The sequence below is a fragment of the Actinomadura sp. J1-007 genome (genome assembly GCF_009793335.1).
Lineage (GTDB): Bacteria > Actinomycetota > Actinomycetes > Streptosporangiales > Streptosporangiaceae > Spirillospora > Spirillospora yumaensis.
In genome coordinates this window covers 3471615-3586957 of sequence record NZ_WING01000001.1, presented here as the reverse complement: position 1 = coordinate 3586957, position 115343 = coordinate 3471615, and the positions used below count along the sequence as shown (strand labels likewise).

The window sequence follows — 115343 nt, the reverse complement described above, 5'->3', positions numbered from 1 at the left end:
GAGCCCCACGCGCACGACGAGCACGGGCAGCAGGTGCTCGGGATGCTGACTCTGTCGGCTTCACTCGCCGCCGCCGTGAACCACAAGGCGCAACGGGCAAGGGACTGGATCGGCGAGGCCGCCGACCTCGCCCGGCGAATGCCGGACACCCTCGATGAGACCTGGATGTCCTTCTCATCCACGAACGTCGGCGTCTGGGACGTCGCCGTGAACGTGGAGTGCGGACGGACCGGGATCGCGGTCCTCGACCTCGCGCGGAACGTGGACGAGACCAAGCTCGCTGACAAGCAGGGGCGGCACGCGGCGTTCCTCGCCGATGTCGGTCGCGGGTTGGCCCGGGACACCAAGACCAAGGACGAGGCCGTGCGGTGGCTGCACCGGGCGGAGCGCGCCGCGCCGCAGTGGATCCGCAACAGCAGCCCGGTGCGCGAGGCGGTCGGCGTTCTCCTGGAGCAGGCGCGGACCACATCGCAGGGACGCGAACTGCGGGGCATGGCATCAAGAATGGGCGTTCCGCACTGAGAAAACACAGGTCACAGCATCATTCACGCCTGTGAACGCCCTCGGTCGGCACATGGTTACGTTCTGTGGTCATGGACGGTGCGCGACACCTGGGGAACCTCCGCTCCGAGCTGATCAGCAGGGGGTGGAGAGCCGAGTTACGCGCGCGTCCGAACGGTGACGTCCTGCACGCCCAGAACCCGGCCGCCGCTGGAACGGGCGGCGAGGTCACCTGGGAACGCGAACGTAGAGGCGGACGCGAGGCCGGTGCTTGAGGCCCGCGGGGCCGGGACGGGCCGTCAACCGTCCCAGCGGGTGCCGGTGAGGCGTTCGTAGACCTCGACGTAGCGGGCTCGGGTGGCCTCGACGATCTCGTTCGGGATCTCGGGGCCGGGCGGGGTGCGGTCCCAGTCGAGGGTGCTGGACCAGTCGCGGACGAACTGCTTGTCGAGGGAATGCTGCGGGCGGCCGGGCTCCCATTCGTCGGCCGGCCAGAAGCGCGACGAGTCGGGGGTGAGGACCTCGTCGCCCAGCACCAGCGTGCCGTCCGGCGCGCGGCCGAACTCCAGCTTGGTGTCGGCGATGACGATCCCGCGCTCGGCCGCGAGCGCCGCGCCGCGCCGGTAGACCTCCAGCGTGACGTCCTTGAGCTCGGCCGCGGTCTCGGCGCCGATCTCGTCCACCACGTCGTCGTAGGTGATGAACTCGTCGTGCCCTTCGGTCGCCTTCGTCGTCGGCGTGAAGATCGGCTCGGGCAGCCTGGACGCCTCCACGAGCCCGTCCGGCAGCGCCACCCCGGAGACGGCGCCCGACTTCTCGTACTCCTTGAGGCCGAGGCCCGCCAGGTAGCCCCGCGCGATCCACTCGACCGGGAGCATGGTCAGGCGGCGGCACCGGATGGCGCGCCCGGCCCACTCGTCCGGGACCCGCGTCCCGGAGATGACGTGGTTGGGCGTGACGTCGGCGAGCTGCTCGAACCACCACAGCGACAGCTGCGTGAGGATCTTCCCCTTGTCGGGGATCAGCGTCGGCAGGACGACGTCGTAGACGCTCACCCGGTCGGACGCGACCAGGACCAGGTCGTCCCCGTCCGCGTAGACGTCCCGGACCTTGCCCGAGTGCACCAGCTCCATACCGTTCCCCATCTCCTGCCGGGCGGCCCTCCGCGCCGGGTCGCGTGCGCCGGCCCGCAGCGGCCGACCTGGACGATAATGTCAGCGCCCCCCGCACGCCCCTTCACCCGCCCGGCCGCCGGGGCGTTGACATCCGCGCAAGGGCCTTGAAGCATCATGTGCCATGGCCCATGCGGACTCGCTCGAGGCTTATCGCGCGCTGCTCCGAAGAGACCCTGGCCTGGGCGGCGCCCTGTGCGTCACGTGGTGCCAGGGGGCTCCAGAGGTCGTCGCGGAACGGTTCGGCGCGGACCTGTCCACGGCGGTGCCGTCCACCCTGGACGCGGCGCGCGCGGCCGAGCCGGAGTACCAGGTGCCCCTTCCCACAGTGCTGCTGGTGGGCGACCTGGGTGAGGGCTGGTCCTTGGCAGTGGAGATCAACGGGTTCCAGGGGACCCGGCCGGAGGTGCTGCGCGCTCTGACCGCGGGCGGCGAGACGGCGTACGCGGCGTACTGGAACATCAACCTGGACAGCCGGGTGGTGCTCGCCGAGAGCGGCCGGGTCGTCGGAGCGATCGAGCCGTTCGACGGCGATGACATGTGGGGCGCGGCTCCGGAACGACTCAGCCGGCATTTCGAAGGACTACCTCTCGGTCGGCCCTCCGACGACCTGCTCCAGGTCCCTGACACCGATATCAAGGCGGCGGCCCTGCTGGCCGGGGAACGAGCGACCGGCCGCGGCGTCGACGCCGGCTGGCTGGACCGGCGCCACGTCCGCTACCTGATCACCGACGGCCTCGCACCGGACGGCCCCGCCCTGAACGAACTCGCGGACCACCCGCTGGTCCGGGCCGACCCCCGGTTGGGCGAGATCGTCGCCGACCCGGTCCCCGCTCGCCTGCCGACGCTGCTGGACATCTACGTCACCACGATCCTCGACTACTGCGAGCTGGATGACCCGGACGTGGCCCGGGCTCGGGCGCTGGTCGCCGACCGTCCCGCCGGCCACGAGGCGGACCAGGCCGTCCAGCGGCTCGAAGCGGTGTACGACCGTCTCAAGAGAAGCGGGATCGCCGCACGTGCGCGCGGAGGCGGCGACGAAGGACCCGGCTCGGAGGCCCAACACCGGTTTCAGGGATGTGACGCGGTGCGAGCGCTGATCTCGGCACTCGATCCCGACCCGACGCATGCCATGGAGGAAACGATCTGGGCGGCACGCAATCGCGGCTGGCCCGGTATCGAGGAACGTCTGGCACTGCTTTCCGACATCTTCGAGCTGATCAGAGAAGGGACGCCTTGACGCGTCCACGGTGAACTCGCGGCACCGTCCAAGCAGATGTGCCGGCGACGAGCTCGGGCGGCGGCAGTACCGCGGTCCGTGGTGCTGCCGCCGCCCGGGCATGGTGTCTCAGCGGGAGTCATCCGCCATTGCAGATCGTGTCGAAGTAGTCCGCGCGGTTGTCCTGGCCCTCACCGACGAACGACGACTCGCTGCGGGCCAGTTCGCGCCACAGCAGCCGGATCGGGTCGGTGTCCTGTTCGTAGGTGATGACCAGGTGGCCGGTGGTGTTGCGCCAGGACGTCGTCTTGCCCTTGAAACCGTAGTCGGTGAAGTACTGGGTGCCTCCGCAGTCGCGGAACTGGAGCATGCGGCCGCCGAAGTTCTTGTACTGGTAGAAGCAGTACCAGCCGGTCGGGCAGGGCGTGGCGGCGCGGGTGGCGGCGGGGAAGGTCATCACCACCGATCCGCCCTTGTACGCGACCCGGTGAGCGTCGAGTTGGCGGCCGCCCGGGTGGTCGCGGAGCTGGGTGTTGATCTGGGCCTGAACGTCGCTGCCGGAGGGCTCCGCGGTGAGCGTACCGACGGCATGGGCCGGCGGGATGGTGAGGCCGAAGGCCGTCGCGGCCGCCGCGGCGCCGAGGCCGAGTTGGACGATCTTCATGTGGGCTCCTTGGCTCATTCGCTGTTGCAGTCCAGCGGGTCGGGGTCGTCGGCGGCCTTGTCGGCCAGGTGCAGCCGGTCGATCAGCCGTCCGAGCGAGGCGGCGGTGTTGGGGTCGTTCTCGATGCGGACGTAGAACGGGTCCTGGATCTGCTTGGTCTTGCCGTCGGTGGGGTCGGTCCAGGACGCCGCGCTGCGGAAGTCCAGGATCCGGTCGCTGGCGTACCAGGCGCCGAGCATGCTGCCGGACGTGCTGTTGTCCACGGCGGTGATGGCGCGGGCGGAGAACATGCCGTACTTGACGAGCCTGTCGTATTTCGGCTGGGCCGCTCCCTCGTAAGTGCAGGAGAAGGGGTACTCGTCGCAGCTGAGTCCCTTCGAGGGGTAGTTGGGGTCCTTGGCCCGGCAGACCGCGACGGCGTCGGCGCGGTTGGCCCTGCGCCGCGTCATGTCGTGCTTGAGCCGGTGGATGATGTTGGTGCGACTGCACCCGGCTATGACCTTGGGGTAACTCACCTTGGGGTCGGTGGTGTCCGGGCGCTTGCACGCGTTGGAGATGTGCTTGACCGATTCCCTGATCCGCGGTTCCTTGCCGTCCAGCGGCCAGGAGGGGACGACCGCGTTGAAGATGGCGCCCTTCTGGCTGCCCTTCCTCATGTACTGGGCGGAATCGAAGCGGGCGTAATTGGCGTAGGAGTGCGGGGTGGGTGCTCCCGGCCAGGAAAGGGTGAAGGTGAACCGGCCGAGGACGACCTTCTCCACGGCTTCACCGGCGTTGTCCGAGGAGAGGGTGAACGTCGCCTCCGGCTGGATCTTCCACTGCGCGACCGGGCGTAGGACGGTGCCGGAAGGCTTGCAGTTCCCGCCCGTGTTCACCGTCGAGCAAGCCAGCTGGACCGAGAGAGGGACCTCGGCCCACTCGGGTCCGCTTCCCGGCGGGTGCACCCAGTCCGAGAGCCGGACCGTGAACGTGGCCTGGCGGCTGTTCTTGCTGCCGACGCCCAGAATGGTGAGGGTGAAGTAGGCGATGTCCAGGGGTTTGTCGCTGTACTTCAAGGTCATTTGCTGTCGTGTGCACCATGCGTAGTGGTCGCGCACCCAGCCATCCTGAACGGAGTGGTCCGAAGTCCCGGGAATGGGGAATTCCTTCTTGCAGTCGGTCTCCAGGTCGCCCGCCTTGGACACGCGGGCGGTCCCATCCGCCCCGATCATGTCGGGATCGGCGGTGTAGGTGTTGGCCTGCTGCATCTCGCCGAGCCGCTGGGCCATCTCCTGCCTGGTCCGGGGCTCGGGCCGAGGCGTTCGGCCGTCGGCGCCGTACAGCCCGGGTACGGAGGGAGGGCCGGGTGGCGGCTCGGCTCCGGCGGGTGTCGGCGCGAGCGGTGAGGCGGCCAGCAGCAGCCCGCCGACTGCGGCCGACACACGACGAGAATAAGTCCGTACGGTCCGCATGTTCCTCCTGTTCACGAAGCTCGTCTTCACTCTGCGACAACTGACGTTCGAACAGAGTTACGAACATATGTTCGCGGCCCAGAAGGTAGGCGGGTCGGAATTTCGACACAAGGGGGGCGGCAGGCAAAGGATTATTTATCACCGCTCCACCTGCGGTGGCGGAATCAGGCCAAGCCCGCCAGTGAACGCGACGGCCTCCTCACGCGTCGCCCCCCTTCACTGCCTTTTCGGTTAATACACAAGGGGTGTCGTGCTTCAGCTTTCCGGCAGACGCGGGAGATCGGTTGTGCGCCGCGGGTCGTGCCGGGCCCTGACCACTCATCTCCGTTCTCCGCGCCACCTGGACGAGGCCGTCCTCCCGGTCGGTCTGATTTAGGGACGGGTGGTGGCGACGGAGGCTTTGAGGTCGGCCCAGAATTCGGGGCGGACGGTGATGCGGTAGCCGAGGCGGTAGACGATCGTCTTGACCGGGCCGCGGACGTGCAGGTGGACCTCGGTCGGGCCGGGGTGCGACCGGAGGATCTCCTTCAGCCGCCGGACGGCGTCCGGGGTGACCTGCGACTCCCGCAGGTCGAGGCGGACGGGCTCGCCGTCGGGGGTCAGGTCGGGGACGGCGAGGTCGGTCGCGACCAGGCGCGGGACGTCCTCGCGCCGGTCGAGGCGGCCGGTGACCAGGACGATCGCGTCCTCGGCGAGCCGGTCCGAGACGAGCCGGTACGACGCGGGGAAGAACAGGCAGTCGATCGTCCCGGCGAGGTCCTCGACGGTGGCGATGGCCCAGGCGTCGCCCCGCTTGGTCATCTTGCGCTGGAGTCCGGAGACGATCCCGCCGATCGTGACGACCGCGCCGTCCGGGTGCTCGCCGCCGGTGAGCTGCGGGACGGTCGCGTCGCAGCGGCGCGCGAGGACGTGCTCGACGCCGAGGAGCGGGTGGTCGGAGACGTAGAGGCCGAGCATGTCGCGCTCCTGCGCGAGCAGGTACGGCTTCGGCCATTCGTCGTCGGGGAAGTCGTGGTCGAGGCCGGGCGCCGGTCCGTTCTCCGGGGCCGTTCCGAACAGGTCGAACTGCCCTTCGGCCTGCCTGCGCTTGACCTGGACGGCGCTGTCGACCATCGGCTCGAAACGGGCGGTGAGGCCCTTGCGAGTATGGCCGAGTCCGTCGAACGCGCCGGCCTTGATGAGCGATTCGACGGCACGTTTGTTGCAGACGGTCGTCTCGACCTTGTCGAGGAAATCGGGGAACGACGTGTAGCGGCCTTTGGAACGGGTGCCGATGATGGAGTCCACCACGTTCTGCCCGACGTTGCGTACGGCGGTGAGGCCGAAAAGGATGACGTCCTCGCCCTGTGCTGAGAAGTCGGCGGACGACTCGTTGACGTCGGGCGGCAGGACCTTGATGCCCATCCGGCGGCATTCGTTGAGGTAGACCGCGGATTTGTCCTTGTCGTCGCGTACGGAGGTCAGCACCGCCGCCATGTACTCGGCCGGGTGGTTGGCCTTGAGGTACGCCGTCCAGTACGAGACCAGAGCGTACGCGGCGGCGTGGGCCTTGTTGAACGCGTATCCGGCGAACGGCACCAGCACGTCCCACACGGCCTGGATCGCCTCGTCGCTGTAGCCGCGTTCACGGCAGCCGTCGCGGAACGGAACGAACTCCTTGTCGAGCACTTCTTTCTTCTTCTTGCCCATCGCGCGGCGGAGAAGGTCGGCCTGCCCGAGCGAATACCCGGCGAGGACCTGTGCGGCCTTCTGCACCTGCTCCTGGTAGACGACCAGGCCGTACGTGAGGCCGAGCACTTCTTTCAACGGCTCGTCCAGTTCGGGATGGATCGGCGTGATCTCCTGCTGGCCGTTCTTGCGGAGCGCGTAGTTGGTGTGGGTGTTCATGCCCATCGGGCCCGGCCGGTACAGCGCCGTCACGGCGGTGATGTCCTCGAATCCGTCCGGTTTCATCAGCCGCATCAGCGAACGCATCGCGTTGCCGTCGAACTGGAATACCCCGAGCGTGTCGCCCCGCCCGAAAAGCTCGTACGTTTTCGCGTCGTCGAGCGGGATGGACAGCAGGTCGAGGTCGATCCCTTTCCCGGCCCTGACCATTGTCACCGCGTCGTCCATGATGGTGAGGTTGCGCAGGCCGAGGAAGTCCATCTTGAGCAGGCCGAGCGCCTCGCAGCTCGGATAGTCCCACTGCGTGATCGTGACGCCGTCGGCGTGCCGCACCCACACCGGCACGTGGTCGGTGATCGGCTCGCTCGACATGATCACGCCGGCCGCGTGCACGCCCATCTGCCGGACGAGCCCCTCCACGCCCCGCGCGGTGTCGATCACCTTGCGGACGTCCGGCTCGTTCTCGTACATCGCCCTGACCTCGCCCGCCTCGCCGTGGCGCGGGTGTTCGGGGTCGGTGATGCCGGCCAGCTCGATGCCCTTGCCCCGGCGTCGGCGGGCATCGCCTTGGTGATCCGGTCGCCGGTCGCGTACGGCAGGCCGAGCACGCGGGCCGAGTCCTTGATCGCGTTCTTGGCCTTGATGGTGCCGTACGTGCCGATCATCGCGACCCGGTCGGCGCCGTACTTCTCGGTCACGTACCGGATGACCTCGCCGCGGCGGCGCTCGTCGAAGTCGATGTCCACGTCCGGCATCGACACCCGCTCGGGGTTGAGGAACCGCTCGAAGATCAGCCCGTGCTCGATCGGGTCGAGGTCGGTGATCCCCAGCGCGTACGACACGAGCGACCCGGCCGCCGAGCCGCGCCCCGGGCCGACCGCGATCCCGTTGTCCTTGGCCCACATGATGAAGTCGGCGACCACGAGGAAGTAGCCGGGGAAGCCCATCTGGACGACGATGTCCATCTCGTAGTCGGCCTGCCGCCGGTACTCGTCGCCGAGCCCGTCGGGGAAGCGCCGCCGCAGCCCCCGTTCGACCTCCTCCCGGAACCAGGTGACCTCGGTGTAGCCGTCCGGCACCTCGAACCTCGGCATCAGGTCCCGCTTCTCGAACCACCCGGCCGTGTCGACCTGCTCGGCGACGAGCAGCGTGTTGCGACACCCCTCCTGCCAGGCGTCGGACGCGTCGATCGCGTACATCTCCTCCGGCGGCTTCAGGTGGTAGCCCGACCCGTCGAAGCGGAACCGGTCGGGGTCGGTCAGGTTCTTGCCGGTCTGGATGCACAGCAGCGCGTCGTGCGCCGCCGCCTCCTCGGCGTAGGTGTAGTGCGAGTCGTTCGTGACGAGCGGCGGGATGCCGAGCCGGCGGCCGATGTCGAGGAGCCCGTCGCGGACGCGGCGCTCGATCTCGATGCCGTGGTCCATCAGCTCCAGGAAGTAGCGGCCCTCGCCGAAGATGTCCCGGTAGTCGGCCGCCGCGCGCAGCGCCTCGTCCGGCTGCCCGAGCCGCAGCCGCGTCTGCACCTCGCCGGACGGGCAGCCGGTCGAGGCGATCAGCCCGTCCGACCATTGCGAGAGCGTCTCGCGGTCCATCCGCGGCCACTTCTGGAGCCAGCCCTCGGCGTACGCGTCCGACGACAGCCGGAACAGGTTGTGCAGCCCCGTCCGGTCGGCCGCCCAGATCGTCTTGTGCGTGTACCCGCCCGACCCGGACACATCGTCCCGCTTCTGGTGCGGGCGGCCCCACTGGATCTTCCGCTTGGTCCGGCGCGACTCCGGCGCGACGTACGCCTCGATCCCGATGACCGGCGTGATCCCCGCGGCCCGCGCCTGGTGGAAGAAGTCGTACGCCCCGTGCAGGTTGCCGTGGTCGGTCATCGCCAGATGCGTCATGCCCATCGCGGCGCACGCCTCGAACAGGTCCTTGAGCCGCGCGGCCCCGTCCAGCAGCGAGTACTGCGTGTGCACGTGAAGGTGGGTGAAAGGCCGGGCCACTCTCCCGCTCCCCTGTTCGTTCTCGGTCAGCCGGTCGCTTCGGCCTGGTCGGTCGCGTCGGCTTCGAGGTCGCGGGCGATGGCGCGGAGCCCGGCGGCGACCTCGCGGGCGGACGGCGCGCGCTCCGGATCGACCAGCCACTGGAGGCCGAGCCCGGCGACCAGGGCCATGTGCACGGAGCCGACGGCCCGCGCCGTCTCGGGGTCCTCGGCCGCGTCGAGGCCGTGCAGGTCGGCGGCCATCCGGGGCCGCCCGTCCTCGTACGCGTCCGCGATCCGCCCGCGGACGTCGGCCGAGTGCTCCACCTGGGCCAGCGCCTCGATCGTCCCGAGGAGCATCGGCCGGTCCGTCACCCCCGCCTGCGCGACGCGGTCCCACATCCGCACCAGCCGCTCCCCGACCCCGCCCGCGTCCTCCCCGCGGGCGACGGCGTCGTGCACCGTGCGGTCGCCCCACTCGCCCACCATCTCCATGAGCGCCGCGTTCATCAGGGCGTCCTTGGAGCCGTAGTGGTAGTTGATCGTCCCGACCGGGGCGTTCGCGGCGGCGGCGATGTCGCGCGAGGTCGTCCGCGCGTACCCGCGCTCCTCCAGGCAGCGCTTGGCGGCGGCCATGAGCTCCTCCCGATGTCCCATGCGCCCCACCGTACCGCAGCCTTGAACGCCCGTTCAGAACGTTCGTTCAAATCGGGTTCGGCGGCCCCGTCCGCACACCTGCCGTCACTCGGCTTCCCGCAGCGCGCCGGCGGCACAGCGCAAGGCAACGAGAACCGACCCTGGGCCCGCGGAGCCGTGCCCGGAACCCGCCATGAGGCATAGCCGCAAAATCACTTCCGCTCGGACATCGATGTACGCCTTTACATTTGTTTATAACCTCGGCGCGTATTGTCCAACGTTGCTTGTTGGATGGGCCACTTGAACTTGTCGAATCTCGTTGTTCGGCAGACATGACGCTCCACACGGCCTGCCCGTTCACCCCTGGGCGACTATCGTCCAAGACCGGCCCCGAAGGTTGATCAAGGCCGGGGCGGGCCGTCTTCTGGTTGAGGCAGACTCGCCGCAGCAAGGAGGCCGCCCGTGGGCACACCACCAGCCGCGAAGCCCGTACAAGGATTGAGGAGGAACCCTCGTTCTCCAAGATTGAGAAGCGCATCAAAGGCAGGTGCGGTCCTTTCGGGAATTGCACTTGGAGTATCGACCCAAGTGGTCACTCCGGCCGCACACGCAGACAACTGGGGATCTACGGCCTGCGGAGGTGAGCCGCGCAACTGCGTCAGCCTCGCGAACAACAACGAACACTCTGTCTTTCTCGATGGGAGTTTCGGCGACGATGTCGCATCCGACGTCCCCGGTCTCGACGACGCCGTCAGGTGGTCTCTGGCGAACGTCTACACCCCAACGGACATGAACGCCTACGTCGACCAAGCGGACCCTTATCCCGACGTGAGGATGGCCGATTTCGACTGGGGCGTGAGGAACGGGGTCGTCGGCTGGGCGCAGTGTCCGGACACCAATACCGGGACCGGGGGCGACCGTGCCGCGGGCACGGGGTGGTGCCGGGGCCAGCATCTGCGCTTCAACGCCTACTACTACTGGCACTACTCCGGTGTGTTCGACACCGCGACTCAACGTCGGCAGATCGCCTGCCACGAAACAGGCCACACGGTGGGACTCCGGCACAGAAACACTCTGGACTCATGCATGTACACCAATGCGGGGGAAGGCGCCGCAGCCACGCTGGACGCCCATGACCGAGGCCACATCAACGGCCACTACTGAGCGGATGGGGATATGAAGAAGATGCCTTCGCACAGAGCCATGCCGGTGACCCTGCTGCTCGCGGCCGCATCCGTCGCCACAGGCTGCGGCGGCGATCAGGTGACCGCCACACCGCACCGGACCGCCATGGCGCGCGGCGCCGCGGTCGCCGACGCGGAACTCGACGCCTACCGCTCCGAGAACGTGAGATTCTTCAACCGGTTCCGGATGCCGGGCGCACTGCTGGTCAAGCCTCCTCGCGACCTGGCGGCCGGCGCGAGGAAGGCCACCGCGGTGATCGTCGCGGAGGTCGCCGACGTACGCCGGACCCGCGTCGTCGGCCCGTCCGAGGCCAGAGTACCGATGACCGGTGTCGTTCTCCGGCCGGTCGAGACCCTGCACGGCAGGCTCCGGCCAGAGCTCAACGAGGTGGTGGTGGAGTTCCTCGGAGAGGCGACCGTGGATTCCCCCAACCCCGTCGCGGCGCTGCGCGCCTCCCTGCCGCGAGGAAAGTCGGTGTGGTTCCTGCGCTGGCAGGGCACACCGCCGAACGTCTCCAAGCCCGGCGCTCGGCCGATCCCCGCCGAGTCCAAGGCGTTCTACGACGTCATCTCCCTGGAAGGCGGGATGTTCACCCAAGGAGCCAGGACGGTGGTCAGCCCGATCGCCGCCGAGAGCGGCGATCCAGCCGGGCCGCCCACCATGCGCAAGGACGGCGAGCGGCTCAGGAAGCTCAGCGAGCTGGCCAAGAAGGTCCGTGCGCTGGACTGAACGCCTCGGGCCACCAACCGCCGGGGCAGCCGGGGGCCTGGCGACGAGAGCGGACCCGTGCCGTTCATCTCGGCCGGCCCGATCGACCGCCTACCGGACGAGCGCCCCGAATCCGCCGCCGCGGCACCGTGATGAGCGCCGCCGCGGCGGCGGCTTCGATCTACCACCGCACTGCGCGTCCGTTAGCGACGCCCATTCACGGGCGCGCTCAGTCTCCGATCTCTGCCAGGCCGTCCTTGATGACGACGTCGCCGGAGCTGGACGTCGATTCGAAGGCCACCGAGCCGTCGCCCTTGTCCCAGATGCGGGTGGTGACGTCCTGGCCGGGCAGCACGGGCTTGGAGAAGCGCACCGCGAGCCGCTTCAGCCGCGCCGGGTCGCCGCCCGCCGCCGACTCGACCACCGCCCGCGAGGTGAACGCCATCGTGCACAGGCCGTGCGCGATGATCCCGGGCAGCCCGGCCGACTTCGCGAACTCCTCGTCCAGGTGGATCGGCATCGGGTCGCCGGACGCCTTGGAGTAGCGGAACGTCTGGTCCTCGTCCACGTGCTGGACGACCTCCGCGAGCAGCGCGCCGGCCCGCAGCTCCTCGGGGAACGTGTGCGCGGGCGCCAGCTCGCCGAGCGTCTCGCCCGCCTGGTAGCCGCGGAAGAACGACACCATCCACTGCTCGTTCACGAGGTCCCCGCCGTCCGTGCGGGTCTCCAGCTTCACCGACACCGTCGTCCCCGACGACTTGGACGCGAACCCGGTGACCTTGGCCCGCGACACCAGGCTCATGCCCGGCACGATCGGCCGGTGGAAGACCATGTCCTGCTCGCCGTGCACCACGAACGGGATCAGGCTGTCCGGAACGACCTTGAACAGCGGCGGGATCATCCCCTCGAACACCGGGACGATCGCGAACACCGGCGGCGCCAGCTCGCCGGACACATGCCGCGGGTTGTCGTCGTTGGTCGCCTTCGCGTACGCGATCGCGCGCTCGCGCTCGACCTCGAACCCGAACGGGTCGCTCCACACCCCGAGGCTCTCGGTGTTCATCTGCGGCTGGTCGCTCATGCTCGTTCCTCCGGCGGACGGTTCGGCAGATACATACAGCCCTGACTGTATTTACTTCTCCCGCCCACCGCGACCCCCGCAGCTCCGGATCAGCGAACGAGCCCGGAACGCGACGACCCCGGCGGCAACATGCGGCCGTTCCTGTGTGCTCGCGGGGTCAATGCGCGGTTCAACGAGGAGATCACCGCCGTTCGCCGGGACGGCGCGGTCCGCGCGATGTGGGCGTGGGACGAGGAGCTGCCGCACGACCCGCGCGAGGCCGCCGCAGCCGTCCGCCGCGTGATCAACCCGGTGGCGTGAGATGTCGGGACGGCACGCGGTCTCCTCCAAGGGACCGCGCACGCCGCCGCCCGTCCCGGACGTCGAGCGGACCGGCGTGCGGCTCGCGGTGCCGAACCGGGAGCGCATGACCTACCTGACGCGCCTGGCCGAGCGGTTCACGACCGTGCCGGGGTTCTGCGCGGGCTTCGGGTACCGGGCGCACGAGGTCGTGCTGTACGTGATCGCCACGAGCGCCGGCCCGGCCCGGAACCGGCCGTCCCCGATCGGAGGCGTGACCGTGCGGTGCGTCTACGAGGACGGGCAGTGGTGGTTCGCGCGCGGCGGCGACGGCAGCCGCTTCGCCGCCGCGAACGACTTGAGCACGGCGGAGACCATCGTCCGACGCGCCATCGAGAACCCGGCGGTCCCGGCGTGACCCCGGCGAACGGCGCGCGGCCGGCCTTGGGCGGGTCAGGTGTGGAGGGAGCGGGCCCAGCGGTAGTCGGCTTTTCCGGCGGGGGAGCGCTTCACCTCGTCCACGATGCGGATGTCGCGCGGGACCTTGTAGCCGGCCATCGCGGTGCGGCAGTGCGTGATCAGCTCGTCCGGCGTGACGGGGGCGGCGCCGGCCGCCAGGGAGACGGCGGCGGCGACGCGGGAGCCGAGGCGGTCGTCGGGGACGCCGACCACGAGCGCGTCGTAGACGGCCGGGTGCGTCTTCAGCGCGGCCTCGACCTCCTCCACGAAGACCTTCTCGCCGCCGGTGTTGATCACCAGCGAGCCGCGGCCGAGCAGGATGATCGAGCCGTCCGCGTCCACCCGGGCCATGTCGCCCTGGAGCGCCCAGCGCTCGCCGTCGGCGCCGGTCACGAACGTCTTCGCGGTCTTGGCCTCGTCCTTCCAGTAGCCGAGCGGGATGCGGCCGGTGCGGGCGAGCTGGCCGATGGCGTCGGAGCCGGGCGGGACGCGCCGCAGCGACTCGTCCAGCACGGCGACGTCCGCCGAACGGGGCATGAAGCGCGGCGAGCCGTCGGCGGCGGGCTCGACGGCCTGGCCGGACGCGCCGGTCTCCGAGCCGCCGAACGCGTCCAGGACGACCAGCAGGGACGGGATCAGCTCGTGCAGCCGCGCCTTGACGTCGGGGGACGTCGCGGCGCCGCCGGTGCCGATCGCGATGACGTTCGACAGGTCGTGCGCGCCGGGCGCGGCGGCGAGCCGGTCGGCGATCGGGCGGGCCATCACGTCGCCGACGAGCAGCAGGACCTGCGCGCTCTCGCGTTCGGCGACCTCCAGGACGGCGGCGGTGTCGAACCTGCGGCCCGTCCACAGGACGAGGGTGGAGCCGGAGGTCAGCGCGATCCACGCGACCCACATCCCGGCGCCGTGCATCATCGGCGCGCACACCATGGTCGTGACGCCGCCGTCCAGGGCCTTGGTCCCCAGCTCCTCGGGCTTGGAGACGGGGTCGCCGAGGAGGTTGCCGCCGAACATGGCCGACATGAAGATGTCCTCGCAGCGCCACATGACGCCCTTCGGCATCCCGGTCGTCCCGCCGGTGTAGAGCAGGTAGAGGTCGTCGCTGGAGCGTTCGGCGAAGTCGCGGTCCGGGGACGCGGCGGCGAGCGCCTCCTCGTAGCGGGCGCCGTCCACCTCGTCGTCCGAGCCGTCCTCGATGACCAGGACGTGCCGCAGGCGGCCCAACTCGCCGCGCGCCGCGCCGAGCCGCGCGATCAGCGACCGCTCGCCGACGAGCGCGGCCGACTCCGAGTCGCCGATCACGTACGCCAGCTCGTCGGCGGTGTACCGGTAGTTGACGTTGACGGGCACCGCGCGCAGCTTCCAGGCGGCGATCTGCGTCTCGATCCACTCGGCGCGGTTGTAGGCGAGGATCGAGACGTGGTCGCCCGGCCCGATCCCCGCGGCGGCGAGGTGGTGCGCGGCGCGGTTCGCGCGTTCGTCCAGCTCGCGGTAGGTGAGCCGGGCGTCGCCCGCGACGAGCGCGAGCTTGTCCGGCACCGCGTCCGCCACGATCTCGAACAGGTCGGCCAGGTTGAAGCTGCGAGTCATCCGTCCTCCGGGGGTGGGCCTGCGCGTCGTCCGACCCTAGAAACATACAAGCTTGACTGTTTCTTAGACAGGGCCTAGCGTCGCGCCTGGACGGGACCGCGCGCGCACAGGCCGCGCGTACGGCAAGGGCCCGCTCAAGGCGTGGAGGAACGAACGTGAGCAACAGGACCTTCGTGGTCGGCGTCGGCATGACCAAGTTCGAGAAGCCCGGCAGCCGCGAGTGGGACTACCCGGACATGGCGCGGGAGTCGGGCACCAAGGCCCTCCAGGACGCGGGCATCGGCTACGACAAGATCGAGCAGGCGTACGTCGGGTACGTCTACGGCGAGTCCACCTCCGGGCAGCGCGCCGTGTACGAGCTCGGCGTCACCGGCATCCCGGTCGTCAACGTCAACAACAACTGCTCCACCGGCTCGACCGCGCTGTACCTCGCGCGGCAGGCCGTCAAGGCCGGCGTCGTGGACTGCGCGCTCGCGCTCGGCTTCGAGAAGATGCAGAAGGGCTCGCTCGGCTCCACCTACGAGGACCGCGAGCAGCCGATGCTGAACCACCTCAAGGAGCTGTTCCCGCTGTACGAGTGGGGCGGCGAGCCGATCGCGCCGTACATGTTCGGCGCGGCGGGACGCGAGCACATGAAGCGGTACGGCACGACCGCCGACCAGTTCGCGCGGATCGGCTGGAAGAACCACAAGCACTCGGTCAACAACCCGTACGCCCAGTTCCAGGACGAGTACAGCCTGGACGACATCAAGGCGGCCCGCACCGTCTACGAGCCGCTGACCAAGCTCCAGTGCTCGCCCACCTCGGACGGGTCCGGCGCCGCGATCATCGCCAGCGAGCGGTTCGTGGACGGCAACGGCCTGTGGGACCGCGCGGTCGAGATCGCGGGCCAGTCGATGGTGACCGACCTGTCGTCCACGTTCGACAGCAAGAGCGCCATCACGATCGTCGGCGCGGAGATGTCGGCGCTCGCCGCCCGCAAGGCGTACGACGAGGCGGGCATGGGCGCGGACGACGTGCAGGTCGTCGAGCTGCACGACTGCTTCTCCACCAACGAGCTGCTCACCTACGAGGCGCTCGGGCTCGCCGCCGAGGGCGAGGGCGGCAAGCTGGTCGACAGCGGCGACAACACCTACGGGGGCCGCTGGGTCGTCAACCCGTCCGGCGGGCTGATCTCCAAGGGCCACCCGCTCGGCGCGACCGGCCTCGCGCAGTGCTCGGAGCTGACCTGGCAGATCCGCGGCACGGCCGACCGGCGCCAGGTCGAGGGCGCCACCGGCGCCCTCCAGCACAACATCGGCCTCGGCGGCGCCGCCGTCGTCACCGTCTACAAGCCCGCCCGCTGACCGCGCGCCCCTGACCGCGGGGTCAGGGGACCGGCTGGTCGCCGAGCATCGTGCGGAGCCGGGCCTTCGAGCGCGTCCAGCGCTCCTGGGCCCGCTCCTCCGAGGCCGGATGGACGAACTGGAGCATCCGCAGGCCGCGGATCGCCTCCAGCACCAGGTACAGGTCGCCGCGGAACTCCGGGTCGTCCACCCGGTCGCCGACGAGCGCCGCGCTCACGTCGATGATGCTCGCGGTGACCATGCGCTCGAACGACGCGACGTGCTCGCGCAGCTCGGGATCGGTGCGCGAGGCCACCCACAGCTCCATGGACGCCTCGAACAGCGGGCCCTGGTGGATCTCCCACACCAGGTCGAGGGTGTCGCCGACCCAGTCCCGCGAGCGGCGCAGCCGGCCGATCCCGCCGCGGTCGACGAACTCGGCGGCCCGCCGCGTCGCCAGGTGCTGGACGGCCGCGACGACCAGGTCGTTCTTGGTGGGAAAGTGGTGCACCTGCGCGCCGCGCGACACCCCCGCCCGCTCCACCACCCGGGTCGTGGTCGTGCCGTGGTAGCCGTACTCGACCAGGCAGTCGATGGTGGCGTCGAGCAGCGCGCGCCGGGTCGCGGCGGTGCGCTCCTCCTGGGTGCGCCGGGGCGTGGCCATGCCCGAATCGTAGCCAAGAAACAAACAGTACGCGCTGTATGTGGCATCCGGGCCGGGGAGCGTTACCGTACCGGCACCGGAGGATCTCGCGGCCGGGGCCGCGTCCCGGGAATGCGCGGGGTTTGACACGTGCTTGAACCCTCAACTAATGTCCCTCAGGTCGTTGAAACTTCAAGTACTTCTGGAGAGCCCCGTGAGCATCGCCACCTCCGCCCCCGGCCTGACCGCCGGCACCTGGAACATCGACCCGAGCCACTCCGAGGTCACCTTCGCCATCCGGCACCTGATGACCAAGGTCCGGGGCAGTTTCACCGAGTTCTCCGGCGCCGTGGTGGTCGCGGACGACCTCGCCGACTCGACCGCGACGGCCGAGATCCAGATGGCGTCCATCGACACCCGCAACAGCGACCGCGACGCCCACGTGCGCTCCGCCGACGTCCTCGACATCGAGAACCACCCGACGATGACGTTCGCCACCAAGGGCGTCCGCGCCGAGGGCGGCTCGCACTACGTCGACGGCGACCTCACGGTCCGCGGCATCACCCGCCCGGTCACCCTGGAGGTCGAGTTCCACGGCGTCGCCGACGACCCGTGGGGCGGCGTCCGCGCCGGCTTCTCCGCCACCACCACGATCAACCGCAAGGACTGGGGCGTGGAGTTCAACGTCCCGCTCAAGGGCGACCGGGCCATGCTCGGCGACAAGGTCGAGATCCAGCTCGAGGTGCAGGCCGTCCGCGCCTGACCGCGCCGCGCCGCCGCCGCGCCCAGGAACGTTCCACCCGAATGGGGCCTTCCGGACGGGCCGTCCGTCGCGAACGGACGGCCCGTTCCGGCGTTCCCGGTGTACGGAGCCGGGCCCGGGCCACGGGTCCGGGCGGACGGTCACATGCCGGAGGAGCCGCCCGAGTCGGAGCCGATGTCGCCGCTCTGGCCCAGGTGGCCGTCGCCGGTGTAGCGACCGAGGCCCGGCGTGTCCCGTCCGCCGAGCCCGCCGAAGCGCCGCTTGTCGCGCACCTTCACGGGTTCCGGGTCGGGCGTGGTGAAGACGCGGCGCAGCCGCCCGTCGGCGATGGCCTCCGCGCCGCCCGCCGCCACCGCGCGCAGGCCCTTCGCGGGCGCGTCCGCCACCAGGCGGTCGCGTTCCCTCCGCCCCTCGCCGGTACGGCCCGGCGCGCCCGGCCACCGGAGGCGGGACAGCAGGCCCCGTTCGATGAGCGCCTCCCGGACGTCCGCGACGGCGTCCGACCTCTCGACCTCCCGCAGCACCTTCCCGAGCAGCTTCCCCGCGTCCGGAACGGCGTCCAGCACGGCCCGTTCCATGTCGTCGGCGGGCTCGCGGACCAGGGCGTCCACCCGGTGCCGCGCCGCCGACACCTTGACGCGCCGCTCCTCGCAGAGCGCCACCAGGGCGACGAGCGCCACCCGCGGCGGTCCGGCGACCAGGTACGCGGTCTCGTAGAGGTCCAGTTCGTCGCCCGCCGTCATCGCCGCCGCCTTCCGGGGCCGGGGCCCGCGTCGTCCCGGGCCGGATCCGCGCCGTCCGCACGGCCGGCCGTGCGGTCAAGCGTGGCCCGTCCGTACGGCGCGCGCAGGGTCACCAGACCCACGTGGATCATCGCTGGTCGTGCTGGAGGGGCAGGCGCAGGACGAAGCGGGCGCCCTTCGGGGCGTCCTCGATGCGCAGCGTCCCGCCGTGGGCGTGGGCGATCTCGCGGGCGATGGCGAGCCCGAGGCCCGTGCCTCCGGCGCCGCGGCTGCGGGCGCTGTCGAGGCGGGTGAAGCGCTCGAAGACGCGTTCGCGGTCCTCCTCGGCGATCCCCCCGCCGTCGTCGCTGACGGTCAGCAGCGCGTCGTGCCCGTCCCGCGCGACCTCCACCGCGGCGACGCCGCCGGCGTAGCGGTCGGCGTTGTCGAGCAGGTTGCCGAGCAGCCGGACGAGCTGCATCCGGACGCCGCGCACGGTGACGTCGCGGGCCAGCTCGACGCGGGGCCCGGCGCCGTACGCGCGGCGGTCGATCTCGGCGGCGGTCAGCTCGGCGAGGTCGATCGGCTCCTGGGCGGCCATGCCGCCGGTGCCGATCCGGGCGAGCAGCAGCAGGTCGGTGACGATCGACTCCAGCCGGTCGGTGTCGCGGAGCGCGGACCGCACGACGTCGTGCAGGTCGGTGTCGTCCGGGTGCATGGCCGCGTCCTCGAGGTTCGTGCGCAGCCCGGCGATCGGCGTGCGCAGCTCGTGCGAGGCGTCCGACGCGAACTGCCGCTGCCGCGCGACGGCCCGCTCCAGCCGGTCGAGGGTCTCGTTGGCGGTACGGGCGAGCTGCGCGATCTCGTCCTCGCCGGGGGTCTCGGGGACGCGGCGGCTGAGGTCGCTGGCGCTGATCTCGGCGAGCTGGGCGCGGATCGCCTCCACGGGCCCGAGGGTGCGGCCGACGACCCGCCAGGTCACCCACGCGACGAGCGCGGTCAAGACGAGCACGGCCGCGCCGAGCAGCACCTCCAGCAACCCGGTGACCAGGTACGACGGCATCGGCTTGGAGGCGTACACCACGACCGAGTCGGGCGCGGTGGTCACCCGGATCACCTCGACGAGGTCACAGGAGCCGCCGGGGCCCTTGCCCTCGCACTCGATGACGTCGCGGACGCGCACGTTCGCGGACGGCCACAGGCGGCTGAGCGGCGGCCGTCCCGCGGCGGCGGGCGTCGAGTCGAGCACGTGGCCGCCGGCGCCGACGACCTGCACGAGGACGCGCCCGCCGGTGTCGTCCGGGATGGGCGTGGCGAGGGTGCCGTCGCGCACGCCGCCGCTCGCGCGCCGGGCGGCGAGCTGCGTCTGCTGGAGCAGGTCGCCCTTGACCGTGTTGCGCATGGACAGGTCGACGGCGGTCGCGATCGCGCCGAGGACGAGCGCGGCGAGCACGGCGGCGACGAGCGTGTCCCTGGCCCGGATCGACCTGGGTCGCATCCGCATCCGCCCTCCCACCGTTCGGTCCAGCTCACAGGATGGCGCAAACCACCAGCACAACGACATCCCCCGGCGTGCCGGACGTACCACATCGTCGCCGGACGGGCGGGACCGTGGCGGAGCCGTCGCCGGACGGGCGAGGGCATGCGCCGGACGGGCGCCGGGGCGGCGGGCGGGACGGACGCGGGAGGCCGGGGGAGGCGTCTCGGGCCATCACAGACTGTCACGGGACGCAGGCCGGCCGCGCGGTGGATTCCATACGCTACCGACCGGTCACATATCGGAACGCCCGATACACCGCCCGGGGTTTCCAGCGACAACTCCCTGGACATCCCGTTTTGTGACGGTTCCCCCGACCACAGGGACGGACACATGGGCAGGGACGTGGCCGCCGTGACGATCAGCGGCGAGGACCGGCGCCGCTATCGCGACAAGGTGCGGCGGTGCTTGGACGTGCTCGCTCGGATGCTGGGCGAGTCGCAGTTCGACTTCGACCGGCCGCACATCGGGCTGGAGATCGAGCTGAACCTGATCGACGAGCTGGGCGATCCGCTGATGCGCAACGCCGACGTGCTGAAGGCGATCGCCGACCCGGCCTGGGCCACCGAGCTCGGCCAGTTCAACCTGGAGATCAACATCCCGCCGCGGGAGCTGGGCGGCGAGGGCACCGGCGAGCTGGAGACCGAGGTGTCCGGCCACCTCGACCACGCCGACGCCCGCAGCCGCGAGCTCGGCGGCCGGCTCGTCATGATCGGGATCCTGCCGACGCTGCGGCGGGCCGACATCGGCGAGGAGACGCTCTCGACCAACGGCCGCTACAAGATGCTGAACGACCAGATCTTCGCGGCGCGCGGCGAGGAGTTCCGGATCGCGGTGGACGGCGAGGAGCCGCTGCGGATGCACACCGACTGCATCACGCCGGAGGCCGCGTGCACGAGCGTCCAGTTCCACCTCCAGGTGAGCCCCGAGCAGTTCGGCGCGTACTGGAACGCGGCACAGGCGATCGCGGGCGCGCAGGTGGCGATGGGCGCCAACTCCCCGTACCTGTTCGGCCACCGGCTCTGGCAGGAGACCCGGATCACGCTGTTCGAGCAGGCCACCGACACGCGGCCCGAGGAGCTGAAGGCGCAGGGCGTCCGGCCGAGGGTGTGGTTCGGGGAGCGCTGGATCACCTCGGTGTTCGACCTGTTCGAGGAGAACACCCGCTACTTCCCGTCCCTGCTCCCCCTCTGCGACGACGAGGAGCCCGAGGACGTCCTCGACGCGGGCGGGATCCCCGAGCTGCCCGAGCTGTCCCTGCACAACGGCACGATCTACCGCTGGAACCGTCCCATCTACGCGGTCGTGGACGGCCGCCCCCACCTGCGCGTCGAGAACCGCACGCTGCCCGCCGGGCCCACCGCCGCCGACATCGTCGCGAACGGCGCGTTCTACTACGGCGTGGTCCGGATGCTCGCCGAGGAGGAGCGGCCCGTCTGGACGCGGATGTCGTTCCCCACCGCCGAGGAGAACCTGCACAGCGCGGCGCGGCGGGGACTGGACGCCACGCTCTACTGGCCGGGCATGGGCGACGTCCCGGCCGCCGAGCTGGTGCTGCGCAGGCTGCTGCCGATGGCGTACGAGGGGCTGGACCGGTGGGGCGTCGACCCCGCCCGCCGCGACCGGCTGCTCGGCATCATCGAGCGCCGCTGCGTGACCGGGCGGACGGGCTCGGCCTGGCAGGTCGGCACCGTCGAGGCGATCGAGGAGTCGTTCGGCACACCGCGCCACGAGGCGCTCCGCATGATGACCCGCGCGTACGTCGAGCTGATGCACACCAACGAGCCCGTCCACACCTGGCCCCTCGGCCCCTGACCCCCGCGCTCCGCGCCGCCGCCACCGCCGCCCCGAGACCCGCCGCCCACCCCGATCCGCTCCCCCTCTCCCCCGCCGCCCGCTCCGTCTCCCGCGTCACCGCGCCGCCGCCACCGCCGCCGGCGGACCGCCCGCAACGGGCTGATCTTCACACAACCCGCACACATCGCCCTCGGAGCATCCGCAGGGCGCTCCTAGAGTCGGGCCCGTGACAGGGAACGAGCAGCGCATCCTGGTCGTCGAGGACGAGCCGACCATCGCGCGGGCGGTGGCGGACCGGCTGGCCGCGGAGGGCTTCGCGGTGGACCTCGCCGGCGACGGCCCCGCGGCGGTCGAGCGCGCCCGCGACGGCGAGCCCGACCTCATCGTGCTCGACGTGATGCTGCCCGGGTTCGACGGCCTGGAGGTCTGCCGCCGCGTCCAGGCCGAACGGCCCGTGCCGGTCCTGATGCTGACGGCCCGCGACGACGAGACCGACCTGCTCGTCGGGCTCGGGGTCGGCGCGGACGACTACGTGACCAAGCCGTTCAGCATGCGGGAGCTGGTGGCCCGGATCCGCGCCGTGCTGCGCCGCGTGGACCGCCCGGCCGCGTCGGCCGCGGCGGGCGGGGCGCCCGGCACGGTGCGCAGCGGACCGCTGGAGATCGACGAGAGGGCGCGGCGGGTCCGCCGCGACGGGCGCGAGGTGCACCTGACGCCGACGGAGTTCGACCTGCTCGGGTGCCTGGTCCGCAACGAGGGGACGGTGCTGACGCGCGCCGTCCTGCTCGAACAGGTCTGGGACTGGGCCGACGCGTCCGGCACCCGCGTGGTCGACAGCCACGTCAAGGCGCTGCGCCGCAAGCTCGGCCCGGGACTGATCCGGACCGTGCACGGCGTCGGCTACTGCCTGGACGCCGCGCCGTGACCGCGGACCGCCCGCCGCAGGCGGCCCGGACCCGGCGGATCGCCCGGCGGATCGTCCGGCGGCTGTGGACGCGGCTGCCCCGGCCGCTCGACCCGCTGCGCTCGATCAAGGTCAAGTTCGGGGTCGTGGCGGTCGTCACCGCGTGCGTGGCGACGCTGATCGTGCTGTGGGGGTACGCGCTCGGCTTCCGGGCGCGGCAGACGCTGCCCGTCGGCCTGCTGATCTCCCTCGGGGTCACCCAGCTCATCGCGCACGGCATGACCGCGCCGCTGCGCGAGATGACCTCGGCGGCGCGGGCGATGGCGCGCGGCGACTACAGCCGCCGCGTGCGCGCGACGTCCCGCGACGAGGTCGGCGAGCTGGCCCACGCGTTCAACCGGATGGCGGCCGACCTCGCGCAGGTGGACCGGCAGCGGCGCGAGTTCGTCGCGAACGTCTCGCACGAGCTGCGCACCCCGATCAGCGCGCTCCAGGCCGTCCTGGAGAACGTCGCGGACGGCGTGACCCCGGCGACCCCCGAGGTGCTGGAGTCGGCCGTCGAGCAGACCGAGCGGCTCGGCCGGCTGGTCGCCCAGCTCCTGGACCTGTCGCGGGTGGACGCGGGCGCGGTGCCGCTCGCGCTGTCGCGCGTGGACGTCGCCTCGTTCGTCGCGGACGTCGCCGCCGAGTCCGCGGCCGGGCACCCGGACGTCCGGTTCGAGGTGGACGTGCCGCGCGGCCTGCACGCGGTCGCCGACCGGGACCGGATGCACCAGGTCCTCGGCAACCTGCTCGACAACGCCGCCCGGCACGGCCCGCCGGGCCGGCCGGTGGCGGTGCGGGCCCGGCCCGCCTCCGACGGCGGCGGGCTCGTGCTGGAGGTCGCCGACGAGGGCCCCGGCATCCCGCCGAGCGAGCGGGCCCGCGTCTTCGAGCGCTTCTCGCGCGGCGCCGCCGGCCACGCCACCCCGGACGGCGGGACCGGCCTCGGCCTCGCGATCGCCCGCTGGGCCATCGACCTGCACGGCGGCGACATCCACGTCGTCGACACGGCGCGGGGCTGCCGCATCCGGGTCACCCTCCCCCCGACCCTCGGAGAACCGTCATGACCACCGAACTCCCCCGTCTCGCCATGCCCCGCCCGGCGCCGCGCCGTCCGACCGCCGTCGAACGGGTCTTCGCCGCCTGGAAGGAGCCGCCGCTCCCCCTCTCCCCCAGCCTGCTGGGCCGCGTGCTCGGCGCGGGGGTCCTCGGGGCGGTCGCCCTCGGGGACTTCTTCGAGAACGGCTCCTTCGGCGTCAACGTCCCGATCGCCGCCCTCGCCGTCGCCGCCGTCGCGTTCTCCACCGCCTGGACGGCCGGACGCGTCGCCGCGCGCGGCCGGATCGACCGTACGGGGATCGCGTTCTGCCTGCTGGCGCTGGTCCTGGCCGGGACGGCGGCCGTACGGGACGCGCCGTGGATCGTGGGGCTCGCGCTGCTGCTCGCCGTTCCCCTCGGGTCGTACGGGGCGGTCGGCGGGCGGACGTGGACGTCCGTGCTGGGCGGCGGGGCCCTGGCCCTGCCGATGGCGGCGGCGCGGATGCTGCCGTGGGCCGTGCGCGGCGTGCGGCGGCTCTCCGCGGAACGGCGCGCGAGCACGTGGCCCGCCGTCCGCACCGGGCTGCTCGTCGCGGCGCTGCTGGCGGTGTTCGGCGGGCTGTTCGCCGGGGCGGACGCCGCGTTCGGCGATCTCGCGGGCAGCCTCGTCCCGGAGGTGTCGGCCGGGCCCGTCGTGCCGCGGGCGGTCGCCGGGGCGCTGACGGCCGTGCTCGCGCTCGCCCTCGCGTTCCTCACGCTGGCCCCGCCGCCGCTGCGGATCCTGGAGCGCGCGCGGCCGGACGCCGCCGGGCGGTGGGCGTGGGCGGTGCCGATCGCGGCGCTCGACCTGCTGTTCGTCGCGTTCTGCGCCGTGCAGGCGAGCGTGCTGCTGGCCGCGGACAAGGACCGGCTGCTGCGCTCGACCGGCCTCACCTACGCCGAGTACGCGCGGCGCGGGTTCTTCCAGCTCGTGGTCGTGACCGTGCTGGTGCTCGCCGTCGTCGCGTTCGCCGTGCGGCACGCCCCGACCGGGACCCGCCGCGACCGGGTCCTCGTGCGGGCGCTGCTCGGGCTGCTGTGCGCGCTGACCCTGGTCGTCGTCGCGGTCGCGCTGCGCCGCCTGTACCTGTACGAGGAGGCGTCCGGCTGGACCCGGCTGCGGCTCTGGGTGCACGCGTTCGAGCTGTGGCTCGGCCTGGTGGTCGTGCTCGTCGCGGCGGCGGGCGTACGGCTCAGGGCGCGGTGGCTGCCGCGCGCGGTCGCGGCGAGCGGCGCGGCCGGCCTGATCGCGCTGGCGGCGCTGAACCCCGACGCGTTCATCGCCGAACGCAACGTGAGCCGCTTCGAGCACACGGGCAGGCTCGACGTCCAGTACCTGCGCGGGCTGTCGGCGGACGCCGTGCCCGCCCTCGACCGCCTCCCCGAGCCGCAGCGGTCGTGCGCGCTGCGGGCCGTCGCGCGGCGGCTCGGCGGCGACGAGACGCGGCTGTCGGCCAACCTCGCCCGGCACGAGGCGAGGGCGCTCCTCGACCGCCGGCCCGTCCGGGACGGCACGGACTGCTGAGGCCGCGCGCCGTTCCGCCCGACCGCACGCCCGGCGAAGGGCGGGCGGAACGGCGCGCGGGTCAGGTCGTGCGGCGGAAGGTGACGATCTCGGCCGAGTCGCCCACGGCCTCGGGGGCCGGGGGATGATGTGCTCGCCCGGGTTGTCGGCGAGCAGGGCGCGGGCGCGCAGGACGATCTCCAGGTCGAAGCGCAGGTCGGGGTCCAGGAGCTGGTCGCCGAAGAGCTCTTCGAGCTGGCGGAGCCGGTAGCGGACGGTCTGCGGGTGGACGTGCAGCCGCATCGCGACCTCGTTGGCGTTGCGGCCCGACTGGAGCCAGGCCAGGAGCGTCTCGGCGAGCCGGTCCTGCTGGCTGGCGCGCAGGTGGGCGAGCGGCGCCAGGCGGAGGGCGGCGAGCGAGGTGATCAGCTCCTCGTCCTGGAACAGGATCAGCGTGGACATGTGCTCGACGCTGCGGATCACGCCCGCGCCGTCCTCGATCACCCCGCGCTGGACGAGGCCGAGGGTCTTGCGGGCCCACTGGATCGAGCGCGCCGCCTCGGCGACCGGGACGGTCGGGCCGACGACGGCGAGCACGCCGCTGAGCGCGCGGTCGACGAGCTTGGCGCGGCCGGGGCCGTCCGGGTCGGGCACGATCAGGCTCGGGGTGCGGCGGGTGAGGTCGGCGAGGATGTCGGGCGGGAACGCGGACTGCCGGGCGTCCTGGTGGCCGAGCGCGACGGCCGCGACGGTGCGGGGCACCGGCCAGTGCGCGGCGGCGGCGAGGTCGGCGATGGCCTCGGGCGCCGCGGGCGGGTCGGCGAGCAGCAGGTCGAGCAGCCGCTTGCGGCGGCGCTGCATCTCGCCCGCGACCGCGGCCTTGGCCTGGGCGAACCCCTCCGCCGCGGCGGCGGCCAGCTCGTCCTGGAACATCAGCAGCGCCTCGCCGACCGCGCCGAGCACGCGCGGCGAGACGTCCTGGTGGGCGGCCCCCTCGGAGATCCGCCGCCACGCGATCATGCCGCCGACCCGCATCGCGGTCTGCATGGCGTCGAGGCTGCGGCCCTCCCCGGCCTCGCCCCGGCCGATCGCGCGGAAGAAGTCGTTCACCGAGGTCAGCTCGTGGCCGGGGTCGGCGACCCGGTCGACGAAGTAGTGCAGGACGCGCTCGACCGCGAGGCGGAGCGTGCCCGAGTAGGAGCCGTCGCCGGGCCGGTCGTACTCGCGCACCCGGGACTGGATCTCCTGGATCATGTCGTCGGCGACCTCGTCGAGATGCGGCCGCATGTGATCGGCGAGTTCCCGGGGCAGTTCGGCCCAGGGGCGCCCGTGCGCGGTGGACGGTTCGTCCACGTGTCCCTCCCCTCCCCCTGCGTTGCGCGCCGGACACAAGGGGTAATTACTTACTTATGTGTTCCCTGTGGGAAAAATCATGACCCCCTGATACGCCCGGGCGCAAAGTCTAGGTCGAAACACGACCAGATTCGGACGCCGTCCATGACGAGATGCCACAGCCCGGACCGTCCGTGACCGATCGGTCACCTGTGCGGGCGCCCGCGCCCGCCGAGATGTCACAACCCCGGGCCCTGGCCCGTCTGGATGTCGGATGCGACATTGAATGGACGAGCGACCGATGCGCGAGGTGGTCACGTGGCCCCGAACCCCGGCAAGCAGCCGCCCCCGGCCCTCGGGGCCGCGGGCAGGGCGATCGACGAACGCTTCGGCGGCACCGCGTTCCTGCGCAAGGCGATGCGCAAGGCGTTCCCCGACCACTGGAGCTTCCTGCTCGGCGAGATCGCCATGTACTCGTTCGCGATCATCCTGCTGACCGGCGTGTTCCTGACGCTGTTCTTCAAGCCGAGCATGACCGAGGTCGTCTACGACGGCTCGTACGTCCCGCTGCGCGGCGTCCGGATGAGCGAGGCGTACGCCTCCACGCTGCACATCAGCTTCGACGTGCGCGGCGGGCTGCTGCTGCGGCAGATCCACCACTGGTCCACGATCGTCTTCATGGCGGCGATCGTCGTCCACCTGCTGCGCAACTTCTTCACCGGCGCGTTCCGCAAGCCGCGCGAGCTCAACTGGCTGATCGGGATCGTGCTGTTCATGCTGGTCATGGTGAACGGGCTGTTCGGCTACTCGCTGCCCGACGACCTGCTGTCGGGCACCGGGCTGCGGATCCTGGAGGGCGTGGTCGCCTCGCTGCCGGTGGTGGGCAGCTACGTGCTGATGTTCCTGTTCGGCGGCGAGTTCCCGGGCGACCTGATCATCCCGCGGCTGTACGTGATCCACATCCTGCTGATCCCGGGCATCCTGCTCGCGCTGATCCCGCTGCACGCCGTCGTGCTGACCTGGCGGCAGACGCACACGCAGTTCCCCGGCAAGGGCAGCGGCAACCGGACGGTGCGCGGCTACCCGTTCTTCCCCGTGTTCATCGCCAAGACCACCGCGTTCTTCCTGTGGGTCTTCGGCGTGACCGCGCTGCTCGCGACGTTCTTCCAGATCAACCCGATCTGGCTGTTCGGGCCGTACGACCCGGGCGCGATCAGCTCCGGGTCGCAGCCCGACTGGTACATGGGCTGGCTGGAGGGCGCGCTGCGGATGATGCCCGCCTGGGAGATCACCGCGTTCGGGCACACCGTCGCGCTGAGCGTGCTCGTGCCCGCGCTGGTCGTGCCGGGCGTGCTGTTCACCGGGCTCGCCGCCTACCCGTTCCTGGAGCGGTGGGTCACCGGCGACCGCGAGACCCACAACCTGCTCGACCGGCCGCGCGACGTGCCCGCCCGGACGGGCATCGGCGCGGGCGGCGTCGTGTTCTACGGGGTGCTGTGGCTGGCGGGCGGCAACGACGTCATCGCGCACACGTTCCAGATCCCGCTGTTCTGGACGACGTGGTTCTTCCGGTGCTCGATCATCCTCGGGCCCGTCCTGGCGTACGTCGTCGCGTACCGGATCTGCGTCGGCCTCCAGCGCCGCGACCTCGCGCTCGTCGAGCACGGCCTGGAGACCGGCGTGATCCGGCGGCTGCCGAGCGGCGCGTACGTCGAGGTCGAGCGGCCTCTGGACGGCGAGCGGCTCGCGCCGATCACCGACCCGCGGCCCGCGCCCGCCGTCTCCCTCGCCCGTCCCGAACGGCGGGGGTCGAGGCCCCGCAGACGCGCGGCCGCCTCGGCAAGGTCCGCGTGGCCCTCAACCGCCGGTTCGCCGCCGACCTGGCCCGTCCGCCCGAACGCACCGGGAACGGCGACGGCGCCGGGCACCGCGAGTCGATCGAACCCTGACCCGGGCCGTAGGGCCGCGGACGGGTGTCCGCGGCCCTGCGGCGCGCGTCGTGCGGGGGCGGCGAAGGGTCAGCGGCGGTAGAGGTTGAGCTTGTCCTCGCCGACGCGCTCGCGGAGGGCGGGGTCGTCGACGCCCTGGCCCTCGGCGGTGGCGCCGCAGAGGACGGCGACCTTGCCGATGTGCTGGTTGGTCTGGACGGCGCGGGTCGCCTCGCCCGCCTCGTCCAGGGAGAACGACTTCGACAGGGTCGGGTGGATCATGCCGAGGCCGATCAGCCGGTTGATCTGGACGGCCTCGTGGTAGTTGAAGCCGTGCGAGCCGATGATGCTCTTCAGCCGCATCCACAGGAACCGGTTGTCGTACTCGTGCTTGTAGCCGGTGGACGACCCGCAGGTGACGATCTTGCCGCCGCGCTTGGCGACGTACACCGAGGCGCCGAACGTCTCGCGGCCGAGGTACTCGAACACGATGCCCGGGTCCTCGCCGACCTGGCGGCGGATCGCCTCCCCGAGCATCCGGCCCGCCTTCGGGTGCCGCAGGCCCTGCTCGCCGAGGTCGAGGTCGTTGCGGTTGATCACATGGTCGCAGCCCTGCGCGCGGACGATCTCGGCCTTCTCCTCCGACGACACGACGCCGACCGGGATGCCGCCGCCGTTCTTGACCAGCTGCGTCGCGTACGAGCCGAGCCCGCCGGTCGCGCCCCAGATCAGCACGACGTCGCCCTGCTTCATGCGGGCGCCGTGCCCGCCGACGAGCATCCGGTACGCGGTCGCGGCGCACAGCGTGTTGGAGCCCGCCTCCTCCCAGGTGAGGTGCGCGGGCTTCGGGATGAGCTGGTTGGCCTTGACGATGCAGTACTCGCCGAGCGACCCGAAGTTGGTCTCGAACCCCCACGCGAGCTGCGTCTCGCTCATCATGCCGTCGTCGTAGGAGCCGTGGTCCTCCTCGTCCACGTACGACGGGGAGATGACGACCTTGTCGCCCACCTTCCAGCTCTTCACGCCGGACCCGGTGCGCACGACGACGCCCGACCCGTCCGAGCCGAGCACGTGGTACGGCAGGTCGTGCCGGGCGCCGTGCCAGCCCTGCCGGCCGAACTTCTCCAGGAAGTGGAACGTCGGCAGCGGCTCGAAGATCGCCGACCAGACCGTGTTGAAGTTGATCGCCGCGGCCATCACCGCGACCACGCACTCGTCCGGCGCGAGCTCGGGCATGTCGACCTCGCCGACGTGCATCGAGCGGCGCACGTCCTTGTCGGTCTGCCCCTCGAAGAGGCCGACCTCGTCCTTGCGGGTGAAGGCGGCGCGGAAGCGGGCCGGCAGGTCGATGTCCTGGAGCTCCCGCCCGGACGCGCCGGACCGGACGGCGTCGAGCAGCGGGTCGTGGGACGTGGCGGACTGTGCCATGGATCTCCTCCGTGCAACGCGGGGTCAGGGGCGTGCCCTCAGCGGGCCGGGGCCGGCCGGGTGGCCGGCGCCGGGGTGGGGCGGGCGGCCGGCGCGCGCCGGTCGCCCGCGGCGAGCCTGCCCTCCAGGTGCGCGGCGAGGAACTCCACGCCCGGGGGGTCCAGCAGGTTCAGGTGGTGGACGCCGGGAACCGTGACGATCTCCAGGTCGGGGCAGAGCCCGCCGAACCCGTTGGTCCCGTCGAGCACGTAGCGGGCGTCCTTCACCGACCAGGGCGTCTCCTCGGGCGCCCGGTAGAGGATGACCCGCCCGCCGTACCCGCCGGGCCGGTACGCCTCCAGCGACCGGGTGTCCTGGTGCGAGGTGAGCTGGTGCGCCAGCGCCGCCGGGGGATGTGGTCGACCAGCGGCGCGGCCCGCTCCATCACCAGCGCGAACTGCGCCTCCTCGTCCAGCCCGGCCAGCTCCTCGTAGGCGAGGCTGACGTCCAGGCCGTAGGTCTCGTTGACGTACTCGGCGAACGCGGAGAAGCGGCGGGCGAGCGTCTCGGACTCGTCGTCCACCTCCAGCGGCAGGCCGGCGTCGAACAGCGCGACGAACTCGACCTCCCGTCCCGCCTCGGTGAGCAGCCGCGCCGTCTCGTACGCCAGCACCCCGCCGAACGACCAGCCGCCGAGCCGGAACGCGCCCTCCGGCTGCGCCTCCAGCAGGTGCCGGACGTAGCGCGCGGCGCGCTCCTCCACCGGGGGCGCGTCCTCGAACCGCTCCAGCCCGTACACCGGCTGGTCGGGGCCGAGCAGCTCGACGAGCTGCCGGTAGCAGGCCGTCGTGCCGCCCGCCGGGTGCGCGATGAACAGGGGGCGGCGGGTCCCGGTCGCCTTCAGCGGCCGTACGGTCTGCCGCGCGGCCTCCTCGTCGGCGGCGCGGATGAACTCGGCGACGTGCTCGGCCGTCGCCGTCGCGAGCAGCTCCTCGCGGGTGACGGCGGGCGCGGCGTTCCCGCCGGCCGCGCCGCTCTTGGCTGCGCCGCCGTTGGCCGCGCCGCCGTTGAGGGCGGCTCCGTTGGCGGCGGCCCCGTTCGCGGCGGCGCCGTTGGACGTGCCGTTGAGGCGGGTGGGGCCCGCGGTGCCGTTCGCGGCGGGGACGCCGCCCGTGACCTTGGCCAGCTCGGCGGCGACCAGGGCGACGACCTGGTCGGCCTGGTGGTCCTGGCCGCCGAGGTCGGCGAAGAAGTCGGCGGTGACGCCGACGCGGTCGAGCCCGAGGACGTCCTCGAAGACGCGGACCGCGAGGCGTTCGGCGTCGTCGCGGGGCATCACGTACCCCGCCTCGGCGTTGGCGACGGCCGCGGACGCCGGGGACGTCGCGGACGGCGCGGGCGCGGCGGCGAGGCCGAGCTCCCCGGCGGCCCACTCCTCGAACGCGTTGACGCTCGCGCCCTGGAGCAGCACGGACGCGGGGACGGTCAGCCCGAGGTCGTGCTCGACGCCGCTCTTGATCCGCACCGCGACCAGCGAGTCGAGCCCGAGGTCGGTCAGCGGGACGGCCGGGTCGAGCCGTTCGGGGTCGAAGCCGAGCACCGCGGCGATCCGCGCCCGGACCTGCGCGGCGATCATGCGGCGGGCGGTGGCGGGGTCGGCGGCCTTCAGCGCCTCCACGCCCGGCCAGTCGCCCGCGGCGTCCGCGCCGCGCCCGGCGGCCTCGGTGAGCGCGGCGAAGTACGGCATCCGGCGGATCTCGGGGAACAGCTCCACCGCCGCGGCCGGGTCGAACCGCAGCACGCCCGTCGCGGCGCGGCCGTGCGCGAGCAGCGCTTCGAGCGCCTCCGCGCCCTCCGCCGGGCTGATCGGGTCGAGCACCGCGACCCGCAGGTCGGCCGCGCCGCCGACCTGCGACCAGGTGCCCCAGTTGACGGTGGCGGCGGCCCGGCCGTGCGCCCGGCGGTACGCCATGAGCGCGTCGAGCGCGGCGTTGGCGGCGGCGTAGGCGGCCTGGCCCGGCGAGCCGAGCAGCGCGGCGGCCGAGGAGTGCGCCGCGAACCAGTCGAGGTCGAGGTCCCAGGTGGCGGCGCTGAGCCGCCGGGCGCCCTCGACCTTCGCCGTCCACACCCTGTGGAGACCCTCCGCGCCGAGGTCGGCGACCAGCCGGTCGTCGATCGCGCCCGCGCCGTGCACGACGCCGCACAGCCGCACGCCGCCCTCGCGCGCGACCGCGACGAGCCGTTCGGCGACGCCCGGCTCGGCGATGTCGCCGAGGACGACGCCGACGTCCACGCCGTCCTCGCGCAGCCGGGCGATGACCTTCTCGGCGGCGGCGTCCGGGCCGGAACGGCCCGACAGCACGATCCGCCCCGCGCCGCGCTCGGCGAGGAGCCGGGCGGTGACCAGGCCGATCCCGCCGTACCCGCCGGTGATCACGTACGCGCCGCCGCGCCGGACGATCCGCCGGGGCCGGGCGCCCGCGCCGGTCGCGGCGGGCCCGCCGCCCGCGGCGGCAGAAGCGGCGGTCCCGCCGCGAGTCCCGGCGGCCCGGCCCGGCGCGCCGTCCGCGCCGTCTCCGGCGGGCTCGGCGGTCAGGCGGGCCTGGGCGAGGCGGGCGACGCGGCGGACGCCGCCGCGCCACGCGACCTCGCGTGCCTCGCCGTCGCCGAGCAGCTCGGCGACGAGGTCCGCGGGACGCTCGACGTCCACGAGGGTGGCGCGCTGGACGGTCCGCTCGAACGCCAGCACGCGGGTGATCGCGCGGACGGGCGCCTGCCCCGGCTCGCCGGGCTCGCCGTCCAGCACGTCCAGCGCGCTCCGCGTCGCGACCCACAGGCGCGGGCCGTCCGGCAGCGCGTTGCTGACGCCCGCGACGGCGAGCACCAGCTCCTCGTCCACCAGGTCGGCGGACGGGACGAGCACCACGCCGTCGATCGGCGCGTCCGTCTCCGGGTGGTCGTCGGGCGGCCGGGCGGTGAGCCGGTGCCGTACGACGCGGTGGCCGCGGCCCTCCAGCTCGCCGGCGACCGCGCCCGCGAGCGCGTCGTCCTCGTCGGAGAGCACGAGCCACGTGCCGTTCTCGATCGCGGGCTCGGGCGGCTCGGCCTCGTCCCAGACCAGCTCGACCAGCTTGTCGGCGAGCGGCACCGGCACGTCGGCCCGTTCGGTGCGGCGCAGCACGATCCCGGTCGCCTCGGCCAGCGTCTCGCCGCCGTCGCCGACGAGCCGTACCGCGCCGGTCGTCTCGCCGTCCTCGTGGACGGCCTCGGCCCGCACGTGCCCGCCCCGGTGGGTGGGGCCGTAGACGCGCAGGCTCCCGATCGTCTCGGCCAGCCACGCCCCGGCGGACGCGGGCGAGCCGGGCGAGCCGGGCGCGGTGGCCTCGGCCTCGGCGGACAGGACGGCGAGGCAGCGGTCGAACACCTCGGGGTGCAGCCGGTAGTGGCGGCTGCCGCGCTCGGCCCCGGCGACCTCGGTCGCGGGGCCGGACGGCGCGGGCGCCGGGGCGCGGTGGTCGGGGCCGACGTCGGCGCTGGCCAGCCGCGCCCAGGTCCCGGCCGGGGTCAGCGCGTGGATCTCGACGCGCTGCTCGTCCTCGGCGAACGTCGTCGTCACGGTCGTGTGCTCGTCCAGGGCGAGCGGGCGCTCCATCCACAGGCCGTTGACGCGGACGTCGCCGGTGCCGAGCGCCTCCGCGCCGGCGGCGAGCGCCATCTCGGCGTACGCGGCGACGGGCAGCACGGCGAGGCCGTGCACGCGCGCGCCGTCCGGCCAGGCCAGCGCGGCGGCGCCGACGTCGGCGCGCCACACGTGCCGGTCCTCGCCGGGGATCTCGGCGTGCGCGCCGAGCAGCGGGTGCTCGTCCCGGCCGCGCGCGGCCCGGCGCGAGGTGTCGACCCAGTGCCGCTCGTGCCGCCACGGCGACTGCGGGACGTCGGCGATCGCGCCGTCGGCCGGCGGCGCGACCGCGTGGCCGTGGGCGGCGAGCGTGCCGAGCTGGGCGTGGAAGGTGAGCGTGTCGTCGGTCTCCTCGCCCTTGCGGGCCCGCTTCAGCGTGTGCGTGACGAGGGCGCCGGTGCCGTCGAGCGTCTCACCGACGGCGTGGGAGAGGATCGGATGCGCGTTGACCTCGACGAACGTGCGGAAGCCGTCCTCGGCGGCGGCGGCGACGGCGCCGGTCAGCCGGACGGGGTTGCGCAGGTTGGCCGCCCAGTACGCGGCGTCCATCGCGACCCCGGCGGACGGGGCGCCCTCCGCGCCACCGGCCGGGAAGAGCGCGCGGGGGTCGTCGAGCGCGGTGGTGTAGAGCTTGATCCCGTCGGCGAGGGGCGTGCCGGGGTCGGCGGCGACGCCGTCGAGGAGCTCGCGCAGCTCCGGCAGCAGCGGATCGACCTGCGGCGAGTGGCCCGCGCCCTCGGCCTGGACCATGCGGGCGAGCCGGCCCTCCTTCTCGGCCCGTTCCACAACGGCCGCCACCTGCTCCGCGTCGCCGGTGACGACCGTCTGCGCGGGCGAGGAGTGCACCGCCGCGTACACCTCGGGCAGGTCGCGCGCGAGCCGGGCGACGTCCTCGGCGGACGCGCCGAGGACCGCCATCGCGCCGCCCCCGACCAGGCGGGACAGCAGCCGCGAGCGGCGGCAGATGACCTTCACGCCGTCGGCGGCCGTGAGGTGCCCGGCGACGACGGCTGCGGCGACCTCGCCCATCGAGTGGCCGATGACCGCGCCGGGCGTGACGCCGTACGACCGCCACATGCGCGCGAGGCCGATCTGCACGGCGAACAGGACGGGCATGACCTCGGCGGGGCCGCCCTCCAGCTTCTCGCCGGATTCGAGCAGCGCCCACAGCTCGGGGCCGTTCTCCTCGGCGAACAGGCCGTCGAGGTCGTCGATGGCCTCGGCGAACGCGGGCTCCTCTTCGAGGAGCCGCCGCGCCATGCCGGGGCGCTGCGCGCCGTACCCGGAGAACACCCAGGCGGGGCGGCCGGGCGCGCCGAGCGCGGCGCCGGTGACGACGCCCGGGTGCGGGCGGCCCTCGGCGAGCGCGGTGAGGCCCTCGACCAGTCCCGCCCGGTCGCGGGCGGCGACGGCGGCGCGGGCCCGGCCGCGCCCGCCGCGCCGGTGCAGCGTGCGGGCGACGTCGGCGAGCGGCACGTCGTCGCGTTCGGGCAGCCAGGACGCCAGGAGCGCGGCGTGGTCGCGGATCCGGTCGGCGCTGGTGTCCGACAGCGGGAACGTGCGGACCGTGACGGGCTCCTCGTCCGCCTGCTGGGCGGGCGCCTGTTCGAGGATGACGTGCGCGTTGGTCCCGCCGAACCCGAACCCGGAGACGCCCGCGCGGGACGGCCGCCCGCGGTCGGGCCACGGCGTCTCCTCCGCGACGACCGCGAGGCGCAGCTCGCCGAACGGGATGTGCGGGTTGGGCTCCTTGTAGTGCGCGGTCGGCGGGATCGACCGGTGGTGCAGCGCGAGGACGGTCTTGATCAGCCCCGCGACGCCCGCCGCCGACTCCATGTGCCCGAGGTTGGACTTGGCCGAGCCGATCAGCAGCGGCTCGTCCTCGGCCCGTCCGGCGCCCGCGCCGAGCACGTCGCCGACCGCCTTGGCCTCGATCGGGTCGCCGAGCAGGGTGCCGGTGCCGTGCGCCTCGACGTAGTCGACCCCGTCGGCGGGGACGCCCGCCGAGGCGTACACCTCGCGCAGCAGGGCGCGCTGGGCGTCGGAGTTGGGCGCGACGAGCCCGTTGGAGCGGCCGTCGGAGTTGACGCCCGAGCCCCTGACGACCGCGAGGACCCGGTCGCCGTCGCGCTGGGCGTCCGACAGGCGCTTCAGCACGAGCGCGCCGCAGCCCTCGGCGCGGACCATGCCGTCGGCGGACGCGTCGAACGCCTTGCAGTGCCCGTCGGCGGCGGTCGCGTCGGCCAGGTCGAACGTCATCGTGACGGTCGGGGACAGCAGCACGTTGACGCCGCCCGCGAGCGCGAGGTCGGCCTCGCCGCTGCGCAGCGCCCGGACGGCGAGGTGCGTGGAGACCAGCGACGACGAGCACGCGGTGTCGACGATCATGCTGGGCCCGCGCAGGTCGAGCAGGTAGGACAGCCGGTTGGCGATGATGCTGAGCGCGGCGCCGGTCGCGGTGAACGGCTCCAGCGAGGCCAGGTCGGACGCGGTGAACGCCGCGTACTCGGGCGCGGACACGCCGACGAACACGCCGGTGCGGCTGCCGCGCAGCGACGCCGGGCCGATGCCCGCGTGCTCGAACGCCTCCCAGGCCACCTCCAGGACCAGCCGCTGCTGCGGGTCCATCACGGCGGCCTCGCGCGGGGTGATGCCGAAGAACTGCGCGTCGAACTCCGCGACGTCGTCGAGGAACCCGCCGAGCCGCGTCGTCCGTTCGAGCAGGTCGCCGACCTCGGGCGAGCCGTCGTCGAACGCGTCCCAGCGGCCGTCCGGCACCTCGCGGACCGCGTCGCCGCGACCGGTCAGGAAGCGCCAGTAGTCGGCCGGGCCGGTGAGGTCGCGGTCACCGCCGGGGAAGCGGCAGCCGACGCCGACGACCGCGATCGGCTCGTCGTCGGCGGCCCGGCCCGCCCGCGCCGCGGCGGACATCTCGGCCGCCGCCGCGTTGGCCGCGGCCGCGTCCCGCTCGGCGGGACCGCCGGACAGCGCGACCGACAGCTTGTTGATCGTGGGGTGCTCCCAGACCAGCGTGGCCGGCAGCGCGCGGCCGAGCATCTGCTCCAGCTCGCCGGCGATGGCCACGGCGTCGCGCGAGGCGAGCCCGAACTCCTCCAGCGGGCGGTCGGGGTCGATCTCGGCGGCGGAGGTTCTGGAGCGGCGCGCGATCTGCTCGATCAGGTGCCGACGTATCGAATCCTCGCTGATCCGCGTCAGGTCACGCTCGTTCTGCGCGGCTCCGGAACGATCGTTGCTCTGCATGCGGTCGGCTCCCCAATGAGACCAGGATCGTTCGAAGCGGAGGGACCACCTTGTCCTACTTTGACCGTCTCACGATGCGCATCCAGACCACTTTTCTCACTGGTCACTTGTCACGGTGATGACAAGACTCAGCGGTAACCGATGTGGCCTGATGGGATAGTGAGGATCCCCGGCCCAGAGTCAGGGGTGCGTAACGGGATACCAACGAATCGTAACAATACCCACTACTTCTTTTAGGGGGAAGCGGCGGTTTTCCCGACGGGGAGTTCACGCCGTGCGGACACCTTGACCCGGGGTCGCTACCGATGGGCGCTGGCGGTCGTCGCCGTCAGCGCGTTCATGATCACCATGGACAACACGGTGGTCGCCAACGCGCTGCCCACCATCATGCGCGACCTCGACATGTCCAACACCGCCAAGGACTGGGTCGCCACCGGCTACATCCTGATGTTCTCCTGCCTGATGATCGCGGGCGGGCGGCTCACCGACGTGTACGGCTGCCGCGTCACGTTCACCACGGGCATGGCGGTGTTCACCGCCGCCTCCGCCGTCTGCGGCCTCGCCCCCGACGCGGCCACGCTGATCCTCGCCCGCGTCACCCAGGGCGCCGGGGCCGCGCTCGCGCTGCCCGCGACGCTGGTCATGGTCACCGTCGGGCGCACCGACAAGCAGCGCTCGCTCGGCACGATCGTGTGGGTCGGCGCGGGCTCGGCCGCGACCGCCCTCGGCCCGGCCATCGGCGGCTTCATCGTCCAGCAGTGGGACTGGGGCTGGATCTTCCTCATCAACGTCGTCCCCGGCGTCCTGGTCATCCTGCTCGGCCTGGTCGTCCTCACCTCCAAGGGCGAGAACAAGGACTCCCGCGTCGACATCCCCGGCGTGCTGATCTCGGCGACCATGGTGTTCGCCCTCGCGTACGGGCTGGAGACGGGCCGCAAGCACGGCTGGGCCGACCCGTCGGTGCTCAGCGTCTTCGCCCTGGCCGGGATCGCGCTCGCCTGCTTCCTCGTCGTCGAGTCGTGGGCCCCCGACCCGATGATCAACCTGCGGTTCTTCCGCAACCGGGTCTTCGTCGGCGGGCTGCTGTCCCAGATGCTCTACGGCATCGGCTTCAACGGGATGATCTTCTACTCGGCCACGTTCCTCCAGCGCTTCCTCGACTTCTCGCCGCCCGAGGCCGGGCTGGTGATGCTGCCGCCGTCCATCGCGATCATGGTGATGACGCCCGTCGCGTTCTGGCTGGCCGGCAAGATCGGGCCGCGGCCCGCGATCGGCGGCGGCCTCGCCCTGATGGCGGCCGGGATGTTCATGTTCTCCACGCTCCAGCGCGGGGACGGCTACCTGGACCTGATGCCCGGCGTCATGATCGTCGGCGTCGGCGCCGCGATGGCCATGCCGCTCGCGATGTACGTGCTGAAGGCCGTCCCCGAGGAGCAGGCGGGCGTCGCCAGCGGCATCCTCAACGTCATCCGCGAGGTGTCCGGCGCGTTCGGCATCGCGATCGTCGGGCTGCTCATCCACTCCACGCCCAAGGAGGGCGCGGGCCCCGCCGCCCTGGAGGAGTTCCGCCACGGCACCGCGTCCGGCCTCGTCCTCGGCGCGGCCCTCGTGCTCGTCGGCGGCCTGATCAGCGGGCTCACCCTCCCCAGCCGCCGGGGCTGGCTCGGCCCGAAGCACAACCGCCGCGCCACCGCCCCGGCCGCCGCCGACCCCGCCGCCGACGCGGCGCCGGACGCCGTTCCCGCGATGGAACCCGTCCACGCCACCGCGGGCGCACCGGTGGCGGCGCCCGCACCCGCCCCGGACGCGCTCCGGCCCGCGCGGCCCGACCGCGCGTATCCCCGCGTCCCGGCCGCGCCGCCCGCCCGCGCCCACGGGTCGTGGCCGCCGCCTCCGCCCGAGGGCTGGTACATGCCGTACGTTCCGGACGACGCCGGAGACACCGGCCCGCTCCCGGCCGCCGGGCCGTTCGACCGCCCCGCCCCCCGCGACGACGCCTGGCAATGACCTCCCCGCGCGCCGTACGCCTCGAAGCGAACCCGTCCGCTTTTGAGCGGACGGGCGGATCTCGGTGCGGCGGGTGTGCGCGCCGGGCGTTGTGGAGGAGGCCGGTGGGTTGCCAGGATGCTCGTTCCGGCTACGGCCGGGCGAGGCGTCGGATGACGCGTGGGGAGGAGTGGCGGTGAGCCGACGGATCGTGATCTTCGCGGCGGGGTCGCGGGGCGACGTGCAGCCCTGCGTCGCGCTCGGCCAAGCGCTGCGGGCGCGCGGCGACGAGGTGCGGCTCGTCGCGAGCGCGCGGTACGCCTCGATGACGCTCGCGGCGGGCCTGGGGCTCGCGCCGCTCACGGCCGACCCGGCGGAGATCCTCGACTCCGAGGCCGGGCAGGAGCTGCTCGCCGGCGGGCGCAACCCGGTGAGGTTCCTCGGCGGGTTCCGGCGGATCCTCGGGCCCATGGCGGAACGGCTGCTCGCCGAGTGCCTCGCCGCCTGCAAGGACGCCGACCTCGTCCTCGGGCCCACGCTCGGGTTCCTGCCCCGGCACGTCGGCGAGCACCTCGGCGTGCCGTGGGGGCTGATCCACTTCCAGCCGAGCCAGCCGACCGGGGCGTTCCCGCACCCGTTCGTGCCGCGGGCGGGGATGCTCGGGCCGTGGGCCAGGCGGGCGAGCTTCCTGGCCGTGGACCAGATCGCCTGGCAGCTCTCCCGCCCGTTCGTCAACCCGTGGCGGCGGACGGCGCTCGGCCTCCCGCCCGTCTCCCTCCGCGGCCCGATGCACGCGACGCGGAACGAGGCGCGGCCGGTGCTGGCGTGCTTCAGCCCCGCCGTCGTGCCGCGCCCCGCCGACTGGCCCGCCTACCTGCACCTGACGGGCTACTGGTTCACCGACGACTCCGCGTACGAGCCCCCGGCGGAGCTGGCCGGCTTCCTCGCCGCGGGGCCGCCTCCGGTGTACGTCGGGTTCGGCAGCATGGTGCCCAAGGACGCGGCGGCGACCGACCGGATCGTCCGGGCCGCGCTGCGGCTGGCGGGCGTGCGCGGCGTCGTCCAGGGCGACCCGGGCACCTCGGACGAGCACGTGCTCGCGGTCCGCGACGTGCCGCACGCGTGGCTGTTCCCGAGGACGGCGGCGGTCGTCCACCACGGCGGCGCGGGCACCACGGCGGCGGGGCTGCGGGCGGGCGTCCCGACGGTCGTGTGCCCGTTCTTCGGCGACCAGCCGTACTGGGGCGAACGGGTCGCCGCGCTCGGCGCCGGGCCCGCTCCGCTGCCGTTCCGCGACCTGAGCGTGCCGAGGCTCGCCGCCCGGATCCGCCGGGCGACCGGCACCGCCTCCATCGCCGAGCGGGCGGAACGGCTCGGCCGGCGCGTCCGCGAGGAGGACGGCGTCGCGCGCGCCTGCGAGATCATCGACACGATGACGGCGTGAAGCCCCGGCCCCCGCCGGGAAGGCGGAACGGCCGGGGCCCGGAGCGCCCGCGTCGCGCTACTTCACCTTCTTGGCGCCGATGGTCTTCATCATCTGCGGCCAGGCCGTGTGCAGCTCGCGCTTCCAGTACGGCCAGGAGTGCCGGCCGTTCCCGTAGATGTGCGCGGTGATCGGGACGCGCAGCCTGCGCGCCTCGGCCGTGAACGCCTTGACGGTCGGGCCGATCGCCCGCTCGCTCAGCAGCCCGACGTCCCACGGGGCCGTGTCGGGGTTGTCGAGGGGGCCCGGCTTGCCGGTCGTCCCGGACGACACGTAGAACCGCGTCGAGCGCATCTTCGGCAGCAGCTTGATGGGGTCGTGCGCGTCCCAGTTGGCCTTGTCGATCCAGGGGATGCCCCAGATCGCGTTGGGGTCCACGTTGTTGCCCATGTTGGTGTACATGAGCAGGGCCGGGATGCCGGGGGAGCTCATCGACAGCGTCCCGCTGAAGCACGCCGCGTACCGGAACATGCCGGGCGCGCGTCCCGGATACGTGCACGCCCCCTGCGCGCCGGACGACACGCCCATCGCGGCGCGCGACCCGCCCGCGTGGAAGTTGCGCTCGACGAGCTGCCGCACCTCGCGCAGGTGGAAGTCCTCCCACTTCGGGGTGCCGCCCCGGCCGCCGTTCCACCAGTTGGTGTACGAGCCGTTCGCGCCCTCGGGCATCACGACCATGACGCCCCACTTGCGGGCGAGCGCCTGGATGTCGGTGCTGCGCTTGCGCGTCCAGGACGTCCAGTTGTCACGGCCGCCGTGGTAGGCGTACACGACCGGCCAGCTCTGCCTGGACTTGCTCTTCCAGCCCTTCGGCAGCAGCACGCGCACGTGCTGCGTGGACCCGAGCGAGGGCGACCGCACGAGGAAGTCGAACGCGGACTTGCCCTTGTTGAGCCAGGTGTACTTGGTGATCTGGGCGCCGGTGTCGGCCTTCCTGAACCCGGCGGCCTCGGCCGGGGCCGGGCTCGGCGGGAGCACGGTCGCGCCCACGACGGCGGAACCCGCGACGAGTCCCCCGGCCCACCTCGCCGCGCGGCGTCGTGACTCAGCGTGCATCGTTGTCGTCCTCCACAGCGCTCCAGCGCCACCCCGTACCGTCTGGAGTGGGCACTATCTCACGCCGGACGCGGGTCTCGCGCCTCGGACGCGGCTGTGGAGGACCGTCCGCCCACGGGGCCCACGGCGCGGCCGGACGAGCGCCGCCGGAGCCGTTCACCGAGGTCGGGGGCGGGTCAGGGGTTCGCGCGGGCGGCGGGTCCACCCGCCACCGGTCGGTCCCGGGCTCCCCGCGCGCCGGAGCGGCCACATTCGGACGTGCCGGATCTGTGCTCCAGGACGGTCCGTTAAACGTCGCCTCCGGCTCGCCGCCGCCCTGCGACACTCCGTGACCGTACGTAGCGGACCCGGCCGACGTAGCGGACTCGGAAGGCGCGGAGGGCGCGGCGGACGCGGCGGACGTAGCGGACTCGGAAGGCACAGCGGACGTGGCGGGTGCGGCGGCGGAGGGCGCGGAGGCACTCGCCCATACCGGGCGCTCCGGCGCGGGAACGCTCGGCCCCGCCGCTCCGGGAGCGGGAGGAGGCGCGGGGCTCGGGAAGGCGCCGGGCACGGGAGGGGCGGGCGCGGAGGAGCCGGGCGCGGGGTTCGGTACGGAAGCGGGCGCGGAGGAGGCAGGCGCAGGACCCGGTACGGAAGCGGGCGCGGAGGAGGCGGGCGCGGGACCCGGTACGGGCGGGGCGGTCGGGGCGTCCGCGGGGGTGGACTCCCAGCGGACCGCGTAGGGGAACGGCTGGTCGGCCGGGAGGGGCGGCGCCTTGGCCGGGGGCGCGGAGCGCGCCACCGGGGCCCCGGTGTGCTCGCGCAGGTCCATGCGGGCGTGCAGGCCCGCCAGCGGGCCGGGCAGCCACCAGTTGGCCGCGCCCATGAACCGCATCGTCGCGGGCACCAGCAGGGACCGGACGAGGGCCGCGTCCACGACGACGGCGACGAACATGCCGACGCCGATCAGCTTGACGACGGTGATCCCCGCCATGCTGAACGCGCCGATGACCACCAGGAACAGCAGCGCGGCGCTCGTGATGATGCCGCCGGTGTGCTGCATCCCGGACGCGACGGCGGCGCGGTTGTCGTGCGTGCGGTCCCATTCCTCGCGGATCCGGCTGAGCAGGAACACCTCGTAGTCCATGGACAGCCCGAACACGACCGCGAGGATGAGGATCATGCTGGTCGCCTCGACGCCGCCCGTCGGCGTGAAGTCGAGCAGCCCGGCGAGGTGCCCGTACTGGAAGCCCCACACGATCGCGCCGAACGAGGCGCCGATCGACAGCACGTTCATCACGATGGCCTTCAGCGGCAGCACCACCGACCCGAAGAACATGAACAGCAGGACGAACGTGGCGACGCCGACGAGCAGCGCCATCTTCGGCAGCGTGCGCATCAGGCTCGACATCAGGTCCATCTGCGCGGCCGTGCTGCCCCCGACGTCGATGTGCATCGGGTAGCCGTTCTTGGACAGGCTCATCGCGCGCACCCGCTTGACGAGGTCCTGCGCGCGCGCGTCCATCGGCTCGTACTTGTGCGTGACCGAGATCCGCACGCCGCCGTACGACCCGGAGTAGCCGGTGAACTTCGACTGCGTGACGCCGGGCAGCGCCCCGAGCCGCTCGCGGAACTCGTCCAGGTAGGGCGGGATCGGGTCGCCCTTGCGGGCCGGGCGCCAGTTGCGCGGGATGAGGTCGCCGGAGACGACGACGTCGATGGGCTCGGCGGAGCCGTTCGGGAAGTCGGCCTTGACGGACTCGACCACGTTGCGGGTCACGCTGTCCTTCGGCAGGACGCGCGCGTCGATGCTGCCGAACTGCACGTTCAGGAACGGCCCGAACATCACGGCGAGGATCACCAGCACCACCGCGAAGTAGGGCAGCGGGTGCTTCATCACGCTGTGCCCGAGCCGGTACCAGAACCCGCTGTCGGGGTCGCGCCGCGAGCGCCGCGACCCGGGCCGCCGCCACGGCATCCGCCCGAACTCCACGCGCGGGCCGAGCAGCGCGAGCAGCGTCGGCAGCAGCACGGTCGCGCCGAACACCGCGACCATGACCGTGGCGATGCCCGCGAGCCCGATCGTCCGCAGGAACATCTGCGGGAACAGCAGCAGCCCGCCGAGCGCCGCCGACACCGTCACCCCGGACACCATGATCGTGCGTCCGGCGGTGGCCATCGTGGCGGCGAGCGCGGCCTCCCGCAGCGGGGCCAGCTCCTCCCGGTACGCCTCCTTGGCGGCCTTGCGGGCCTCCCTGCCGGACGCCTGTTTCCAGGGTTTCCCCGGTGGGACGCCGGACGCCTCCATGCCGCGCGCCAGCTCCTCCCGGAACCGGCCGACGATGAACAGCGAGTAGTCGATCGCGAGGCCGACGCCCATCATCGTGACGACTTCGAGGGCGAACGAGGTGACGTCCGCGGCGTACGTCACCACGTGCAGGACGGCGAGCCCGCCGACGATCGAGAACAGCGACACCACCAGCGGCAGCGCCGCCGCCGTCAGCGCCCCGAACAGCACGACGAGCAGGACGAACAGCGGCAGCGCCGTGATCGTCTCCGCGCGGACGATGTCGGAGACGACCTGCGCCCCGAACTCCTGCCCGAGCGGGATGCTGCCGCCGAGCCGCACGCTGAGGCCCGGCGCGTTCAGCCGGTCCTTGACGTCCTGGTAGTTCGCGGCCTTGTCGGCGTCGGTGTCGCCGCGCAGCTTCACCGCGACGAACGTCTGGTGCCGGTCGTGCGAGGCGAACGCCGCCGCGTCCTTGCCGTCGATCGCCCAGTACGAGATCAGCTCGGCGACCTTGTCCTTCGGGAGCCGCGCGACCGTGGTGACGACGGCGGCCTGGTAGCGCGGGTCGTCCACGGTGAGGGTGTCGCTGCGGTACAGCACGAGCACGTCGGGGTTGGTGCTGCCGAAGTAGGTCGCGCCGAGCTTGGCGACGAGCGTGGACGACGACTTCGGGTCGTCGAACCCGCCCTCCTTGAACTTGGCGAACACGCCGAGGCCCCACGCGCCCGCGAGCGCCGTCGTCACCAGGATCAGGACGAGGCTGGTCCAGCGTCGCCGGTGGATGAGACGCCCCAGCCCCGAAAGCATGATCCTCCTGTGTCGTCCGCCCGCGCCGCCGCCGCGGTCGCGCCGCTATCCGCGCGAGGCGAGCCGCGCCCGCGTGGTGGACAGGGTGCCGTCAAGGTACCGCTGCCGGGTCGCCGCCCGAGCGATCTTGCCGCTGGAGGTGCGGGACACGCCGCCGGGCTCGATCAGCACGAAGTCGTGCACGCTCATCTCGTGCTCGATGTTGATCGCCCCGCGCACGGCGCTCTCGACCTCGTCCAGGTCGAGCCGGCCGAGCGGGACCCGCCGGTTGCGCTCGGCGACCACGACGAGCCGCTCGGTCTCCTCGCCCTCCAGGGCGAACGCGGCGACGTGGTCGGAGCGCACGGCCTCGTGCGACTCCTGCGTGGTCACCTCGATGTCCTGCGGGTAGTGGTTGCGGCCGTCCACGATGATCAGGTCCTTGATCCGGCCCGTGACGTACAGCTCGCCCTCGTGCACGACGCCGTAGTCGCCGGTCTTCATCCACGGCCCCGCGGGCAGCCCGCCCGGCTCGGCGAGCTCGCCGCCGAAGGTGTCCTGGCTGCGCTCGGAGTTGCGCCAGTAGCCGGGCGCGGTGTTCGGGCCGTGCACCCAGATCTCGCCGACGTGCCCGTCCGGCTGTTCGAGGCGGGTCTCCGGGTCGACGATCGCGACGAGCTGGCCGCTCGGCCGGCCGCACGACACCAGCGTGCTCACCCGGTCGGCCGCGCCCGCGTCGGCCTCGTCGCCCCCACCGGCCTCGATCAGTCGGAGCTCGCCCTTGGTGAGGGCGTCGCGGTCCACCCTGATCAGCTTCGGCGGGACGTCCTCGGCGGCGGCCGTGACGAAGACCGTCGCCTCGGCCAGCCCGTACCCGGGGGCCTGCGCGCCCGGCCGCAGCCCCGCCCCGGCGAACGCGTCCGCGAACATCGCCAGCGTGGACGTGCGGATCGGCTCCGCGCCGTTCAGGCAGGTGGTGAGGCCGCTCAGGTCGAGCTTGGCGAGCCGCTCCGGCTTGGCCATCGACGCGGCGTACTCGTAGGCGAAGTTGGGCCCGGCGGTGTAGACGTTCTTGCCCGGCCGCTCGGAGATCAGCTCCATCCAGCGCATCGGGTTCATGATGAACGACACCGGATCGGTGTAGATCGCGTGGTCGCCGTGCACCATCGGCAGCGCCATCGTCGCGATCAGGCCCATGTCGTGGAACAACGGCAGCCAGCTCACCAGCTCCGGGTCGGGCTTCTCCGGCGCCCATCCGGCCCAGAGCTGCGCGGCGTTCGCCGTGACGTTCCCGTGGGTGATCTCGACGCCGGCCGGGCGGCGGGTCGAGCCGGAGGTGTACTGGAGGTACGCCAGCTCGTCGAACCCGATCGGCTCGTCCCGCCAGGTCGCCGCCAGCTCCGGATCGACCTCCTCGGCGAACACGATCTCGCGCGGCTCGGCCACGTCGTGGTCGGCGAGGAACTTCTCCACGTGCGTCAGCGCGCTGCGCGTCGTGACGATCACCGCGGGCTCCGAGTCGCCGTACGCGCCGATCAGCCGGTCGGCGTGGCCGGGCAGGTCCGGCGAGAACAGCGGCACCGCGACCACGTGCCCGTACATCGCGCCGAGCATCGCCATCATGTACTCGAGGGTCTGCGGGAGCAGCAGCGCGGCGCGCTCGCCCGGCTCGGCGGCCTGCCGCAGCCTCGCCGCCATGGCCCGCGCCCGCCGGTCCGCCTCCGCCCAGGTCAGCGTGAGCTTCGCGCCGGACGGGTCGAGGGAGTAGTCGACGAAGGTGAAGGCCGGCGCGTCCGGCTTCTCCCGCGCCCACCGGGCGACCCGCTCGATGAGCGGGGTGCGTCCGGGGCCGCCGGGCCGGAGTTCGGGAAGCAGCGAGCCCAGTGCCATTGATCAGTCTCCCGGGATGATGGGCGGACGGCACCGGAAGGGGACGGGCGCCATCGGCGGGGTCGAGCGGGGGTGTGGCGGAGGTTCGAGGGGGATCGGGCGGCGATGGCCGGACGACCGTCTGGCGCCCCCCTGCTACCGGCAATGATCGTGCAGCGCGAAGCTACCCGATGGTAGGCGACGAACGGTATTAGCCCGGAGCCACATTCGTTCGCGAAGCCTTTGTCACGGGAGTGACAAGCGGCGCACGCCCCCGGAGCCGAGGGCGTCTTTCCGGTCACCGACCGTACGCGAGGCGCGGCCTCCGCCGCACGCCTCCTCGCGGTGCCACGCCCGTGACCGTGCGCTACGCGTCCGTAACACTCCAGCGCCGAACGGGAGGACGTCTCGCGCGGTCACGTTCGGTGACGTGCCCGGCCGGGGTCAGCCGCCGTCGCCGGCGAAGATCCGCTCCATGATCCCCGCCGGTGCCGCCCCTGGTAGGTCGTCTCGGGGTTCTCGTCCTCGGAGAGCTCGGCCAGGTACTTGCTCTCCGCGTCGATCAGCAGTTCCAGCTCCCCGCGGTCGAGGAAGACGCCCTGGCACCCGGGGCACTCCTCGATGACCACCCCGTGGCGCTCGTGGGTATCGAGCGCCGATTCGCACTTCGGACACTGCAACGTCGTCTCTGACATCCGGATCCCCTGTCCGTAACGACGGTGTTCACTGTCAGCCGGTCAGCCTAACGACGTGGTCAACGGAGTGGAACGGCCGAGTGGGGATCGATCAGTCGATTCGGGTGTCCGCAACCGGCTAACGCACGTTCGCGTCGCCGCCGCCCCGGACCCGCGAAGCCGCCCGCCGCGCCCCGCCCGCCCGAGCCAGCGCGGCCCGCCGCCGCCACAGCCCCAGGCACGCCGCGAGCCACAGCAGGCCCACCTCGGCGATCAGCGAGATGCCGAGCACCTTCGCCCAGTCCAGTCCGCCGCCCCGGTCGGTTCCGGTCGGCGAGACCAGCGTCATCTGGCTCTCCCCCGCCGCGTGCGCCCCGCCGCGCCCCATGCCCTGCCCCGGCAGTCCCGGCGCGTTCACCGGCGGGAGCACTGCGCCGTTGGTGGCCATGTCCATCGGCGGCAGCGGCTGCGCCTGAGGCGCCATCGGCATCCCCGGCGGCGCGGGAGCGGGAGCCACCGCCCCTTGCCGCGGCGGCTGCGCGCCCTGCTGCTGCGGAGGACGTTGCAAAGGCGGCAGCGCCTGCGGCGGAGGCGCAAGCTGAGGCGGCCGGTCCTCCCACGGCCGCTGCGGAACAGGCCCCCGCGGAACCTTCACCGAAGGCTCGTACACGCGCGGCTTGGACATCCGAGGCTTCACCACCGGAGGCGGAGTCCCCGCCCCATGCCCGGAGCCCTTGCCGGAAGCCTTGCCCGCCCCCTGCCCCTTCGCGCCGCCCTTCCCGCCGTGGCCGGGCCGGACGCCCTTGGGCTTGCCCTTGCTCGTTCCGTCGGCATGGCCGGGCCTGACGGCGCGCGGCCGTGGCGTGAGCGCCGACGAATCGGTAACGCCGGAAGGCTCTGCGCCCGACGGCGCGGGCCTCGGTTTCCCGTGCCCGTCCGGCGGGACGACCACAGGCGAGTCGGCGGTGGACAGCGCCGATTCGGCCTGGACGGGCGACGCGTTGTCGGCGGTGACGGTCGCCCGCACGCGCGGAAGCGAGTCCCTCGCCCCGCCACCCGCCGTACCGGCGGTGACGCGAATCTCCCGCCTGCCCATGAGGTGCCCGAGGAAGCAGCGCAGCCCTCCGACCCGCCTGCCGCACCCGGCCGGGAAGCCGATCCACCGAACGGGCTCGGAGGAACTCAGCACGAGCGCAGCGTTCCTCGCCGCCCCGCCTTCCGCCCGTACGGCGATGACGTAACTGGCCCCCGACGCAGTACGCGCGGCCTCCGCGAACGAAGCAACAAGCCCAACCCGCCCGCCAGCCTCGTCCACCCCCCGCCCCCACCCACTCCAGCCGAGCCACCCACTCCTGACGGGCGGCCTCCTCCAGGCGAGCCGCCCACTCCAGCCGAGCCCCCTCCCCCGGGTGAGCCAGCCGCTCCCTGTGGGCCGCCCGCTCCCGGAGAGCCGTCCGGTCCATGCGCCCCGCCCACTCCGGAGGAGCCACTCACTCCCCACGGGGCGTCCGGTCCATGCGGGCCGTTCGGTCCCGGCGAGCCGCCCGCTACCGGTGGTTCGCCTACTCCGGATGAGTCGGCCGCGGCTCCTCGTGGGGTGCTCGGGTCGGGTTCGCCCGCCAGTGCGGGGACGACCACCGACGGTACGGCTAGCGGCGGTACGGCCAGCACGCCGCTCAGCGCGAGCGCCCTCCAGCGCCGGTCGCGCCTTTCCCTGCCCTCCCTGGCCACCCGTTCCCCTCTCGCAGGCCGCGCCCGGGGGGACGGCGTGCCTGGACGCCGGGGCTTACTGGGTTATAGCCACGGGAGCATCGGAGGTAACGTCCGTCACGGAGCCGGGTTCATTTCGCACAGCGAAATAGTTCTTCCATACAATCGGGTGCTCACGAGGAGAGGGGACATCGGTGGCGGAGGCCGTACGGTCGCTGGAGCGCACGTTCGAGCTGCTGGAGCATCTCGCGGACGCGGGCGGCGAGATGGCGCTGTCGGAACTGACGGAGGTCTCCGGGCTGCCGATGCCGACGATCTACCGGCTGATGCGGACGCTGGTCAACCGCGGCTACGTGCGCCAGGAGCCGTCCAAGCGGTACGCGCTCGGGCCGAGGCTCATCCGCCTCGGCGAAGGGGCGACGCGGCTGCTCGGCTCGTGGGCGCGGCCGTCGCTGACCCGCCTGGTGAACGAGGTGGGCGAGACCGCCAACATGGCCGTCCTAGAGGGCGACGAGGCGGTGTACGTGGCGCAGGTGCCGTCCAGGCACTCCATGCGGATGTTCACGGAGGTGGGCCGCCGGGTCCTGCCGCACTGCACCGGCGTGGGCAAGGCGCTGCTCGCCCAGCTCCCCGAGCCGAAGGCCCGCGAGCTGCTCTCCCGCACCGGGATGCCCGCGAATACCCCGCACACCTTCACCGACCCGGACGCGCTGGTCGCCGAGCTGGCGCGGGTCCGCGAGCAGGGCTACGCGCTGGACGACGAGGAGCAGGAGGTCGGCGTCCGCTGCGTCGCCGTGCCGCTCCCCGGCGCGCCCGCGCTCACCGCGCTGTCGGTGTCGGGGCCGTCGGCGCGGATGACGCGCGAGGCCGTCGCGGACGTCGTCCCGATCATGCGGAACGTCGCCGAGTCGTTCGCCGCCGACCTCACCCGCTGACCGCCCGCGAACGGCGCCGCCCACCGCCGGCCGGAGCAGGCGGGCGGGCCGTACGGCTCAGTCGACGACCTCGCCCACGACGACGGTCGGCCGGCCGCCGCGCTCCCAGGCGACGAAGTCGCCCGCGGCCTTGACCAGCATCGCGGCGAGCCACAGGGCCACGCCGGTGTCGTCGACGATGCCGACGATCGGCAGGACGTCGGGGATCGCGTCGATCGGGGAGACGATGTAGACCAGCCCGAGGGCGAGCAGGCCGAGCGTCCCGAACGACATGCCCTTGTAGTCGCCCTTCAGGACGGACTTGAGCATGCGCGGAACGGCGCGGACCCGCGCCCACATCCCGGGCGCCTCGGGCTGGAGCGTCTCGCTGTAGATCTGCCACGCCTGTCCGGCGGCGGCCGCGCCGCGCTTCCTGTCCACGGGCTCTCCTCTGCGGAACGAAGTGAGGGCGCGCCCCCGCGGCGCCCACGACTAGATACGACGCGACGCGAGCCCGTCTTGTTCCCTCCGTGGGGAGTTGTCATGCTGCGAACCGTTCGCGGTAGGTATCTCCGGGCCGTCGACTCGCAACGCCGCGCCCGCCGGGGAGGCCGAACCGCTACCCGGATCCCCGTGGGACGACCCGTTGCGGCGCCGCCACCTCGGGTTACCTCCGGTGAGTCATCCATCACTCCGTTGTACGGGGTGAGGTGATTCGGCCGCATTTCCCGGCGTGCGCTGGAAACATGGCGTTCGAGGAGCACGGGAGGGGCGCCGCCTCCCAGCCGGCCCGTCGAGCACGCAGGAGCTGACGTACGACATGAGCGGCGAACGCCCGAACCAGCGCGACCTCGACCGGGACGACCTCACGCGGCGCGACTCCCCGCACGCCGGGCCGCCGCCCCAGCCGGGCGTCGCGCCCGCCCGGCACGCCTCCGCCCGCTCCGCGCACGGCGGCGCGCCCGTCCGGGGCACCGCCGCCGGGGTCGGCTACTTCGCGCTGCCGCCCACGGCGGTGGACGCGCGGCCGAACGGCCCGACGCGGCTCATCGTCGCCTGGCCCGGGTTCGACCCGCCGCGCGCCGCCGCCGCCCTAGCCGCCGCGCTGCCGATGACGGGCGTGCCGGTCTGGCGCGTGTTCCTCGAACTCCCCGCCGTCCCGGCCACGGCGGGGATGTCGGCGTCCCGGGCGATGTCCGGCGGGCTGGGTTCGAGCGCCTTCCTGGAGCCGTCCGGCATCGAGGCGTACGGCGCCGTGGTCGAGGAGGCCGCCGCGCGGCTGCCCGACGTGCTCGCGGAGCTGCGGCGCACGCTCGCGCTGGAGGAGGGGCCGGTCGGGCTGGCCGGGTTCTCGGCGGGCGGCGCCGCGGCGCTGCTCGTCCTCGCGCGCGGGGACGTCCCGGTGAGCACGGCGGCGCTGGTCGCCCCGGTCATCGCCCCGTCCCGCGTCGCCGCCGCCGTGGAGAAGCGCGCGGGCCGCGACCGCGCCTGGCCGGACGGCGCGCGGGAGACCGCGGGGCGCCTCGACTTCGGCGCCCGCGCGGGCGAGCTGGCGCGGCGGGACGCGGCGCTGCTGCTGATCGGCGGCGCCAAGGACCGCGTCGTCCCGCCGAACGAGATCACCGCGTTCCGCGACGCGCTGCGGCGCGTCGGGGCCCCGGCGGTCGAGTCCGCCACGTTCCGGATGGGCCACGCGCTCGCGGCCGAGCCCGGCACGGACGCGTGCCCGCCGATCACCGAGGCGGTGCGGGTGGACGGCGTGCTCACCGACTGGTTCCGCGAACGCCTCGCCGAGACGACCGAGCCTGAGCCGTCCGCACCCGCGCACACCCAGCCGGAGCAACGCCCCGCGCCGCAGACCGTCGCCCAGGGCCCGTTCTCCCTGGACCTCAGCGGAACACCCCTGGAGCCCGCCGCCCACCTGCACCGCTGACCCGCCTCCGCGCGGACAGCCCGGGGGGATTGACCTCAGCCACCGGCGAGTGCGTTAACTGTCCGGGGAGGCGAGGCCGAAGGCGAGCCTCCCTCGGACAGATCGCGAAGCGATGCAGCGCTCGCAAAGCAACGGTCAGGACGCGAGCCGCCAGGCGAGCGGCCTGGGCCGGGGCTTCAATCAACACAGCCGCCAGGCGAGCGGCCTGGGCCGGGGCTCAATGAACTCAGCGCGCCAAGACCTGGTAGCGGACGGGGATGACGCCCGCGCCGGTGCCGCCGACCGCGGACATCGCGGCCCTGGACAGGTCGAGGCAGCGTCCGCCCGCGTACGGGCCGCGGTCGTTGATGCGGACGATGACCGAACGGCCGTTGTTCCTGTTGGTCACGCGGACCTTGGAGCCCATCGGCAGCGTCTTGTGCGCGGCCGTCAGCTCGCTCGGGTCGAACGCCTCGCCGCTCGCGGTCATCTGGCCTTCGGAGTAGAACGACGCCTGGCAGGAGCCCGAGCTGAGCACGCGGTAGCGCGGCTTCTTCTTCTTGGGCTTCTTCTTGGGCTTCGGCTTCGCCTTCGTGGCGGTCGCCGAGGGCGTCGGGGCGGGCGCGGGGCCGCGGGTCCCGCCGCGGCTGGCCCGTTCGGGGGCGGTGCGCGGCGGGTCGGCGAGCGGGGCGGCGGCCTCCGGGGCCGTCTGCGCGGCACGGGCCGAGTCGGCCGAGCCTCCGCTGGAGAGGAGGGCGAACGCGCCGGCCGCGACGACCGCCACGGCGACGCCGGACGCGATCAGGATGGTGCGGAGTCGTGCTTTGGGGCGGTGCTTGCCAGGGCTACCCACAGAGGAGTCCTTTGGTCGGGGACAGGGCCCCGGACGCCTCGGCGTTCTCGTTGACGCCGTTCGCGCGGCGTGCCGGCGGGCGTGCGCGCCGCCGGACCGCTCGCCGCCGTTCGCGAGGGCCTCTCCCGTCGGGGTGAACGACCCCGCGGGCGCCCGCCGCGGCGCCTGGACAAAGGCGCGTCCGCGTCATCGCGGAACCGGCGTCCGGTCAGGTGCGGCGAACCTCGGCACACGCGTCGCTCATGCCGCCGCACACAAGTCCTTGACCGTAGGGGCCGCGCCGGGTGAATCAAGCGAACGGCCGCCCTTTGTGGGATTAGTCACCCTCTTTTTGACTCCGCGAAACCGCGCCCGTACGGCGGGCGATCGAAATTGAAGATCAATTCACGGAACCGTGAAGGTTGATCACGGCACTATAACAAGCGCTCGCCCGGACGCGGGCGGGGCGCCCCGGACCCTGCCGGGGCGCCCCGCCGGGACCGCCGCCGGACGCGGCGGCGTGCGGCCGTGCCGCGTCAGCGCTGGAGGCCGCTCAGCAGCGGGAGGGACTTCGGCCCCACCGGCACCTTGCCGATCAGCGGGACGGAGACCGGGGCCTCCTCGTCGCCCCCGGTCGCCGGACGCGGCGCCGGAGACCCGCCGGTCACGCTTCCGAGGAGGTCGCCGCCGCCCGCGCGGCGCTCGGCCGGCGCCGCGGCGCGCCGCTCGTTGCCGACGAGGCCCTTGGCCGTGCCGGTCAGGCCGGACAGGGTGCCGCCGACGCCCTTCGGGCCCTTCCCGGTGAGCCCGGCCGCGACGTCGTCGATCTTGCCGAGGGGGCCGTTCTGGCCGCTGCCGGACGGGCAGCGCGCGGCCCGCTCGGCGGACGCGGCCGGGGTACGGGTGCGCAGCCCCGCGGCCTTGCCGCCGGTGACCGGGCCGGTGAGCTGGCCGAGGAGGCCGGTCAGGCGCGCGATGCCCTCGGCGCCCGGGTTCTCGGCGGGCGCCGCGGCGGTGCGGGCGGACGGGCCGTTGGCGCAGGGACGGGCGGCGAGCCGCGCGTCGCGGGCGGTGCGCCTGCCGGGCTGGACGGTCGCGCCGAGCGCGGTCGTCGGCGTGGCGGCGCTGCGGGCGGTGCCGACCGCGCCGTCCACGGCGCCGGCGGCGGTGGTGCCGACCGAGCGGGCGGCCGGGTGGCCGGCGAGCGGGACGGACTTCGCGAGCGTGTCGGTGAGCGCGCCGACCGGCGCGTCGCCCACGTTCAGCGGGCCGCCGGGGCGCGGCGGCCCGCTCGCGTGCGCCGGCGCGAACCCGACGGCGACCATCGCGGCGACCGGGACGAGGACGGACGTCCTCATGAGCTTCTTGGCGGATCGATTCATGTTCCGTTTCCCCCGTGGATGTTCGTGTGGCCCTGCACATGCGCGCGCGGGGCGGATCCGGTGTCGTCCTCGGACCCCGCCGTCCGCCGCGCCGTCGTGCGGGGACGTTAGTACAGTCCTGGAGACCGCACAGTGAATTCACAAACGAATGAAGAAACGTATCGAAGATCTACCGAAAATGATCGGTGCCGCGCGCGGTGCCGAGGCAATCGGACGTTTCACGCCATTGCGGTCCGGTCATGGCGCCGCCTTTGTCCAACGCTTGCGCCGCGATGGTGTCCATGGAATGCGACGGGGGCGTTCCGGACTTCTTCCGGAACGCCCCCGGGCTCGTCGCCGTGCGGCGCGGGCCGCCGCCTGCGAGTCCGCCGCCCGGCGCTCGCGGGCGCGGCGGCGCGCTATGCTCCGTGCCGCTACTCCCCGCCGCCCAGGGCGATGGCCTCGTCCACCTCGTCCTTGCGGGCGGCGACCTCCGCGGCGTAACGCTCCTCGTCGACCTTCTCGGCGATCTCCTCGTCCTGCCTCATGAGCGCTTCGAGATCGGCCTTGGCGTTGTCGAGGACGCCCATGTCGGCGTACGCGGCCTGGACCTTGCCGCCCCACAGGCCGACGTCCTTCACGCACGGGACGATGCGGCTGAACAGCAGCGACTGGTAGAGCGTGTACATGTCGGAGTTGTCGACGTACTCCATGCACTTGTCGACCGGCATGTCGAGCTGCTCGAAGACCTCGCGGCCCTTGAAGCGGTCGCGCATCAGGTAGCAGCCCTCGACGACGAACTCCTCGCGCTCGGCCCGCTCCTTCTCGGTGAGCTCGGCGTAGTAGTCCTTGAGCGCGAGCCGCCCGAACGCGACGTGCCGCGCCTCGTCCTGCATCACGTACGCCAGGAGCTGCTTGACGAGCGGGTTGGTCGACATGTCGCGGTAGAGGCCGAACGCCGCGAGCGCGAGCCCCTCGATGAGCACCTGCATGCCGAGGTAGGGCAGGTCCCAGCGGCTGTCGCGCAGCGACTCGGCGAGCAGCTTCGCCAGGTCCTGGTTGATCGGGTAGTACGTGCCGATCTTCTCGTGCACGAACCGCGTGTAGAGCTCGACGTGCCGCGCCTCGTCCATCGTCTGGGTCGCGGCGTAGAACTTGGAGTCGAGGTCGGGAACGGACTGGACGATGCGCGCCGAGACGTTCAGCGCTCCCTGCTCGCCGTGCAGGAACTGGCTGAACAGCCACGATCCCTGGTGGCGGCCGAACTCGTCGCGCTCCTTCTGGTTCATCCGGTCCCAGATCTCCGACCCGAAGAGCGGGTTGAAGTTCTCCGGGAGCCCCGCGACGTTGTTCGGGTCCACCTCCAGGTCCCAGTCGATGCGCTTCTGCGCGTCCCACTGCTTGTCCTTGCCCTTCTGGTACAGGTTCAGCAGCCGGTCGCGTCCGTCGTCGTACTCCCAGGTGAAGCGGGCGTCGCCCGCCATCGGCACATTCCACGTCTCCTGGGGGACGGGAGTGGTGTAGAGGTCGTGTGAACTCACGGGAAGCCTCCTCCGGGGGCGGGGGGTACGAGCCGATCCACCGCTTTACATCCCTTCGTAACATGTAAAGCGCGTACTGAACAGAGCCCAAGAGCCGCCCAAAAACCGTCCATGCCCGTCCATGCCCGTCTCTGCCCGTCCATGCATGCCCAGCGCCCCGCACGCTCCCACCGGACGCCTCCGTCGCCGGAGCCGCGGCGGGTGCGACCGCCGCGGGCGGCGGCCGTGCGGGAGGCGCGCGGCCCGGGCCGTCGGCGCTGGTGGGGACGGAGTTCTCCGCCCGCGGCCGTACGATGCGGGTCTCATGACTTTCCTGTTCGGCCGCGAGACGACGGAGGGCGTGGACCTGGGGCGGTCGCGCCCCCGCCGGACGTTCTGGGCCGCGTTCGGGCTCGTCTACATGCTGCCGCTGATCAAGGTGGTCGCGGAGTACCCCGGTGCGAAGCAGGTGCTCGGCGCGCTCGCCCTCGTCGCGTTCGTCGCCCTCTACCTGGCGACGCCGCTCAGCATGGAGAGCTGGATCAACCCGGTGGGGCGGCGCACCTACGCGCTGCTCGCGGTGTTCGCGGTGCTCTGCGCGGGGCTGCCGTTCGCGTTCGGGGCCGAGTGGATCGGGATGCCGATCTACCTGTCGATCGTCTGCGCGATGACGCTGCCGATGTGCCGGGTGCTGTGGGGCGTCGGCCTGTCGGGGCCGCCGCGCTGGCGCAGGGCGCGCTGATCGACGGCGCCCGCGGCGCGCTGCCGATGATCACGCTGACGACCGTGTCGCTCGGGCTGTTCATGTTCGGCTTCCGGCACGCGCGCACGCTCGTCCAGCAGCTCCGCGAGGCGCGCGGCGAGGTGGCCCGGCTCGCCGCCGCGGACGAGCGCCTGCGCATCGCCCGCGACCTGCACGACCTGCTCGGGCAGAGCCTGTCGCTGATCGTGCTGAAGAGCGAGCTGGCCCGGCGGGTCGCCGGCCGCGACCCGGCCCGCGCGCTGGACGAGCTCGGCGACATCGAGTCGGTCGCCCGGCAGTCCCTCGCCGACGTCCGCGCCGCGATCTCCGGCTACCGGCGGCGCGACCTCGCCGAGGAGCTGGACGGGGCGCGCGGCGTCCTCGCCGCCGCCGAGATCGGCACGACCGTCCGCACCTGCGCGACGCCGCTGCCCGAGGAGGTGGACGGCCTGTTCGCCTGGGCGGTCCGCGAGGGCGTCACCAACGCCGTCCGGCACTCCCGCGCCGCGCACGTCACGATCACCGTCGCCCGCTCGGGCGGCGCCGCGGCCCTCGACGTGGTCGACGACGGCTGCGCGGGCGCCGCCGGGGCCGGGCCGTTCGCCCCGGGCAACGGCCTCACCGGCCTCACCGAACGCGTCGCCGCCGCGGGCGGCACCGTCGAGGCCGGGCCCCGCGAGGGCGGCGGCTTCCGCCTCGCCGTGCGCGTACCGCTCGGCCGTCCCGCCGAGGTCGCCGCCTTCTCAGGGGACGACGTCGGCGACGACCTGGCCCCCGCTGCCGCCGCCCGTGCGCGGGGGCGGCTGCCGCGGCCTACGATCGAGCGATGGCACGATCGTCGTTCGCCGTCCTGAGGGCGCGATGGGCCGGACGGCTCGTGCTCCCGCTCGCGGCCGTCCTGGCGGTGCCGGCCTGCTCGTCGCAGGGGACGGACGGCTCGGGCGAGCGCAGGGCGACCGGCAGGCAGGGCGCGTCCGCCGGCGGGGCGTCCGCGCCGCCGAACGCCTCGGCCGCGCCGAGCGCCGGATGCTCGCGCCGGGGCGTCCGCGACGGGCGCTACTCGTTCGGCGGGCGCTCGTACCTGCTCGCCGTGCCGTCGCGCAGGCCCGGCGTCGCCGCGCCGCTGATCGTCGACCTGCACGGGCTGCGGTCCAACGCGTTCCAGCAGGCCCTCTACGGACGGCTCGCCGGTACCGGGCCCCAGCGCGGCTACCTCGTCGTCGAACCCGAGGGCCTGCGCGGCCGGACGGGCTGGAAGCTGCCCGGCATGTCCGAGGGCGGCGACGACGTCGCGTACGTCGGCGCCCTGCTCGACCACCTGGAACGGACCCTGTGCGTCGACCGGCGGCGCGAGTACGCGGCGGGCTTCTCCAACGGCGCCGGGCTCTCCGCCGCCCTGGTCTGCGGCCTGCGCGGACGGCTCGCGGGCGTCGCGCCCGTCGCCGGGCTGAGCCTCGCCCGGCCGTGCCGGAACGCGCGCCCGACGACGATCGTCGCGTTCCACGGCACGGCCGATCCGATCATCCCGTTCGGGGGCGGCGAGCCGTTCGGCGGGAACCAGCGGCGCGTCCCCGGCTGGATGCGCCCGCTGGACGGCGTCTTCCGGCTGCCCGCCGTGGCGCCGCTCGCGGCCCGGTGGGCGCGGACGTTCGGCTGCGGGGCCGCCGTGCGCGACGTCCCGGCCACCGGCGTCGGGCACCTCACGTACCCGCGCTGCCGGAACGGCGCGCGCGTCGAGCTCTACACCGTCACCGGCGGAGGCCACACGTGGCCCGGCTCCATCCCGATCGGCACCGGCCGTACGACCCGCCGCGTGGACGCCACCGAGCTGATCCTCGACACGTTCTCCAAGGCCGAACGCCTCTGAGGGGCCCGCCGCTCCCGCGAGGCCAGGGGCCCGCCGACCCGGACGTCAGCGCGACTGGAGCGCGTCCAGCCCGACGGCCTGCGCGATCACCAGGCGGCGGTCGAGGCGCGGGTCCTTGATGTCCACCACGTAGCGGTCGCGGAAGCCGAACTTCTTCTCCACCGAGAAGACGACCTGGTCGCCCGCGTAGAAGTCGAAGTGGTACGGCCAGGCGAACGGCAGGTTCTCGGCGTACGGGATGACGTGCCAGAGGCGGCGCAGGACGGCCACGAACTTGTTGCGCTCGCTCCCGGTCGTCACGCCGAGCCCCGGCTGGTCGAGGTGCCACGTCGAGGCCAGCAGCGACTTCTTGAAGTCCTTGCGGAAGACCCCGATCGCCTGCCCGCCCGCGTCGGTCACGTCGTACGCGGAGGCCAGGTCGATCCGCTTGCGCGCCTTGAACCCGAGCAGCGGCCGGGTCTTGGAGTCGTCGGCGTACAGCGTGACCTGCTCCTTGAACGCCAGCCGCTTCTGCTGCGCGAACGCGACCAGCTCCCCCTCCGAGCCGTCGCCCCGCTCGGTGTGCACCTCGTACTGGTTGACCATCAGCCGCAACCGCTGACGCACCAGAAAGCGGTTCTGCGTCTGGAGCTTCTCGAATTCCACCGGGCTCACCTGTTCTGCACTGTTCTGGGGGTCTACGTGGGTGCGGAGTCTGCCATACCCGCAATCCCGAAAGCCCGGAAAAATCGTCGCCCAGGGGCGGAAACAGCCGTATCCGGCCGCGGGGTCGCCGCGGCGGCCCCGGGGCGGCTCAGGTCTCCTGGATGTGGGCGGCCAGGTAGCCGTGGATGAGGCGCTCGGTCTCGGCGAGGATGTCGGGGTCGCCGTCGGGATTGCGGCGGAAGGCCATCTTGAGGACGGCGTCGCCGGCCTCGACGGCGATGGCCAGGGCGCGGGCGAGGCCGGGGGTGTCCTGGATGTCGAACGTGTCGACGATCATGCGGCGGAGCCGGTCGGCGACGACGGCGTTGTTGTCGGCGTCGGAGTCGAGCAGGTTGACGTCGGCGACGTCGCCGAAGCGCAGCACGCGGAAGCCGGGGACCGTGCGGTGCATCTCGACGAAGATGTCGATGATCGCGCCGACCGTGTCGGACCAGTCGGAGAACGAGCCCTCGGCGAGGCGCGCCGACACCCGCCGGCCGAACACCTCCAGGTTGCGCAGGGCGAGGGCCTGCGCGACGGCCCGCTTGTCGGGGAAGAACTGGTAGACCGACCCGATCGCCACGTCGGCCCGCTGCGCGATGCGCGTGGTCGTCAGGCCGTCGTAGCCGTCCTCGTCGAGGATCTCCGCGCAGGCGTCGAGCATCCGCTGAACGCGTTCGGCACTGCGGCGCTGGGCGGGGCGGCGGCGGAGCGGGGTCCGGATCTCGGTCACGGTCCCATTGTCGCCGAAGCGCGGCGCGGCCGGGCATCGGTCGGCGCCCGGCGCTTCCGCCGGACGGGCCGGAACACCTAGGATCCGAGGGTTATTCGCATTTTCGGGGAGGACGAATGGGCTTTCCGGCCGGGTTCCAATGGGGCGTCGCGACCGCCGCGTACCAGATCGAGGGCGCGGTGGACGAGGACGGCCGCGGCCCCTCGACCTGGGACACGTTCGCGCACACCCCCGGCCGGGTCCGCGACGGCCACACCGGCGACGTCGCCTGCGACCACTACCACCGCTGGCCCGAGGACGTCGCGCTGATGGCGGACCTCGGCGTGGACGCCTACCGGTTCTCGATCGCGTGGCCGCGCGTCCAGCCGTCCGGCTCCGGGCCCGTCAACGCCAAGGGCCTCGACTTCTACGAGCGCCTGGTCGACGCCCTCCTCGAACGCGGGATCTCGCCCGCCGCGACCCTCTACCACTGGGACCTGCCGCAGCCGCTGGAGGACGCGGGCGGCTGGATGAACCGCGACACCGCGTACCGCTTCGCCGAGTTCGCCTACATCGCCGCCGAACGGCTCGCCGACCGCGTGGACCGCTGGATCACGCTGAACGAGCCCGTCGTCGTCACCGCCTACGGCTACGCGTTCGGCGTGTACGCGCCCGGACGGGCCCTCATGCTGGACGCGCTCCCGACCGCGCACCACCAGCTCCTCGGCCACGGCCTGGCCGTGAGCGCCCTGCGCGGCCGGAACGCCCGCGCCGTCGGCCTGACCAACCACTACTCCCCGGCCTGGCCGGCGGACGGGTCGTCCCCCGCCGACGCGAACGCCGCGCTCGCGTTCGACGCGTTCATGAACCGGCTGTTCACCGACCCCGTCGTGGACGGCCGCTATCCCGACCTGTCGGCGCTCGGCGGCCCGCCCCTCTCCGGCTTCGTCCGCGACGAGGACCTCAAGGTCATCTCCGCCCCGATCGACTTCCTCGGCGTGAACTACTACCAGCCGACGCGCCTGCGCGCCCCCGCCGAGGACGGCCCGCTCCCGTTCGACATGGTGGACGTCACCGGGTACCCGACGACCGGGATGGGCTGGCCGATCGTCCCGGACGCCCTCCTCGGCCTCCTGCGCACCCTCACCGAACGCTACGGCGCGTCCCTCCCGCCGATCCACATCACCGAGAACGGCTGCTCGTTCCCGGACGAGATCGTGAACGGCGTGGTGGACGACACCGACCGCATCGAGTTCCTGGAGTCCCACATCGGCGCGGTCCGTACCGCCATCGAGGAGGGAATCGACGTGCGCGGCTACTTCACCTGGTCACTCCTCGACAATTTCGAATGGTCGGAGGGCTACCACCCGCGCTTCGGCCTCGTCCACGTCGACTACGAGACGCAGAAGCGCACCCCGAAGCGCTCCTACGCCTGGTACCGCGACCACATCACGTCCGCCCGCTCCTGACCCCGTACAACGCCTCGCCCGCTCCGGTCATCAACGCCCAGTACCGGTCCCCGTAGGACCAGTGCCACCACTCGGTCGGGTAATTGACCAGCCCCGCCCGGGAGAGGGCCTCCCCCAGCACCTGCCTGTTCCGCCTGCCCTCTGTGGAAACATTGGCGGCTTCGCTATAGCAGGCCCCGTCGCTCTCCTCCGGGCTGGCGTTGAGCTCGCAGCCCATGTCGAGCTCCCGCCCTTTGCCGTCCGCGAGAGTCAGATCGACCGCCGCTCCCGCGCAATGCGGGGCGTTGTCGGGGGGCGAAACATAGCGGCTGGCCGCCGAACGCACCTGCGCCTCGTCCCATTCGGGATTGCCGGCGCGGAGTTCAGCGGAGTACTCCTCGAAGTAGCTCTGCTGCCGTTCCGGGGCCCGGTACCCCTCGACGAACACCAGCCGTATTCCGTCGGGCAACAGCGCCGCCGCGCGGACCAGCCGCTCGTACACCCCGGCGCGGACGAACGCGAAAAGGCCGTCCGCGTCGGCCACCCGCCGGTCGACCAGCAGTTCTCCGCGCTCCCGTACGTCCACCAGCGGGTCACCGCACTCCCTGATCGGAATGGCGTAAACCGCGGGATCGGACATCAACGTCACCTCGGCCATCCCCGCATCATCACACGGCCGCCGCACGCGACGGCCCGCGGGAGCGCCTCGGCGGGATGGGCTTACCTCAAGGTACGTGCTTTCGCTGAGTTAGCGGCTTCCCGTACGGTCGCCGGATGGAACGAATCGCACTCATCACCGGGGCCGGGCGCGGGATCGGCGCCGCCACGGCGGCCGAGCTGGGCCGGCGGGGCTTTCACGTGGTCGTGAACTACCGTTCGGACGAGGCGTCCGCCCGCGCGGTCGCCGAGGGCATCGAGAAGGCGGGCGGGTCCGCTCGGGCCGTACGCGCGGACGTGTGCGACCCGGCCGCGGTCGCCGGACTGCTCGCGGACTGCGGGACGATCGACGTGCTGGTGTGCAACGCCAACATCATGCCGCCTTTCATGCCGTTCTCCTCCATGCCGTGGGAAGCCTTCTCCGAGAAACTCCAGGGCGAACTCGCGGCCGTTTTCCACGTGAGCCAGCAGGTGCTCCGCGAGATGAGCGAAAGGAAGGCCGGGCAGATCGTCTATATCTCCAGCCTCAGCGCCGACCTGACGCGGCCGGGGGCGGTCGCGCACTCCGCGGCCAAATCCGCTCTGGACGCGTTCGCCCGCCACGTCGCGGCGGAGGCGGCGACCTGCGGAATCACCGTCAACACGGTCGTCCCGGGCGCGGTCCGCACAGAGGCGGCGTCCGCGCTCCGTACCCCGGAAATGGAGGCCGACCTAGGGCAGCGGTCCGTGCTGGGCCGGATGCTCGATCCGGAGGACGTGGCGACGGTCATCGGCGCGGTCGTGGACGGCGCGTTCCACGGCGTGACCGGCGCGCGCATCCCCGTGGACGGGGGCTTCCGCGTCCTCACCCCGCCCTGAGCCTCCCGTTCAGCGGACGGGCTGGTGGGTGCGCCGGTACTCGCTCGGGGAGATGCCCAGCTCGCGGGAGAAGTGCGCGCGGAGGTTGGGCGCGCTGCCGAGGCCGCACCGCTCCGCGACGAGGTCCATCGGCAGGTCGGTGCGTTCGAGGAGCTCGCGGGCGCGCATGACGCGTTGGGCGAGGAGCCAGCGGAGCGGTGTCGTGCCGGTCTCGGCGCGGAAGCGCCGGATCAGGGTGCGGCCGGTGAGTCCGGCCTCGGCGGCGAGGTCGGCGACGGTGAGGGGCCGGTCGAGCCGGGCCGTCGCCCATTGCAGGAGCGGCCCGAGGCCGTCCTCGTGGACCGGGATCGGGGTCTCGACGTACTGCGCCTGCCCGCCCGCCCGGTGCGGGGGGACGACCATCTGCCGGGCCACGGCGCCGGCCGTCTCGAAGCCGAGGTCCTGGCGGACCAGGTGCAGGCACAGGTCGATCCCCGCCGTGTTGCCCGCGCCGGTGAGCACGTCGCCGTGGTCGATGTAGAGGACGGACGGATCGACCTCGACGGCCGGGTACAGCCCGGCGAAGACGGGCGCGTGCTTCCAGTGCAGCGCCGAGCGGCGGCCGTCGAGCAGGCCCGCGGCGGCGAGCACGAACGCGCCGGAGCACAGGGAGACGACGCGGGCCCCGCGCGCGTGCGCCGCGCGGACGGCCTCGACGGCGGCGGGCGGCGGCGGGGCGCTCGTCCCGGCGGGGCGGCTCGCGGACGACACGGGCCGCCGCAGGAGCTTCCTGCTGGGGATGGCGCTGTTCGGGGCGGCGTCCGCGGCGTGCGCGGCGGCCCCGGCGCTGCCGGTGCTGGTCGCGGCGCGGGTGGTGCAGGCGGCGGCGGGGGCGGTGCTGATCCCGACGTCGCTCGGGCTCGCGCTGCCGTCGTTCCCCGCGCGCGAGCACCCGACGGTGATGGGGATCTGGACGGCCGTCGCGGCGTTCGGCGGCGGCTGCGGGCCGGTGGTCGGCGGGCTGCTGCTGATGGCCGACTGGCGCTGGATCTTCGTGATCAACGTTCCGGTGGCCGCGGGCGCCCTGGTGCTGGGACGGCGGCTGCTGCCCGAGCCGCCGCGCCGCGCGCGGCAGCGGCTCGATCTGGCCGGCGCCGCGCTGGTCCTCGGCGCGACGGCGAGCCTGACCGCGGTGTTCGTGCAGGGCCCGGCGTGGGGGTACGGCTCGTCCGCGACGCTCGGGTGCGCGCTGGCGGCGGCCGTGCTCGGCGCGGCGGGCGCGCTCCACATGCGGCGGCACCCGAACCCGGTGATCGGCTTCGGGCTCTTCCGGCACCGGACGTTCGCCGTGTCGGTCACGGGCGTCTTCCTGTACTACCTGGTGTTCGCGGCGATGCTGCTCTCGGCGACGCTGTTCCTCAGCGGCGTCTGGCACTACTCGGTGGTGCGCGCGGGCCTCGGCATCGCGCCGCTGCCGGTCACCTGCATGCTGCTGTCGCCGTTCTCCGGACGGATCGTGGCCCGCGTCGGCGGGCGCGCCTCGGCGGTGCTCGGCGGGGTCGCGCTCGCGGGCGGCTGCGCGTGGTGGGCGCTGGCGGCGACCGCGCATCCTTCGTACGCCGCCGCGTTCCTGCCGGGCGGCGTCCTCGCGGGCGCCAGCACGGCGCTGCTCCAGCCGCCGCTCTTCGGGTCCGCCGCGACGCTGCCCGCGGGCAGCCTGTCGCTCGGGTCGGCGATCCTGATGATGTCGCGCCAGATCAGCTCCGCCCTCGGCGTCGCCGTCCTCACCGCGATCCTCGGCGGCACCGCCGCCCCCTCGCTCGCCGGTTTCCGCACCGGCTGGACGTTCATGCTGGTCACCGCGCTGCTGTCCGCGCTCGTCAGCCTCCGCTACCGCCCCGCACCGCCAGTGGCGGGCCGGACGCCGTCCGGTACGGCCGGGCGGTGGGCGGACGCTGTTTCCCACCCCCGGCCGTCCGACGAGAGTGCTCCCGAGACCCTCGCCGCCGGACGCGGACCTTGCGGCCCTTCACCCCGTCCAACGGGCGTCGGCGGCGACGGGTTCCCGCCCCCGCAACCGGAGTGACACGAGTACGACCCCGAGGCGATCCCACCATCACCCGGGACGAACGGCCCCGCCGCGACGCGACAGTCGAGACCGCGGATCGTGCCGACGCACGCCCGGCGAGCACCCCACGAACGCTCAGCGAGGAGGGGCGGGGCGGGGGCGGGTTCGGGCGCGGTGGCCGAGGCGGGCCAGGGTGCGGGTGGCGGCGGGTGACAGCCGCGACAGGGTGCGGACGACGCGGGTCTCCGGGGTGACGGGGACGACGGGACGGTCGTGGAGGACGGCGCGCAGGATGGCCTGGGCGACCCGTTCGGGCGGGTAGCCGCGCCGTTCGAACGCGCGGGAGCCGGTCTCGCGCAGCTCGTCGGCGGCGGCCCGGCTCATGCCGACGTACTCGGTGTTGCGCGGGATCGCGGTGTTGACCACGCCGGGGCAGATCGCCGAGACGCCGATGCCGAGCGGCGCGAGGTCGACGCGCAGGCACTCGCTGAGCTGGAGGACGGCGGCCTTGACGGCCGAGTACGCGGGGAGTTCGGCGGTCGGCATGAACGCGGAGAGCGAGGCGATGTTGACCAGGTGGCCGCCCTCGCCGCGTTCGGCCATCTGCCGCCCGAAGAGCCGGCAGCCCCGGTAGACGCCGTCGAGGTTGACCGAGCGGATCCGGGCCCAGTCGTCCTCGGACGTGGACAGCAGCGACCCGGCGAGCCCGATGCCCGCGTTGTTGACCACGACGTCGGGCGTGCCGAACGTGTCGCGGACGTACGCGGCGAACCGTTCCATCCCGTCGGGGTCGGCGACGTCCACCCGGTACACGTGGGCCTCGCCGCCGCGCGCGCCGATCTCGTCCGCGGTGTGCTTGGCGGCGCCCTCGTCGATGTCGGCGGCGACGACGCGGGCGCCGGCGGCGGCGAACGCGTGCGCGGTGGCGCGGCCGATGCCGCTGCCCGCGCCGGTGACCACGGCGACCTGCCCGCCGAAGTCCCGGCCGGGGCGTCCGGCGGCGCGGGCGCGCGCGAGGTCGGGCGTCTCCTCGCCGCCCGCGACGTGGTCGGCGAACTCGGCGATCCAGCGCGCGACCAGGTCGGGATGGCTGCGCGCCACCCAGTGCCCGGCGGGGACGCGCCGCACGTAGAGGCGGGACGCGTGGCCGCGCGCCGACAGCAGCAGCGACCGGCCGCCGTAGCGGTCCCTGGTCGGGACGATGAGCTGGACGGGGACGTCGGTGTCGCCGTCGCCCTCGACGCCGCCGAGGTTCCGCAGGTTGGCCCGGTACAGGCCGAGGCCGTTGCGCGCGTCGCGCGGCAGCGTGGCCGCCGGGTGCCCCGGCCTCGGGTCGGCGCCCTCGCGCCACCGCAGGCCCCGCCCGAACGTGAGCGGCAGCGTGCGGGCGAGCAGCTCGCCCGCACGCGGCGCCATCAGCACCGGCATGTACGCGCTGCGCCGCGCCTGCCCGAGCACCTCGGCGAGCCCGCGCGGCCCGGACCGCGCCGCCTCCCGCGTCCACCGCGCGAGGTGCTGGCGCGCGGGGCCGGAGATCGAGGTGAACGAGGCGATCCGCCCGCGCAGGCGGTCGCCCGTCACCGCCTCCCAGCCCTGCACCGAGCCCCAGTCGTGCCCGACCAGGTGCACGGGCCCGTCCGCGCCGAGCCCGTCGAGAACGGCGGCGAGGTCGTCCACGAGCACGTCCACGCCGTAGTCGAGCGGGTCGTCGGGGGTCGTGGAGGCCCCGGCGCCCCGCACGTCGTAGGCGATCACCCGGAAGCGCGCTTCGAGCCGTTCGGCGACCTCGTCCCACATCGCGCTCGTGTCGGGGTAGCCGTGCACGAGGACCACGGTGGGACGGTTCCCCTCCCCGCGTTCCCGCACGGCCAGCTCGACCTCGCCCGACCTCACCCGGTGATCCCGCACTGTGCCCACCTGCCCGTCCGAGGGTGCACTCTCCCTGCGAACGTACGCCTCCCCGCGCCCGCTGTGCAGCCGCCGCCCGATCCCCGTCACGGCCGAGGGCGGGGCGGGGCTACGGGGTCGCTTTGAGGCCCGTGCAGGAGCGCAGGCCGTTCCACCGCTTGAGCTCGGCGGACGCGGCGGCGCCCTTCAGCGGGAGGGGGAGGCCGCCGGAGATGCGGGCCGGCTTCCACCTGGCGTTGGCGACCTTGCCGTTCTGGACGCGCAGCAGGAGCACGCCGGAGTTGGCGGTCTGCCCGGACGCGGAGGAGAAGACGAAGTTGCCCATGCCGTAGTGCACGTACTTGCCGTCCAGGTAGCCGCCGCCCAGCGGGACGTGCGCGTGCCCGCCGACGACGACGTCGGCGCCCGCGTCGGTGAGGGCCTTGGCGAGTTCGCGCTGGCGGGGCAGCGGGCACGCCTTGAGCTCCTGCCCCCAGTGCAGGTGGACGATCACGAGGTCGGCCCCCTTGCGGGCCTCGCGGACGGCCTGGACCATGCGCGGGACGTCCTTGGCGGACGCGAGGCCGCCCTTGCGCTCCCCGGCCGTCCACGCCTGGATCAGGTGGTCGTCGAGGACCTGCGTGGCGCCGATGATCGCGACCCGGTTGCCCTTCACCGTGACGCGGTGGGCGCGGTACGCCTCGTCGGCGTCGCGGCCGATCCCGACGGTCGGGAAGCGGGTGCGGCCGATGGCCTTCAGGGAGTCGCGCAGGCCGCCCTGCATGAAGTCCATGCCGTGGTTGTTGGCCATGGACGTCACGTCCACCCCGGCGGCCTTGAGCGCGGTGAAGGCGGAGGGCGGCGCGCGGAAGGCGAACTCCTTGCCCGGCGCGTGCGTCCCGCCCGTCGTGATCGCCGTCTCCAGATTGACCATGGCGAGATCGGCGGCGCGGAGGGTTCGCGCGATGGGCCCGAGCGCGGTCGCGGGCCGCGCGAGGCGGGCGCGGAGCTGTCCCTCGAAGTGCGTGTCGCCACCGAACGCAATCGTGATGGGCCGCTTGGCGGCGGGCTCGGCGGGCGCGCCGGACGTCCGCGCGCCCCCGGACGGGGCGGCGGACGCGGACGGCGGACCGGTGTCGCCCTTCGCCTCCGAGTTGCCCGAACCGCTGCTGCACGCGCCCGCGACCAGCGCCGTCACCCCGGCGAGGGCGGTCACCACGACCGTGTTACCGCGCATCGGACCGCTCCTTAACGTTCGGCTCGGCCCAGCATGACACGGACATCGCGGACCCCCGCGCGTCGCTGATCCACGTGAAACATCGATTACGCAGAGTTATCGAACTCCGGCCCCGATCGAACGCCCCGCCATGACCAGCACCCCCCGGCCCACCGACCACCCCGCCCCCGGGCACTTACTCGGCCCCGGCAACGGCCGGAACCCGGTCCCCCGGGAGAGGCGCTTGGCCGGTTCCGGCCCTGAAGGACAAAGCCCTCCAAAGTACGCATCAATCCTTAAGTTGAATGATTCGTGTTTAGGGAGGTACGTTGAGACCATGACCGCCTCCGAGACCCCGACCCCCGCGTCCGAACTGCGCGACGCCGGCCTGCGGGTCACGGCGGCCCGTGTCGCGATCCTGGAGACGGTGCGGGCCGGCGACCACCTGGGGGTCGAGGCGATCGCCGGAGGCGTCCGCGAACGCGTCGGCCACGTCTCCCTCCAGGCGGTGTACGAGGCGCTGCACGCGCTGACCGCCGCCGGTCTCGTCCGCCGGATCGAACCCGCCGGGAGCCCGGCCCGTTTCGAGGGACGCGTCGGCGACAACCACCACCACCTGGTCTGCCGGCGCTGCGGCGCGGTACGTGACGTCGACTGCGCCGTCGGGCGCCCGCCCTGCCTGGACCCGGTCGACGACGCCGGATACCTGGTCGACGAAGCCGACGTCACGTTCTGGGGCCTGTGCCCCGACTGCCGCCGCCTCCCCACCGAACCCGCCAAGCCCTGACCCCGACCGTCCCCCTGCCGCCTCCTCACCACCGAGGCGTCCGTTCGGGTGGACGGGCTACTTGGGGCCCTCGTTGAGCGCGGGCGGCTTGTCGTCCGGGGACGTGCGCTTCTCGGGCCCGGCGGGGGTCTCCGAGGCTGCCTTGGCGAGTTCGGCCGCGGCGGCGAAGAGAGCGGACTTGCCCACGCCACCCGCGCCACCCGCGCCACCCGCGCTGCCCGCGCCGATCGCGCCGGCCGTCCCGCCACCCGCCGTCCCGCCCGCGATCTCTCCCGGGTCACGACGTGCGGACGGCGACCCGGACCCGGCCCCGGACGCAGGCACGGGCGTGGCGGTCTCGGTGGTGCCTCCGAACGCCTGCGAGACGGCCTGGAGCGCGGAGGTGACCTCGCTCGGGATCACCCAGAACGTGCTGCCCTGGCCCTCCGCGAGCTTCGGGAGCGTCTGGAGGTACTGGTAGGCGAGCAGCTTCGGGTCCGGGTCCGCGGCGTGGATGGACGCGAAGACCTGCTCGATCGCGATGGACTGGCCCTCGGCCTCCAGGATCGCGGCGCGCTTGGCGCCCTCGGCGCGCAGGATCGCCGACTGCTTCTCGCCCTCGGCCGTGAGGATCCGGGCCTGCCGTCCGCCCTCGGCGGTGAGGATCGCGGCGCGCTTCTCGCGTTCGGCGCGCATCTGCTTCTCCATCGCGTCCTTGATGGACGGCGGCGGCTCGATCGCCTTGATCTCCACGCGGGTGACGCGGATGCCCCACTTGCCGGACGCGTCGTCGAGGACGCCGCGCAGCGCGGTGTTGATCCGGTCGCGGGAGGTCAGCGTCGCCTCCAGGTCCAGGGTGCCGATCACGTTGCGCAGGGTCGTCGCGGTGAGCTGCTCGATCGCCTTGATGTAGTCGACGATCTCGTAGTCGGCCGCGCGCGGGTCGGTGACCTGGAAGAACAGCACGGTGTCGATGTGCACCACGACGTTGTCCTCGGTGATCACCGGCTGCGCCTTGAACGCGATGACCTGCTCGCGCAGGTCGATGAGGTTCTTGACGCGGTCGACGAACGGCACGACGAAGCTGATGCCGGGCTGGAGCGTACGGCTGTAGCGGCCGAGCCGTTCGACGTTGCGGGCGCGGGCCTGCGGGATGATCCACACGGCCCGCGTCACCGCGGTGGCGAGCACGATCACGCCGGCGGCCAGCAGGACCAGGACGGCGATGGCGATGTCGGTCATGGTGGCTCCTCAGTCCGCGCCCGGGACGGGGTAGAGCAGGGCCGTGGCGCCCTCGATCGCGAGCACGTCGGCCGTGCGTCCCGCGGGGATGACCAGGTCGGGGTCGTACGGGCGGGCCGTCCACTCCTCGCCGCCGATCCGCGCCCGGCCGCCCGCGCGGCTGACCTCGGTGAGGGTGACGGCCTCGCGGCCGACGAGGGCGGCGGCGCCGGTGCGCAGCGGCGGCGGCTGGGCGATGTGGCGGCGGGCGACCGGCCGGACGACCGCGACCCCCGCCACCGAGCACAGGGCGAACACCGCGGCCTGCACGCCGAGCGGCATCCCCGCCGCGCCCGCCGCACCCGCGGCGACGGCGGCGACCGCGAGCAGGCCGAGCGCGAGCGTGAGCGTGAGCAGTTCGGCGATGCCGAGCGCCGCGGCGAGCAGCAGCCAGGCGACCCACGCCTCCATCGCGACTCCCTGAGAGGCGGACGGATGTCCTGCCCTCACGGTAACCCCGCCACGCGAGCCCGGCCATGCCCTGCCGCGCCCCGTTCGCAACCCCGTCGTGATCCCGGCAGGCGGGGTGTGGCCACGTCCTGACGGGGGCCGGTCGTGGCGTCGGGCGGGGCAGGGGTCATGATTGGTGCGGTCCCGGTCACGAGGAGCGAACCCGATGGGCACCCGCACGGCCTTCCGCACCTGTCCCCTCTGCGAAGCCCTCTGCGGGCTGGAGTTGACGCTCGACGACGCGGGCGGGATCACCCGCGTGCGCGGCGACGCCGCCGACCCGTTCAGCAAGGGCTTCATCTGCCCGAAGGGCGCGACGCTCGGCAGCCTCGACGGCGATCCCGACCGGCTCTCCGGGCCGCTCGCCCGCACCGCCGGCGGGCACGCCGACGTCGGCTGGGACGAGGCGTTCGAGACCGTGCGGCGCGGGCTCGCCGAGGTGGTCGAACGGCACGGGCGCGACGCCGTCGCCGTCTACATCGGCAACCCGACCGCGCATTCGGTCGCGGGCCCGCTGTACGCCGGGGCGCTCGTCAAGGCGCTCGGCACCCGCAACCTCTACACCGCGAGCACCGCCGACCAGATGCCGAAGCACGTCAGCAGCGGCCACCTGTTCGGCGACCCGCTCGCCGTGCCGGTTCCCGACCTCGACCGCACCGGGCACCTGCTGATGCTCGGCGCCAACCCCCTGGAGTCGAACGGCAGCCTGTGCTCGGCGCCCGACTTCCCCGGCCGGCTCAAGGCGATCCGGGAACGCGGCGGCAAGGTCACCGTGGTCGACCCGCGCCGTACCCGCACCGCCGGGCTCGCCGACGAGCACCTGTTCATCCGGCCGGGCACCGACGCGTACCTGCTGATCGCGCTCGTCCACACCCTGTTCGCCGAGGACCTGGTGTCCCTGACCGCCCACCTGCGGGAACGCCTCAACGGGCTGGACGACCTGCGCGCCGTCGCGGTCGACTTCACGCCCGAACGCGTCGCCGCCGTCACGGGCATCCCCGCCGCGACCATCCGCCGCACGGCCCGCGAGCTGGCCGCCGCCGACCGCGCCGCCGTGTACGGCCGCATCGGCACCTGCACGCAGGCGTACGGGACGCTCAACAGCTGGCTCGTCGACGCGCTCAACGTGCTGACCGGCAACCTCGACCGGGAGGGCGGCGCGATGTTCCCGCGGCCCGCGCACACGCCGGTCTACCGCCGCAAGCGCCCGTTCACGACGGGCCGGTGGCGCAGCCGCGTGCGCGGCCTGCCCGAGGTGAACGGCGAGCTCCCGGTCGCGACCCTCGCCGACGAGATCGAGACGCCGGGCGAGGGCCGGATCCGCGCACTGGTCACCATCGGCGGCAACCCGGCCCTGTCGGCGCCCGGCTCCGCCCGCCTCGACGCCGCGCTCGCCGGGCTCGACTTCATGGTGAGCGTCGACCCGTACCTGAACGAGACCACCCGCCACGCGACCGTGGTGCTGCCGCCGCCGCGCCCCGCGCAGACGCCGCACTACGACGTCGCGCTCCTCGGGTTCGCGGTCCGCGACTACGTGCGCTACTCGCCGCCCGTGGCGCCGCTGCCGGACGGCCGCCCCAGCGAGGCCGCGATCCTCGCCCGCCTCGCGCTCATCGCGTCCGGCGCGGACGGCGCGTCCGCCGGGGACGGCACCGCCGCGCTCGACGAGATGATCATCTCGGGGACGCTCGGCAAGGCGGCGGCGATGGACGGCTCGCCCGTCCACGGCCGCGAGCCCGCCGAACTGCGCGCGATGCTCGACGGCGGCACCTCCACCGAGCAGCGCATCGACATGATGCTGCGGCTCGGCCCGTACGGCGACGGGTTCGGCGCCGATCCCGGCGGGCTCACCCTCGCGCGGCTGCGCGCCGAGCACCCGCACGGCCTCGACCTCGGCCCGCTGAAGCCCCGGCTGGACGAGATCCTCTGCACGCCGTCCGGGCGGATCGAACTGTGCCCGCCGCCGTTCGCCGCCGACGCCGACCGGCTCCGCAGCGCGCTGAACGCCCCGCGCGACGCCCCCAGCCGCTCGTGCTGATCGGCCGCCGGCACCTGCGCTCCAACAACAGCTGGCTGCACAACGTGCCCGAACTCGTGCGCGGATCCAACACCTGCACCCTGCACCTCAACCCGTCCGACGCCGACCGCCTCGGCATCGGCCCCGGCGACACCGTACGGGTCGTGTCCCGCACGGGCTCGGTCGAGGCGACCGCCGAACCCACCGACGCCGTCATGGCCGGGGTCGTCAGCCTCCCCCACGGCTGGGGCCACGACCGCCCCGGCACCCGTACGGGCACCGCGAGCAGGCACGCGGGCGTCAACGTCAACGTCCTCACCGACGAGCGCGAGATCGACCCGCTCTCCGGCACCGCCGTCTTCAACGGCGTCCCGGTGACCCTGGAGCCGGTCCCCACCTCCCCCACCGCCTTGCCCCACCAGCGGACGGCCGCCCCCGCCCGCAGCCCCAACCAGCCGAACCCACCCCCTGACCCGCCCACGCCCGGCGCGGACGTGCCGGCCGCTGGCGTGGCGGGTCAGGCGATGGCGCGGTCGGCGCGGGCCGCGAGGTGGTTCTCGGCGCGGACGCGGGCGCAGAGTTCGGCGTGGGTGTCGGCCTGGACGATGAGGCGGCAGCCGGCCCGGAGCTGCTCGATGGTCAGGGGCGCGGCGGCGGTGCGGAAGGCCCACCAGCGGAGGGTGTCGCTGCGCCACGCCTTCCATCCGGGGAAGCGGACTCCGATCTCGTCGATCAGAGAGCGTTCGGCGTGGGCGGGCTGGGGGTGCGGCGCCGTCGCGGGGCGGGTGGATCGCGACGACTCTGGATCGTCCATCGGGCTCGACTCGTCCGGTCGCTGGGGGTCGCCCTCACTGTAAGCGATGGAGCCGCTGCGGAGAAGGCATCGGCGGGCGAGGGTCCCGTTACGTGGAGCGCCCGGCCGGAAAGCGGGGTTTAGGTCGTCCTACCCGCAGGTACGTAACCAGCGAGAGAGCCCCGCTCGCGGGGTGCCCGGCTCCGCCGAACGGGCCGCCGGGCCCCTCCCCCGGGTGGCCGCCGGTGACAGCGGAGACTAACCTCGCAACAAGCGTCCCATTACGGCCGTCACCTATCGGTACCGGAGGCACGCACCCGAGGAGGGACAGTGAACCGACGGGCGAGCAAGATCTTCCGGCGCGGGCCGCTGCCGCAGGCACGGCCGCGGCTGGTGGACGTGGCCGAGGAGCTGGAGCAGGCGGACGGCCTCGACCGCGCGATCCGCACGATCTCCACGGCCGTGCGGCGCGTGCTGCGTCCCGGCCCGGTCAAGGACGCCCTGCACGGCGTACCGGCCGGCCATCCGGCCCACCCGACCCTGACCGACGTGCCGATGGGCTGCTGGATCTCGGCGGCGGTCCTCGACCTCGTGCCGGGCACCCGGCGCGCGTCGCAGGTCCTGGTCGCCGCCGGGCTCGCCGGCGCGGTACCGACCGCGCTGACGGGCCTCGCCGACTGGTCCGCCCTGCACCGCGAGCAGCAGCGCGTCGGGCTCGTCCACGCGCTCGGCACGGCGAGCGCGACGATGCTCTACTCGGCGTCCCTGCTGGCGCGCCGCCAGGGCCGGGACGGCGCGGGCCGGATGTTCGGGTTCGCCGGGCTGACGGCGCTGATGGCGGGCGGCTACCTGGGCGGCCACCTGGCGTTCCGCCAGGCCGCGGGGGCCAGCCACGCCGACCAGGTCGCGCATCTCGTCCCGCTCGGCTGGCACGACCTGTGCCAGTCCGCCGACCTGCCGGACGGCTGGCCGGTGCACCGCAGGCTCGGCTACATCGGGCTGTTCGTGCTGCGCGACGGCGAGGAGATCCACGTCCTCGCCGACCGGTGCAGCCACCTCGCGGGCCCGCTGCACCAGGGCCGCGTGATCACCGACGACGACGCCGACCTGTGCGTGGTCTGCCCCTGGCACGGCAGCACGTTCCGCGTGACGGACGGCTCGGTCGTGCACGGCCCCGCCACGAGCCGCCAGCCCGCGTTCGAGTCACGCGTCCTGGACGACGGCACCGTCCAGGTCCGCCCCCTCGGCTGACCCACACCAGCACACGCGCCCGACGTACGCGAGGCGGACGTGCGGGAGGCCATCACACAGGACGGCCCGGCGCACAGGAGGGCCCACCGCACAGGAGGGCGCGGCGTACGGGGGTCTCAGGTCTTTTCGCCCCACAGCCTGCGGACGGTGTCGAAGACCTTCTGGTTGTGTGAGATCTCGATGACGTTGCCGTCCGGGTCCTTCAGCGCGCAGACGTAGCCGACCGGGTCGGGCAGGTCGCGCGGCTCCCAGTGCAGGCAGCCGAGTTCGCGGGCCCGTTCGGCGAGGGCGTCCACGTCGGCGCGCTCCGGGACCTCGATGTCGATGTGCGCGAACGGGCGCAGTAGCCCGAGTTCCTTGACCCGGTCCCCGTCGAACGACACCAGCACGAGCACGAACGGCGTCTCGACCTGCCCCTCGTTCGACAGCCAGGCGCTCTCGCCCGCGTCGTCGGAGAACCGCTCCACGACGACCAGCGGGGTCAGCGAGGTGTAGAAGCCGATGGCCTTGTCGAGATCGCCGGTCGGGAGCGCGATGTGCGTCCAGCGGGCCCGGGTGAGTCCGGTCGCCACGGTGTCCTCCTCGGGGCTGCGTTCCGCGGGTCGTCCACCGAACGTAACCGTGCCGCGGCGCCCTAACCGTCGGTGTCGGAACGCTCGTCGAGAACGGGGTGCTCGACGAGCGCCAGGACCCGGCTGGCCATGAACCGGGCCGTGCGGACGGCGCCGCCCGTGCGGGTGACCTCGCTGACCTCGACCACCCCGCGCCTGGTGCTGATCTCGACGCGGCGCCCGGCGCGGGTCGCGGCCACCTCGTACGTCCTCGTCTCCGTCCCGCCCACGTCGACCACGATCTCGACCCTGTCGCCCTTCATCCGCGCGAACCTCCCGGCCACATCGGGTTATCGAACGTATATTCGACTTATACCCGGAAACGGCCTCCGGCAACCCTCGCCGAGCCCGCCGGAACGCCGCGAAACCCCTGGTCAGGCCAGGAGATTCACGATCGCGACGATGCCCACCACCACGATCACCCCGCGCAGCACCAGCGCCGGGATCCGGCGCCCGAGCTTCGCGCCGAGGATGCCGCCGAGCGACGACCCGACCGCGATCAGCAGCACCGCGAGCCAGTCGATCCGCGTCCCGCCGAACGCCCACGTCACCGTGAACGCCACGGCCGCGGTGCCGTTGACGATCGCCACCATCACGTTCTTGCCCGCGTTCAGCCGCTGGAGGTCGTCCTCGATCGCGATCGCCATCAACGCGATCAGCACGATGCCCTGCGCAGCGCCGAAGTAGCCGCCGTAGACGCCCGTGGCGAGCGCCCCGAACCAGAGCCACCGCCCGCCGTCCGGACGCCGCTCGCCGCCCCGTCCCGCCATCCACGACTGGATCCGCGGCTGCGCGACGACCAGCACCAGCGCGACCGCGATCAGCACGACGACGATCGCGGTGAACGCCGCGTCCGGCAGGCTGAGCAGCAGCACCACACCGATGAGCGCGCCGAGCCCGGAGGCGCTGCCGAGCCGCAGCAGCCGGGCCCGCTGGCCCTCCAGCTCCTTGCGGTAGCCGTACGCGCCGGACGCGTTGCCCGGCACCAGGCCGATGTTGTTGGACACGTTCGCCACGATCGGCGGGAAGCCGAGCGCGACCATCGTCGGGAACGTGATCAGGGACCCGGACCCGACGATCGTGTTGATTCCCCCGGCGGCGATCCCCGCAGCGAAGATCGCGACCGCGTCCACCACGTCCAAGAGCGCCCACCCACGTCCACCGAGTTCCGAACGGCCCCCGATGGTAGGGACCGCCCGTCCCCCGCCGGAACCCGGGGTCCGTCCGAACGCCTGAACGGCGGCGGCCGGACGGCCGGACGGCCGGACGGCAGGCGGCAGCGGCCGTGCGTCGGGACGCTTAGGAGGCGGCGGCCGTACGTCGCGTACCGGTCAGGGGCGCGGGGCGCGGGCCCGCGCGTACCAGCGGCCGTTCTGGCGCTCGATGCTGAGGGGCAGCCCGAAGCAGCGCGTCAGGTGCTCCTCGGTGAAGACCTCGTCGACCTTCCCCTGCGCGATGGCCTCCCCCTTGCGCAGCAGCAGCGCGTGGGTGAAGCCGTCCGGGACCTCCTCGACGTGGTGGGTCACCATCACCATCGTCGGCGCGGACGGGTCGTCGGCGAGGCGCGCGAGCCGGGTCACCAGGTCCTCGCGGCCGCCGAGGTCGAGCCCGGCGGCGGGTTCGTCCAGCAGCAGCAGCTCGGGGTCGGGCATCAGCGCGCGGGCGATCTGCACCCGCTTGCGCTCGCCCTCCGACAGCGTGCTGAACGTCCGCCGGATCAGGTCGGCGCAGCCGAGCGCGTCGAGCAGTTCGACGGCGCGCGCCAGGTCGGTCGAGTCGTACTCCTCCTGCCAGCGGCCGAGGATGGCGTACGACGCGGTCAGCACCAGGTCGATGACCGTCTCCCCGGCGGGGACCTTCTCGGCGACGGCGGTGCTGGCGAGGCCGATCCGCGGACGCAGTTCGAACACGTCGGTGCGGCCGATCTCCTCCTCAAGGATCTCCACCGAGCCCTCGGTCGGATGGAGCATCGCGGCGGCGATCTGGAGCAGCGTGGTCTTGCCCGCCCCGTTCGGGCCCACGATGACCCATCGCTCGTCCTCGTTGACGGTCCATGTGACGTCGCGCAGCAGGGTCGCACCCTCGCGCCGGACCCCGACTCCGCTGAGCTGCAGTACCTCGCCGGCCATCGCGCGCTCTAATCCCCAATCCCGGAATCCCAGGTGATCCGTCTCCAGGAAAGAACCTATGCGATGCGGGGTGCTCGTGGTGCCCCGCCTCCCTCGGGAACGGCGCCGGCGGAGCGAGCGCTTATGGTGGATCGCATGCCCATTGGGGATTGTTGGGGACGGGATGAGTAACGACGTGGCGACCTCGCTGGTCGCGTGGGGAAACGCGTGGCTGACCGGTCACGTGGGTCTCGACGAGGCGGTGGACGCGGTGGAGAAGGCCGCCGGACCGCAGATCCTCGGCTGCGTCCCGCCCGCGGCGGCGTTCGCCGGGGCCCTCGGCGGCGGGGCGGAGGCGCCGCTCCGGCGCGGCCTCGGCGACCTGCGCGTCGCGGGGATGACCGCGTTCCGGCTGGCCCTGCCCGCGGCGGGCGACCCGCTCGGACTGGCCGGCCCGCCGCCCTTCAACCGGGCCGCGATCGACGCCGGGTCCGCCGTGGTGGTGGCGCTGCCCGACCGCGCGATCGGGCTCGTCCCCGCCGAGGACCGGCGCGGCTCGTCGTACGTCGGGGTGCGCTGGGACGCCCACGACGCCGCGCCCGGCCCGCCCGACGTGCCGTCGCTCGCCGACGCCGACCGCCAGCTCACCCTCGCCATGCGCGACGCGACCGAGGCCCTGCTCACCGTGGACGACGTCGCGGGCGTGCCGCCGGAGGTCGCCGACGCGCTCGTGGACCTGCGCGACCCGACCCGCGGCGACCATCCCCTCGCGCCCGGCTACCCGCCCCGCGCCCACCGCGTCGCCGCGCTGGCGGGACGGCTGTCGCTGGTCGTCGACCTTGCCCGGCGGATGGATTCCCCTGGCCTCACGGCGGATCAGATCCGTCGCCGCGGAGAGGCTTTGCGCCTCATCGACCGCGCCGTACGCCGCGCCCTGGTGGCCGCCTGCAACAGCGCCTTCGACCCCGTCCCCTGACCCACTCCGGCTGGCCGCGGGCCGCGGCTGCGGGCTGCGGCTGCGGGCTGTGTGCTCTCCCGTCCGTTCGCCCCGCCTGCCGCCCAGTCGCGCGTTCGTGCGCCCGTTCACCCGTCTCCGCCGTCCGTCCTCCGTCCAAAGGCGGAGGGCTCGGCCGATGCGGGGCAGGGGCGGCGGCTGCGATCGTCGGCGCCATGAGCGATGAGATCAATGTGGCGGGGTGGATCGAACGGTACCGGCGGGCGTGGCTGGACAAGGACGCGGAGGGCGTCGCGGACCTGTTCACGCCTGACGGCGTGTACGCGTCGGATCCGCTCGCCCCTCCGCACGTCGGCCGGGACGCGATCCGCGCGTACTGGCGGCGCGCGACCAGGACGCAGGAGCACCTCGACCTCAGCTTCGGCGCGCCGGTCGCGCAGGGAGCGCGTGCGGCGGTCGAGTGGTGGGCGACGATGCGCGACGACGACTGGTACAAGCCGTCCGGCCCGGACGGCGGCGTGACCCTGCCCGGCTGCCTCGTCCTGCGCTTCGCGTCCGACGGCCGCTGCGCCGAGCTGCGCGAGTACTACAACCCGGGCTTCGGACCCCGCAAGCCCGCGCCACCGGGCTGGGGCGAGTGAGGAACCCCGGACCAGACGAAGGACCCGGGACCGTGTGAAGGGCCCGGACATGGCGAACGGGGCGCCCCCAGGGGAGGGACGCCCCGTTCCCGCGGGCGGCCTGGTGCGCGTCGCTCCGGGCCGCCGGACGGCGTCAGTTGCGGACGACCAGCGTGTTGCAGATCTTGTCGGCGAACGTCTGCTTGCGCTCGTCCCACAGCGGCCAGAGGAAGCCGATGTAGCACAGGAAGCTGTCGGCGATGTGCGCGATCTTGCGGACGAACGCCATGCCGAACCCGATCGGCTGCCCGGTCTGCGCGCTCACCAGGCGGATGCCCATCTGGCGCTTGCCGATCGACTGCCCGGTCGTGCCCTCCTGGTAGCAGATCCACAGGGCGCCGGCGAACGACACGATCATGCCGACCAGCATCAGCAGCACGCCGATCAGCGCCGCGCCGCCGCCGGAGCTGGAGAGCAGCGCGCCGAGGAAGTACAGCACGAGCACCGGCGCGATGATGATCAGGTAGTCGATGATGTAGCCGCCGGCGCGCGAACCCCACTCGGCGAGCTGACCGGTCGACCCGTAGTGGTGGTGGTGCACCTCCTGGTACCCCGGCTGCGCCGGCGGAGGGGCCTGGCCGTACCCGGGCTGCGCGGGCGGCTGCCCGTAGCCCGGCTGCGCCGGGGGCTGGCCGTACCCGGGCTGGGGCGGCGGCTGCTGCCCGTAGCCCGGCTGCGCGGGCGGCTGGCCGTACCCGGGCTGGGCGGGGGGCTGACCGTACCCGGGCTGAGCCGGCGGCTGCTGGCCGTACCCGGGCTGCTGCTGCCCGTAGCCCGGCTGCTGCTGCCCGTACGGGTCGTAGGGGTTACCCACACTTGCTCCTTATTGATTGACCCTGTGGTTATGTGACGCCCGCCGGACCCGGAGGGCTCCGCAAGTCTGCCGACGAACGACGACGGCCTCAAACCCGCAGGAGACCGAGCCTGGCGAGCTGCCACAGCTCCGACCCCACGAGGGCGGTACCGAGGACCCACGCCCGGGTCCTCGGCTGGAGTGCCCACCACCGGCTCCCGAGCCCGAGCGGCGCGAGCGCGACCGCGATCGCGCCGGCGAGGGCCACCGGGTTGGCGAGCACCGCGCGGGCCGGACGGCCCGAACCGAACTCGATGAACACGGTGGTCCCCCCGCACAGGGGACACGGGACACCGGTGATCGCCCGTAGGGGGCAGAGCACACCGGGGTCGTTGGCACGGTGGATCCATGCCGCGCCGACGGCCGCGATGGCCATCGCCGCGACACGCAGCATGACACCCGTAGTGCCGTGCCGCGCAGCGGTGAGGGTCCGGCTGACGAGTCCCCCGAGCGCACCTCTCGGTGCATCGGTGACCGCCGCCCCGGGCGCTCCCCCCAACGAATCCTCCGCCTCGATGACAAACGTCCAGGTCACCCGTATACCGGGTGCACCCGGAGGAAGGTCAACCCCGGACAACCATCCGCGATCGGACCGTTACCCAGCGCGCGAGTGACCTCACCTCAGGGGAAAGAGTAGGACAAACCGCTAACGACGTGGGCGGTCTTTCGCGTGATGGGCGATATCCACCCCTCGCCCCGCGCACCCCGGACGTCCACGCCCGGCCCGTCCGCGTCCCGCGTCCATGACTTGTCTGGCTGAAGGCCGAGGCTGGCCTGGGGGCTGAGCTGGTCTGGAGTCGGGCTGGCTCGGGCGGCGTGGAGTCGGGCTGGCCTGGGTTCGGGCTGGCCCGGGTCCGGGTCGGCCTGGTTCGGGCTGGCCTGGTGTCGGGTCGGCCTAGGTTGGGGTCGGCCTGGGTTGGGCTGGTCTGGCTTGCGGCTGGGTTGTTTCGCTGCGTTCGTCGGTGCGGGTCGTCGACACGGAGAACTGAGAACGGAGACATTCACAAGCGGGCCCCTCCCGCCCGGAGGCGGACCTGCGTACACCCATCGTCAAGCCCTCGCGCAGCGCAGGGAAGTCGAACGAGGTTCTGGGGATAACTCCCGCGGACAGGCCGGGCGTGGATGCGCGGATCACGGACGGCCGGGCGCGGGCGGGGGCCGGGCGCGGGCGCGGGCGGGCACGAGCGGGGCCAGGCGCGAGCGGGGGCCGGGCACGGGCGGGGCCGGGCAGGAGCAGGGGCCAGGCACGAGCGCGGTCGGGCGCGGGCGCGGGCGGGCTGTGGGGCCGGGCGGCGGACGCCGGGGCGGCACGGACCGTCAGCAGGGGTCAAGGCCGCGAAGAACGCGGGGCCAGGAACGCGGGGTTAGGGCCGCGAAGAACGCGGGGCTAGGAACGCCGGGAACAATGCGAGGCCCGGGACGCCGAGGAGGACGCGGGGGCAAGAACGAGGCAGGAACGAGGCCAGGGCCAGGATGAGGCCAGGGCCGAGGACGGGACTCGGGTGAGCGGCGGCTTGTGGGCGGCGGATGGTGGGCGGCGGGTGGCGGCGCGCGCGTGGGTCAGGCTTGGCCGGCGGCGCCGACGGTGAGGGCGGTTTCGGGGTCGGTGATGTGGTCGGCCTCGACGACGTCGGCGACGACGGCCGTGATGTTGTCGGGGCCGCCGTTGTCGCGGGCCGTCTCGATGAGGCGCTGGACGGCGCGCACGGGGTCGGCCTCGGCGGTGAGGATCTCGTAGATGCGCTGGGCGTCGACCGGGCCGCTCAGCCCGTCGGAGCAGAGCAGGTAGCGGTCGCCCAGCTTGGCCTCGCGCAGCTTGAGGTCGGGTTCGCGGTCCTCGCGGCCGTCGAGGACGCGGTAGAGGACGTGCGAGAGGCGGGAGGTCTCGGCCGGGTCGGCGGTGCCGCCGGCCTGTTCGGCCTCCGACTTCAGCAGCTCGTCCATGGTGTGGTCCTGCGTCATCTGGAAAAGCTCGCCGTCGCGCAGGAGGTAACCGCGCGAGTCGCCGATATGCGCGAGCGCGACGGAATGCCCGGACCACAGCATGGCGGTCAGCGTGGTGCCCATCCGGCTCAGATCGGGGCGTTCCTCGCGGACGATCCGCAGTTTCTCGTTGGCCTCGGCGACCGCGCGGCCGAGGCTGCCGACGAGCTCGTCGACATCGCGGGCGTCGCCGTCCAGCGAGCGCAGCGAGCCGATGACCGTCGAGCTCGCCACCTCGCCGCCCGCGTAGCCGCCCATGCCGTCGGCGACCGCGATCAGCCGAGCACCGGCGTAGCCCGAGTCCTCGTTGTTCTCGCGGCTGCACCCGATGTCGCTATCTGCTGCGTACCTGATTGCTACGTTCATACCGATTTCGATGACGATCCTGTCAGAGGAGTTGTATCAGTCGCCGGCCAGTCCGTGGCGAACGGCGTACAACGCCGCCTGGGTCCGGTCCTGCACTCCCAGTTTCATGAGCAGATTACTGACGTGCGTCTTGACCGTCTTCTCGGAGACCACGAGAGCGCGAGCGATCTCCCGATTGGACCTGCCCCGTGCGATGTGCACGAGCACCTCCCGTTCCCGTTCGGTCAGCGCGGCGACGCCGCGGTCGTCACCCGCCGGCTCCGCGCTCAGCATCGCCTCGGCGGCGTCGGGCGCGAACAGGACGTGCCCGTCGTGGACCGCTCTGATCGCCTGGACGAGGGCCTGTGGGTCGACATCCTTGTAGAGATACCCAGCCGCCCCCGCCTGTACAGCGGGCAGCACGTGTCCTCGTTCGGTGAGACTGGTCAGGACGAGCACGCGTGCCTGGACCCCGCGAGCCCGCAACTCCGTCAGCGCGGTGAGGCCGTCGGCGCCCGGCATCTTGAGGTCCATCAGCACGATATCGGGCTTGAGGGATTCGGCCAGCGTCACGGCCGACGTGCCGTCGTCGGCCTCGCCCACGACATCGATGTCGTCCTGGATGCCGAGGAACGTCCGCAGACCCTGCCGGACCACCGGATGATCGTCGGCGATCAGCACGCGGATCACAGCGGCACCTCCAGCCGGACCGCCGTTCCCGCGCCCGGTACCGCGTCGATCACGAGGCGCCCGCCGATCGCGCACGCCCGTTCGCGCATCGAGGCCAGGCCGAGCCCGCCGTACGGGTCGTCGGCCGCGCCTTGGGAGTCGGGAACGTCGCGCGGCAGGCCGTGTTCGCCGAGCTCAGCGGGCGCGCCGTCCCATGCGAGGGGGCCCGATTTGCCGTTCCCGTTCGCGTTGCCGTTGGGGCCGACGACGAAGCCGGAGCCGTCGTCGGCGACCTCCAGGACGGCGCGCTCGCCCTCCGCCGAAAGCGTGACCTGGATCGTGCGCGCCCCGGCGTGTCGCAGCGCGTTGTGGAGCGCCTCCTGCGCGATCCGGAAGACCACGGCCTCCTGCTCCTCGGGCAGCGTGACGGCGCCGCCCGCGGTCATCCGCACCGACGTCTCGTACGCCCGGTCCAGCACCTCGACGTGCTTGCGCAGCGAGGCGGTCAGGCCGTCGGCGAGGTCGGCGGGACGCAGCTCGAAGATGACGGCGCGCAGCTCCGCGAGCGCCTCGGCGGCGAGCCGTTCGACCTGCTCCAGCTCCCGTACGGTGCGGGCGGGGTCGCGTTCGGCGAGCGCCGAGGCGGTACGGGCCGTCAGCCGCAGCGAGAACAGCTTCTGCGCGACCGCGTCGTGCAGCTCGCGGGCGAGCCGGTTGCGTTCGGCGACGACCGTCAGCTCGCGGTTGTGCTCGTACAGCCGGGCGTTGGTCATGGCGATGGCGGCGTGCGCGGCGAACAGGGCGAGCAGGTCCTGGTCGTCCTGCGTGAAGCCGCCGGGGCGGCGCCGGTTGGCGAGGAACAGGATGCCGAGCACCTTCTCGCCGTCGCGGATGGGGACGCCGAGGAAGTCCTTCAGGACGGGGTGCGCGACCGGCCAGCCCTCGAACTCGGGCTCCCGGCGGATGTCGGCGAGCCGCTTCGGCGTGTCGTCGCGCAGCATCGCGGCGAGCATCCCGTGCTGGCGCGGCAGCGGTCCGATCCGTTCCCACTGCTCGTCGGAGACGCCCTCCACGACGAACTCGGCGAACGAGCCCTCGTCGTCGGGCACGCCGAGCGCCGCGTAGCGGGCGTCGAGGAGCTGCGCCGCGGCCCGGACGATCACCTGGAGGACCTCGTGCACCGACAGGTGGCTGGTGACGGCGAGCACGGCGGAGCTCACGGCGTGCAGGGTCGCCCCCGGGTCGCCGCAGCCGTCCCGTTCCGTGGTCATCTCGTCTCCCCGCGAGCGTCTCCGGTGCTCACATTTGAAGACCGTACTCTCTGGCCGGGGGCGGGCGAATCAGTCCGGGGTCTTACGTCCGCGCGGGCGGTCGCCCTCCCCGGTCGCATACCGGCGCCGGCGGCGTCGTCCGCTCGGGCCATCCGCCGCGCCCGCCGGGGGTCCTAGGTCCATGTGACCAAGGCGCGGGGGGCGGTCGGCCGATGCCCTCCGGACGCCGCGGTTCCTAGCGTCGGGGGCATGACGCGGAAGACGGCACTCATCACCGGAGCCTCCCGGGGGCTCGGCCGGGCCCTGGCCCGCGAGCTGGCCCGGGACGGCTGGAACCTGATCATCGACGCGCGCGGCGCCGCGGCGCTGGACGCCGCCGCCGACGACCTGACCGCTCTCGGGGGCGCGGTCACGGCCATCGCGGGCGACGTCGCGGACGGGGCGCACCGCTCCGCCCTCGCGGCGGCGGCCGGGGACGGCCTGGACCTGCTGGTCAACAACGCGAGCACGCTCGGCACGACGCCGATGCCGCGCCTGGCCGACCAGCCCGTCCGGGACCTCGCGGACGCGTTCGCGACGAACGTGCTCGGGCCCCTCGCGCTGGTCCAGGCGTTCCTGCCCACCCTGCGCGAACGCCGCGGCGCGGTCCTCAACATCACCTCCGACGCGGCCGTCGAGGGGTACGAGACGTGGGGCGGCTACGGCTCGACCAAGGCCGCGCTGGAGCAGCTCTCCAACGTCCTCGCGGCCGAGGAGCCCGGGATCGCGGTGTGGTGGGCGGACCCGGGCGAGATGCGCACCGACATGCTGCGCGCGGCGGGCGAGGACGCCGACGCCGCCCCGCCTCCCGAGGAGGCCGCCGCCGCCCTGCACCGCCTGATCACCGACCGACGCCCGTCCGGCCGCTACCAGGTGTCCGACCTCGCCACGGCCCCCGCGGAAAGCGGCCCCAGCAGCCAGAACGACACCGCAGGGGCGCGGGCGCAGGGCGGGCCGGAGGCTCCGGAGGCGGTGGCGGGGCGGGGCGGGCGATGACGGCGACGCTGGAGTCCGGCGGGGCTCCGGGCGCGGCGCGGTCCCGGCGGGAGGGGGTGCTGAGCGCCCGGTACCGGGCGCCGACGCTGGGGATCGTCCTGGTCGTCACGATGGAGGCGTTCGAGTCCATGGCGGTCGGGACGGTCATGCCGGCGACGGCGCGCGACCTGGACGGGCTGTCGCTGTACGCGTGGGGCTTCAGCGCGACGCTGATCGCGAGCCTGCTGGCGACGGTGCTGGCGGGCGGCTGGGTGGACCGTTCGGGACCGGCGCGGCCGATGCTGACGGGCCTGTCCGGGTTCGTCGCCGGGCTCGTGATCGCGGGGACGGCGCCGCACATGGGGGTCTTCGTGCTCGGCCGCGCCGTGCAGGGCCTCGGCACCGGCGTGACGCTCGTCGCCGTGTACGTGGTGATCGCCCGCGTGTACCCCGACGGGCTGCGGCCGCGGGTGTTCGCGGCGATGTCGGCGGCGTGGGTGCTGCCGTCCCTGCTCGGGCCCGCGGTCGGCGGGGCGGTGGCGGAGCACGCGGGGTGGCGCTGGGTGTTCCTCGGGCTGGTCCCGATCGTCGTCCCGGCGGGCTTGATCCTCGTGCCGACGCTGCGCCGCATCCGGCCGAGCGCGCGCGGCGCGGAGCCCGTCGGGGCAGGGCGCTACCTCGCGGCCGTCGCGGTGGCGGGCGGCGCCGGGGTCCTGCTGTACGGGCTCCAGCACCTCGGCTGGACGACGGTCCCGATCGCCGCGGCGGGGCTCGCCGGACTCGCGTACGGGCTCCCGCGCCTGCTGCCCGCCGGGGCGCTGCGGCTGGGGCGCGGCCTGCCGAGCGTGGTGCTCGCGCGCGGGCTGCTGTCCGGGGCGTTCTTCGGAACGGACGTGTTCGTCCCGCTGGCCCTGACCTCGCTGCACGGCTTCAGCGCCACCGAGGCCGGGCTCGTGCTGACGGCCGGCGCCCTCGGCTGGTCGGCGTCCTCGCAGTACCAGGGCAGGTCGAGCAGGCCGCGGGCGTTCTTCGTCCTCGCCGGGGCGGTCGCCGTCACGGCCGGGATCGCCGCCACCACGGTCGCGCTCCAGCTCTCCGGCTGGGCGGCGGCGCCCGCGTGGACCGTCGGCGGCGCCGGGATGGGCCTGACGATCGGCAGCCTCAGCGTGCTCATGCTGGAGTACTCGCCGGAGGAGAAGCAGGGCGCCAACAGCTCCTCCCTCCAGATCGCCGACTCGCTCGGCTCGTCACTCGTCGTCGGCGTCGCGGGCGCCCTGGTCGCGGCGTTCGGCACCGAACGGCTCGGCACCGGCCTCGCCGTCGCGGGCGCGCTGTTCGTCTCGATCGCCCTGCTCGGCGTCGTCGCCGCCCTGCGCCTGGACCCCCGTCCCGCTTCCGCATCCGCCTGAGGCCGGGTCCCGGCCGCCAACGCTTGGAGAACCGCCATGGTCGACGCGCTCGACTTCGTTCTGCCCGCCGAGCTGGAGGCCCACGAGCCGCCCGAGGCGCGCGGCCGGGCCCGCGACGGGGTCCGGCTGCTCGTCGGCCGCAAGGCCACCGGGGAGGTGTCGCACCACGGGTTCCGGGACCTGCCCGAGCTGCTGCTGCCCGGCGACCTGCTCGTGGTCAACACCTCCTCGACGCTGCCCGCGGCCGTACGCCTGGACCGGATCAGCGTGCACTTCTCCACGCCCGTCCCGGACGGCGGCGACCGGCTCTGGCTCGTCGAGCTGCGGCGCCGCGCCGGGAAGGCGACGCTGCCGTACCAGGGCGGCCGTCCCGGCGAGTGGATCCCGCTGCCGGAGGGCGCCACGCTCACCCTCGTCGGCCGCCGTACCGGACGGCTGTGGGAGGCGCGGCTGAGCACCGAGGTGGTGCCCTACCTGCGCCGCCACGGGGTGCCGATCCGGTACGGGTACGTGCGGCGCGACTGGCCCGCCGCCGCGTACCAGACGGCCTTCGCGTACGACCGGGAGACCGGGAGCGCGGAGATGCCGAGCGCGGCCCGCCCGTTCACGCCGGAGCTGGTGACCCGGCTCGTCGCGCGCGGCGTGCTGGTCGCGCCGATCACGCTGCACACCGGCGTCGCGTCGCCCGAGGCCCACGAGCCCCCGTACGCCGAGCGGTACGAGGTCCCCGCGCCCACCGCCGCGCTCGTCGGGCACGTGCGCGGGCGCGGCGGCCGGGTCGTCGCGGTCGGCACGACGGCGGTACGGGCCCTGGAGACGGCCGTGGACGCCGGAGGGACCGTGCGGGCGTCCGCCGGATGGACCGAGCACGTCGTCACGCCCGAACGCGGCGTACGGGCCGTTGACGGCCTGCTGACGGGCCTGCACGAGCCGAAGTCGTCCCACCTGATGATGCTCACCGCGATCGCGGGCCGGGACCTGCTGGCGGCGACCTACGAGGCGGCGCTCGCCGAGGGCTACCTCTGGCACGAGTTCGGCGACGCGAACCTGCTCCTTCCCGAGTGATCACGGCGGGCCCGGAACGCCGCGCCCGCGGCCCGGGCCCGTGCGAGGGGCGTGCGCCGCCGCGAGCCCGCGCGGACGGGGCGTTCAGGCCCCTCACCTGGCGTTTCGTCCGCCTCGCGGGACGCCGCCGACCTGAACCGCCGCTGAACACCGCTGGAACAGGTGTCCGCATGGTGGACGTCACGAGCGCCGCGCGGCGACGGGCCGGTACCGTTGTGAGCAGCATGGACGGCTCAGCTCAGCGCACGCTGCTCATCACCCTCACCGGCCGCGACCGCCCCGGCGTCACGTCGCGCCTGTTCGGCACCCTCGCCGACTTCCCGATCACCGTCGCCGACGTGGAGCAGGTCGTGATCCGCGGCCGGCTCGTCCTCGGCGTGCTGGTCGCGTACGCCGACGGCGCCGACATCGGGCGCGTGTGGACCGCCGCCGAGAAGGTCGCGACCGACCTCGACATGGAGGTCGAGCTCGCCACCGGCCGCACCAAGTCGATGCCGCGGCGGCGCGGGCGGCTGCACGTCACCGTCCTCGGCGCGCCGCTGAAGCCCGCCGCGATGGCGGGCATCGCGGGCCGGATCGCCGCCAACGGCGCCAACATCGACCGGATCGAACGCCTCGCCCAGTACCCGGTGACCTGCATCGAGATGGACGTCTCCGGCGCCGACCCCGAGGGCCTGCGCGCCGCGCTCGCCATCGAGGCCGCCGAGCAGCAGGTCGACGTCGCCGTCCAGTTCGGCGGCCTGCACCGGCGCGCCAAGCGGCTGATCGTGATGGACGTCGACTCGACCCTGATCCAGGGCGAGGTGATCGAGCTGCTCGCCGCGCGGGCGGGCTGCCTCGACGAGGTCGCCAAGGTCACCGAGTCCGCGATGCGCGGCGAGCTCGACTTCGAGGGCTCCCTGCGCGAACGCGTCGCGCTGCTCGCCGGGCTCGACGCCGCCGCGATCGACGACGTGCGCCGCGAGGTCGAGCTGGCGGCGGGCGCCCGCACGATGGTGCGCACGCTGAAGCGGCTCGACTACAAGTTCGCGATCGTCAGCGGCGGGTTCACCCAGGTCACCGACGCGCTGGTGGACGACCTCGGGATCGACTACTCGGCCGCCAACACGCTGGAGATCGAGCACGGCAAGCTCACCGGCCGGATCTCCGGCCCGGTGATCGACCGGGCGGGCAAGGCGACCGCGCTGGAGCGCTTCTCCCGCGAGGCCGGCATCCCGATCAGCCAGACGGTCGCGATCGGCGACGGCGCCAACGACCTCGACATGCTCCAGGCCGCCGGGCTCGGGATCGCCTACAACGCCAAGCCGGTCGTCCGCCAGGCCGCCGACACGGCCGTCAACGTGCCGTATCTCGACACGATCCTGTTCCTCCTCGGCATCTCCCGCGAAGAGGTCGAGGCCGCCGACGCCGCCGACGCCACGCCCCGCCCGCCACCTGACCCCGGCGGCCCGCCCCCGGCCCGCCTGATCCCTCGCGCGCCCCCTCCTCGGCGCCCCGCCGCCCCTCTCCCACGTGACGATCATGGTCGCGCGGATTGCGGGTACAAGGTCACCTGCGGGACGACGCGCGAGGAACGTGGGAAGGCAGGGACGCGTGCTACAGCGTGCGCGGGAGGCGTACGCCCAGATCAACGGGCGGGCGGCGCCCCTGTACGGGCTCGCCGCCTCCGTCGCCATGGCCGTCCCGCTGCTGGTCGGGACGCTGACCGGGTACGCCGCGGCGGGCTCGACGATCGCGCTCGGCGCGTACCTGGTGGCGCTGCGCGCACCCGAGGGGCCGTACGGGTCGCAGGCCCGCGACCTCGCGGGCGGCGTGCTGATGGTCACGGTCGGCGCGGCGGTCGGCGGGCTGCTCAGCGGGCACACCTGGCTCGCGGTCGCGGTCGTGCCGCCGCTGGTCGCGCTCGGCACGGCCGTCTCGCAGATCGGCTCGACGGCCGGGATGGCGGTGCTGAACAGCGCGATCCGGCCCCCGACCTCGGACGTGGTGCACAGCGGGCTGCTGGAGATGATCGGCGGGCTGTTCACGACCGCGCTGCTCCTCGCCCCCTGGCCCGCGCGGCGGCTGAAGCCGCTGCGCGCGGCGCTGAGCGAGGCCGCCGACGCGGTCGCCGAGGCGCTCGACGCCGTCGCGCAGGACGTCGGCGCCCCGGATGGCAGCGTCCTGGACAAGGTCGAGCTCGACGATCCCGAACTGGAGGAGGTCACCCGCAAGCCCGACTGGGAGCAGCGCCGCCGGGCCGCCTCCGAGGCGCTCACCGACGCCCGGACGACGTACAGCCTCTACCGGTCGGGACGCGGGCGCGAGGACCCCACCCGGCCCGAACGGTTCATCGAGGCGCTCGCCCGCATCATGCACGAGGCCGTGACGCTGGAGGCGGTGGTCGAGGCCACCCGCAACAGCCCGCCCGACCGCGAGTGGGAGCTCGACACCCACATCGCCATCTCCGCGCTCGCCGCCCGGCTGCGGCTGCTGTCGGGCGCGGTCGCGACCGCCGGGGACGCCCCGCTCGGCGGCGAGGAGTCCGCGGCGGTGCGCCGCGTCGTCCGGCAGACCGAGGCGATCCGCCGCGCCGGGCTCGCGGGCGACGAGGACCTGGTGGCGGTCGCCCTGATCGGGCAGATCCGCCGTTCCATCGACCGGATCTCCGGCGAGATGAACACCGCGCGCCGGCTCGTCGCGGGCGGGCTGCGCCTCAAGGTCGGCGCGCCGCGGCTGCCCGACCCGCACCCGATGTCGGCCTCCGCGCGGATCGGCCGCGCCGTCCGCAACCGCACGCCGAAGTTCCGGCAGGTCGCCCGGGTGCTCGTGACGGCGGTGGTGTCGATGGCGCTCGCCGCCGCGTTCGCGATCCCGCACGGGCAGTGGATGACGATCACCGCGATGCTGAGCCTGCGCGACACCTACGGCGAGACCGTCGACCGGCTCGTGCAGCGCGTGGGCGGCACCGCGGCCGGGTCCGCCGTCGCCGCGCTGCTGCTGGCGCTCGCGCCCGGCCACCTGACCATCATCCTGGTCATCTTCGTGTTCGGGCTCGGGGCGTTCGCGCTGCGTTCGGTGAACTTCACCTACTGGGCGCTGTTCGGGTCGCCGCTGTTCCTGATGCTGCTGAGCTTCTCGACGCCGTCCGGCTGGGCCACCGCCGGGGAGCGCATCGGCCTCACGGTCGCCGGGACGGTCATCGCGTTCCTCGCGGTGCGGCTGCTGTGGCCGACCGGGCACGTCGAGCGGCTGCCCGTCCAGCTCGGCCGGATGCTCGGCGTCCACGCCGAACTGGTCCGCGCGGCCGCCGCCGTCGTGGACGGCGAGCTGCCGAGCCTGCCGCACGAGAAGGTCGTCGCGGCCGAGGAGGGCGCCCTCGCCGTCGCGAGGACCCGCGACCGCCTCGAACTGGAACGGGTCCCCGACACCGAGCTGATCGACGCCCTCCTGACCGCCGTCCGCGCCGCCCACCGCGTCCGGGACCGCCTGATCGCCGTCGCCCGGATGGCCCGCGAGGAGGCCGTGGACACCGGCCCCTCCCCGAGATCCTCGACCGGCTCGCCGACCAGCTGGAGGAGGCCGCCGAAGGGATCGAGGACCCCGAGGAGATCCCGCCCGGCGGCCCGTCCCCCATGGAGGAGCTGGAGGAGGAGCTCGCCGCGCTCGACGCCCACCTGACCAGGCTCACCAAGCGCCGCCGCGCGGAGATCAAGTCGGGCGTGGACCGCGAGGAGTACACCCCGATCCGCCGCGCGCTCCTCCAGGCGTCCGGCATCCGCCACACCGTCGGCTCGCTGCGCCGCGACGTCGCGACCGTCATCGGATCCTGCGTGAACGCCGTCGCCCCCGACCTGGGCCCCGCCGACGGCACCACCGAAACGGAGTCCGAACCCGACGAACCGGAACCGACCGGCATCACACCCGACGACTCCGAACTGGCCCGAGACCCCGAATCCACCCCGAAGAACAACCCCGGCCAAGAGAAAGGGCCAGGCTGACCACTGCGGACACCGCGAGCGGCGGGCCGGTCAGTCCTTGGGCGTACGGGTCGTGAGGAGGGTCCCGGTGCCCGGCCACGTCTCGGACCAGGGGCCGGGGACCTCGATCACGGCGAGCGCGCACGTCGGGAACGCGTCGGGCGACTCCCCGGCGAGCCCGTGCACGACCTGGTGGACGGACGGGTTGTGCCCCAGGACCATCAGCGTCCCGACGTCGTCGCGGCCGTTCTCGCGGACGAGCGCCAGCAGGTCGTCGGGGTCGTTGTCGTAGACGCGCGACTCGAAACCGGTCTCCGCGTCGAGGGCGAGCAGTTCGAGCGTCTGCCGGGTCCGTACGGTCGTGGAGCACAGCACCTGGCCGGGTACGAGGTCGTTCGAGCGAAGCCAGTCGCCCGTCGCGGCGGCGTCGCGGCGTCCGCGATCGGCCAGCGGACGCTCGTGGTCGGGGAGCCCGATCGCGGCGGCGGCCTTGGCGTGGCGGAGGACGATGAGCTTCGGCATGCCGCCACCCTAGAGCCTGCCCGGCGGGTCTTCGATCCGACGGGCCCTGGAGCCCGTGCGGTGGATTCGTTCGCCGCGGCTACGGAGCGGCTACGGAGCGGCTACGGCGCGACGAGGGCGGCGAGCCCCCACAGGACCGCCATGATCCCGAGCATCCCGCAGAGGACGATCGCGAATCCCCTGGCCCCTGACACCGTCTGCTTGCCGCTGCTCACTGTCCCGCCTCCCGGCCTCGCGGGGCCCGCCGGACGGGCCCCTCGTACAGCGTACGACCGGTCCCCCGTGCTCCCGACACCACCCGCCCGGACGGCCGGAGGGGGCCGGCGGCGCGATGCCACCGGCCCCCTCCTCCGCAGGTCACGCCTTGTTGGCGGGCGACTCCTCCCCTGAACCGGCGGGCTCGGCCGGCTTCGCGGATTCAGTGGACTCAGCGGCCTTGGGCTCAGCGGCCTTGGGCTCGGCCGGCGTCGGGGCCGGCACGGACTCGGCGGGGGCCGCGGGACCGCCCACGGCGGACGTCCCGGACGCCGTTCCCGACGCGACCGGGCCGCCGCCCGGCCCCGCGCCCGCGCCCGCGAGCGCGGGCTCGCCCGAACCGGACCCGATCGGGTCGGCGCGGCGCTTGGACACGACGATGGCGCCGACGACCACCGCGACCGCGACGGCGGTCACGCCGATCCGCAGCGGGACGTTCCCCGCGTAGGTGACGACGGCGTCGGCGACGAGCAGCGCGACCAGGTTCATCACCTTGATCAGCGGGTTGATGGCGGGGCCGGCGGTGTCCTTGAACGGGTCGCCGACCGTGTCGCCGATCACCGTGGCCTCGTGCGCGGGCGAGCCCTTGCCGCCGAGCTCGCCCTCCTCGACGAGCTTCTTGGCGTTGTCCCAGGCGCCGCCGGAGTTGGCGAGGAACACCGCCATCAGCACCCCGGCCGCGATCGCGCCGCCGAGGAACGCGCCGAGCGGCGCGTACCCGAAGGCGAAGCCGACCGCGATCGGCGTCAGGATCGCCAGCAGGCCGGGGGTGGCGAGCTCGCGCTGGGCGTCGCGGGTGCAGATGTCCACGACCCGGTCGTAGTCGGGCTTCTCGCTGTAGTCCATGATCCCGGGCTTGGTGCGGAACTGCTCGCGCACCTCCACCACGACCCGTCCCGCCGCCCGGCCGACCGCGCTGATCGCGAGGCCGGAGAACAGGAACACCACGGCCGCGCCGACGATCAGCCCGACCAGCACGTTCGGGCTGTCGATCGACAGGTTGAACGTGGCGAACGAGTCGAGGGCGTCCTTGGCGTCGTCGGAGGCGTCCGCCAGCGCGCTCACGACCGTCGTGCGGAACGACCCGAACAGCGCGGTCGCCGCCAGCACCGCCGTCGCGATCGCGATGCCCTTGGTGATCGCCTTGGTGGTGTTGCCGACCGCGTCGAGCCGTTCGAGGATGGCGGCGCCCTCGCCCTCGACGTCGCCGGACATCTCCGCGATGCCCTGCGCGTTGTCGGAGACCGGCCCGAAGGTGTCCATCGACACGATCACGCCGACCGTGGTGAGCAGCCCGGTGCCCGCCATCGCGACCGCGAACAGCGCGACGGTCGTGTTGCCGAACCCGAGCAGGAACGCCCCGTACACCGCCGCGCCGATCACCAGCGCGGTGTAGACGGCCGACTCCAGGCCGAGCGAGATGCCCGAGAGGATCACGGTCGCCGGGCCGGTGCGGGCGCTGGCGGTGACCTCCTGGACCGGCTTGCGGTTGGTCTCGGTGAAGTAGCCGGTGAGCAGCTGGATCGCGCTGGCCAGCACGATCCCGATGAGCACCGCGCCGAGCGCGACCCAGCGCGGGTCGGCGTCCAGCGACTGGATCTTCGGGTCCGTCACGCCGGACAGGTCCGCGAACGAGGACGGCAGGTAGGCGAACGCGGCGATCGCGACGAGCACGGCCGAGATGATCGCCGAGATGAAGAAGCCCCGGTTGATCGCGGACATCCCGGAACGGTCGCGGTCGCGGGGCGCCACCGCGAAGATCCCGATCACCGCGGTGATCACGCCGATCATCGGCACGATCAACGGGAACACCAGGCCCTCGGTGCCGAACGCCGCCGTCCCGAGGATGAGCGCGGCGACGAGCATCACGGCGTACGACTCGAAGAGGTCGGCGGCCATCCCCGCGCAGTCGCCGACGTTGTCGCCCACGTTGTCGGCGATGGTGGCGGCGTTGCGCGGGTCGTCCTCGGGGATCCCCTGTTCGACCTTCCCCACGAGGTCGGCGCCCACGTCGGCCGCCTTGGTGAAGATGCCGCCCCCGACACGCATGAACATGGCCAGCAGCGCCGCGCCGAACCCGAAGCCCTCCAGGACCTTGGGCGCGTCCCCCTGGTACGCGAGCACGACGACGGCCGCCCCGAACAGTCCGAGGCCGACCGTGAACATCCCGGCGACGCCGCCGGTGCGGAACGCGATGCGCATCGCGATCCGTTCGCCGCCCTCCTCGCGGGCCGCGGCCGCGACCCGCACGTTGCCGCGGACCGCCAGCCACATCCCGGTGAACCCGGTGACCGCGGAGAACGCGGCGCCGATGACGAAGAAGACCGACCGGCCGATCCGCTCTCCCCACGAGTCGGCCGGGAGCAGCAGCAGTACGAGCGGGATGAGCACCACGAACACCGCGACCGTGCGGAACTGGCGTTTCAGGTAGGCGAGCGCGCCTTCCTGCACGGCCCGTGCGATGTCCTGCATCTTCTCGGTGCCCTGGCCCGCGGCCAGCACCTCGCGAACCAGACCCGCGGCGACGGCCAGTGCCAGCAGCGCGATCACGGCGACGACGACGACCAGGGAGAGGTCGCCGCCGCCGAGATCCACTTCTGCGCTGGCCGGGCTTGACAGGGAAAGCCCAGACATCCGTCCTCCTCGACAGGGGCGTTGCGATCTCGACCGTCATAAAGACGATCTTTACCGCGTACCCCGCGAGTGGTGATTTCGAACGCCTCGCACGGCAACGCGGGTGCGGGGAGTCTACGCAGCGCGCTCGCCGATGAGAAGAGCGTGAGCGCCTTCATGAGGACGACACGGAACTGCAATCCGGCATACGCCGAAACTTAATCTCAAACTGCCCATGGAGCCGTATATCCGCAGGTCACCTCGGGGACACCCAGATGTCACGCTCCACCGTGCGAGCACCCGCGCGCCCCGCGCCCGGTTCCGCCGACATCCGCCGTCCCTAATTCAAGCTAGGCATTAAATAGCAATTTGTCCAGACCCTAATGCGGACGATCGGTATCCCGGCCCGCAAACGATCTCATGACGCCATTCCCACCCCACCTCGGCCCCCCGCGAAACACCCGCCCCACCCGTTACCCACCCCGAACGCCGCACGCACCACGCCAACGCGAGAACACCGCCCAGCGGTCCCCACACCGACAGCAGCACATAGCAAGCGGTCAGCGACCACATCGCCGCCCCGTCCGGCACGTCCGCACCCCCATACCCGCGACGCCCACCCCCGCGTCCCCCGCGACCATCGCCACCCACCCGCCACAGCCCGGACGGCAACACGCACAGCGGCACCACGCGCGCCGCCCAGCCCGTCCACCCCACGGACGACGCGAACGCCCCCGCCACGCCCCTCTCCCTCCACGGAGATCGACGTGGACAGCCCCGTTCAGCGCCCCGCCCAGACCGTCCACCGCGCGGGCGACGCGAACGCCCCCGACATGCCTTCTCCTCCACGGAGATCGACGTGGACAGCCTCGTTCAGCGCCCCGCCCACCCGCCTCCCCCGCGCGCCACCCCGTTCTCCCCACGAGACCGACCCCCGGCGCCCCGCCCCCACGCACACAAGCCCCGGAAGCCACCGCCCAGCGCCCCCACGCCCCCACGGCCCCGCGGCCCGCTCGCCAACACGATCGACGCGGGAGGGGCCCGAATCAATGCGAAAGCCCTCCTCCCTGAGGGAAGAGGGCGGGAATGACGAAGGCCCCGCTAGCGGGGCCTTCGTCTGGGTGTCCGGGCGGCCGGACCGGGAGGGGCGGTCAGATGGACGCCTCCGCTTCGGCGGGCCAGCTCATCCTGATCTGGACCCCCTTCGGCGTGTCGGTGATGTCCACGTCGTCGGCGAGGCCGGCGATGACCGCCAGGCCCAGTTCGGCGACGCCCTCTCCGAGGCCGTACTCGAACTCCTCGGCGTCCCGCACCGAGGGGATGCCGCCCGCCGCGTCGTCACCGGGAACGCTGTCGCTCACGATGACCTCGAAGCGGCGGTCGGCGCCGCACAGCTCCAGCCGTACGGGCTCGTCCGGGCAGTGCAGGCGGTGCGCCTCCACGGCCCGCGAGCACGCTTCGCCCACCGCGAGCCGCACCTCGTCCAGCAGCGCCTCGGCGACCCCGCTGCGGCGGGCCACGGCGGTGACGATCAGCCGGGCGGTGCGGACATGGACGGGCAGCGCGCTGAAGGACAGCTCAACGGTCGCCATCTCAGCCGGGCGCCTACTTGGCGCCCTTGCGCTTTTCCTCGGCCTCGGCGATCGAGTCGTGGATGCCGAAGACCTTGGTCAGCCCGGTGATCCGGAAGATCTTGAGGATGCGCTCCTGGGTGCACACCAGCTCCAGCGAGCCGTCGTGGGCGCGCACCCGCTTCAGGCCGCCCACCAGGACACCAAGACCGGTCGAGTCGAGGAACTCCACCTTCTCCATGTCCACCAGCAGGTGGAACTTGCCCTTGTTGACCAGATCGATGAGCTTCTCGCGAAGCTTCGGCGCCGTGTAGACGTCGATCTCGCCCTCCACGTTGATGACCGTCAGGCCATCGTCGGTGGTGTAGTCGTTCACCTTCAGGTCCACAGATCCTCCAGCGCCGTACAGCACACTCTGTTCCCGCGTTTCCGAACCCCCGGAACGGTGGCCGGACCGGCGAGACTCCGCCGTGATTCAACCACGCTCCAGCGCCGTGTACGCACGTTATCGCCCACTCGGGCGAAAGTTCGCGCCATCCCGTCTGACCTGCTGATCCACGGGCCGGGGCAGGGGGAACGGACCCAGCGGCGCCAGGGCGTTCCCGTTGTTTTGCCCATGCTGGCACACTGAAAACCTGATGGGCGCCCAAAGATCTTCATCCCCCCTGGACCGGCTCCTCGCCGACCCGACGCGCCGCGACCGCATCACCCATGTGGAACGCGTTCCCGCACGTGAGGGCCGTCATGCGGCGTGGCCTGACTGGTCACCGCGGCTGCTCGTCGACCGGTTCGCCGCGGCGGGCGTCCCGGCGCCCTGGGAACACCAGGCCGCGGCCGCCGAACACGCCCGCGCGGGCCGCTCTGTGATCATCGCCACAGGCACCGCGTCGGGGAAGTCCCTGGCCTACCTGCTGCCCTCCGTCGCCGCGGTCTACGGGGAAGGCGAGGACGAGCCGCCCCGCCGCGAGGGCACGACCCTCTACCTGTCCCCGACCAAGGCGCTCGCCGCCGACCAGCTCCGCGCCCTGCGCGCCCTCCGCCTCACCCGCGTGCGCGCCGCGACGTACGACGGCGACACGCCCCGGGACGACCGCAACTGGGTCAGGCAGCACGCCAACTACGTGCTGACCAACCCCGACATGCTGCACCGCTCGATCCTGCCGGGCCACTCGCGGTGGGCGAGCTTCCTGCGCCGCCTCCGCTACGTGGTCGTGGACGAGGCGCACGGCTACCGAGGCGTGTTCGGCTCGCACGTCGCCCAGGTGCTGCGCCGCCTCCGCCGCGTGTGCGCGCGGTACGGGGCGACGCCGACGTTCGTCCTCGCGTCCGCCACCACGTCCGAGCCCGCGACCGCCGCGTCCCGCCTGACCGGCCTCGACGTGGTCGCCGTGGACGACGACGCCTCGCCGCGCGGGCCCGCCACGTTCGCCCTGTGGGAGCCGCCGCTCACCGAGCTGCGCGGCGAGCAGGGCGCGCCCGTCCGCCGCACCGCGACCGCCGAGGCGGGCGACCTGCTGGCCGACCTGGTGGTCGAGGACGTCCAGACCCTCGCGTTCGTCCGCTCCCGGCGCGGCGCCGAGTCGGTCGCCCTGTCGGCCAAGCGCGCGCTGCACGAGGCCGCGCCCGCCCTCGCCGAGCAGGTCGCCGCCTACCGGGCGGGCTACCTGCCCGAGGAGCGGCGCGCCCTCGAAGCCGCGCTGCGCACCCGTTCGCTCGTCGGCCTCGCCAGCACCAACGCCCTCGAACTCGGCGTGGACGTCTCCGGCCTCGACGCCGTCCTCGTGTGCGGCTGGCCCGGCACCCGCGCGTCCCTCTGGCAGCAGGCGGGCCGCGCCGGACGCTCCGGCCAGGCGGCCCTCGCGGTCCTGGTCGCCCGCGACGACCCGCTCGACACGTTCCTCGTCCACCACCCCGAGGCGATCTTCGGGACGCCCGTCGAGGCGACCGTCCTCGACCCCGACAACCCGTACGTCCTCGAACCGCACCTGTGCGCCGCCGCGTCCGAGCTGCCCCTCACCGAGGCCGACCGGGACCTGTTCGGCCCCGCGACCGAGGACCTGCTGCCCGACCTCGTCCGCCGCGGCCTGCTGCGCCGCCGCCCCGCCGGCTGGTACTGGACGCGCCGCGACCGGGCCGCCGACCTCGCCGACATCCGCGGCGCCGGCGGCGCGCCCGTCCAGGTCGTCGAGGCCGCCACGGGCCGCCTGCTCGGCACCGTGGACGAGGCGTCCTCGCACACCACCGTCCACGACGGCGCCGTCTACGTCCACCAGGGCGAGTCGTTCGTCGTGCAGACCCTCGACCTGGACGACTCGGTCGCGCTCGTCCAGGCAGCCGACCCCGACTACTCCACGACCGCCCGCGACGTCACCGACATCCGCATCGTCGAACGCCTCCGCTCGACCGCGTGGGGCGAGGCCACGCTCTGCTTCGGCACCGTCGAGGTCACCCGCCAGGTCGTCGCGTACCAGATGCGCCGCCTCCAGACCGGCGAGATGCTCGGCGAGAAGCCCCTCGACCTGCCGCCCCGCACCCTCCGCACCCGCGCCGTCTGGTGGACGCTCTCCGAAGCGCAGATCGACGCCGTCGGCGACCTCGACCTCGCGGGCGCCGCGCACGCCGCCGAACACGCCTCGATCGGCCTGCTCCCCCTCTTCGCCACCTGCGACCGCTGGGACATCGGCGGCGTCTCCACCGCCGTCCACCCCGACACCGGCCTGCTGACCGTCTTCGTCTACGACGGCCACGAAGGCGGCGCCGGCTTCGCCGAACGCGGCTACGCCGACGCGTCCGAATGGCTCCGCGCCACCAGCGACGCCATCGCCTCCTGCGAATGCGACTCCGGCTGCCCGTCCTGCATCCAGTCGCCGAAATGCGGCAACGGCAACGACCCCCTCGACAAGCAGGGCGCCCTAACCCTCCTAGCCGAACTCCTCGCCGAAGCACCCCCTCTCTAGCCGCCTGCCCCAGTCAGGTGCGACGGCGCTGCACGGCACGCGTCGTTCCCTGGCCGGACCGTCTATTTGGCGGCGCTGTCCGCAGCGGATACCCCTGAGACCCATGCGTTCCTTCCGGATCAGTACGAGTGACGCCGTCTTGGACGATCTGCGCGTCCGGCTGGAGCGGACGAGGTTCCGCCAGGCCCTTCCCGACGAGGACTGGGCCTGGGGAACGCCTCAGCCGTGGCTCCGCGACCTCGTCCATCACTGGCTCCACCGCTACGACTGGCGTTCGACGGAAGCCGAGCTGAACGAGCTGCCTCAGGTCGTCACCGAGACCGATCCGGCCGTCCACGCCTTCCACGTGCCGTCCCGCAACCCTCGCGCGATGCCGCTCCTGCTGTGCCACGGCTGGCCCGGCTCGGTCATCGAGTTCATCGACTGCCTGCCCTTGCTGAACGACGCGTTCCACGTCGTCCTGCCTTCGATGCCCGGTTTCGGCCTGTCGGGCCCGACCACCCGGCGCGGGATCGACGTTCCGGCGATCGGCGACGCGTTCGCCGCCCTCATGTCCGGGCTCGGCTACCGCCGCTTCCTGGCGCAGGGCGGCGACTGGGGCGCGTTCGTCGTACGCCACCTCGGCCTGGCCCATCCCGACCGCCTCACGGGAGTCCACATCAACTTCCCCTGGGCCGTACCGCCGACCGACCCTCCTCCCGTCACCGCCGCCGAACGCGCCGCCCTGGAACGCAACGAACGCGTCTACGGCGCGGACCAGGGCTACTACATCCAGCAGGCCACCCGTCCCCACAGCATCGGTCCCGCCCTCGAAGACTCCCCAGCAGGACTCGCGGCATGGCTGCTGGAAAAGTTCCACACGTGGTCCGATACCCGGAAGGGCCTGCCGTTCTCCCTGGACCGCCTGCTCGACAACACCATGCTCTACTGGCTGACGGGCACCGCCACGTCCTCCGCACGCCTCTACGCCGAATCAGAGTCGTACGGCTCGGATCCGCGCGTATGGAACGCCCGCGTCGAAGTCCCTACGGGAATCGCCCTCTACCCGTATGAGAAAACCCGTTCGCCACGTTCCTGGGCCGAGCGCCAGTGGAACGTCGTCCGCTGGACCGAACAGCCCCGAGGCGGCCACTTCGCCGCGTTCGAACAGCCCGCCCTCTTCGCCGCGGACCTGCGCGCCTTCGCCCAGGCCGTTCAACCGGAGTGAGGCGCCACCCGCTGCGCGGGCACCGTCGGCTGCGGCTCAACCGCACCGCGACGCGCCTGCGCCAGCGCCTGCTGCAACCTCCGCCGCTCCATCTCCAGCGTCTGGAGCGACTCCTCGCGCTCGTCCCGCAGATCGCGCAGCTCACGCCGAACGCCCACGGCCCGCCTGAACCCGAACGCCGCGACCGTCACCCCCGCCATGAACACGATCGCGACGACCACGCCCGCCATGAACACCTGCCACTGCTCGGTGACGCCGGGCACCGTGTCACCGAACGCGCTGAGCCGGACCGCCCCGTCGTTCTCCATGACGACGGCCGCTCCCGCCGCGACGGCGGCGACCGCGACCACCAGACCAAGGAAGATCATGCGGAGTGTCCCCTCTCCGTGGGCGTCCGGGCTGGCAAGGGAGCCTAGACCCGCGGACAATCCGGTCGCCAGCCCCCTCAGCCGCCGAGCCGCCCATGCCGGATCGTGAACTCGGCCGACGCGAAACCGCCGCCCTGCGGCCCCTCGAAGGACGCCCCCTCAGCCGGCGCGAACCGTTCCGCGTCGTCCTGCGGCACGTACCCGATCCGCTCGTCCAGCTCCCAGAACCTCCGCGTGTTCGCCGACACCGCGTAAACGGCCAGGAACCCCACGCCCTCCACGGTCAGCGCCGCCTCCACGAACCCGGCGCAGTCCCGCGGGCTCAGCCACGTGGACAGGTGCCGCGGCTCCGTCGGCTCCGCCTCCATGCTCCCGATCCGCAGGCACACCACCTCCGTCCCGAACTTGTCCGCGTACAACCGCCCGAGCGCCTCCACGGCCGCCTTGCTGACCCCGTACAACCCATCGGGCCGTACGGGCATGTCAACGGACACCTCCTGATCGGCCGGATAGAACCCGGTCAGCCGATTGCTGCTGGCCAGCACCACCCGCCGCACCCCCGTACGCCGCGCAGCCTCCAGCATGTGATGCGTACCGAGCACGTTGCCGTCCAGAAGGCTCTCCAACGGCGCCTCATCGGACACCCCGGCCAGATGCACGATCGCGTCCGCCCCCTCCACAACGCGCATCGCATCCTCAACGCCCTCGACCGCCCCCTGCCGCACCTCCTCGTTCGTCCCCCGCGCGCTCATCTCCACCCGATCAACGAGAACGAGCCGCCGCACAACCCGCCCCAACGGCTCCCGCAGAACCGCCCCAACCCGTCCAGCCGCCCCAGTAAGAACCACAGTCCCCAAGCTCATCCCCCCACCTTCCCCCCACCCCGATCCCCCCGCCACCCCCCAACGGTCCCCGCCCAGCGCCACCGAGCCTTCGCCACCAGGCCGTGGCCACCTGCCTTACACCACCAGACTGTTGCCGCCCCCAGCACCACGGGCCATTGCCACTGCCCTACGCCACCCGGCGAACGCCACTCAACTCCCCTGCCCGACCGGCCCTGCCCGGCTGGGATGGTGCGAAAGACGGCGGACTTAGCGTGCAGCGATGTCGCACCAGCCTCACTCCCCACTGCGGGGTCAGCGCGCCGCCGCGAAAAACGCCCAGTCACCAAGACAGCTCGCCTAGCCCCTTGCACGCGCCGCGCGCGCCGACAGTCACTGACTGGCGCGCGTAAGGCCATGCTTTAGCGGACGGTGCACGGCGCGAAAGCCCTCACAACCGACCAGGCAGCTCCCATATCGCCACAGCCTGCAACGAGGCGCCCGCCCCCGTACTGGAAGGAGACGGAAACGGTTGACGTTCGGTCAGCCTGTGCGGCGGCGGGCACCCCGGCGAGAACGTGCCGTAGCGGCGCGGTTTCCCTTGAGGTCGCGCTGCTCGGCCGCGGCGGGAGCGCCAGACGGACCGATCCGCACGTTCACACCAGACGTACCGGAGGAACGCTTACCCAACGTCGCCGGCCGACGTCCGACCTTCCCGTTCGCGCCGTTGGCCTGCTTCGGCGAGACAGGAGCGTCAAGGACCGCCGTGTCGCCGGAACGGGCCTTCTTCACGCCGGCCTTCTCAAGATTGACGGGCGACTTCGCGATGGCCTCGGCACGAGCGATGTGCTCGCGCGCCTTGCGCACACGAGTACGACCGCTGCCGCTACGCGCGATCCGCGCTGCCATCCCCTTGCGGCTCACCCCTGCCTGGGACACGCGCAGGTGGCGCGTCCAGGTCCCCAGGTGCGCGGCGACGATCAGCAGAATCAGCGCGATGCCGATGCTCTTGCTCCACTGCAAGCGGTCGGTCGCCGCCATGTTCTCGGCCCGGGGCTTGGTCTGGTTCGCGACCTGGGGCGTCGGATAGGTGAAGCCGGGCGTAGCGCCGTTGGGCTGAACGGACGGCAGGGTGACCGGAGACTCGTTGTTGAACGGCGTCAGCGGCGTGGTCGCGCCGGGAGGCGTGCTGCCCGAGGGGTACGACGGCGGCACCGAGGACGAAGGCGGAGGAGCCGTCGAACCACCGGCGATCGACACGTGCGTGGAAGCGGACGACGAGTAGAGCGAACCGCCCGCGCCGTTGGACCGCTGCGCACGCACGCTCACAGGAACCGTGCCGGTGACGCTGGAGGGCAGGCTGAAGCTCGCGGAGCAACTCGTCCCCGAGCACAGGCTCCCCGCGCTCCCACTCTTGGAACGCCCAGATCCCGCGCTGACCTTGTATCCCCTGAGGTCGTTCTCCAGACCCCGGTTCCAGCGAACGGTGAGCTTACCCTTCGAAGCACTCGCGGACAGGCCACTCGGCGTCGCGGGGGCACGCGAACGCGAAAAGTCTGGGTGTCTTTGTCTATCCACCCGATGAGAAGCATCTTGTACTGAAGCTTCACCGAGTAGCTACCGTTGTTCTCGATCGTCGCGTAACCGCTGAGGGTCTTGCTCCCTCCGCTCTTACTGGCGGCGATGTTTGCGGAGCCGCCGACAGGGGCGACCAGCAAGCGCCATTCCCCCCGCCCGGTGCTTGCGGTGACGCGCACTGACGTGCCGTGGGTGACCGACGCGTTGTTGCCGGGGCTGGTGATCCCGGCGCTCGCGGCGTCGGCGGGCATGGCAGCGCCCAGAATCGGAACGCTCATCGCAAGGGGTGCGGCTAGCGCGACTGCACCGATCCTGCGAATCATCGTCACGGTTCAATCCCTTCATCGGACGATCTGCCGCCAGCGCTCTGCTCGTTCCGTCCGCCGGTCCAGCGAGGGTCTGGTCGGCCGCGGGGGCGAGGGGCTGTAGTAGCCACCGTGTCGAGAGATAACTGTGGGCTTACGGCAGCGTAACGTACCACTCGGTAGTAAAAGTCACAGGAAGGTGACAAAGAGGTAGCAGGCCACGAGACTCCTTCATCTCTCCGCGCACCTTATTGACAATGGGTGCAATGAGTCACCCTACGCCGTCCGCGCCCACCGGACCAGCCCTGGCCTGAGAAACCACACGGAGCACACCGGCCCCGAACGGCGCGTCCAGCACCATCGTCACGGTCACGTCGACGATCCTGCCACGCACCGAACAAACCGACAGCCGTCCCCCGAACCGGTCGCGATCGCGGCCGCTCTCCTGCACGCGCCGCCCGCTCCTTCTCCCACATGTCCTGCTGCGGCCAGCGCGGCCAGGTCCGCCGCCGAGTCGGCCTTGTGCCGTGCCGCACGTACGGCTCCCACCGCCATCGCCGTCGTCGCGGCGAGCCAGACGACCGCCATGAACGCCGCCGTCCACACCGTTCCCGATCCGCGATCATCCCCTAACCGCAGCCTCATCTCCTCGCCTCCTCTCGAACGTCCTCACCGCCACCACCGAGCCAGCTCTCGCGCACTCACCCCGCGCCGTCCACACCCACAGCAACAGCCCGCCCACCGGCCCACGGAACTCCCAGCCGGGCAGATCGTGCCGCTCAGCTCGCAGCTCAAAGCGGACCGTCGTCATCCACCCGACGAGGCGATCCGTACGTCCCGCTTGACGATCACCCGGACCGCGACCGCAGAACGCGGACCGCGGAACGCGGGGCCCGGACCGCGGAACGCGGGGCCCGGACCCCGGAACCCGGAGCCAGGACCGCGGGGCCCGGCGCCCGAACGCGGGGCCCGGAACGCGGGGCCCGGAACGCGAGGCCCGGAACGCGAGGCCCGGAACGCGAGGCCCGGACCGCGAGGCCCGGACCGCGGAACCCGGAGCCCGGAGCCCGGAACCCGGAACCCGGAACCCGAAGCCCGGAACCCGAAGCCCGGAACGCGGAACCCGGAACCCGAAGCCCGAACGCGGAAGCCCGAACGCGGAGGGCATGAGCAACGCGCTGTGCGGACTCGGAGGTGACGGGGTGCGAAGCGAGCGACGCTTCATTCACCGTCCACTCCCAGGCCGTCATTTGCTGTCCACCCCTGGCTCGGTCGCGGTGGTCGCGTGCGCGGTGACCGTCAGCGGCGGGAGGCCGCTCGGAGCCGGAGCGCGGACCGGCACCGAGACTTCGACCCGTACCGCCGCCGCGTCCCGATGCACCTTGACCGTCGCACCCGGCGGGAGGGCCTTGGCCGCCATCTCACGGACAGCGGTAAGGGACTCGCCGCGCGCCGCCGCCCGTGCGCCCGTGCGGGCGACGTCCGTGCAGGTGAGCTGTACGGACGCGAGGGTGACACCCCAGAGCGCGACCACGGTGATCAGGACCAGGGCGGGCAGGGCCACGGCGATCTCCACCGTGGCCATGCCCTGGTCACGCCCGGCCCGTCCGGCCTGTCTGGCCCGCGCGACCAGCCCGGCCCTCACAGTCAGCCCGGCACACTTGGCGTGCGCGGTCAGCCCGCCAGGCCCGGTCCGCGCGACCAGCCCGGCACGAGCGGACAGCCAGGCCCATCTGACGCGCGCGGGCAACCCGGCTCGCGTGGTCAGCCCGCGAGTTGCAGGGCCTTCTTGATGATCCCTAACAGCAGGGTTCTCACCTCCGAGCTGGTTACGATCTTGTAGAGCAGGCCGGCGAAGGCGGCCGCGGCGATCGTGCCGACCGCGTACTCGGCGGTGGACATCCCCAGGTCCCTGGTGCCTTCGCGCCATCTCCGCATCACCGTCTTCATCGCGCGCATCCGTTCCTCCTTGTGTTCGGCGTCCGTCGACGCCCGATCTCCAGCGTGCGGCGTCCCGAATCCGCACACCATTCGAATCTCGTTCTGGGGATAACCCTCACCAGGGCACGAAGAGGGTCGCGGCGATTCCGGCGATCGCCGGAACCAGCCCCAGCAGGACGAACGCGGGCAGAAAGCACAGACCGAGAGGCGCGATCGCCCGCACGCCCGCAGCACGTGCCCTCTTCTCCGCAGAAGTACGGGCCGTGCGCCGCTGATCCCGCGCAAGGCGCGCGAGGGACGGCGCCAGACCGGAACCGCTGGAGGCGGCTCGGACCGCCGTGCGGGCCAGCGGCGCCAGCATCGGCTCATCCGCCAACGTGAGCCAGGCTGCGGCCGGATCCGCACCGAGGCGGATCTGCGTCGCCACACCCTTCAGTTCATCGCCGAGCGGACCGCCGACCGCGGTGGCGACCGCCTCCACCGCCTCGGCCCACGGCGTTCCGCCACGCAGGCACGCGGCCAGAAGATCGACGGCGACCGGGAGGTCCGCGACGAGGCGCGCCTGTCTCCGCCGCTGCTCCGCGCGGCCGAGGCGTCCGAACGAACGCCAGACCACGAACGCGGCCACACCTCCTACCGTCCACCCCGTGAGACCGCCCAGGACGATCACGCACAAGGCCCCGACGGCGACCGCCGCAGTACGGCGCAGAAGCAGCTCGCGCCCGCCCTTGTCGTTCGACACCGAGCGTCCGCCGGCGCCATGGGCATGCCCTTGCAGCACGTCGCCGATAGCCACTTCCGACGCAAGGCGCGCAGGCTTAGCCCCTGCTTGCGTGGTCGGAGCCCTGGCTACGCCTCGCACACGGACGGTCGTGTACGGCCCACTGCCCTGAACATGCCCTGAGCCAGGCCCGGAACGCGGAGGCGGCCTTTTCTGTCTCTCCCCGCCGTCTAACCCATGACCGCTTTTCGCTGCCCCGCTCTCCGGACGTGCGCGGCTACGCCTGGGAAGCCAGCGACGCCATCTCGGGAGCGCAGCGTGTCTCGGTGATCCGCGCTCGGGGAGCTGCCTCGCCAGCCTGGTAGTGGCGGAGGGCGCCTCCTTCGGCAAGAGGAAGCCACAAACCGCCATGCACAGAACGACCGTCCACATGAGGATCCGTCCTTTCGCCGCATCCGACTTATTGACCCGCTTCGTCCCTGCTCAACCAGCACCGTTCCGCCAACACCCGACCCACGGCTGCTGCCGTTCGCCGTGCTATCCCCGTTCAACCGCCTCCTGCGCTGCTCACCCCAGCCGTCCACTCCGCTCCGCGCTGGGCCCACCCGCTCACCTGCCCACTCGGCCGCTCACCCGCTGCCCCCTCAGCCACGCGCTCGGCCGCCCCATTGCCTTCTCACCTGGCGCTCGACCGTTCGCCCCGCCGCGGCCACGGCCACTTGCCCCTCGACCGCCCGCACTGCTGCGCCTTGACCGTCCACTCCGCCACGCGCTCGACCGCCCACTCACCTGTCCGGTCGCCCGCCCCGGTGCCCTCTCACCCGCCGCCCGACCGTTCGTCCCTCCGCGCCCTCGGCCGCCTATCCGACCGGCCGCCCTCTCGGTCGTTCGCCCCGCCGCGCCTTCACCATCCGCTCGTCCACCCGCTCGGCAGCCCGCTCACCTGCCCACTTGGTCGCTGTTCAGCCGCCTGACCACTCGCCCACCCGCTCGGCTGCCCACTCGGCCACCTGCTCGGCCGACCGCCACCCCGCTTCCGCTTAGGTGCCTGCTCAGTTGCCGATCAACTGCTCGTTCAGCCACCCGCTTGGCCGCACGTGCTCGCCGTGCACTCGTCCGTGCGCGCTCGCCACGTGCTCGTCCGTCCGCAGCCGCCCTTTGCCCGAGTCCATTCGGTCAGATCGCCCCGCCGTCTGTGGTCAACCACCCGGCCACTGTCCCCGCCTCGTCCTCTTGCTGGGCACCGTGCTCAGTCGTGCCTGTGCCGTTGTGGACGTTTCGCCGTTGCCCCCGCGGTTCTGCTCACTGACGATCTCGGTGCCATGTCGCGAGAGGGATGGCTAACGCCGCATTTCAACGGCATCGGAGCAGCGACACCAAGCGAGGAACCTCAGTAGTGCGGGAGGTATAACTGCCATCGTCGGAACGCTTCGGGTCGGGCGGCTTCCGTTGAGGGCACCTTGAGTTGGAAGGCGCTTCTGGTTGTGGACGCTGCCAGAGCGGTGCTGCTGAACGATCTGGGGCCGCAGTCCGCGTCCAGCACCTGCGGGCGTTCGGGCACCGGGCCCGCCAGCAGTGGGCAGGCGCTGGGTGGTGGCGTCCGCGAGACGGGTCCCTGTCGAGGCTGGTGGGGGCGCTCAGGTGAGGCACGTGGGGGGCGGTATTCGTTCGTCCTGAAGGGCGTTGTCTCCCTCACTAGGGGGTTTCGGCGGCTTGGGCTAGGCGGCGGGTCCACCAGAGGCCGGCGAAGTTGAGACTCACGCCTGTGAGCAGGCAGACGAGTCCCGCGAAGGTGCCGCAGAGGAAGGCCAGCGGCTCGGCACCGATGGCGACCGCCATGCCTAGGCCCAGCAGAGGTAGCGCAGCCAGGAGGCGGGAAGTGGCACGTGGACCCGCCAACTGGATGGCAACCTCCTGGCGTTGCGCCTCTTGATCGCGGAGGGCCGAGGCTAAGCCGTCGAGCACGGTTGCCAGCGTGCCGCCGCGCTCCGCTCCGATTCGCCAACAGGCGGCCAACAGGCGCAGTCCCTCCGCGCCAGGCCGAACGGCCAGCGATTCCAGGTGCTCCGGAAGGTCGATGGCGAAATCGTCGGAAGGGTGCGGCAAGGCTTGTTGGGGCTGGGACGTGACGGCGTTCAGCGATTCGGCGATGTCCGGGTCGAGGACGGCTGTGGCCGCATCGAACGCCTCTTCCGGTGTGCGGCCCGCTGCGAGTTCTGCCGCCATGCCGTCGCAGAGCTCAATGACGGCCGAACGCCATCGCGTCGGCAGCTTTCGACGCTGTCGCACGGCGTCGAAACGGACGCGCAGGAGGTGAACGATCCGCTGGGGTGGTGGTCTCTTGCGCTGACGTTGCGGGAGTACTCGGTCGAGCCGATGGGTTGCGGGCGCTGGGCTCAGGAGCAACCAGATCGCGCCGGCGGAGCAGAGGGCGGCGAGCGTGAGGGCGTTGATCATCAGGTGTCCTTGGGTTGAGAGGGTTGATCGGTCACTGCGGGCACCAGCGGTGCCCCAGTCGGGTGGCGAGCGTGTCGGCGCCTCGGGACGCGACCATCTCGCCCGCCGTTGTGAATTCGATGGCGGGAACGACCCCGACCAAGCCATCCGGACCACGATGCAGGAGGCAGACCTCCGCGATTCTGCGGCGACCGCCACCGGGTTCGCGGACCAGGTGGACGACGATGTCCAGCGCTGCGGCGAGCTGGCTGTGAACGGCTTCACGGCTCAGCCCGGCCGCGCATCCCAGCGCTTCCAGGCGAGCAGGCACGTCTGCCGCCGTGTTGGCATGCAGCGTCCCGCACCCGCCCTCGTGCCCGGTGTTTAAGGCGTTCAACAGAACGACGACTTCGGAACCGCGGACCTCACCGACTACCAAACGGTCAGGGCGCATGCGGAGGGCCTGGCGGACTAGGTCGTTGAGAGTGACTCCGCCGGCGCCCTCGACGTTGGGTGGACGCGCTTCGAGCCGTACGACGTGGTCGTGGTCGGGGCTGAGTTCGGCCGAGTCTTCTACGAGGACCAGCCGTTCGGCCGGATCGGCATTCGAAAGCAGGCAGCTCAGCAACGTCGTCTTGCCTGAACCAGTACCTCCCGAGATCAGGAACGCGGATCGAGACGTGATCAGCGCCGCCATGAGCGCGATGCCCTCTGCGGGGATCGTCCCTGCGGTCACCAACTCTTCGAGGGTGAATGCGCGTCGGCGAGGGAGTCTGAGCGACAGGCACGTGCCGTTGGCGGCGACGGGCGGGAGCACGGCATGGAGCCGAACACCGCCTGGAAGGCGCGCGTCCGCGTAGGGGGCGGCGTCATCGAGCCGACGGCCGGCGGCGGCCGTGAGCCGCTGGGCCAGACGGCGAAGCGTCGCCTCATCTGGAAACCGCAGTCCGGTACGGCTCAGGCCCTCGCCGGTGTCGATCCAGACCTCGTTGGGGCCGTTCACCAGAACGTCGGTGACTTCTGGCGCTCTCAGCAGCGGTTCCAGCGGGCCTGCGCCGACGAACTCCGCACGTAACTCGTCGGCCAACGCCAGTACTTCCCGATCTCCCAGCAGCCGCTCCTCAGCCCGCAAGGCGGCTGCCACGCGTCCCGCCGTCGGTTCCCCTCCGGCATCCGCGAGCCGCCCTCGCACTGCCTCCGACAGTCTGGTCATGTCCGTCCACTCCTTCTTTTCTCTTTCTCTCGGGCGTCGCGCCCCCGACGCACCGCCGATGCACTACCGACGCACCGCCGCCCCCTGGTCCAGTCACGTGCGCTGCTCACATCACGCGCCTCTCTGGCTGTGTGCTGCTCTAGCTGTGCGACGCCTCAGGGGGTGCTGCTCTGGAGGGTGCTTGCCAGGGCATGTGCTGTCTGACCGTCTGTTTCTCTGGCTGTCCGCTGCCCTGACTGTGTGTTGCTGTGGGCGAGTGCGGCCGGCAGGTGCGGCCCGGGGCCAAATGCTGCCGTGGGCGGGCGCGGACCTGGGCCGATGCTCTTCAAGCCAGGTGCTGCCTCGGCTGTCTGCTGGTCTGGCCGCGTGTGCTCTGGTCATCTGCCGCTACTGGCGGGATGGATCTGTGGTGCGTTGGTGTGGCGGGTGGGGTTCGGTTCTCGTGAGTGCTGGGGTGCGTCGCCGGTGCACTCCCCCTCTGCGTGCACCGGCGACGACAGATAGGCGATCTCTATCGGTGGGGTCGGCGACTCTTCTGTGGGTGCTTTCTCTTCTGGACACGGGGCGTTGCTCTCGCGCGGATCGTTAGGCATAGCGGAGAGGAGCGGAACGGGAGTCCCGGGCGGCTAGGTTCTGGTGGGCGCAGGTGCGCGGCAGGGTAAACAGTTTGGTGTGGTGAGGGCGGCGGGCTCGGCCGTAGGGAGCGTGTTGTTCCGTCCGTGAGGGGACGAGGCACCTTGAGCATCGTTAACGCACGGGATCTCGCGGAGCGGAAGTCCGGGTCTGCGTCGCGGACGGCCATAGGAACCGGGCGTAGCGTTCCTGGTAGGCGGCGATCTGGTCCTCGGCGTACAGGTCCGAGTGCGCCTTGGACTCGATGCGCATGCCAGCGGCGTCCAGGGTGGGGCGGTGAGGGTGGGGGCGTACGGGAGGTGGGCTGTTCTGGGTCCGTGCTTGTGGTGGTGAGGCTTGGCGTTGTTCTGGAGGGCGGGGCCGGAGGCGGGGCGGAGGTGCGGGAGTGCGGAGGTCATGCGGCTTCCAGTCGCTGAGTGACGAGTTGCGGTAGGAGGTCTGCGATCAGGTCGGCGCAGAGATCGGTCAGGGGGCCTCGGCGGGTGACGCGGCCTAGGTCTCCCTCCTCGATTGCAGTGGGGAACCTGCGGTCGCGTTCAAAGACCCCTGTGAGCGGCATGTCGAGGGCCTTGGCGACCACCTCTGGTGTGAGCCCGCCCGGCGCAGGGCCACGTACGACCAGGCGCAGGTCGGAGGTCTCCCGTCGGAGCGCGGCGGACAGGCCGTCGGCGGCCACCGTGGCGCGGACCTCTGCCGGTACGGCCAGGTAGGTGACGTCGGCTGCCCGCAAGGCCGACCGCCCTGTCTCGTCCGGATAGCGGGGTACGTCGACGACGACCAGGTCGAAGCCTCGTACGGCGGCGTCGAGAAGGGAGAGGACCGCCTCCTGGGTGACTGGGACGGGTTCCCCGCGTCGCCAGGAGAGGACGGAGAGTTCGCCGGTGCGGGGCAGTGCCTCGCGGAGAGTGGCCGCGCTGAGGCGGCCTCGGCGTTCGGCGAGGTCAGGCCATCTCGCGCCCTCCTGTTGTTCGAGACCGAGGAGCAGATCCAGGCCGCCGCCGAACCGGTCGCCGTCGATGAGGAGCGTCTGGGCGCCGGCGCGGGACGCGGTCAGTCCGAGCGCGGTTGCGAACGCGCTCGCGCCCGCGCCGCCGCACGCACCGACGACGCAGACGGTGGTGCCCCAGCCGTCGGATGGTTCGGTGGACGCTGCCAGGGCGTCGATCAACCACCCTTCGTCGTCCGGGAGGACGGCCACGTCCTGCGCGCCGATCTCCATGGCCTTGCGGTAGATGTCGGTGGTGTCGCCCGCCTTGGTCACGAGGACGACGGCCGGACGGCGCGGGAGCGCAGCGGCGGCGAGCTCTTCGACTAAGTCGAGACCGACCAGGACGAGGCCGGGCCAGTGCCAGGCGGCTCTGGCCTCGTCGGCTCCGCGCGCGATCTCCGCTTTGGCGTCGGCCGCAGCGGCGAGGCGTTGCAGGCCGTCGGTGATGGCCAGGTCATCGGTGACGATCAGGGCCGTGCTGGTCATCGTGTCCTCCTCGCGGTCGGCTGGTCTCCACCATGCGATGCGGGAGCAGGCCGGGAAAAGTCGTTCCCCAGCCTGTGGATAACTTCGCGGGATGAGGTGGGGCGGTGCCATTGACGTGCGCTGATACGGCGCATGGTCGGCGGCGCAGCTAGCGGTCGGATGCGAAATGGGCGGGTTCTGGGGGTGATGTCTTTTCCGGGAATCTGCCGGGTCAGCGCGACATCGAGGCGCCTCCAACTTTGCGGGCCCTTCCCTGCGCGCGTTCCGCAGGAGCCCGGGAGAGAGGGAAGGCAGGGGGAGGGGCAGAGGAGGGGGAGGGGGAGACGGGGCAGTGCGGGAACGCGGAGGCGCCGGAACGTCGCAGTGCAGGAACGCTGGAGCGGCAACGTGACGAGCCTTCCGGGTGGTGCGGTGCCGCCTCCGGATGACGCGCGTCTTCGCGGTCGCGCGGGGATTTGTGGTGCCGCTCCGAGGTTGCGCGGCACCCGTCCCTGGTCCCTGGGGGTGCGGTCCTCCGGGGAGCAGTGCTCCCTCCAGGGGGTGGTGCACCCTCCAGGGGGTGGGCACGGCGCCTTCGCGGTGGGGTGGCGTCGGACCTTGGGGCTCACGTGACCCCTTGAGGTACACGGGGCTTCGGTGTGGTGCGGGCTTTCGCGGTGGTGCGGGCTTCGGGGCGGTGCGGGCTTCGGGGCGGTGCGGAGCTCGCGGTGGTGCGTAAGAGGGGTAGGGCGGCGGAGTGGGGTGGAGAAGGCGCAGAGTGCGGGCGGGGGCGGAGCGCGGTGAGGAAGTGGTGCGGGAGGGCGGCCGGGCGCGGGAGGTATGGGCACGCGGGAGGTCAGCGGGGAGGTCCGCTGCGTACCGGCGGCGTGGGGAGGCGGGGCACGTGTAAGTGCGGTGCGGGAGAGCGGGCACGCACCGGTGCGGCGCGGGGCGCGGGGCACGCGCCGGTGTGGTGCGGGCGCGGGCACGCGCCGGTGCGGGGCGTGGGCGCTGGGGGTGGAGCGGAGGGAGGGGGTTAGCGGTCGGGCGGGGCCTCGGGGTGTGGTCGAGGTCCCCGCCCGACTGCTTACGGCAGGGCGACCCCCGCCGGGGGGGAGAGCGGGGGTCGCCGAACGGTCCGGCTCCGGGGGGTAGAGCCGGCCCGTTTTCCCAAGAAAGACTCGAGGGGAGATCAAGCTAAGCCGTGCGCAAGTTCGATCTATAGGAGCAGCAAACTCGCTGTCCGCCAGTGTAGGCAGATACAACATATGCTGCCCGACCGCTGAGACTGCCGTCGAGCCGCAAACTCGCCCGGCGGCGACGTTTTTTCTCACCTGGTTGGGATGATCCCACTGCGCGGGCCGCTCGGCCCTCCCGGCCCGCCCCCGCCGACGCTCCAGGGAGTGCAACGCGCCGGGAATGGGAGCGTACCGGAGGACTAAAGATCTTTCCCGTGCGCCCCGGGGAGAGCGACGAAAAGGAATCGATCACACTGAGTGATCAAATCTCGGGTGTGTCAGTCCTGGGCGATACTTCCGAAATGGGTGGTTTTAGGGACAGGGCGCCACACCAGGCACGCCGGCCACCTCCGCCGTTCCGCGTGCCGTTCTCCCCTTTGGAACGCTCGTTTTGCAAATCGGGGCCTTGTCAACTGGGCGATTGAGGCGTAGACAGGTGCTACGGACCAAGTGTCCGTGCACGGCAGCCGGGTACCCACGCGCGACCAGCCGCGGGAGGCGCGTCGAGACGGGCTTGACCCGATCCGACGGATATGAGGTGCACGCTTGGTAACCCGGTGTGACGTGGCTGGCGACGGCGTCTCCTCGTGAAGGGGCGCCGTTCGCTATGTGGGACGGGTAGTGGGCGATGCCCGCCGCGGACAGTGCGCAGGACCAGGCACGTCCCCCAGCGGCGGTTCGTGGGCGTTAGTCGTGGCGGACGTCCAAGCCGAGTGATGTGGCGACGACCACGGCTTGGTACGGGGCGATGCGGGCGTTCTTGAGTTCGACGGTGTACGGGTCGATGGACGAGATCTCGCTGCCGCGCAGGTCGCAACCCGTGAAATCGGCCTTGTGCATCCAGGCGCCTGACAGGTCGACGTCGCGGAGGACGGCGCCGGCGCAGCGCGCGCCCGTGAGGTCGGCCTCGCGCAGGCGTACGCCCGTGAACGACGCTCTGCGCAGATCGGCACCGGGGAGGCCCGTGAACGACCAGTCGCCGCCCTCGACCTTCATCAGGTCGTAGGAGCAGCCGTCGAACATCGCGCCCACCACCTTGCATCCGCTGAACGTCGCGTCGAAGAAGCCGCATCGGACGAACGTGCAGTTGAGGAACGCGGAGTCGGTGTGCGTGGAGGCGTTGAACCGTACTCCCCGGAACGTGCAGTCGGTGAAGACCGCGCCGGTGGTGGACGCCTCGGTCATGTCGACGTCGACGAAGAGCACCCGGGTGTGCTCCTCCCCCGCGATCGTCCGGGAGTCCCAGTCGGCGGAACGGACCGTGCTGTCGGTGGCGGGCGCGGGACTCCCGTGTTTCCGGTCAGCCACGGGCGTTCAGCCGCGGAGGAAGGCTTCGCAAATGGCCTGGGAGTCGCGCGCCGCGGCGGCGGTCGCGGCGGAACAGTGCCGGATCCACGTGGCCACGCCCTCGGGCGTCCCGGACGCGTACGCGCGTAGGGCGTCGGGGTACTCGTCGGCTAGCTCCGCGTGGCCGACTTCCGGTGCGGTCAGCGATTTGGGGTCCAAACCGCGCGCGACCAGGGTGAGGCGTTGCGCGGCGCGGGCGACGAGGCCGTCCCCCCAGCCGAACGGACGGAGGGTGAGCAATTCGCCGTGAACGATGGCCGCGACGACGATGGCCGGGGCCTTGGTGGGCTGTACGAGGAGTTCGCTGAGCTGGTCGAGGCGGCCGGCGACCTCGTCCGGGGAGACGTCCGTAGCAAGGTCTGGTACGTCCGTCACAGGACGTTCCTCCGTACGCGGCCGTCCCAGCGACGCGTGGTCGACGGCATCGGCGGCGGCCAGGACGTGCAGACGGGCCAGAACCTGGCGCGGGGCCTGCCGCCACGTCTCCGCGAGCGAGCCGAGCTCGGCGGACACCCGAAGGGAGCCCTGGACGATCGGGTCGTCCGGCCTCTCGGCCGTACGAAGTTCTTCGAGCGTGACCGACGCGCCCTCCAGGACGGCCGAGGCGCGCGCGCCGCGCAACGCGGATTCCGTGGAAACCTCGGCGCTGCGCCGACGGAGAATCCGGTGGCCGAGCAGCCGGTCCACCGCGACACGGGCGTCGGCCACGGCATCGGCCACGCCGGGCAGGTTCGCTACATGGGCAAAGGCATCGGCATCGGTCACGGCCCGACTTTATGCGTTCACCGAAACCGCCCACGCAGCGCCCCGCGCCCACGCCCGCACGGCCACCGTACGGCCTCGCCCGTACGACCAGTTCGTACGGCGGGCTTCCCTCCCGCGCTCGCACCGCACGCACCGCACGTGTACGTCCGGTGGCGCTGTTCAGAGCGTTCGGCTTCTTGCGGGCACTTCGCTCGTCGTAGTCGAACGGCTCGCCGGGACTGGTCGTCCAGGAGGCAGGGGGGTGGTCTAGTGCTTGAGCAGGGCAGGCAGGGGTGGAGGCTTGTGACCAGGGAAATCGTGTCCGTTCGTTCGGCATAGGCGGTGGGACGGACCGGTTCCCGTTCGGCAGACTGGGAAGCACGGCTGTGTCGGGCGTCACCTAGCATCCATCCGGAGGCGGGAGCGCCGGGCACGACCGCGGCCCAGTCCGGAGGTGCGGCTTGTGTGAGCAAGACCGTCCCTGGTGGAGTGGGTGGATCGGGCGACCCCCGCTTTAGCTAGCAAGGAGCACGCGTTGAGCCAGAACCAGAACCCGAACCAAGAGACACTGTCGAACCTCCTTCAGGAGAACAGGCGCTTCCCCCGCCCGCGGACCTCGCCGAGTCGGCCAACGTCAAGGCGGACGCGTACGAGGAGGCGGCGAACGACCGCCTGGGGTTCTGGGCGAAGCAGGCGGACCGGCTGACGTGGTCCAAGCGCTG

90 protein-coding genes and 6 pseudogenes (2 of these 96 cut by a window edge) are annotated in these 115343 nt (G+C 72.8%); 38 read left to right on the top strand and 58 right to left on the bottom strand.

The annotated features are described in order from the left end of the window. A protein-coding gene (locus tag GEV43_RS16275) for a helix-turn-helix domain-containing protein (RefSeq protein ID WP_160821424.1) crosses the window boundary here: on the top strand, positions 1 to 522 show its final stretch. 696 nt of this gene lie to the left of the window's left edge; the window shows 522 of its 1218 coding nt (coding positions 697–1218); its start codon lies off the left edge, out of view; its stop codon occupies positions 520 to 522. Between the two features lie 278 nt (positions 523 to 800). Here GEV43_RS16275 and GEV43_RS16270 read toward each other — a convergent pair whose 3' ends face one another. Then, positions 801 to 1634: a phosphoribosylaminoimidazolesuccinocarboxamide synthase gene (locus GEV43_RS16270; RefSeq protein WP_160821423.1), complete on the bottom strand. Its 834-nt coding sequence runs from the start codon at positions 1632 to 1634 to the stop codon at positions 801 to 803. A gap of 163 nt (positions 1635 to 1797) precedes the next feature. Here GEV43_RS16270 and GEV43_RS16265 point away from each other — a divergent pair, with 163 nt between their 5' ends. Then, positions 1798 to 2913 (top strand): DUF6461 domain-containing protein, encoded by a 1116-nt coding sequence (locus tag GEV43_RS16265; protein ID WP_160821422.1) that lies wholly within the window; start codon positions 1798 to 1800, stop codon positions 2911 to 2913. Between the two features lie 118 nt (positions 2914 to 3031). Here GEV43_RS16265 and GEV43_RS16260 read toward each other — a convergent pair whose 3' ends face one another. The 4 genes and pseudogenes from GEV43_RS16260 to GEV43_RS16245 all read right to left on the bottom strand — a co-directional run bounded on the left by GEV43_RS16260 (position 3032) and on the right by GEV43_RS16245 (position 9523). Next, the gene (locus GEV43_RS16260; protein WP_160821421.1) at positions 3032 to 3556 is read right to left on the bottom strand and encodes a peptidase inhibitor family I36 protein; all 525 of its coding nucleotides are present in this window, start codon (positions 3554 to 3556) and stop codon (positions 3032 to 3034) included. Positions 3557 to 3570: 14 nt separating this feature from the next. Continuing rightward, positions 3571 to 4977 carry a NucA/NucB deoxyribonuclease domain-containing protein gene (locus tag GEV43_RS54895; protein ID WP_160821420.1) on the bottom strand — a complete coding sequence of 469 codons (1407 nt, stop codon included), beginning with the start codon at positions 4975 to 4977 and terminating at the stop codon, positions 3571 to 3573. A 402-nt stretch (positions 4978 to 5379) separates the two neighbouring features. Continuing rightward, a pseudogene (gene dnaE / locus GEV43_RS16250) lies at positions 5380 to 8888 on the bottom strand (DNA polymerase III subunit alpha). Positions 8889 to 8914: 26 nt separating this feature from the next. Continuing rightward, positions 8915 to 9523: a TetR/AcrR family transcriptional regulator gene (locus GEV43_RS16245; RefSeq protein ID WP_175250070.1), complete on the bottom strand. Its 609-nt coding sequence runs from the start codon at positions 9521 to 9523 to the stop codon at positions 8915 to 8917. A 768-nt stretch (positions 9524 to 10291) separates the two neighbouring features. Here GEV43_RS16245 and GEV43_RS16240 point away from each other — a divergent pair. Continuing rightward, positions 10292 to 10666: a matrixin family metalloprotease gene (locus GEV43_RS16240; protein ID WP_206681183.1), complete on the top strand. Its 375-nt coding sequence runs from the start codon at positions 10292 to 10294 to the stop codon at positions 10664 to 10666. A 21-nt stretch (positions 10667 to 10687) separates the two neighbouring features. After that, positions 10688 to 11416, top strand: coding sequence for a hypothetical protein (locus GEV43_RS16235; RefSeq protein WP_160821418.1), 729 nt, complete (start codon positions 10688 to 10690; stop codon positions 11414 to 11416). 208 nt (positions 11417 to 11624) lie between these two features. Here the strand turns inward: GEV43_RS16235 and GEV43_RS16230 are convergent, their stop codons facing one another. Continuing rightward, positions 11625 to 12476, bottom strand: a complete 852-nt coding sequence (locus GEV43_RS16230; protein ID WP_160821417.1) for a MaoC/PaaZ C-terminal domain-containing protein — start codon at positions 12474 to 12476, stop codon at positions 11625 to 11627. Between the two features lie 129 nt (positions 12477 to 12605). Here GEV43_RS16230 and GEV43_RS16225 point away from each other — a divergent pair, with 129 nt between their 5' ends. Both GEV43_RS16225 and GEV43_RS16220 read left to right on the top strand, forming a co-directional pair. Next, positions 12606 to 12776, top strand: a complete 171-nt coding sequence (locus GEV43_RS16225) for a hypothetical protein (RefSeq protein ID WP_160821416.1) — start codon at positions 12606 to 12608, stop codon at positions 12774 to 12776. A gap of 1 nt (position 12777) precedes the next feature. Beyond that, on the top strand, positions 12778 to 13173 hold the full coding sequence (locus GEV43_RS16220) for a hypothetical protein (RefSeq protein ID WP_160821415.1): 396 nt from the start codon (positions 12778 to 12780) through the stop codon (positions 13171 to 13173). 35 nt (positions 13174 to 13208) lie between these two features. Here the strand turns inward: GEV43_RS16220 and GEV43_RS16215 are convergent, their stop codons facing one another. Beyond that, on the bottom strand, positions 13209 to 14804 hold the full coding sequence (locus GEV43_RS16215; RefSeq protein ID WP_160821414.1) for an acyl-CoA synthetase: 1596 nt from the start codon (positions 14802 to 14804) through the stop codon (positions 13209 to 13211). A gap of 155 nt (positions 14805 to 14959) precedes the next feature. Here GEV43_RS16215 and GEV43_RS16210 point away from each other — a divergent pair, with 155 nt between their 5' ends. Then, positions 14960 to 16150 carry a lipid-transfer protein gene (locus tag GEV43_RS16210; RefSeq protein ID WP_160821413.1) on the top strand — a complete coding sequence of 397 codons (1191 nt, stop codon included), beginning with the start codon at positions 14960 to 14962 and terminating at the stop codon, positions 16148 to 16150. 22 nt (positions 16151 to 16172) lie between these two features. Here GEV43_RS16210 and GEV43_RS16205 read toward each other — a convergent pair whose 3' ends face one another. Continuing rightward, the gene (locus tag GEV43_RS16205) at positions 16173 to 16793 is read right to left on the bottom strand and encodes a TetR/AcrR family transcriptional regulator (protein ID WP_160821412.1); all 621 of its coding nucleotides are present in this window, start codon (positions 16791 to 16793) and stop codon (positions 16173 to 16175) included. 193 nt (positions 16794 to 16986) lie between these two features. On the opposite strand from GEV43_RS16205, the gene GEV43_RS16200 reads away from it, so the two are divergent. Further along, positions 16987 to 17535: a YceI family protein gene (locus GEV43_RS16200; RefSeq protein ID WP_160821411.1), complete on the top strand. Its 549-nt coding sequence runs from the start codon at positions 16987 to 16989 to the stop codon at positions 17533 to 17535. Between the two features lie 140 nt (positions 17536 to 17675). Here GEV43_RS16200 and GEV43_RS16195 read toward each other — a convergent pair. Both GEV43_RS16195 and GEV43_RS16190 read right to left on the bottom strand, forming a co-directional pair. Next, positions 17676 to 18284, bottom strand: a pseudogene (locus GEV43_RS16195) (TIGR04222 domain-containing membrane protein); the annotation flags it as partial. Positions 18285 to 18405: 121 nt separating this feature from the next. Further along, a complete protein-coding gene (locus tag GEV43_RS16190; protein WP_160821409.1) occupies positions 18406 to 19761 on the bottom strand; it encodes a HAMP domain-containing sensor histidine kinase in 1356 nt (451 codons plus the stop codon). 366 nt (positions 19762 to 20127) lie between these two features. Between GEV43_RS16190 and GEV43_RS16185 the strand changes: the two genes are divergently transcribed. From GEV43_RS16185 to GEV43_RS16170, 4 genes are all read left to right on the top strand, one after another. Beyond that, entirely contained in the window at positions 20128 to 21609 is a 1482-nt protein-coding gene (locus GEV43_RS16185; RefSeq protein WP_160821408.1) for a glutamate--cysteine ligase, read from the top strand. A 208-nt stretch (positions 21610 to 21817) separates the two neighbouring features. Further along, positions 21818 to 22516, top strand: a complete 699-nt coding sequence (locus GEV43_RS16180; RefSeq protein ID WP_160821407.1) for a response regulator transcription factor — start codon at positions 21818 to 21820, stop codon at positions 22514 to 22516. Next, entirely contained in the window at positions 22513 to 23604 is a 1092-nt protein-coding gene (locus tag GEV43_RS16175) for a HAMP domain-containing sensor histidine kinase (protein WP_309239660.1), read from the top strand. Before GEV43_RS16180 ends, GEV43_RS16175 begins: the two co-directional genes overlap by 4 nt. Beyond that, positions 23601 to 25139 (top strand): DUF4153 domain-containing protein, encoded by a 1539-nt coding sequence (locus tag GEV43_RS16170; RefSeq protein ID WP_160821406.1) that lies wholly within the window; start codon positions 23601 to 23603, stop codon positions 25137 to 25139. The genes GEV43_RS16175 and GEV43_RS16170 overlap by 4 nt, the downstream gene beginning before the upstream one ends. A 222-nt stretch (positions 25140 to 25361) precedes the next feature. Here the strand turns inward: GEV43_RS16170 and GEV43_RS50350 are convergent. Then, positions 25362 to 25421: pseudogene (locus GEV43_RS50350) on the bottom strand (helix-turn-helix domain-containing protein); the annotation flags it as partial. Positions 25422 to 26768: 1347 nt separating this feature from the next. On the opposite strand from GEV43_RS50350, the gene GEV43_RS16160 reads away from it, so the two are divergent. Then, a complete protein-coding gene (locus tag GEV43_RS16160) occupies positions 26769 to 28481 on the top strand; it encodes a ubiquinol-cytochrome c reductase cytochrome b subunit (protein ID WP_309239659.1) in 1713 nt (570 codons plus the stop codon). On the opposite strand, the gene ccrA is transcribed toward GEV43_RS16160, so the two are convergent. From ccrA to GEV43_RS16145, 3 genes are read right to left on the bottom strand one after another with little or no spacing between them, the layout of a single operon-like run. Further along, positions 28469 to 29806, bottom strand: coding sequence for a crotonyl-CoA carboxylase/reductase (gene ccrA / locus GEV43_RS16155; protein ID WP_160821404.1), 1338 nt, complete (start codon positions 29804 to 29806; stop codon positions 28469 to 28471). The two genes, GEV43_RS16160 and ccrA, sit on opposite strands and share 13 nt — an antisense overlap. 38 nt (positions 29807 to 29844) lie before the next feature. After that, a complete protein-coding gene (locus GEV43_RS50345) occupies positions 29845 to 30072 on the bottom strand; it encodes a hypothetical protein (protein WP_241682930.1) in 228 nt (75 codons plus the stop codon). Next, the gene (locus tag GEV43_RS16145) at positions 30069 to 36725 is read right to left on the bottom strand and encodes a type I polyketide synthase (RefSeq protein WP_302930831.1); all 6657 of its coding nucleotides are present in this window, start codon (positions 36723 to 36725) and stop codon (positions 30069 to 30071) included. The genes GEV43_RS50345 and GEV43_RS16145 overlap by 4 nt, the downstream gene beginning before the upstream one ends. Before the next feature lie 285 nt (positions 36726 to 37010). Here GEV43_RS16145 and GEV43_RS16140 point away from each other — a divergent pair, with 285 nt between their 5' ends. Next, positions 37011 to 38732 carry an MFS transporter gene (locus GEV43_RS16140; protein WP_160821403.1) on the top strand — a complete coding sequence of 574 codons (1722 nt, stop codon included), beginning with the start codon at positions 37011 to 37013 and terminating at the stop codon, positions 38730 to 38732. A 175-nt stretch (positions 38733 to 38907) separates the two neighbouring features. Beyond that, positions 38908 to 40155, top strand: coding sequence for a glycosyltransferase (locus GEV43_RS16135; RefSeq protein ID WP_160821402.1), 1248 nt, complete (start codon positions 38908 to 38910; stop codon positions 40153 to 40155). Between the two features lie 57 nt (positions 40156 to 40212). Here the strand turns inward: GEV43_RS16135 and GEV43_RS16130 are convergent, their stop codons facing one another. From GEV43_RS16130 to GEV43_RS16110, 5 genes are all read right to left on the bottom strand, one after another. Continuing rightward, positions 40213 to 41250: an alpha/beta hydrolase family protein gene (locus tag GEV43_RS16130; RefSeq protein WP_160821401.1), complete on the bottom strand. Its 1038-nt coding sequence runs from the start codon at positions 41248 to 41250 to the stop codon at positions 40213 to 40215. Next, positions 41240 to 44329, bottom strand: coding sequence for an MMPL family transporter (locus tag GEV43_RS16125; RefSeq protein ID WP_160821400.1), 3090 nt, complete (start codon positions 44327 to 44329; stop codon positions 41240 to 41242). The genes GEV43_RS16130 and GEV43_RS16125 overlap by 11 nt, the downstream gene beginning before the upstream one ends. Before the next feature lie 45 nt (positions 44330 to 44374). After that, on the bottom strand, positions 44375 to 46198 hold the full coding sequence (locus tag GEV43_RS16120) for a fatty acyl-AMP ligase (protein ID WP_160821399.1): 1824 nt from the start codon (positions 46196 to 46198) through the stop codon (positions 44375 to 44377). A 395-nt stretch (positions 46199 to 46593) separates the two neighbouring features. Further along, positions 46594 to 46872, bottom strand: a complete 279-nt coding sequence (locus GEV43_RS16115) for a zf-TFIIB domain-containing protein (RefSeq protein ID WP_160821398.1) — start codon at positions 46870 to 46872, stop codon at positions 46594 to 46596. Between the two features lie 118 nt (positions 46873 to 46990). Continuing rightward, positions 46991 to 47335: a hypothetical protein gene (locus GEV43_RS16110; protein ID WP_160821397.1), complete on the bottom strand. Its 345-nt coding sequence runs from the start codon at positions 47333 to 47335 to the stop codon at positions 46991 to 46993. Positions 47336 to 48755: 1420 nt separating this feature from the next. Here GEV43_RS16110 and GEV43_RS16105 point away from each other — a divergent pair. Then, the gene (locus GEV43_RS16105) at positions 48756 to 49496 is read left to right on the top strand and encodes an IclR family transcriptional regulator (protein WP_309239658.1); all 741 of its coding nucleotides are present in this window, start codon (positions 48756 to 48758) and stop codon (positions 49494 to 49496) included. Positions 49497 to 49553: 57 nt separating this feature from the next. Here GEV43_RS16105 and GEV43_RS54890 read toward each other — a convergent pair whose 3' ends face one another. After that, on the bottom strand, positions 49554 to 49916 hold the full coding sequence (locus GEV43_RS54890; protein WP_160821396.1) for a YkvA family protein: 363 nt from the start codon (positions 49914 to 49916) through the stop codon (positions 49554 to 49556). A 379-nt stretch (positions 49917 to 50295) separates the two neighbouring features. On the opposite strand from GEV43_RS54890, the gene GEV43_RS16095 reads away from it, so the two are divergent. Next, a complete protein-coding gene (locus GEV43_RS16095) occupies positions 50296 to 51408 on the top strand; it encodes a S9 family peptidase (RefSeq protein ID WP_160821395.1) in 1113 nt (370 codons plus the stop codon). Between the two features lie 226 nt (positions 51409 to 51634). Here the strand turns inward: GEV43_RS16095 and GEV43_RS16090 are convergent, their stop codons facing one another. From GEV43_RS16090 to GEV43_RS16080, 3 genes are all read right to left on the bottom strand, one after another. Further along, on the bottom strand, positions 51635 to 52240 hold the full coding sequence (locus GEV43_RS16090) for a septal ring lytic transglycosylase RlpA family protein (RefSeq protein ID WP_160821394.1): 606 nt from the start codon (positions 52238 to 52240) through the stop codon (positions 51635 to 51637). Positions 52241 to 52755: 515 nt separating this feature from the next. Further along, entirely contained in the window at positions 52756 to 53601 is an 846-nt protein-coding gene (locus GEV43_RS16085; protein ID WP_160821393.1) for a hypothetical protein, read from the bottom strand. A 413-nt stretch (positions 53602 to 54014) separates the two neighbouring features. Next, positions 54015 to 55121: a ferritin-like domain-containing protein gene (locus tag GEV43_RS16080; protein ID WP_160821392.1), complete on the bottom strand. Its 1107-nt coding sequence runs from the start codon at positions 55119 to 55121 to the stop codon at positions 54015 to 54017. 304 nt (positions 55122 to 55425) lie between these two features. On the opposite strand from GEV43_RS16080, the gene GEV43_RS16075 reads away from it, so the two are divergent. From GEV43_RS16075 to GEV43_RS16065, 3 genes are read left to right on the top strand one after another with little or no spacing between them, the layout of a single operon-like run. Then, positions 55426 to 55842: a hypothetical protein gene (locus GEV43_RS16075; RefSeq protein WP_160821391.1), complete on the top strand. Its 417-nt coding sequence runs from the start codon at positions 55426 to 55428 to the stop codon at positions 55840 to 55842. Continuing rightward, a complete protein-coding gene (locus GEV43_RS16070; RefSeq protein WP_160821390.1) occupies positions 55794 to 56696 on the top strand; it encodes a sensor histidine kinase in 903 nt (300 codons plus the stop codon). Before GEV43_RS16075 ends, GEV43_RS16070 begins: the two co-directional genes overlap by 49 nt. After that, positions 56669 to 57709 carry a PHB depolymerase family esterase gene (locus GEV43_RS16065; protein WP_160821389.1) on the top strand — a complete coding sequence of 347 codons (1041 nt, stop codon included), beginning with the start codon at positions 56669 to 56671 and terminating at the stop codon, positions 57707 to 57709. The genes GEV43_RS16070 and GEV43_RS16065 overlap by 28 nt, the downstream gene beginning before the upstream one ends. A gap of 45 nt (positions 57710 to 57754) precedes the next feature. On the opposite strand, the gene GEV43_RS16060 is transcribed toward GEV43_RS16065, so the two are convergent. Beyond that, positions 57755 to 58354, bottom strand: coding sequence for a hypothetical protein (locus GEV43_RS16060; protein ID WP_309239657.1), 600 nt, complete (start codon positions 58352 to 58354; stop codon positions 57755 to 57757). Between the two features lie 148 nt (positions 58355 to 58502). Beyond that, positions 58503 to 59126, bottom strand: coding sequence for a TetR/AcrR family transcriptional regulator (locus tag GEV43_RS16055; RefSeq protein ID WP_160821387.1), 624 nt, complete (start codon positions 59124 to 59126; stop codon positions 58503 to 58505). 116 nt (positions 59127 to 59242) lie between these two features. On the opposite strand from GEV43_RS16055, the gene GEV43_RS16050 reads away from it, so the two are divergent. Further along, a complete protein-coding gene (locus GEV43_RS16050) occupies positions 59243 to 60574 on the top strand; it encodes a GH1 family beta-glucosidase (protein ID WP_160821386.1) in 1332 nt (443 codons plus the stop codon). Here the strand turns inward: GEV43_RS16050 and GEV43_RS16045 are convergent. After that, positions 60555 to 61211 (bottom strand): M15 family metallopeptidase, encoded by a 657-nt coding sequence (locus GEV43_RS16045; RefSeq protein WP_160821385.1) that lies wholly within the window; start codon positions 61209 to 61211, stop codon positions 60555 to 60557. The two genes, GEV43_RS16050 and GEV43_RS16045, sit on opposite strands and share 20 nt — an antisense overlap. 116 nt (positions 61212 to 61327) lie before the next feature. Here GEV43_RS16045 and GEV43_RS16040 point away from each other — a divergent pair, with 116 nt between their 5' ends. Next, positions 61328 to 62068 carry an SDR family oxidoreductase gene (locus GEV43_RS16040; protein WP_160821384.1) on the top strand — a complete coding sequence of 247 codons (741 nt, stop codon included), beginning with the start codon at positions 61328 to 61330 and terminating at the stop codon, positions 62066 to 62068. A gap of 9 nt (positions 62069 to 62077) precedes the next feature. Here the strand turns inward: GEV43_RS16040 and GEV43_RS50335 are convergent, their stop codons facing one another. Next, positions 62078 to 62818 (bottom strand): helix-turn-helix domain-containing protein, encoded by a 741-nt coding sequence (locus GEV43_RS50335; protein ID WP_309239656.1) that lies wholly within the window; start codon positions 62816 to 62818, stop codon positions 62078 to 62080. Position 62819: 1 nt separating this feature from the next. Here GEV43_RS50335 and GEV43_RS50330 point away from each other — a divergent pair. Continuing rightward, a pseudogene (locus GEV43_RS50330) lies at positions 62820 to 64133 on the top strand (MFS transporter); the annotation flags it as partial. Positions 64134 to 64250: 117 nt separating this feature from the next. Here the strand turns inward: GEV43_RS50330 and GEV43_RS16025 are convergent. Together GEV43_RS16025 and GEV43_RS16020 are read right to left on the bottom strand one after the other, a co-directional pair. Next, a complete protein-coding gene (locus GEV43_RS16025) occupies positions 64251 to 66008 on the bottom strand; it encodes an SDR family oxidoreductase (protein WP_309239655.1) in 1758 nt (585 codons plus the stop codon). A 124-nt stretch (positions 66009 to 66132) separates the two neighbouring features. Then, positions 66133 to 67239, bottom strand: a complete 1107-nt coding sequence (locus GEV43_RS16020) for a CapA family protein (RefSeq protein ID WP_160821380.1) — start codon at positions 67237 to 67239, stop codon at positions 66133 to 66135. A gap of 316 nt (positions 67240 to 67555) precedes the next feature. On the opposite strand from GEV43_RS16020, the gene GEV43_RS16015 reads away from it, so the two are divergent. Continuing rightward, positions 67556 to 68005, top strand: coding sequence for a Fur family transcriptional regulator (locus tag GEV43_RS16015; protein WP_160821379.1), 450 nt, complete (start codon positions 67556 to 67558; stop codon positions 68003 to 68005). Between the two features lie 57 nt (positions 68006 to 68062). Here GEV43_RS16015 and GEV43_RS16010 read toward each other — a convergent pair whose 3' ends face one another. Continuing rightward, positions 68063 to 69226, bottom strand: a complete 1164-nt coding sequence (locus GEV43_RS16010; RefSeq protein ID WP_160821378.1) for an SPFH domain-containing protein — start codon at positions 69224 to 69226, stop codon at positions 68063 to 68065. A gap of 9 nt (positions 69227 to 69235) precedes the next feature. Then, complete coding sequence (locus GEV43_RS16005; protein WP_160821377.1) at positions 69236 to 69676, bottom strand: NfeD family protein; 441 nt, start codon at positions 69674 to 69676, stop codon at positions 69236 to 69238. A 205-nt stretch (positions 69677 to 69881) separates the two neighbouring features. Between GEV43_RS16005 and GEV43_RS16000 the strand changes: the two genes are divergently transcribed. The 3 genes from GEV43_RS16000 (at position 69882) to GEV43_RS15995 (ending at position 73776) form a co-directional block, all read left to right on the top strand. Then, on the top strand, positions 69882 to 71753 hold the full coding sequence (locus GEV43_RS16000) for a molybdopterin-dependent oxidoreductase (protein WP_241682929.1): 1872 nt from the start codon (positions 69882 to 69884) through the stop codon (positions 71751 to 71753). Continuing rightward, the gene (locus GEV43_RS50325; protein ID WP_309239654.1) at positions 71747 to 72589 is read left to right on the top strand and encodes a molybdopterin dinucleotide binding domain-containing protein; all 843 of its coding nucleotides are present in this window, start codon (positions 71747 to 71749) and stop codon (positions 72587 to 72589) included. The genes GEV43_RS16000 and GEV43_RS50325 overlap by 7 nt, the downstream gene beginning before the upstream one ends. A 266-nt stretch (positions 72590 to 72855) precedes the next feature. After that, a complete protein-coding gene (locus GEV43_RS15995; protein WP_160821376.1) occupies positions 72856 to 73776 on the top strand; it encodes a Rieske 2Fe-2S domain-containing protein in 921 nt (306 codons plus the stop codon). 116 nt (positions 73777 to 73892) lie between these two features. On the opposite strand, the gene GEV43_RS15990 is transcribed toward GEV43_RS15995, so the two are convergent. The 4 genes from GEV43_RS15990 to GEV43_RS15975 form a co-directional block, all read right to left on the bottom strand. Then, complete coding sequence (locus GEV43_RS15990) at positions 73893 to 74348, bottom strand: VOC family protein (protein ID WP_160821375.1); 456 nt, start codon at positions 74346 to 74348, stop codon at positions 73893 to 73895. Positions 74349 to 74410: 62 nt separating this feature from the next. Beyond that, positions 74411 to 74650 carry a hypothetical protein gene (locus GEV43_RS15985; RefSeq protein ID WP_160821374.1) on the bottom strand — a complete coding sequence of 80 codons (240 nt, stop codon included), beginning with the start codon at positions 74648 to 74650 and terminating at the stop codon, positions 74411 to 74413. 111 nt (positions 74651 to 74761) lie between these two features. Then, positions 74762 to 75529 (bottom strand): sulfite exporter TauE/SafE family protein, encoded by a 768-nt coding sequence (locus GEV43_RS15980; RefSeq protein ID WP_160821373.1) that lies wholly within the window; start codon positions 75527 to 75529, stop codon positions 74762 to 74764. A 189-nt stretch (positions 75530 to 75718) separates the two neighbouring features. Then, the gene (locus tag GEV43_RS15975; protein ID WP_160821372.1) at positions 75719 to 76516 is read right to left on the bottom strand and encodes an ABC transporter ATP-binding protein; all 798 of its coding nucleotides are present in this window, start codon (positions 76514 to 76516) and stop codon (positions 75719 to 75721) included. 163 nt (positions 76517 to 76679) lie between these two features. Between GEV43_RS15975 and GEV43_RS15970 the strand changes: the two genes are divergently transcribed. Both GEV43_RS15970 and GEV43_RS15965 read left to right on the top strand, forming a co-directional pair. Further along, positions 76680 to 77471 (top strand): hypothetical protein, encoded by a 792-nt coding sequence (locus tag GEV43_RS15970; RefSeq protein ID WP_160821371.1) that lies wholly within the window; start codon positions 76680 to 76682, stop codon positions 77469 to 77471. Positions 77472 to 77665: 194 nt separating this feature from the next. Beyond that, positions 77666 to 78091: a nuclear transport factor 2 family protein gene (locus tag GEV43_RS15965; protein WP_160821370.1), complete on the top strand. Its 426-nt coding sequence runs from the start codon at positions 77666 to 77668 to the stop codon at positions 78089 to 78091. Positions 78092 to 78224: 133 nt separating this feature from the next. Here the strand turns inward: GEV43_RS15965 and GEV43_RS54885 are convergent, their stop codons facing one another. The 5 genes from GEV43_RS54885 to GEV43_RS15940 form a co-directional block, all read right to left on the bottom strand. Further along, entirely contained in the window at positions 78225 to 78944 is a 720-nt protein-coding gene (locus GEV43_RS54885; RefSeq protein WP_160821369.1) for an RDD family protein, read from the bottom strand. Between the two features lie 88 nt (positions 78945 to 79032). Continuing rightward, the gene (locus tag GEV43_RS15955) at positions 79033 to 79377 is read right to left on the bottom strand and encodes a DUF2752 domain-containing protein (RefSeq protein ID WP_160821368.1); all 345 of its coding nucleotides are present in this window, start codon (positions 79375 to 79377) and stop codon (positions 79033 to 79035) included. A 1166-nt stretch (positions 79378 to 80543) separates the two neighbouring features. Then, complete coding sequence (locus GEV43_RS15950) at positions 80544 to 81332, bottom strand: PP2C family serine/threonine-protein phosphatase (protein ID WP_160821367.1); 789 nt, start codon at positions 81330 to 81332, stop codon at positions 80544 to 80546. Between the two features lie 36 nt (positions 81333 to 81368). Beyond that, positions 81369 to 82001, bottom strand: a complete 633-nt coding sequence (locus GEV43_RS15945; protein ID WP_160821366.1) for a response regulator transcription factor — start codon at positions 81999 to 82001, stop codon at positions 81369 to 81371. Continuing rightward, positions 81998 to 83251: a GAF domain-containing sensor histidine kinase gene (locus GEV43_RS15940; protein WP_160821365.1), complete on the bottom strand. Its 1254-nt coding sequence runs from the start codon at positions 83249 to 83251 to the stop codon at positions 81998 to 82000. The genes GEV43_RS15945 and GEV43_RS15940 overlap by 4 nt, the downstream gene beginning before the upstream one ends. Before the next feature lie 249 nt (positions 83252 to 83500). Between GEV43_RS15940 and GEV43_RS15935 the strand changes: the two genes are divergently transcribed. The 6 genes and pseudogenes from GEV43_RS15935 to GEV43_RS46855 all read left to right on the top strand — a co-directional run bounded on the left by GEV43_RS15935 (position 83501) and on the right by GEV43_RS46855 (position 90719). Further along, on the top strand, positions 83501 to 84286 hold the full coding sequence (locus tag GEV43_RS15935) for an SDR family oxidoreductase (RefSeq protein ID WP_160821364.1): 786 nt from the start codon (positions 83501 to 83503) through the stop codon (positions 84284 to 84286). Continuing rightward, positions 84283 to 85674: an MFS transporter gene (locus tag GEV43_RS15930; RefSeq protein ID WP_160821363.1), complete on the top strand. Its 1392-nt coding sequence runs from the start codon at positions 84283 to 84285 to the stop codon at positions 85672 to 85674. Before GEV43_RS15935 ends, GEV43_RS15930 begins: the two co-directional genes overlap by 4 nt. Positions 85675 to 85710: 36 nt before the next feature. After that, positions 85711 to 86739, top strand: coding sequence for an S-adenosylmethionine:tRNA ribosyltransferase-isomerase (locus GEV43_RS15925; protein WP_160821362.1), 1029 nt, complete (start codon positions 85711 to 85713; stop codon positions 86737 to 86739). Between the two features lie 224 nt (positions 86740 to 86963). Next, a pseudogene (serB, locus tag GEV43_RS15920) lies at positions 86964 to 88163 on the top strand (phosphoserine phosphatase SerB); the annotation flags it as partial. Positions 88164 to 88332: 169 nt separating this feature from the next. After that, positions 88333 to 90399: an FUSC family protein gene (locus GEV43_RS54880; RefSeq protein WP_160821361.1), complete on the top strand. Its 2067-nt coding sequence runs from the start codon at positions 88333 to 88335 to the stop codon at positions 90397 to 90399. Continuing rightward, positions 90354 to 90719 (top strand): hypothetical protein, encoded by a 366-nt coding sequence (locus tag GEV43_RS46855; RefSeq protein WP_164717137.1) that lies wholly within the window; start codon positions 90354 to 90356, stop codon positions 90717 to 90719. Before GEV43_RS54880 ends, GEV43_RS46855 begins: the two co-directional genes overlap by 46 nt. A gap of 30 nt (positions 90720 to 90749) precedes the next feature. Here GEV43_RS46855 and GEV43_RS15910 read toward each other — a convergent pair whose 3' ends face one another. From GEV43_RS15910 to GEV43_RS15895, 4 genes are all read right to left on the bottom strand, one after another. Then, positions 90750 to 91220 carry a histidine phosphatase family protein gene (locus GEV43_RS15910; RefSeq protein WP_160821360.1) on the bottom strand — a complete coding sequence of 157 codons (471 nt, stop codon included), beginning with the start codon at positions 91218 to 91220 and terminating at the stop codon, positions 90750 to 90752. A gap of 357 nt (positions 91221 to 91577) precedes the next feature. Further along, positions 91578 to 94109 carry a sodium-translocating pyrophosphatase gene (locus GEV43_RS15905; RefSeq protein WP_241682928.1) on the bottom strand — a complete coding sequence of 844 codons (2532 nt, stop codon included), beginning with the start codon at positions 94107 to 94109 and terminating at the stop codon, positions 91578 to 91580. Positions 94110 to 95239: 1130 nt separating this feature from the next. After that, positions 95240 to 95680 carry an ATP-binding protein gene (locus GEV43_RS15900; protein WP_160821359.1) on the bottom strand — a complete coding sequence of 147 codons (441 nt, stop codon included), beginning with the start codon at positions 95678 to 95680 and terminating at the stop codon, positions 95240 to 95242. Positions 95681 to 95693: 13 nt separating this feature from the next. Further along, on the bottom strand, positions 95694 to 96047 hold the full coding sequence (locus GEV43_RS15895; RefSeq protein WP_021597910.1) for an STAS domain-containing protein: 354 nt from the start codon (positions 96045 to 96047) through the stop codon (positions 95694 to 95696). Positions 96048 to 96297: 250 nt separating this feature from the next. On the opposite strand from GEV43_RS15895, the gene GEV43_RS15890 reads away from it, so the two are divergent. Together GEV43_RS15890 and GEV43_RS15885 are read left to right on the top strand one after the other, a co-directional pair. Then, positions 96298 to 98616, top strand: a complete 2319-nt coding sequence (locus tag GEV43_RS15890; RefSeq protein WP_160821358.1) for a DEAD/DEAH box helicase — start codon at positions 96298 to 96300, stop codon at positions 98614 to 98616. A 103-nt stretch (positions 98617 to 98719) separates the two neighbouring features. Further along, a complete protein-coding gene (locus GEV43_RS15885) occupies positions 98720 to 99823 on the top strand; it encodes an epoxide hydrolase family protein (RefSeq protein ID WP_160821357.1) in 1104 nt (367 codons plus the stop codon). Here the strand turns inward: GEV43_RS15885 and GEV43_RS15880 are convergent. The 14 genes from GEV43_RS15880 to GEV43_RS15820 all read right to left on the bottom strand — a co-directional run bounded on the left by GEV43_RS15880 (position 99811) and on the right by GEV43_RS15820 (position 114642). After that, a complete protein-coding gene (locus GEV43_RS15880) occupies positions 99811 to 100191 on the bottom strand; it encodes a hypothetical protein (protein ID WP_160821356.1) in 381 nt (126 codons plus the stop codon). The genes GEV43_RS15885 and GEV43_RS15880 overlap by 13 nt on opposite strands. 77 nt (positions 100192 to 100268) lie before the next feature. Further along, positions 100269 to 101054 (bottom strand): NAD(P)-dependent oxidoreductase, encoded by a 786-nt coding sequence (locus GEV43_RS15875; RefSeq protein WP_175250067.1) that lies wholly within the window; start codon positions 101052 to 101054, stop codon positions 100269 to 100271. 501 nt (positions 101055 to 101555) lie between these two features. Beyond that, the gene (locus tag GEV43_RS15870) at positions 101556 to 102341 is read right to left on the bottom strand and encodes a hypothetical protein (RefSeq protein ID WP_160821355.1); all 786 of its coding nucleotides are present in this window, start codon (positions 102339 to 102341) and stop codon (positions 101556 to 101558) included. 825 nt (positions 102342 to 103166) lie between these two features. Next, positions 103167 to 103346, bottom strand: coding sequence for a hypothetical protein (locus GEV43_RS46850; RefSeq protein WP_164717136.1), 180 nt, complete (start codon positions 103344 to 103346; stop codon positions 103167 to 103169). After that, positions 103265 to 103540, bottom strand: a complete 276-nt coding sequence (locus GEV43_RS15865; protein WP_160821354.1) for an Rv3654c family TadE-like protein — start codon at positions 103538 to 103540, stop codon at positions 103265 to 103267. The genes GEV43_RS46850 and GEV43_RS15865 overlap by 82 nt, the downstream gene beginning before the upstream one ends. A gap of 601 nt (positions 103541 to 104141) precedes the next feature. Further along, positions 104142 to 104480, bottom strand: coding sequence for a TadE family type IV pilus minor pilin (locus tag GEV43_RS15860; RefSeq protein ID WP_160821353.1), 339 nt, complete (start codon positions 104478 to 104480; stop codon positions 104142 to 104144). A gap of 179 nt (positions 104481 to 104659) precedes the next feature. After that, on the bottom strand, positions 104660 to 104854 hold the full coding sequence (locus GEV43_RS15855) for a DUF4244 domain-containing protein (protein WP_241682927.1): 195 nt from the start codon (positions 104852 to 104854) through the stop codon (positions 104660 to 104662). Positions 104855 to 104951: 97 nt separating this feature from the next. Continuing rightward, positions 104952 to 105578, bottom strand: coding sequence for a type II secretion system F family protein (locus GEV43_RS50310; protein WP_309239653.1), 627 nt, complete (start codon positions 105576 to 105578; stop codon positions 104952 to 104954). Between the two features lie 1674 nt (positions 105579 to 107252). Next, on the bottom strand, positions 107253 to 108014 hold the full coding sequence (locus GEV43_RS15845; protein WP_160821352.1) for a type II secretion system F family protein: 762 nt from the start codon (positions 108012 to 108014) through the stop codon (positions 107253 to 107255). Positions 108015 to 108045: 31 nt separating this feature from the next. After that, positions 108046 to 109206 carry a TadA family conjugal transfer-associated ATPase gene (locus tag GEV43_RS15840; protein WP_160821351.1) on the bottom strand — a complete coding sequence of 387 codons (1161 nt, stop codon included), beginning with the start codon at positions 109204 to 109206 and terminating at the stop codon, positions 108046 to 108048. A 747-nt stretch (positions 109207 to 109953) separates the two neighbouring features. Further along, positions 109954 to 110091, bottom strand: a complete 138-nt coding sequence (locus tag GEV43_RS15835; RefSeq protein WP_160821350.1) for a hypothetical protein — start codon at positions 110089 to 110091, stop codon at positions 109954 to 109956. Between the two features lie 142 nt (positions 110092 to 110233). After that, a complete protein-coding gene (gene ssd, locus GEV43_RS15830) occupies positions 110234 to 111313 on the bottom strand; it encodes a septum site-determining protein Ssd (RefSeq protein WP_160821349.1) in 1080 nt (359 codons plus the stop codon). 1904 nt (positions 111314 to 113217) lie between these two features. Further along, entirely contained in the window at positions 113218 to 113838 is a 621-nt protein-coding gene (locus GEV43_RS15825) for a pentapeptide repeat-containing protein (RefSeq protein ID WP_160821348.1), read from the bottom strand. A 6-nt stretch (positions 113839 to 113844) separates the two neighbouring features. Further along, positions 113845 to 114642 carry an oxidoreductase gene (locus GEV43_RS15820; RefSeq protein WP_160821347.1) on the bottom strand — a complete coding sequence of 266 codons (798 nt, stop codon included), beginning with the start codon at positions 114640 to 114642 and terminating at the stop codon, positions 113845 to 113847. A gap of 514 nt (positions 114643 to 115156) precedes the next feature. Here GEV43_RS15820 and acs point away from each other — a divergent pair. Next, positions 115157 to 115343: pseudogene (acs, locus tag GEV43_RS15815) on the top strand (acetate--CoA ligase); it runs 1792 nt beyond the window's last position.

What these genes read in the sequence shown, in the direction of transcription:
- GEV43_RS16270 (WP_160821423.1), bottom strand. Translation starts at nt 1,634, where the DNA reads ATGGAGCTGGTGCACTCGGGCAAGGTCCGGGACGTCTACGCGGACGGG.
- GEV43_RS16265 (WP_160821422.1), top strand. Translation starts at nt 1,798, where the DNA reads ATGGCCCATGCGGACTCGCTCGAGGCTTATCGCGCGCTGCTCCGAAGA.
- GEV43_RS16260 (WP_160821421.1), bottom strand. Translation starts at nt 3,556, where the DNA reads ATGAAGATCGTCCAACTCGGCCTCGGCGCCGCGGCGGCCGCGACGGCC.
- GEV43_RS16245 (WP_175250070.1), bottom strand. Translation starts at nt 9,523, where the DNA reads ATGGGACATCGGGAGGAGCTCATGGCCGCCGCCAAGCGCTGCCTGGAG.
- GEV43_RS16240 (WP_206681183.1), top strand. Translation starts at nt 10,292, where the DNA reads ATGAACGCCTACGTCGACCAAGCGGACCCTTATCCCGACGTGAGGATG.
- GEV43_RS16235 (WP_160821418.1), top strand. Translation starts at nt 10,688, where the DNA reads ATGCCTTCGCACAGAGCCATGCCGGTGACCCTGCTGCTCGCGGCCGCA.
- GEV43_RS16230 (WP_160821417.1), bottom strand. Translation starts at nt 12,476, where the DNA reads ATGAGCGACCAGCCGCAGATGAACACCGAGAGCCTCGGGGTGTGGAGC.
- GEV43_RS16225 (WP_160821416.1), top strand. Translation starts at nt 12,606, where the DNA reads ATGCGGCCGTTCCTGTGTGCTCGCGGGGTCAATGCGCGGTTCAACGAG.
- GEV43_RS16220 (WP_160821415.1), top strand. Translation starts at nt 12,778, where the DNA reads ATGTCGGGACGGCACGCGGTCTCCTCCAAGGGACCGCGCACGCCGCCG.
- GEV43_RS16215 (WP_160821414.1), bottom strand. Translation starts at nt 14,804, where the DNA reads ATGACTCGCAGCTTCAACCTGGCCGACCTGTTCGAGATCGTGGCGGAC.
- GEV43_RS16205 (WP_160821412.1), bottom strand. Translation starts at nt 16,793, where the DNA reads ATGGCCACGCCCCGGCGCACCCAGGAGGAGCGCACCGCCGCGACCCGG.
- GEV43_RS16190 (WP_160821409.1), bottom strand. Translation starts at nt 19,761, where the DNA reads ATGCGGATGCGACCCAGGTCGATCCGGGCCAGGGACACGCTCGTCGCC.
- GEV43_RS16185 (WP_160821408.1), top strand. Translation starts at nt 20,128, where the DNA reads ATGGGCAGGGACGTGGCCGCCGTGACGATCAGCGGCGAGGACCGGCGC.
- GEV43_RS16170 (WP_160821406.1), top strand. Translation starts at nt 23,601, where the DNA reads ATGACCACCGAACTCCCCCGTCTCGCCATGCCCCGCCCGGCGCCGCGC.
- ccrA (WP_160821404.1), bottom strand. Translation starts at nt 29,806, where the DNA reads ATGGCACAGTCCGCCACGTCCCACGACCCGCTGCTCGACGCCGTCCGG.
- GEV43_RS16145 (WP_302930831.1), bottom strand. Translation starts at nt 36,725, where the DNA reads ATGCAGAGCAACGATCGTTCCGGAGCCGCGCAGAACGAGCGTGACCTG.
- GEV43_RS16130 (WP_160821401.1), bottom strand. Translation starts at nt 41,250, where the DNA reads ATGCACGCTGAGTCACGACGCCGCGCGGCGAGGTGGGCCGGGGGACTC.
- GEV43_RS16125 (WP_160821400.1), bottom strand. Translation starts at nt 44,329, where the DNA reads ATGCTTTCGGGGCTGGGGCGTCTCATCCACCGGCGACGCTGGACCAGC.
- GEV43_RS16120 (WP_160821399.1), bottom strand. Translation starts at nt 46,198, where the DNA reads ATGGCACTGGGCTCGCTGCTTCCCGAACTCCGGCCCGGCGGCCCCGGA.
- GEV43_RS16115 (WP_160821398.1), bottom strand. Translation starts at nt 46,872, where the DNA reads ATGTCAGAGACGACGTTGCAGTGTCCGAAGTGCGAATCGGCGCTCGAT.
- GEV43_RS16110 (WP_160821397.1), bottom strand. Translation starts at nt 47,335, where the DNA reads ATGGCGCCTCAGGCGCAGCCGCTGCCGCCGATGGACATGGCCACCAAC.
- GEV43_RS16095 (WP_160821395.1), top strand. Translation starts at nt 50,296, where the DNA reads ATGAGCGGCGAACGCCCGAACCAGCGCGACCTCGACCGGGACGACCTC.
- GEV43_RS16085 (WP_160821393.1), bottom strand. Translation starts at nt 53,601, where the DNA reads ATGAATCGATCCGCCAAGAAGCTCATGAGGACGTCCGTCCTCGTCCCG.
- GEV43_RS16075 (WP_160821391.1), top strand. Translation starts at nt 55,426, where the DNA reads ATGACTTTCCTGTTCGGCCGCGAGACGACGGAGGGCGTGGACCTGGGG.
- GEV43_RS16065 (WP_160821389.1), top strand. Translation starts at nt 56,669, where the DNA reads ATGGCACGATCGTCGTTCGCCGTCCTGAGGGCGCGATGGGCCGGACGG.
- GEV43_RS16050 (WP_160821386.1), top strand. Translation starts at nt 59,243, where the DNA reads ATGGGCTTTCCGGCCGGGTTCCAATGGGGCGTCGCGACCGCCGCGTAC.
- GEV43_RS16045 (WP_160821385.1), bottom strand. Translation starts at nt 61,211, where the DNA reads ATGGCCGAGGTGACGTTGATGTCCGATCCCGCGGTTTACGCCATTCCG.
- GEV43_RS16040 (WP_160821384.1), top strand. Translation starts at nt 61,328, where the DNA reads ATGGAACGAATCGCACTCATCACCGGGGCCGGGCGCGGGATCGGCGCC.
- GEV43_RS16020 (WP_160821380.1), bottom strand. Translation starts at nt 67,239, where the DNA reads ATGCGCGGTAACACGGTCGTGGTGACCGCCCTCGCCGGGGTGACGGCG.
- GEV43_RS16015 (WP_160821379.1), top strand. Translation starts at nt 67,556, where the DNA reads ATGACCGCCTCCGAGACCCCGACCCCCGCGTCCGAACTGCGCGACGCC.
- GEV43_RS16010 (WP_160821378.1), bottom strand. Translation starts at nt 69,226, where the DNA reads ATGACCGACATCGCCATCGCCGTCCTGGTCCTGCTGGCCGCCGGCGTG.
- GEV43_RS16005 (WP_160821377.1), bottom strand. Translation starts at nt 69,676, where the DNA reads ATGGAGGCGTGGGTCGCCTGGCTGCTGCTCGCCGCGGCGCTCGGCATC.
- GEV43_RS16000 (WP_241682929.1), top strand. Translation starts at nt 69,882, where the DNA reads ATGGGCACCCGCACGGCCTTCCGCACCTGTCCCCTCTGCGAAGCCCTC.
- GEV43_RS15985 (WP_160821374.1), bottom strand. Translation starts at nt 74,650, where the DNA reads ATGAAGGGCGACAGGGTCGAGATCGTGGTCGACGTGGGCGGGACGGAG.
- GEV43_RS15975 (WP_160821372.1), bottom strand. Translation starts at nt 76,516, where the DNA reads ATGGCCGGCGAGGTACTGCAGCTCAGCGGAGTCGGGGTCCGGCGCGAG.
- GEV43_RS15970 (WP_160821371.1), top strand. Translation starts at nt 76,680, where the DNA reads ATGAGTAACGACGTGGCGACCTCGCTGGTCGCGTGGGGAAACGCGTGG.
- GEV43_RS15965 (WP_160821370.1), top strand. Translation starts at nt 77,666, where the DNA reads ATGAGCGATGAGATCAATGTGGCGGGGTGGATCGAACGGTACCGGCGG.
- GEV43_RS15955 (WP_160821368.1), bottom strand. Translation starts at nt 79,377, where the DNA reads ATGCTGCGTGTCGCGGCGATGGCCATCGCGGCCGTCGGCGCGGCATGG.
- GEV43_RS15950 (WP_160821367.1), bottom strand. Translation starts at nt 81,332, where the DNA reads ATGAACGTAGCAATCAGGTACGCAGCAGATAGCGACATCGGGTGCAGC.
- GEV43_RS15940 (WP_160821365.1), bottom strand. Translation starts at nt 83,251, where the DNA reads ATGACCACGGAACGGGACGGCTGCGGCGACCCGGGGGCGACCCTGCAC.
- GEV43_RS15935 (WP_160821364.1), top strand. Translation starts at nt 83,501, where the DNA reads ATGACGCGGAAGACGGCACTCATCACCGGAGCCTCCCGGGGGCTCGGC.
- GEV43_RS15930 (WP_160821363.1), top strand. Translation starts at nt 84,283, where the DNA reads ATGACGGCGACGCTGGAGTCCGGCGGGGCTCCGGGCGCGGCGCGGTCC.
- GEV43_RS15925 (WP_160821362.1), top strand. Translation starts at nt 85,711, where the DNA reads ATGGTCGACGCGCTCGACTTCGTTCTGCCCGCCGAGCTGGAGGCCCAC.
- GEV43_RS46855 (WP_164717137.1), top strand. Translation starts at nt 90,354, where the DNA reads ATGGAGGAGCTGGAGGAGGAGCTCGCCGCGCTCGACGCCCACCTGACC.
- GEV43_RS15910 (WP_160821360.1), bottom strand. Translation starts at nt 91,220, where the DNA reads ATGCCGAAGCTCATCGTCCTCCGCCACGCCAAGGCCGCCGCCGCGATC.
- GEV43_RS15905 (WP_241682928.1), bottom strand. Translation starts at nt 94,109, where the DNA reads ATGTCTGGGCTTTCCCTGTCAAGCCCGGCCAGCGCAGAAGTGGATCTC.
- GEV43_RS15900 (WP_160821359.1), bottom strand. Translation starts at nt 95,680, where the DNA reads ATGGCGACCGTTGAGCTGTCCTTCAGCGCGCTGCCCGTCCATGTCCGC.
- GEV43_RS15890 (WP_160821358.1), top strand. Translation starts at nt 96,298, where the DNA reads ATGGGCGCCCAAAGATCTTCATCCCCCCTGGACCGGCTCCTCGCCGAC.
- GEV43_RS15885 (WP_160821357.1), top strand. Translation starts at nt 98,720, where the DNA reads ATGCGTTCCTTCCGGATCAGTACGAGTGACGCCGTCTTGGACGATCTG.
- GEV43_RS15880 (WP_160821356.1), bottom strand. Translation starts at nt 100,191, where the DNA reads ATGATCTTCCTTGGTCTGGTGGTCGCGGTCGCCGCCGTCGCGGCGGGA.
- GEV43_RS15875 (WP_175250067.1), bottom strand. Translation starts at nt 101,054, where the DNA reads ATGAGCTTGGGGACTGTGGTTCTTACTGGGGCGGCTGGACGGGTTGGG.
- GEV43_RS15865 (WP_160821354.1), bottom strand. Translation starts at nt 103,540, where the DNA reads ATGAGGCTGCGGTTAGGGGATGATCGCGGATCGGGAACGGTGTGGACG.
- GEV43_RS15860 (WP_160821353.1), bottom strand. Translation starts at nt 104,480, where the DNA reads ATGGCCACGGTGGAGATCGCCGTGGCCCTGCCCGCCCTGGTCCTGATC.
- GEV43_RS15855 (WP_241682927.1), bottom strand. Translation starts at nt 104,854, where the DNA reads ATGCGCGCGATGAAGACGGTGATGCGGAGATGGCGCGAAGGCACCAGG.
- GEV43_RS15845 (WP_160821352.1), bottom strand. Translation starts at nt 108,014, where the DNA reads ATGATCAACGCCCTCACGCTCGCCGCCCTCTGCTCCGCCGGCGCGATC.
- GEV43_RS15840 (WP_160821351.1), bottom strand. Translation starts at nt 109,206, where the DNA reads ATGACCAGACTGTCGGAGGCAGTGCGAGGGCGGCTCGCGGATGCCGGA.
- GEV43_RS15835 (WP_160821350.1), bottom strand. Translation starts at nt 110,091, where the DNA reads ATGCGCATCGAGTCCAAGGCGCACTCGGACCTGTACGCCGAGGACCAG.
- ssd (WP_160821349.1), bottom strand. Translation starts at nt 111,313, where the DNA reads ATGACCAGCACGGCCCTGATCGTCACCGATGACCTGGCCATCACCGAC.